General features: G+C 66.5%; 88 protein-coding genes and 2 pseudogenes (1 of these 90 only partly in view). 49 read left to right on the plus strand and 41 right to left on the minus strand.

From position 1 onward, the window contains the following. On the minus strand, positions 1–1,057 hold the 5' portion of the coding sequence (gene mtaB / locus CSW63_RS22810) for a tRNA (N(6)-L-threonylcarbamoyladenosine(37)-C(2))-methylthiotransferase MtaB (RefSeq protein ID WP_062094148.1). Its footprint begins 284 nt before the window's first position; only the first 1,057 of its 1,341 coding nucleotides appear in the window; its start codon is at positions 1,055–1,057; its stop codon lies off the left edge, out of view. Positions 1,058–1,061: 4 nt separating this feature from the next. Next, entirely contained in the window at positions 1,062–1,913 is an 852-nt protein-coding gene (gene dapF / locus CSW63_RS22815; RefSeq protein ID WP_062094149.1) for a diaminopimelate epimerase, read from the minus strand. Between the two features lie 31 nt (positions 1,914–1,944). Between dapF and CSW63_RS22820 the strand changes: the two genes are divergently transcribed. The 4 genes from CSW63_RS22820 (at position 1,945) to CSW63_RS22835 (ending at position 8,321) form a co-directional block, all read left to right on the plus strand. Continuing rightward, complete coding sequence (locus CSW63_RS22820) at positions 1,945–2,766, plus strand: potassium channel family protein (RefSeq protein WP_082749357.1); 822 nt, start codon at positions 1,945–1,947, stop codon at positions 2,764–2,766. Positions 2,767–2,820: 54 nt separating this feature from the next. Then, positions 2,821–4,956: a prolyl oligopeptidase family protein gene (locus CSW63_RS22825; RefSeq protein ID WP_099502948.1), complete on the plus strand. Its 2,136-nt coding sequence runs from the start codon at positions 2,821–2,823 to the stop codon at positions 4,954–4,956. Next, positions 4,957–7,101 carry a prolyl oligopeptidase family protein gene (locus tag CSW63_RS22830; protein WP_062094151.1) on the plus strand — a complete coding sequence of 715 codons (2,145 nt, stop codon included), beginning with the start codon at positions 4,957–4,959 and terminating at the stop codon, positions 7,099–7,101. It begins immediately after the preceding gene. Between the two features lie 134 nt (positions 7,102–7,235). Continuing rightward, positions 7,236–8,321 carry a GNAT family N-acetyltransferase gene (locus CSW63_RS22835; protein WP_062094152.1) on the plus strand — a complete coding sequence of 362 codons (1,086 nt, stop codon included), beginning with the start codon at positions 7,236–7,238 and terminating at the stop codon, positions 8,319–8,321. 10 nt (positions 8,322–8,331) lie between these two features. On the opposite strand, the gene CSW63_RS22840 is transcribed toward CSW63_RS22835, so the two are convergent. Beyond that, positions 8,332–8,676, minus strand: coding sequence for a DUF2218 domain-containing protein (locus CSW63_RS22840; RefSeq protein ID WP_062094153.1), 345 nt, complete (start codon positions 8,674–8,676; stop codon positions 8,332–8,334). 12 nt (positions 8,677–8,688) lie between these two features. Beyond that, positions 8,689–9,267 carry a PadR family transcriptional regulator gene (locus tag CSW63_RS22845; protein WP_168193719.1) on the minus strand — a complete coding sequence of 193 codons (579 nt, stop codon included), beginning with the start codon at positions 9,265–9,267 and terminating at the stop codon, positions 8,689–8,691. Between the two features lie 298 nt (positions 9,268–9,565). Between CSW63_RS22845 and CSW63_RS22850 the strand changes: the two genes are divergently transcribed. Genes CSW63_RS22850 through CSW63_RS22870 form a run of 5 tightly spaced genes read left to right on the plus strand, consistent with a single transcriptional unit; the run spans position 9,566 to position 13,206 of the window. Then, positions 9,566–10,423, plus strand: a complete 858-nt coding sequence (locus CSW63_RS22850; protein ID WP_062094155.1) for a VacJ family lipoprotein — start codon at positions 9,566–9,568, stop codon at positions 10,421–10,423. Beyond that, complete coding sequence (locus CSW63_RS22855) at positions 10,420–11,085, plus strand: phospholipid-binding protein MlaC (protein ID WP_099502946.1); 666 nt, start codon at positions 10,420–10,422, stop codon at positions 11,083–11,085. The genes CSW63_RS22850 and CSW63_RS22855 overlap by 4 nt, the downstream gene beginning before the upstream one ends. A 30-nt stretch (positions 11,086–11,115) precedes the next feature. Continuing rightward, a complete protein-coding gene (gene mlaD, locus CSW63_RS22860; RefSeq protein ID WP_062094157.1) occupies positions 11,116–11,628 on the plus strand; it encodes an outer membrane lipid asymmetry maintenance protein MlaD in 513 nt (170 codons plus the stop codon). A 1-nt stretch (position 11,629) separates the two neighbouring features. Next, complete coding sequence (locus tag CSW63_RS22865; protein WP_062094158.1) at positions 11,630–12,439, plus strand: ABC transporter permease; 810 nt, start codon at positions 11,630–11,632, stop codon at positions 12,437–12,439. Beyond that, on the plus strand, positions 12,436–13,206 hold the full coding sequence (locus CSW63_RS22870) for an ABC transporter ATP-binding protein (RefSeq protein ID WP_062094159.1): 771 nt from the start codon (positions 12,436–12,438) through the stop codon (positions 13,204–13,206). The genes CSW63_RS22865 and CSW63_RS22870 overlap by 4 nt, the downstream gene beginning before the upstream one ends. 10 nt (positions 13,207–13,216) lie before the next feature. Here CSW63_RS22870 and CSW63_RS22875 read toward each other — a convergent pair whose 3' ends face one another. Beyond that, the gene (locus tag CSW63_RS22875) at positions 13,217–14,119 is read right to left on the minus strand and encodes a hydrogen peroxide-inducible genes activator (RefSeq protein ID WP_062094187.1); all 903 of its coding nucleotides are present in this window, start codon (positions 14,117–14,119) and stop codon (positions 13,217–13,219) included. A 151-nt stretch (positions 14,120–14,270) separates the two neighbouring features. On the opposite strand from CSW63_RS22875, the gene CSW63_RS22880 reads away from it, so the two are divergent. Both CSW63_RS22880 and creS read left to right on the plus strand, forming a co-directional pair. Then, entirely contained in the window at positions 14,271–14,822 is a 552-nt protein-coding gene (locus tag CSW63_RS22880) for a carboxymuconolactone decarboxylase family protein (RefSeq protein WP_062094160.1), read from the plus strand. Between the two features lie 153 nt (positions 14,823–14,975). After that, positions 14,976–16,349, plus strand: a complete 1,374-nt coding sequence (creS, locus tag CSW63_RS22885) for a crescentin (RefSeq protein WP_062094161.1) — start codon at positions 14,976–14,978, stop codon at positions 16,347–16,349. Between the two features lie 91 nt (positions 16,350–16,440). Here the strand turns inward: creS and CSW63_RS22890 are convergent, their stop codons facing one another. From CSW63_RS22890 to CSW63_RS22900, 3 genes are all read right to left on the minus strand, one after another. Further along, positions 16,441–16,962: an SRPBCC domain-containing protein gene (locus tag CSW63_RS22890; RefSeq protein WP_062094162.1), complete on the minus strand. Its 522-nt coding sequence runs from the start codon at positions 16,960–16,962 to the stop codon at positions 16,441–16,443. A 59-nt stretch (positions 16,963–17,021) separates the two neighbouring features. Further along, the gene (locus CSW63_RS22895; protein WP_099502944.1) at positions 17,022–18,008 is read right to left on the minus strand and encodes a TraB/GumN family protein; all 987 of its coding nucleotides are present in this window, start codon (positions 18,006–18,008) and stop codon (positions 17,022–17,024) included. A gap of 143 nt (positions 18,009–18,151) precedes the next feature. After that, on the minus strand, positions 18,152–20,278 hold the full coding sequence (locus CSW63_RS22900) for a M3 family metallopeptidase (RefSeq protein ID WP_099502942.1): 2,127 nt from the start codon (positions 20,276–20,278) through the stop codon (positions 18,152–18,154). A gap of 122 nt (positions 20,279–20,400) precedes the next feature. Here CSW63_RS22900 and CSW63_RS22905 point away from each other — a divergent pair, with 122 nt between their 5' ends. Further along, positions 20,401–21,249, plus strand: a complete 849-nt coding sequence (locus tag CSW63_RS22905; protein ID WP_062094164.1) for a glutamate racemase — start codon at positions 20,401–20,403, stop codon at positions 21,247–21,249. Between the two features lie 67 nt (positions 21,250–21,316). Here the strand turns inward: CSW63_RS22905 and CSW63_RS24255 are convergent. Then, positions 21,317–21,392: pseudogene (locus tag CSW63_RS24255) on the minus strand (hypothetical protein); the annotation flags it as partial. A 111-nt stretch (positions 21,393–21,503) separates the two neighbouring features. Here CSW63_RS24255 and CSW63_RS22910 point away from each other — a divergent pair. From CSW63_RS22910 to CSW63_RS22920, 3 genes and pseudogenes are all read left to right on the plus strand, one after another. Then, positions 21,504–23,979 (plus strand): annotated as a pseudogene (locus tag CSW63_RS22910) (DNA translocase FtsK 4TM domain-containing protein). Positions 23,980–24,247: 268 nt separating this feature from the next. Continuing rightward, a complete protein-coding gene (locus tag CSW63_RS22915; protein WP_062094166.1) occupies positions 24,248–24,907 on the plus strand; it encodes an outer membrane lipoprotein carrier protein LolA in 660 nt (219 codons plus the stop codon). Positions 24,908–25,205: 298 nt separating this feature from the next. Then, positions 25,206–26,012: an exodeoxyribonuclease III gene (locus CSW63_RS22920; protein WP_062094189.1), complete on the plus strand. Its 807-nt coding sequence runs from the start codon at positions 25,206–25,208 to the stop codon at positions 26,010–26,012. 7 nt (positions 26,013–26,019) lie between these two features. Here CSW63_RS22920 and mutM read toward each other — a convergent pair whose 3' ends face one another. Then, positions 26,020–26,883, minus strand: a complete 864-nt coding sequence (mutM, locus tag CSW63_RS22925; RefSeq protein ID WP_062094167.1) for a bifunctional DNA-formamidopyrimidine glycosylase/DNA-(apurinic or apyrimidinic site) lyase — start codon at positions 26,881–26,883, stop codon at positions 26,020–26,022. 82 nt (positions 26,884–26,965) lie between these two features. Between mutM and CSW63_RS22930 the strand changes: the two genes are divergently transcribed. Both CSW63_RS22930 and ubiB read left to right on the plus strand, forming a co-directional pair. Beyond that, a complete protein-coding gene (locus tag CSW63_RS22930) occupies positions 26,966–27,724 on the plus strand; it encodes a class I SAM-dependent methyltransferase (protein ID WP_062094168.1) in 759 nt (252 codons plus the stop codon). 4 nt (positions 27,725–27,728) lie between these two features. Further along, on the plus strand, positions 27,729–29,237 hold the full coding sequence (ubiB, locus tag CSW63_RS22935) for a 2-polyprenylphenol 6-hydroxylase (protein ID WP_062094169.1): 1,509 nt from the start codon (positions 27,729–27,731) through the stop codon (positions 29,235–29,237). A gap of 60 nt (positions 29,238–29,297) precedes the next feature. Here ubiB and CSW63_RS22940 read toward each other — a convergent pair whose 3' ends face one another. Beyond that, positions 29,298–29,612 carry a DUF5076 domain-containing protein gene (locus tag CSW63_RS22940; protein ID WP_062094170.1) on the minus strand — a complete coding sequence of 105 codons (315 nt, stop codon included), beginning with the start codon at positions 29,610–29,612 and terminating at the stop codon, positions 29,298–29,300. 41 nt (positions 29,613–29,653) lie between these two features. Continuing rightward, entirely contained in the window at positions 29,654–30,211 is a 558-nt protein-coding gene (locus tag CSW63_RS22945; protein ID WP_062094190.1) for a hypothetical protein, read from the minus strand. A 150-nt stretch (positions 30,212–30,361) separates the two neighbouring features. Between CSW63_RS22945 and coaBC the strand changes: the two genes are divergently transcribed. Next, the gene (coaBC, locus tag CSW63_RS22950) at positions 30,362–31,558 is read left to right on the plus strand and encodes a bifunctional phosphopantothenoylcysteine decarboxylase/phosphopantothenate--cysteine ligase CoaBC (RefSeq protein ID WP_062094171.1); all 1,197 of its coding nucleotides are present in this window, start codon (positions 30,362–30,364) and stop codon (positions 31,556–31,558) included. Between the two features lie 75 nt (positions 31,559–31,633). Then, on the plus strand, positions 31,634–32,101 hold the full coding sequence (gene dut, locus CSW63_RS22955; protein ID WP_062094172.1) for a dUTP diphosphatase: 468 nt from the start codon (positions 31,634–31,636) through the stop codon (positions 32,099–32,101). Here dut and CSW63_RS22960 read toward each other — a convergent pair. Then, on the minus strand, positions 32,098–32,238 hold the full coding sequence (locus CSW63_RS22960; protein ID WP_127847005.1) for a hypothetical protein: 141 nt from the start codon (positions 32,236–32,238) through the stop codon (positions 32,098–32,100). The two genes, dut and CSW63_RS22960, sit on opposite strands and share 4 nt — an antisense overlap. A 287-nt stretch (positions 32,239–32,525) precedes the next feature. On the opposite strand from CSW63_RS22960, the gene CSW63_RS22965 reads away from it, so the two are divergent. The 3 genes from CSW63_RS22965 to CSW63_RS22975 are packed head-to-tail and all read left to right on the plus strand — an operon-like array spanning position 32,526 to position 35,881. Continuing rightward, positions 32,526–33,635: an HlyD family secretion protein gene (locus CSW63_RS22965; protein WP_099502937.1), complete on the plus strand. Its 1,110-nt coding sequence runs from the start codon at positions 32,526–32,528 to the stop codon at positions 33,633–33,635. Positions 33,636–33,650: 15 nt separating this feature from the next. Beyond that, a complete protein-coding gene (locus CSW63_RS22970) occupies positions 33,651–35,273 on the plus strand; it encodes a DHA2 family efflux MFS transporter permease subunit (RefSeq protein ID WP_099502934.1) in 1,623 nt (540 codons plus the stop codon). Then, positions 35,273–35,881, plus strand: coding sequence for a TetR/AcrR family transcriptional regulator (locus CSW63_RS22975; RefSeq protein ID WP_062094175.1), 609 nt, complete (start codon positions 35,273–35,275; stop codon positions 35,879–35,881). The genes CSW63_RS22970 and CSW63_RS22975 overlap by 1 nt, the downstream gene beginning before the upstream one ends. A 14-nt stretch (positions 35,882–35,895) precedes the next feature. Here the strand turns inward: CSW63_RS22975 and CSW63_RS22980 are convergent, their stop codons facing one another. The 5 genes from CSW63_RS22980 to CSW63_RS23000 all read right to left on the minus strand — a co-directional run bounded on the left by CSW63_RS22980 (position 35,896) and on the right by CSW63_RS23000 (position 40,990). After that, a complete protein-coding gene (locus CSW63_RS22980) occupies positions 35,896–36,711 on the minus strand; it encodes an enoyl-ACP reductase (protein WP_082749358.1) in 816 nt (271 codons plus the stop codon). A gap of 67 nt (positions 36,712–36,778) precedes the next feature. Next, a complete protein-coding gene (locus CSW63_RS22985; RefSeq protein WP_062094177.1) occupies positions 36,779–38,569 on the minus strand; it encodes a tetratricopeptide repeat protein in 1,791 nt (596 codons plus the stop codon). A gap of 12 nt (positions 38,570–38,581) precedes the next feature. Beyond that, the gene (fabB, locus tag CSW63_RS22990; protein ID WP_062094178.1) at positions 38,582–39,793 is read right to left on the minus strand and encodes a beta-ketoacyl-ACP synthase I; all 1,212 of its coding nucleotides are present in this window, start codon (positions 39,791–39,793) and stop codon (positions 38,582–38,584) included. Between the two features lie 70 nt (positions 39,794–39,863). After that, positions 39,864–40,376 carry a 3-hydroxyacyl-[acyl-carrier-protein] dehydratase FabA gene (fabA, locus tag CSW63_RS22995; protein ID WP_062094179.1) on the minus strand — a complete coding sequence of 171 codons (513 nt, stop codon included), beginning with the start codon at positions 40,374–40,376 and terminating at the stop codon, positions 39,864–39,866. A 68-nt stretch (positions 40,377–40,444) separates the two neighbouring features. After that, a complete protein-coding gene (locus CSW63_RS23000; protein ID WP_062094180.1) occupies positions 40,445–40,990 on the minus strand; it encodes an SH3 domain-containing protein in 546 nt (181 codons plus the stop codon). Between the two features lie 72 nt (positions 40,991–41,062). On the opposite strand from CSW63_RS23000, the gene CSW63_RS23005 reads away from it, so the two are divergent. Next, on the plus strand, positions 41,063–42,049 hold the full coding sequence (locus tag CSW63_RS23005; protein WP_062094181.1) for a D-glycerate dehydrogenase: 987 nt from the start codon (positions 41,063–41,065) through the stop codon (positions 42,047–42,049). 15 nt (positions 42,050–42,064) lie between these two features. Here CSW63_RS23005 and CSW63_RS23010 read toward each other — a convergent pair whose 3' ends face one another. The 4 genes from CSW63_RS23010 to CSW63_RS23025 all read right to left on the minus strand — a co-directional run bounded on the left by CSW63_RS23010 (position 42,065) and on the right by CSW63_RS23025 (position 45,979). Beyond that, the gene (locus CSW63_RS23010; RefSeq protein WP_062094182.1) at positions 42,065–42,454 is read right to left on the minus strand and encodes a group II truncated hemoglobin; all 390 of its coding nucleotides are present in this window, start codon (positions 42,452–42,454) and stop codon (positions 42,065–42,067) included. A 66-nt stretch (positions 42,455–42,520) separates the two neighbouring features. Further along, positions 42,521–44,035 carry an acetyl-CoA hydrolase/transferase family protein gene (locus CSW63_RS23015; RefSeq protein WP_062094183.1) on the minus strand — a complete coding sequence of 505 codons (1,515 nt, stop codon included), beginning with the start codon at positions 44,033–44,035 and terminating at the stop codon, positions 42,521–42,523. Between the two features lie 80 nt (positions 44,036–44,115). Continuing rightward, positions 44,116–45,075, minus strand: coding sequence for an alpha/beta fold hydrolase (locus tag CSW63_RS23020; RefSeq protein WP_062094184.1), 960 nt, complete (start codon positions 45,073–45,075; stop codon positions 44,116–44,118). Positions 45,076–45,241: 166 nt separating this feature from the next. Beyond that, entirely contained in the window at positions 45,242–45,979 is a 738-nt protein-coding gene (locus tag CSW63_RS23025; protein ID WP_062096217.1) for a molybdopterin-synthase adenylyltransferase MoeB, read from the minus strand. A gap of 5 nt (positions 45,980–45,984) precedes the next feature. Between CSW63_RS23025 and hslV the strand changes: the two genes are divergently transcribed. The 3 genes from hslV to hslU are packed head-to-tail and all read left to right on the plus strand — an operon-like array spanning position 45,985 to position 48,747. Beyond that, a complete protein-coding gene (gene hslV, locus CSW63_RS23030; RefSeq protein WP_168193720.1) occupies positions 45,985–46,587 on the plus strand; it encodes an ATP-dependent protease subunit HslV in 603 nt (200 codons plus the stop codon). 28 nt (positions 46,588–46,615) lie between these two features. Then, complete coding sequence (locus CSW63_RS23035; protein WP_062096214.1) at positions 46,616–47,458, plus strand: DUF4440 domain-containing protein; 843 nt, start codon at positions 46,616–46,618, stop codon at positions 47,456–47,458. Then, positions 47,455–48,747, plus strand: coding sequence for an ATP-dependent protease ATPase subunit HslU (hslU, locus tag CSW63_RS23040; RefSeq protein WP_062096213.1), 1,293 nt, complete (start codon positions 47,455–47,457; stop codon positions 48,745–48,747). The genes CSW63_RS23035 and hslU overlap by 4 nt, the downstream gene beginning before the upstream one ends. A 79-nt stretch (positions 48,748–48,826) precedes the next feature. Here hslU and CSW63_RS23045 read toward each other — a convergent pair whose 3' ends face one another. Together CSW63_RS23045 and CSW63_RS23050 are read right to left on the minus strand one after the other, a co-directional pair. Then, positions 48,827–49,783, minus strand: coding sequence for a methylated-DNA--[protein]-cysteine S-methyltransferase (locus tag CSW63_RS23045; protein ID WP_246842037.1), 957 nt, complete (start codon positions 49,781–49,783; stop codon positions 48,827–48,829). 46 nt (positions 49,784–49,829) lie between these two features. After that, complete coding sequence (locus CSW63_RS23050; RefSeq protein WP_099502932.1) at positions 49,830–50,306, minus strand: DUF2244 domain-containing protein; 477 nt, start codon at positions 50,304–50,306, stop codon at positions 49,830–49,832. Between the two features lie 63 nt (positions 50,307–50,369). On the opposite strand from CSW63_RS23050, the gene nth reads away from it, so the two are divergent. Then, on the plus strand, positions 50,370–51,095 hold the full coding sequence (nth, locus tag CSW63_RS23055; RefSeq protein ID WP_062097389.1) for an endonuclease III: 726 nt from the start codon (positions 50,370–50,372) through the stop codon (positions 51,093–51,095). Between the two features lie 123 nt (positions 51,096–51,218). Here the strand turns inward: nth and CSW63_RS23060 are convergent, their stop codons facing one another. Beyond that, the gene (locus CSW63_RS23060; RefSeq protein ID WP_168193721.1) at positions 51,219–52,076 is read right to left on the minus strand and encodes a RimK family alpha-L-glutamate ligase; all 858 of its coding nucleotides are present in this window, start codon (positions 52,074–52,076) and stop codon (positions 51,219–51,221) included. A 144-nt stretch (positions 52,077–52,220) separates the two neighbouring features. Here CSW63_RS23060 and CSW63_RS23065 point away from each other — a divergent pair, with 144 nt between their 5' ends. The 6 genes from CSW63_RS23065 to CSW63_RS23090 are packed head-to-tail and all read left to right on the plus strand — an operon-like array spanning position 52,221 to position 56,289. Then, positions 52,221–53,210 carry an adenosine kinase gene (locus CSW63_RS23065; protein ID WP_062097394.1) on the plus strand — a complete coding sequence of 330 codons (990 nt, stop codon included), beginning with the start codon at positions 52,221–52,223 and terminating at the stop codon, positions 53,208–53,210. 7 nt (positions 53,211–53,217) lie between these two features. After that, the gene (hisB, locus tag CSW63_RS23070; protein ID WP_062097396.1) at positions 53,218–53,808 is read left to right on the plus strand and encodes an imidazoleglycerol-phosphate dehydratase HisB; all 591 of its coding nucleotides are present in this window, start codon (positions 53,218–53,220) and stop codon (positions 53,806–53,808) included. Between the two features lie 12 nt (positions 53,809–53,820). After that, positions 53,821–54,462 carry an imidazole glycerol phosphate synthase subunit HisH gene (hisH, locus tag CSW63_RS23075; protein WP_062097398.1) on the plus strand — a complete coding sequence of 214 codons (642 nt, stop codon included), beginning with the start codon at positions 53,821–53,823 and terminating at the stop codon, positions 54,460–54,462. Next, on the plus strand, positions 54,450–55,184 hold the full coding sequence (gene hisA / locus CSW63_RS23080) for a 1-(5-phosphoribosyl)-5-[(5-phosphoribosylamino)methylideneamino]imidazole-4-carboxamide isomerase (protein ID WP_168193722.1): 735 nt from the start codon (positions 54,450–54,452) through the stop codon (positions 55,182–55,184). The genes hisH and hisA overlap by 13 nt, the downstream gene beginning before the upstream one ends. Further along, the gene (hisF, locus tag CSW63_RS23085) at positions 55,184–55,966 is read left to right on the plus strand and encodes an imidazole glycerol phosphate synthase subunit HisF (protein ID WP_062097400.1); all 783 of its coding nucleotides are present in this window, start codon (positions 55,184–55,186) and stop codon (positions 55,964–55,966) included. The genes hisA and hisF overlap by 1 nt, the downstream gene beginning before the upstream one ends. Then, positions 55,963–56,289, plus strand: coding sequence for a phosphoribosyl-ATP diphosphatase (locus tag CSW63_RS23090; RefSeq protein WP_062097402.1), 327 nt, complete (start codon positions 55,963–55,965; stop codon positions 56,287–56,289). The genes hisF and CSW63_RS23090 overlap by 4 nt, the downstream gene beginning before the upstream one ends. On the opposite strand, the gene CSW63_RS23095 is transcribed toward CSW63_RS23090, so the two are convergent. The 3 genes from CSW63_RS23095 to timA are packed head-to-tail and all read right to left on the minus strand — an operon-like array spanning position 56,286 to position 58,637. Beyond that, on the minus strand, positions 56,286–56,855 hold the full coding sequence (locus tag CSW63_RS23095; RefSeq protein WP_062097404.1) for a Smr/MutS family protein: 570 nt from the start codon (positions 56,853–56,855) through the stop codon (positions 56,286–56,288). The two genes, CSW63_RS23090 and CSW63_RS23095, sit on opposite strands and share 4 nt — an antisense overlap. Position 56,856: 1 nt before the next feature. Then, positions 56,857–58,035 carry a murein transglycosylase A gene (locus CSW63_RS23100; RefSeq protein WP_062097406.1) on the minus strand — a complete coding sequence of 393 codons (1,179 nt, stop codon included), beginning with the start codon at positions 58,033–58,035 and terminating at the stop codon, positions 56,857–56,859. Further along, the gene (gene timA / locus CSW63_RS23105) at positions 58,035–58,637 is read right to left on the minus strand and encodes a TIM44-related membrane protein TimA (protein WP_137803254.1); all 603 of its coding nucleotides are present in this window, start codon (positions 58,635–58,637) and stop codon (positions 58,035–58,037) included. Before timA ends, CSW63_RS23100 begins: the two co-directional genes overlap by 1 nt. Before the next feature lie 144 nt (positions 58,638–58,781). On the opposite strand from timA, the gene secB reads away from it, so the two are divergent. After that, the gene (gene secB / locus CSW63_RS23110) at positions 58,782–59,270 is read left to right on the plus strand and encodes a protein-export chaperone SecB (protein WP_062097410.1); all 489 of its coding nucleotides are present in this window, start codon (positions 58,782–58,784) and stop codon (positions 59,268–59,270) included. A gap of 192 nt (positions 59,271–59,462) precedes the next feature. Here the strand turns inward: secB and CSW63_RS23115 are convergent, their stop codons facing one another. Beyond that, positions 59,463–60,149, minus strand: coding sequence for a response regulator transcription factor (locus tag CSW63_RS23115; RefSeq protein ID WP_062097586.1), 687 nt, complete (start codon positions 60,147–60,149; stop codon positions 59,463–59,465). A gap of 73 nt (positions 60,150–60,222) precedes the next feature. Between CSW63_RS23115 and CSW63_RS23120 the strand changes: the two genes are divergently transcribed. Beyond that, a complete protein-coding gene (locus CSW63_RS23120) occupies positions 60,223–60,732 on the plus strand; it encodes a L,D-transpeptidase (RefSeq protein WP_062097413.1) in 510 nt (169 codons plus the stop codon). On the opposite strand, the gene CSW63_RS23125 is transcribed toward CSW63_RS23120, so the two are convergent. Further along, on the minus strand, positions 60,729–61,382 hold the full coding sequence (locus CSW63_RS23125) for a YggS family pyridoxal phosphate-dependent enzyme (RefSeq protein WP_062097415.1): 654 nt from the start codon (positions 61,380–61,382) through the stop codon (positions 60,729–60,731). The genes CSW63_RS23120 and CSW63_RS23125 overlap by 4 nt on opposite strands. Before the next feature lie 12 nt (positions 61,383–61,394). Between CSW63_RS23125 and CSW63_RS23130 the strand changes: the two genes are divergently transcribed. Continuing rightward, positions 61,395–62,015: a thiamine phosphate synthase gene (locus CSW63_RS23130; RefSeq protein ID WP_231737519.1), complete on the plus strand. Its 621-nt coding sequence runs from the start codon at positions 61,395–61,397 to the stop codon at positions 62,013–62,015. Between the two features lie 18 nt (positions 62,016–62,033). On the opposite strand, the gene CSW63_RS23135 is transcribed toward CSW63_RS23130, so the two are convergent. Beyond that, entirely contained in the window at positions 62,034–62,444 is a 411-nt protein-coding gene (locus CSW63_RS23135; RefSeq protein WP_062097419.1) for an NtrZ family periplasmic regulatory protein, read from the minus strand. A 251-nt stretch (positions 62,445–62,695) separates the two neighbouring features. On the opposite strand from CSW63_RS23135, the gene CSW63_RS23140 reads away from it, so the two are divergent. The 4 genes from CSW63_RS23140 to holA all read left to right on the plus strand — a co-directional run bounded on the left by CSW63_RS23140 (position 62,696) and on the right by holA (position 67,517). Continuing rightward, the gene (locus CSW63_RS23140; RefSeq protein ID WP_168193723.1) at positions 62,696–63,223 is read left to right on the plus strand and encodes a DUF3576 domain-containing protein; all 528 of its coding nucleotides are present in this window, start codon (positions 62,696–62,698) and stop codon (positions 63,221–63,223) included. A gap of 138 nt (positions 63,224–63,361) precedes the next feature. Then, positions 63,362–65,947, plus strand: a complete 2,586-nt coding sequence (gene leuS, locus CSW63_RS23145) for a leucine--tRNA ligase (RefSeq protein ID WP_062097423.1) — start codon at positions 63,362–63,364, stop codon at positions 65,945–65,947. Between the two features lie 11 nt (positions 65,948–65,958). After that, positions 65,959–66,459: an LPS assembly lipoprotein LptE gene (gene lptE / locus CSW63_RS23150; RefSeq protein WP_062097425.1), complete on the plus strand. Its 501-nt coding sequence runs from the start codon at positions 65,959–65,961 to the stop codon at positions 66,457–66,459. A 5-nt stretch (positions 66,460–66,464) separates the two neighbouring features. Beyond that, positions 66,465–67,517: a DNA polymerase III subunit delta gene (holA, locus tag CSW63_RS23155; RefSeq protein ID WP_062097427.1), complete on the plus strand. Its 1,053-nt coding sequence runs from the start codon at positions 66,465–66,467 to the stop codon at positions 67,515–67,517. Positions 67,518–67,755: 238 nt separating this feature from the next. Here the strand turns inward: holA and CSW63_RS23160 are convergent, their stop codons facing one another. The 6 genes from CSW63_RS23160 to CSW63_RS23185 all read right to left on the minus strand — a co-directional run bounded on the left by CSW63_RS23160 (position 67,756) and on the right by CSW63_RS23185 (position 73,772). Beyond that, the gene (locus CSW63_RS23160) at positions 67,756–68,673 is read right to left on the minus strand and encodes a ParB/RepB/Spo0J family partition protein (protein WP_062097589.1); all 918 of its coding nucleotides are present in this window, start codon (positions 68,671–68,673) and stop codon (positions 67,756–67,758) included. 38 nt (positions 68,674–68,711) lie between these two features. Next, on the minus strand, positions 68,712–69,515 hold the full coding sequence (locus CSW63_RS23165; protein ID WP_010921580.1) for a ParA family protein: 804 nt from the start codon (positions 69,513–69,515) through the stop codon (positions 68,712–68,714). Then, positions 69,505–70,155 (minus strand): 16S rRNA (guanine(527)-N(7))-methyltransferase RsmG, encoded by a 651-nt coding sequence (gene rsmG, locus CSW63_RS23170; RefSeq protein WP_062097429.1) that lies wholly within the window; start codon positions 70,153–70,155, stop codon positions 69,505–69,507. Before rsmG ends, CSW63_RS23165 begins: the two co-directional genes overlap by 11 nt. Beyond that, positions 70,145–72,001 carry a tRNA uridine-5-carboxymethylaminomethyl(34) synthesis enzyme MnmG gene (gene mnmG / locus CSW63_RS23175; protein WP_168193724.1) on the minus strand — a complete coding sequence of 619 codons (1,857 nt, stop codon included), beginning with the start codon at positions 71,999–72,001 and terminating at the stop codon, positions 70,145–70,147. Before mnmG ends, rsmG begins: the two co-directional genes overlap by 11 nt. A 168-nt stretch (positions 72,002–72,169) precedes the next feature. Further along, positions 72,170–73,510 (minus strand): tRNA uridine-5-carboxymethylaminomethyl(34) synthesis GTPase MnmE, encoded by a 1,341-nt coding sequence (gene mnmE / locus CSW63_RS23180; protein ID WP_099502929.1) that lies wholly within the window; start codon positions 73,508–73,510, stop codon positions 72,170–72,172. Positions 73,511–73,514: 4 nt separating this feature from the next. Further along, the gene (locus CSW63_RS23185; RefSeq protein WP_062097434.1) at positions 73,515–73,772 is read right to left on the minus strand and encodes a DUF6489 family protein; all 258 of its coding nucleotides are present in this window, start codon (positions 73,770–73,772) and stop codon (positions 73,515–73,517) included. Positions 73,773–73,898: 126 nt separating this feature from the next. On the opposite strand from CSW63_RS23185, the gene CSW63_RS23190 reads away from it, so the two are divergent. Both CSW63_RS23190 and CSW63_RS23195 read left to right on the plus strand, forming a co-directional pair. Next, positions 73,899–74,594, plus strand: coding sequence for a dienelactone hydrolase family protein (locus tag CSW63_RS23190; protein ID WP_062097435.1), 696 nt, complete (start codon positions 73,899–73,901; stop codon positions 74,592–74,594). Beyond that, entirely contained in the window at positions 74,594–75,559 is a 966-nt protein-coding gene (locus CSW63_RS23195) for a quinone oxidoreductase (protein ID WP_062097436.1), read from the plus strand. The genes CSW63_RS23190 and CSW63_RS23195 overlap by 1 nt, the downstream gene beginning before the upstream one ends. A gap of 80 nt (positions 75,560–75,639) precedes the next feature. Here the strand turns inward: CSW63_RS23195 and rho are convergent, their stop codons facing one another. From rho to hemE, 4 genes are all read right to left on the minus strand, one after another. Next, positions 75,640–77,082 (minus strand): transcription termination factor Rho, encoded by a 1,443-nt coding sequence (gene rho / locus CSW63_RS23200; RefSeq protein WP_062097437.1) that lies wholly within the window; start codon positions 77,080–77,082, stop codon positions 75,640–75,642. Positions 77,083–77,339: 257 nt separating this feature from the next. Continuing rightward, positions 77,340–77,804, minus strand: a complete 465-nt coding sequence (locus tag CSW63_RS23205) for a CopD family protein (protein ID WP_062097438.1) — start codon at positions 77,802–77,804, stop codon at positions 77,340–77,342. Next, a complete protein-coding gene (gene hemH, locus CSW63_RS23210) occupies positions 77,804–78,847 on the minus strand; it encodes a ferrochelatase (RefSeq protein WP_062097440.1) in 1,044 nt (347 codons plus the stop codon). Before hemH ends, CSW63_RS23205 begins: the two co-directional genes overlap by 1 nt. Continuing rightward, complete coding sequence (hemE, locus tag CSW63_RS23215; protein WP_062097442.1) at positions 78,844–79,899, minus strand: uroporphyrinogen decarboxylase; 1,056 nt, start codon at positions 79,897–79,899, stop codon at positions 78,844–78,846. Before hemE ends, hemH begins: the two co-directional genes overlap by 4 nt. Before the next feature lie 447 nt (positions 79,900–80,346). On the opposite strand from hemE, the gene CSW63_RS23220 reads away from it, so the two are divergent. From CSW63_RS23220 to rpsT, 7 genes are all read left to right on the plus strand, one after another. Continuing rightward, a complete protein-coding gene (locus CSW63_RS23220) occupies positions 80,347–81,252 on the plus strand; it encodes a pyruvate, water dikinase regulatory protein (RefSeq protein WP_062097444.1) in 906 nt (301 codons plus the stop codon). Further along, positions 81,249–81,848, plus strand: a complete 600-nt coding sequence (locus tag CSW63_RS23225) for a Maf family protein (protein WP_062097446.1) — start codon at positions 81,249–81,251, stop codon at positions 81,846–81,848. Before CSW63_RS23220 ends, CSW63_RS23225 begins: the two co-directional genes overlap by 4 nt. Then, on the plus strand, positions 81,845–82,702 hold the full coding sequence (aroE, locus tag CSW63_RS23230; protein WP_062097448.1) for a shikimate dehydrogenase: 858 nt from the start codon (positions 81,845–81,847) through the stop codon (positions 82,700–82,702). Before CSW63_RS23225 ends, aroE begins: the two co-directional genes overlap by 4 nt. 1 nt (position 82,703) lies before the next feature. Beyond that, positions 82,704–83,303, plus strand: a complete 600-nt coding sequence (coaE, locus tag CSW63_RS23235; RefSeq protein WP_062097450.1) for a dephospho-CoA kinase — start codon at positions 82,704–82,706, stop codon at positions 83,301–83,303. A 31-nt stretch (positions 83,304–83,334) separates the two neighbouring features. Beyond that, the gene (dnaQ, locus tag CSW63_RS23240; RefSeq protein ID WP_062097452.1) at positions 83,335–84,048 is read left to right on the plus strand and encodes a DNA polymerase III subunit epsilon; all 714 of its coding nucleotides are present in this window, start codon (positions 83,335–83,337) and stop codon (positions 84,046–84,048) included. A gap of 119 nt (positions 84,049–84,167) precedes the next feature. Next, the gene (locus CSW63_RS23245) at positions 84,168–84,956 is read left to right on the plus strand and encodes an enoyl-CoA hydratase (protein ID WP_062097454.1); all 789 of its coding nucleotides are present in this window, start codon (positions 84,168–84,170) and stop codon (positions 84,954–84,956) included. A gap of 149 nt (positions 84,957–85,105) precedes the next feature. Further along, positions 85,106–85,381 (plus strand): 30S ribosomal protein S20, encoded by a 276-nt coding sequence (gene rpsT, locus CSW63_RS23250; RefSeq protein WP_004617408.1) that lies wholly within the window; start codon positions 85,106–85,108, stop codon positions 85,379–85,381. Positions 85,382–85,759 lie beyond the last annotated feature (378 nt).

Genomic DNA, 85,759 nt, shown 5'->3' on the forward strand with positions numbered 1-85,759 from the left:
GGCGGGCGCTGTAGGGGAAGACGTGCAGGAAGGCCAGGCCCGCCTCCTCGACGAGCTTCAACGTGTTCTCGAAGGCCTCGTCGGTCTCGGTCGGGAAGCCGGCGATCAGGTCGGCGCCGAAGGCGGTGTCGGGGCGCACGCGGCGCACCTCGGCGACCAGCTTCAGCGCGTCCTCGCGGCTGTGGCGGCGCTTCATGCGCTTGAGGATCAGGTTGTCGCCGGCCTGCAACGACAGGTGCAGATAGGGCATCAGGCGCGGCTCGGTCTCGAGCAGCTTGAAGAGATCCGGATCGATCTCGGCCGCGTCGATTGACGACAGGCGCAGTCGCGGCAGGTCCGGAACCATCCGCAGGATGCGGCCGACCAGCTGGCCCAGGGTGGGCTGGCCCGGAAGGTCCGCGCCCCAGGACGTGACGTCGACGCCGGTCAGCACGACCTCGCGATAGCCCTCGGCGGCCAGCTTTCGGACCTGCTCGACGACCTCGCCGGCCGGGGCCGAGCGCGAGTTTCCCCGGCCATAGGGGATGATGCAGAAGGTGCAGCGGTGATCGCAGCCGTTCTGGACTTCGACATAGGCGCGAGCCCGGTCCTTCAGGCCGTCGATCAGGTGACCGGCGGTCTCCTTGATCGACATGATGTCGTTGACCCGCACGCGAGCCGAGGTGTCGGTCAGGGCGCCGGGCGCGGCCTTCTCGGCGTTGCCGAGCACGAGGTCGACCTCGGGCATGGCGGCGAAGGCGGCGGGATCCACCTGGGCGGCGCAGCCGGTGACGATGATCCGCGCGCCGGGCCGCTCGCGACGCGCCTTGCGGATCGCCTGGCGCGCCTGGCGCACGGCCTCGTTGGTCACGGCGCAGGTGTTGAACACCACCGCGTCCGACAGTCCGTCGGCCTGGGCGCGCGCGCGCATGGCCTCGCTTTCATAGGCGTTCAGGCGGCAGCCGAAGGTGACGACGTCGACGCCGTCCGGGCCGGAGAGCGTGGTCGCCGGTCCGCCCTCCTCGCCGGCCTCTGGCTTGGGCTTCGGAGCGGCCTTGATGAGGGTATAGTTGGCCATGGCCCTAAGCGGCGACCGACTCCGGCAGCTTGCCGGCGTATTCCATGGTGATAGGACCGGTCATGATCACGTGACCGTCGCTCTCGCGCCACTCAATGGTCAGCGACCCCGTCTCGAACTCGACCCGCGCCGTGCGGTCGGTCAGACCCCGACGCACGGCGGCGACCTGGGCGGCGCAGGCGCCGGTGCCGCAAGCCTGCGTCAGACCCGCGCCGCGCTCCCAGACCTTCAGGCGGATATGGTCGCGCGCGGCGACATGCGCGAAACCGACATTGACGCCTTCCGGGAACAGCGGGTGATGCTCGACGAGGCTCCCCGTCCCGCGTGCGAAGTCGTCGGTGACCGGCGCGTCGACGAAGAACACCACGTGCGGATTGCCCATCGAGACGCAGACGGGCGTGTGGACCAGCGGCGCATCGATTGGACCAACCTGCAGCTCGACCCGCTCGGTGTTCATCTCCTCGGAGAGCGGAATCTGCGTCCAGTCCAGGCCCGGCGGCCCCATGTCGACCGTCACCAGCCTGTCGCCAGCGGCCTTGCCCGACAGACGCCCGGCCACGGTGTCGAAGGCCACCGCGTCCTTGTCGGCCGACTGCATCAGCAGCCAGGCGACGCAGCGCGTGCCGTTGCCGCAGGCGCCGGCTTCTTCCCCGTCAGCATTCCAGAACCGCACATAGGCCGAGGCGCCCGGCGCCTTGGGCGGATCGATGGCGATCACCTGGTCACAGCCGATCCCCCCGTCGCGCTTGGCGATCGCGCGGATCTGCTCGGGCGTCGGGTCGAAGCGCTCGGTGAGGGTCTGGATGACGACGAAGTCGTTGCCCAGCCCGTTCATCTTCAGGAAGGTGCGGCTCATGACGCCGCTATATAGGGGAAAGCGGGCGAGAATGCACCGCGACGAACAGCGCGCCGGAGAGACCATGGGCGAGACCGAGCAGACCGATCTGCGACTCCGCGCCCGACTGAGGGCGCTTTATCATGGCGCGTCGCCCACGGCGGTGCGCTTCCGCTACGCGATCATCCTGATCGACCTGGCGATCATCGCCTTTTTTATCGCCGCGCCGCTGATGCAGCGTCATGGGTTGACCTTCTACCTGATCGACTATGGCGTCGCCGCCTTCCTGGGCCTGGACCTTGCCGCGCGCGCCATAGCGCACGGGGATCTGAAGTCGTGGCTGAGGAAACCGATCGTGTGGGTGGACCTGTTTGTCCTCGCGACCCTGCTTTTTCCGGCGTGGTTGTTTAATTTCGGCTTCCTGCGCGTCGTTCGCCTGTGGACGCTGATCCACAGCGAGTTCTTTTGGCGCACGGTCGGGCGCCGCTACGACGACACCCGCGTGGAGGACATCACGCGGGCCGCCAGTTCGCTTCTGACGTTCGTGTTTGTGGTCACGGGCTTCGTCTACACCAGCTTCGTCGGTCGTCACGACGGCATCGCGGGCTATGTGGACGCGCTCTATTTCACCGTCACCAGCCTGACCACGACGGGCTACGGCGATGTGACGCTACCCGGCGTCTGGGGCAAGCTGCTGTCCATGGCCGTCATGCTGGGCGGCGTATCCCTGTTCATCGGTCTGATCCAGTCGATCCTCCGCCCGCACAAGGTCGTCCATCCCTGCCCCGACTGCGGCCTTCGTCGGCACGATCCAGACGCGGTTCACTGCAAGGCCTGCGGCAGGCTGTTGAACATTCCCGACGACGGGGTGTGATCGCGCGGAGTATAGCCCTGGCGCGGGAAAAAATTTGCGCTACCGTCCCGCGCCATGACCCTTCTCCGCACCTGCTCCGCGATCGCCCTGGCCGCGATCCTTTCCACCGGCTCGGCCACGACGGCCTTGGCGCAAGACAGCGATCCCCACCTTGCCCTCGAGGCCGTCGAGAGCCCCGAAGCCCTCGCCTGGGTGAAGGCGCAGAACGACAAGACGCTGCCGCTGCTGTCCGGCGATCCGCGCTTCGCGGGCCTGCAGGCCGACGCCCTGAAAATCCTGTCCGCCAAGGACCGCATCGCCATGCCGAACTTCGTCGGCAAGACGGTGTTCAACTTCTGGCAGGACCAGACCCATGTGCGCGGGATCTGGCGGCGCACCAGCCTTGAGTCCTACAAGTCGGCCGATCCCCAATGGGAGACGGTGATCGACCTCGACGCCCTGGCCGCCGCCGAGGGCAAGAACTGGATCTGGAAGGGCGCCGACTGCCGGCCCAAGACCCATGACCGGTGCCTGGTGAACCTGTCCAATGGCGGCAAGGACGCGGTCACCGTCCGCGAGTTCGACCTCGTGACCAAGACCTTCGTCGATCCCTCGGCCGGCGGCTTCGTCCTGCCCGAGAGCAAGCAGTCAATCGAGTGGCTGGATCCCGACACCCTGATCCTGACCCGCGACTGGGGTCCGGGCACAACCACCGACAGCGGCTATGGCATGGTGGTCAAGACGCTGAAGCGCGATCAGGCCCTGGACCAGGCGGTCGAGATCTATCGCGGTCGGAAGAGCGATGTGTCCGTGCGTCCGAACGTGTTGCGCGACGCCAAAGGTCGTCGCGTCGTGCTGATCGAGCAGGCGACCGACTTCTTCAACAGTCTCTATTTCCAGTGGACGCCCGAGGGCTTGGCCCAGCTGCCGCTGCCCAAGCAGGGCGGCGTCATCGGCATGCTGGATGGCGCGCTGGTCGTGAAGACCGAGGAGCCCTGGACCTTCGCCGGCGTCGCCATTCCGGCCGGCAGCCTGGCCCTGGTCTCGCCTGAGCGCCTGCGTCCGAGCAGCGAGATCGTGACGTCCAACGGCTGCAACCCCTGCGCCATTCTCTCACCGGGTCCGCGCCAGTCGATCGCCCAGGCCACTGTCACCGACAACCGCGTGGTCGCCGTCGTCTATGACAACGTCCGGGGCTCGCTGGTCAGTCTGGAGAACCGGGGCGAGCGCGGGGTGGTCAAGACCAGCCTGCCCGTCATCGACAACGCCGCCGTGACCCTCGGCTCGCATTCCGACGAAGGCGATCTGGTCTTCTACACCGATGAAGGCTTCGCCACCCCGACGCAGCTGAAACTGGCCGACGCCACGGGAACCACCGCCCAGACGGTGAAGGCCCAGCCGGCCCAGTTCGACGCCAGCAAGCTGGAGGTCGAGCAGAAGGTCGCCACCTCCAAGGACGGGACCAAAATCCCCTACTTCCTGATCCATCCCAAGGGCCACAAGCACGACGGCAAGAACCCGACGTTGCTGCACGCCTATGGCGGCTTCAACCTCTCGAAGCTCCCCGTCTATGACCCGCTGATCGGCAAGCTGTGGCTGGAGCGCGGCGGCAGCTACGCCGTCGCCAATATCCGCGGCGGCGGCGAGTTCGGTCCCGGCTGGCACCAGGCGGCGCTGAAAGCCAATCGCCAGCGCGCCTATGACGACTATTTCGCCGTGGCCGAGGATCTGATCGCCAAGAAGATCACCTCGCCCCGTCACCTCGGAGCTTATGGCCGCTCGAACGGCGGCCTCCTGATGGGCGTGGCCATGACCCAGCGGCCCGACCTCTGGAACGCGGTGGTCGTGGAAAGCCCGCTGCTGGACATGATCCGCTACACCCAGCTGCCCGCCGGAGCCTCGTGGATCGGCGAGTACGGCGACCCGGCCATCCCGGCCGAGCGCGCCTGGATCGAGAAGTACAGCCCCTATCAGAATCTCAAGGCCGGCGTGAAGTACCCGCTGGCCTACATCACGACCTCGACCAAGGACGACCGCGTCCATCCGGGCCACGCCCGCAAGTTCGCCGCGCGTCTGGACGACCTGAAGGTCGACAACCTCTATTTCGAGAACACCGACGGCGGCCACGCCAATGGGGCCGACCCCAAGGCCAACGCCCGTCGCTGGGCCCTGCACTACACCTACCTGTCGCGCCAGTTGATGGATCACTAAATGCGTAAGTCGCTGCTTGCCCTCCTCGCCACCACGAGTCTGATGACCCTCACCCCTGCGTTCGCTGCCGACACCGCAAAGCCCGCCACCGAGGCCCGTACCCCCCTGGCGGAGCTGGGCAAGGACGATCCGTACATCTGGATGGAGGAGATCGAAGGGACGCGCGCCATGGACTGGGCCAAGGCCCAGAACGCCCGCTCGCTGCCAGTGCTGCAGGGCGACGCCCGCTATGCGGACCTTGAGTCCAAGGCGCTGGCGATCCTGAACGCCAAGGACCGGGTGCCCGGCGTGTCGTTCGCCGGGGACGGCTCTCTGCGCAACTTCTGGCAAGACAAGGACCACGTGCGTGGGGTCTGGCGGAAGACGACCCTCGACAGCTACCGCACCGCCGAGCCCGCCTGGGAAACGATCCTGGACATCGACGCCCTGGCCAAGGCCGAGAACGCCAACTGGGTGTTCAAGGGCGCCAGCTGCCTGCCCCCGGACGACGCCCGCTGCCTGGTGACGCTCTCGAACGGCGGCAAGGACGCCGTGACGGTCCGTGAGTTCGACACCGTCACCAAGAGCTTCGTGCCGGGCGGATTCGCGCTGCCGGAAGGCAAGCAGAACTACACCTGGCTGGACAAGGACACCCTGCTGGTCGGCCGCGAATGGACGCCCGGCGAGCTGACCAAGTCGGGCTACGCCTATGTGCTGAAGACGCTCAAGCGCGGACAGGCCCTGGATCAGGCCAAGGAAGTCTATCGCGGCGTCGAGACCGACGTTTCTGTCAGCCCGTTCGTGCTCCGTGACGCCGACGGCAAGGTCGTGGCGGTGATGGCCACGCGGGGCGTCACCTTCTTCGAGACCGAGACCTATCTGATCGAGGGCGACAAGCCCGTGAAGCTCGACCTGCCGCTCAAGAGCTCGATCCAGGGCTATGTCGACGGCCAGATGGTCGTCCTGATGGAGCAGGACTGGCCGGCCAAGGGCTTCAAGACCGGCGACCTGATCAGCTTCGACCTCGCCAAGCTGAAGGCCGCGCCGGACAAGGCGGTCGCCACGCTAGTGCTGCGGCCCACCGCCCGTCAGTCGGTGGAGCAGGTCCAGACCACCCGCACCAAACTGGTTGTCGGCATGCTCGATAACGTCAAGGGCGCGGCCAAGGTGTTCACCCACGGCCCCAAAGGCTGGACAGCGCAGACCCTGGACCTGCCCGCCAACAGCTCGATCGGCCTGGGGTCATCGGACGAGAAGGGCGAGCGTCTGTTCGTCACCGTCACGGGCTACCTGACGCCGACCACCTACTGGCTGGCCGACGCCGGGTCTCTGAAGCTGGAACAGATCAAGGCCTCGCCGGCCCGTTTCGACGCCTCGACCCACGTGGTCGAGCAGTTCGAGGCCACCAGCACCGACGGAACCAAGATCCCCTACTTCGTCGTGCGGCCGAAAGACGTGAAGTACGACGGCTCAGCCCCGACCCTGCTCTACGCCTATGGCGGCTTCCAGGTGCCGATGACGCCTGGCTATTCGGGCGTGATGGGCAAGCTGTGGCTGGAGCGCGGCGGCGTCTATGTCGTGGCCAATATCCGGGGCGGCGGCGAGTTCGGCCCGGCCTGGCACGAGGCGGGGCTGAAGGCCAATCGCCAGAAGGTCTATGACGACTTCTTCGCGGTCTCGCAGGACCTGATCACCCGCAAGATCACCTCGCCGCGCCGCCTGGGGATCATGGGCGGCAGCAATGGCGGCCTCCTGATGGGCGTGGCCCTGACCCAGCGGCCCGACCTCTACAACGCCATCGTCGTGCAGGTGCCGCTGTTCGACATGATCCGCTACAGCCAGCTCGGCGCGGGCGCCTCGTGGGTAGGCGAGTACGGCGATCCGGCTATTCCCTCGGAACGCGCCGTCATCGCCAAGTACGATCCGTACTCAAACCTCAAGGCCGGCCAGAAGTATCCCGAGGTGTTCATCGAGACCTCGACCAAGGACGATCGCGTCCACCCCGCCCACGCCCGCAAGGCCGCAGCGCGGCTGATGGAGCTGGGCTATCCGGTGCTCTACTACGAGAACATCGACGGCGGTCACGCGGGGGCCGCCAACCTCGCGGAGACGGCGCGCCGTCAGGCCTTGGAGTATGTCTATCTGACGCGCAGGCTGATGGACTGATCGGGCTGGCGCCGCTCGCTCATCCTTAAGGAGAGACGAGCGGCGCAGAGCCTCACGTAACAGCGTCCCGTCAACCCTAAGGAAATCTCTCGGCGCCAGAGTGCCCGCCGACTCTTCCCGTCGGACAGGCTCTTTTGCCCATAGAAATCGTCAAAGCCCTGGATCTCTCCGCCGCCGACCTTGCGCGGTGGACGCAGCTGCGCCGGGGCCAGACGCGGCTGGACTCTCCCTTTCTGTCGCCGCAATGGACGCTGTCGGTCGCCCGCGCGCAGGCCGACAAAAGTGACCAGGTGAGGGTCGCCATCGAGCGCGCCCCTGGGGGGGAGGCCATGGCCTTCCTTCCGGTGCGTGTCCGTCAGGACGTGGCGATGCCCGTCGGCGCGCCGATGTGCGACTATCAGGCCCTGATCTCCGCGCCCGGCGTCACCATGGACCCGCGCGACCTGTTGCACGCGCTCGGCGTGGGCCGGATCGACTTCTGTCACATGATGGCCGACGACGAGACTCTGGGTCGCCACGCGCGCGGCCAGACCGACAGCTGGATGGTGGAGCTGCCCCACGGTTATGACGCCTACGCCAGCGAGCGACGGGCCTCCGGCATCGGCGTCCTCAAGGATATCGACAAGAAGCGCCGCAAGGCCGAGCGTGAAGTGGGCCCGTGTCGGTTCACGGCGATGTCCAGCAGCCAGGCCGCCTTCGACCAGTTGATCGCTTGGAAACGCGTGCAACTGCTGCTGACCCACCAGACCGACCTCTTCAAGGCCCCCTGGGTCCACAGGCTTCTGGACGACCTCTTCGAGCGGCGCGATCCCGACTTCGGCGGCGGACTCTACACCCTGCATCTGGGCGAGCGGCTGGCGGCGGTGCACTTTCACCTGCGCGGCGAGCACACCATCCACGGCTGGCTGATCGCCCACAACCCCGACCTTGAGCGCTATTCGCCGGGCATGATGCTGTTCCAGGACATTCTCAAGAGCATGGACGGCACGCCCTACACCCGACTGGATCTCGGAACCGGCGACTACCGCTTCAAGCGCGAACTCTCCAACGCCCGTCAGCGCGTGGTGTTCGGCTTCCTGGGATCGCCCTCGGTGCCGAGCCTAGTGCGACACGCCGTCTATGGCGTCCGCAGCGTGGCCGAGGCCCTGCCGCTGGGCCGGATTTCCGAACTGCCTGGCAAGGCGATGCGGCGGATCGACCTGCTGCGCGGCCTGCACTGACGGCCGGGCTTCAGGGCCGGGAAGGGGCCGCGTTGATCCGGATGGCCTGGGGATCAATCCCGCCCGCCGGCCACGCGCGCGTCCATCCATACTTCAGCTCGCCTTCGCGAAAGGCGAAGCGGTCCAGGTGTCTGGCCACAACGTCCTCCAACCTCGCGAGCGCCTCCAGGTCGGCGGCCTCGACCGTGATATCGAGACCATCGCCGTGCGCACTCATTCGGCACGTTCCGAGCGGCAGTGGAAAAAAGGCCGAGGCGTCGTCGTAACGGACCTCAAACTTGTGGCTCCAGTGCTTGGCGAGCTGGATCATGTAGCGGGCCGCCTTTTCGGTGGCGACCCGGGCATGGCTTTCCATAGGCTGTCTTTCCTAGATGGACTCGATGACGGCTGCGGCGTCGTCCAGCGCCTTGGCGACGGCGGCGATTTGCTCGGCGGTCAGTTGGCCGCCATGCAGTTTCAAGCGCAGCGCTGTCTTGAGGTTCTCGCGAGCCCGCATGATCTGCGGTGAGAAGGCCGCGCTGGTCGACGCGGCCTCGGCCATGCGCTCGAACAGCGATCGCACCGACGGCGCATTGCTGGCCAGAAACGCCTCGCCTTCCGGGGTGATCGCGTACAGCTTCTTGCCGCCCACCGCTTCGCTGGCGACCACGTAGCCGAGTTCTTCCAGCAGGGTCAGGGTGGGATAGACCACGCCCGGGCTGGGCGTATAGGCGCCGCCGGCGGCCGTCTCGATCGCCTTGATCAGCTCATAGCCATGGCTGGGCTTGTCGGCGATCAGCTTGAGCACCACGAAGCGCAGATCGCCGTGGTCGAAGAAGCGGCCCATCCGACCGCCTCGCCCGCGCGGCCCGCCGTGCGCGCCATGAAAGCCGAACGGGTGCCGACCATGGTGTTCGCGCATCGAACCGCCCCAGCGGCCTGAATGATGATGATGTCGTCCAAACATGTTTTAGATCCTATTTCGTTATATCGGAATAACAGATATATCGAAACCCGCTCGGGTCAAGAGTGGATTTCGATATATCTGTTTTCGGGAACCGTTGGGCGAGGCATGGGCGCCACGCTCGCCGTGAAACCGCCAAGCTTGGCGCGTTCGCGGCGTCTTCGGACAAGCGGCCGCCCAGATCCCGTCGTAAGAGTTGAGTCTCGCGGCGGAGTATCCGCGTCGGCGCGGCGCCGGTGACCGTCCGGGCAGGACCGAAATAGTCTGTACCCAGCCTTGATACGGAAGACGGCGTGAATACATGGCGCCTATGAGAAGCAGGAGCATCCGCTTGCGAGACCAGCACGACAGCCCAGGCCTTCAGCCCCTCGGGCGACGCCTCGCCGCAGGAGGGTTGGCCGCGGTCTGCGGGCTGTCGATCGCCACCGGAGCCCTGGCGCAGACCGACGCCTCGCCCTCCGCACTCGCCGCTGAGGCCGCCAATGACCCGCTGGAAGGCCTGAACCGGGCCTCTTTCAAGCTGGGTATGGGACTGGACCGGGCTTTTCTGGGGCCGATCGCGCATGGCTACATGGCCGTGACCCCGCGCGTCGTGCGCGACCGCGTCAGCTCTGCGATCTACAATCTGGGCGAGCCGAACACGGTCATGAATCAGGTGCTGCAGGGCAAACCGCGCCGCGCCGTGCGCTCCAGCACCCGCTTCGTGGTCAATTCGACGATCGGCGTGCTGGGCCTATTCGACGTCGCAGCCAAGATGGGCCTGCCCCCGCGCGGCGCCGACTTCGGCCAGACCTTCGGCCGCTGGGGCGCGGGCCCCGGCGCCTATATCTACGTTCCCCTGATGGGGCCGCTGAATGTCCGCGACGGCGTCGGCCGCGCGCTCGACATCGTCACCGATCCGGTCTCGATGGTCGCCGGCGGCTTCGACACCGACTTTGGCAAGGCGCGGACGGTCGTCACCGTCGTGGACCTGCGCGCCGCGACGGACTCGGGGTTCAGAGCTCTGAAGGACGCGGCCGATCCCTACGTCACCACCCGCTCCGCCTATGGGCAGTATCGCGAGGCCTTCGTGCGTGAAGCCACCGGCGAGACCGAGACGCTTCCCGATTTCGACGCGCCACCCAGCGAGCCGACCACGCCGTCGCCGCCCACACCCTGATCTTCCCCGGTAGAACCATGCGAAACACCCTCCCCACCCGCCGCCAAGCCAACAAGACGCTTCTGGCCGCCGTCGGCGTCGCCCTTTCGGCCATCGCCGCGCCGGCCATGGCCCAGAGCGGCGCGAGAGACCCCGGCGCCGAGGCCTTCGTGCAGGCCAAGGCCCAGCGCGTGATCAGCGTTCTGGCTAACAAGAGCATGAGCGAGGCGCAGAAGAAGCAGGTCTTCCACCAGGCGGTGGACGAACTGGCCGACGTGCCGCGCATCACCAACTTCGTGCTCGGCAAGTACGCGCGCACGATCACGCCGGAGCAGCGCGCACGGTTCACGCCAGTGTTTCGCACCTACGCCGAGAACGTCTATCAGAGCCGCATCAGCGACTATCGCGGCGAACAGCTGAAGGTCACCGGCTCGGTCGTCCGCAAGCCGGGTGATGTCATCGTCAACACGGTGGTCGCCGGCGGCCAGCTCAGCCAGCCGGTGCCGGTCTCCTGGCGGGTGCTCGGCGGCGGCGCGAACTGGAAGGTGGTCGACGTCCAGTTCAAGGGAATCTGGTTGGCGATCACGCAGCAACAGGACTTCGTGTCCACGATCGACAACGCCGGCGGCAACATCGACGTGCTGATCAACCAACTCCAGAAGGGCGGTTCGGGTCGCCGCTAGGCGCGATCCGAATCTGAGGGACAGAGGCATATGGCTGTGCGCGAACAATGGGCTGAGACGGCGATGGGCGTCGTCGTGCTCGCCCTGGCGGCGGGGTTCCTGACCTATTCGCTGACTGTCGGCGGCGTTCATATGAAGCGCGGCGACTATGAGATCAGCGCCAAGTTCGGCGAGGCCGGCTCGCTGGCCCCCGGCGCGGCCGTCACGGTCGCAGGCGTCAAGGTGGGCACCGTCTCCGAAGTCACGCTTGAGCCCAAGACCTATCTAGCGGTGGCCAAGCTCAGCCTCGATCCGAGCGTGAAGCTGCCCGCCGACTCGACGGCTAAGATCACCAGCGACGGCCTGCTGGGCGGCGCGCACGTGGCCATCGCCCCCGGCGCTTCGCTGGACGATCTCAAGCCCGGCGGCGAGATCGAGAACACGCAGGGTGCGGTCGACCTCTTCGGCCTAATTGGCTCGGTGATCCGCCCGCAAGGCGGGGCGGCGGCCTCGCCCACACCCACCACGCCCAATCCCGCGACCCAGCCGGCCGAGAGCTACTGAGATGACTGCGGCCGAGGCGGCCCGGCGCGTCGCCACCCACCCCGTCCAGGCCCTCGGCCGCTCGGCGCTGGCCGCCGTGCGCTTGGTGGGCGCGGTCGGCGTCTTCGCCGTGCGCGGGATCATCGCCGCCCTGACGCCGGTCTGGTTCGTCAGCCAGCTACGCCGTCAGATCGTGGCGATCGGATTCTTCTCGCTTCCGGTCGTCGGCCTGACGGCGGTGTTCACGGGCGCGGCTCTGGCGCTGAACATCTTCACCGGCGGCGGGCGGTTCAACGCCGAACAGGTCATGCCGCAGATCGTGGCGCTCGGGATCACGCGCGAGCTGGGTCCCGTGCTGGCCGCCCTGATGCTGGCCGGCCGCGTCTCGGCCGCGATCGCCGCCGAGATCGGCGCCATGCGCGCGACCGAGCAGATCGACGCCATGCGCACCCTGTCGACCGACCCATTCCGTTACCTCGTCGCCCCGCGTCTGCTGGCGGCGGTTCTGACCCTGCCCCTGCTGACCGCTGTGGCCGACATCATCGGGATCGCCGGCGGCTGGCTGGTCGCCACGCGGGTGCTGGAGTTCAATCCGACGGTCTATATCCGCAACACCATCAACTTCCTTGAGAGCTGGGACATCATCTCGGGCCTGATCAAGGCGGCCGTGTTCGGCTTCATCGTGGCCCTGATGGGTTGCTATCACGGATACAACGCGTCAGGCGGCGCACGCGGCGTCGGCCGAGCCACGACGCACGCGGTGGTTTCCTCGGCGATCCTGATCTTCGCCTCGGACTACCTCCTGACCACCCTTTTCACGCACATGTCATGACCAGCCCGGTTCCAAAGCTCGCCTGGAAGGGCGTCACCAAGCAGTTCGGGGATCGCAAGGTGCTCGACCAACTGGACCTGTCGGTCGCGCCGGGGCGTTCGCTGGTCATCATCGGCGGTTCAGGCCAGGGCAAGTCGGTGACGATCAAGGCGGCGCTGGGCCTTTTGCGACCCGAGTCCGGCGCGATCGAACTGGACGGCAAGAACATCGTCGGGCTGTCGGAAGGCCAGCGTCGCAAGCTGTTCTCGCGCGTCGGCGTGCTGTTTCAGGGCGCGGCCCTGTTCGACAGCCTGACCATCTGGGAGAATGTCGCCTTCCGCTTGATCAACGCCGACGGCGTGCCCCGGCGAAAGGCCCGTGAGCGGGCGATCGAGGCGTTGGAGCAGGTTCGTCTGTCCGCCGATGTCGCCGACCGTTTTCCCTCCGAGCTGTCGGGCGGCATGCAAAAGCGCGTCGGCCTGGCCCGCGCCGTGGTGGCTCAGCCCGAGATTCTGTTCTTCGACGAACCGACCACGGGTCTTGATCCCATTACGGCGGCGGCGATCAATCAGCTGATCTCGGATCAGGTTCGACGCCTGGGCTCGACCGCGGTGTCGATCACCCACGATCTGGCCTCGGCGCAGACGATCGGCGACGAGATCGCCATGCTGCACGACGGGCGCATCATCTGGCGCGGACCCGCCTCCGAGCTGGCCACCACCGACAATCCCTATGTCCGCCAGTTCGTCGAAGGACGAGCCGAGGGCCCGATTTCCCACACGGCGTAGCAGACAGGCTCTAGACCGCGTCCCGGAGCGTATCGGCCAGGAGCCGGCCCTCAACGCCGCGGCTGGAGCCGGCCCGCCAGGCCACGACGATCTCGCGGCTGGAATGGGCCGCAGCCAGCGGACGGACGGTCACCGCCGCCTTGTCGGTCAAGCCTGCCTGCACGGCCATCTTGGGCAGAAACGAAACGCCCAGCCCCGATCCGATCATCTGCACCAACGTCGGCAGGGAGGTCGCCGCAAAGGTCTCTTCCTCGCCGACCCCTCGCGGCGGCTCCAGCCCGCACGCGGCCAAGGCGTGGTCGCGCAGGCAGTGGCCATCCTCCAGCAGGATCAGATCCTCGCCGGCGAGACTGTCGGGGTCCACCCGGGTCGAGGCCGCCATCGGATGGTTGGCGGGCGCGGCGGCCAGAAGTTCGTCGTCCTCGACATGGGCCCAGTCCAGGCCGCTCATGTCGTACGGCAGAGCGATCAGCGCCGCGTCCAGCGCGCCCGTCTTCAAGGCGCTGATCAGCCGATGGGTGAGGTCCTCGCGTAGAAACAGCCTCAGTTTCGGAAAACGGTCCCGCAGCACGGGCAGAGCGCGCGGCAGGAGATAGGGCGCCACGGTCGGGATCACGCCCAAGCGGAAGCGGCCGGCCAGTGGCTGGCCGGCGCCCCGCGCGGCCTGAACCAGATCCTCGGCCCGGGCCAGAATATCCTCGGCCCGCCGGACAGCCTCCTGGCCGGCGGCGGTCAGGATCACGCCGGACCGCGCCCGGTCGACGACCGGCGCCCCCAGAATCTTCTCCAGTTCCTGGATGCCCGCCGACAGGGTCGGCTGGGTGACGTGCGCGTTCTCGGCCGCGCGGCTGAAGGAGCCATGCTCGGACAGAAGCTTCAGGTACTGGAGTTGGCGCAGCGTGGGCAGGAGCATGGCCGCCATATAGGGCCGCCCTATTCATTCGACAAAGACTATCGAGGGGACCGGCGGGGCGCCTTGTCTCCGACGAGTGCGTCGAGCTACCGGGACAAGGCGCTTGGCCCGATGTTATCGCCTGCCGCACGACGGTTAAGCGGAGTCAGCCATGTCGATCGAGTTTCTGCGCGCGCAACTCCCCGACTACGCCCGGGACCTCTCCACCAACCTGGCCTTGCTGGCGGACGACGCCACGCTGGACAAGGCGGCGCACTGGGGCTGCTTCATCGCCAGCGCGCACGCCGTGGGCGAACCCCTGACCTTGCGCGCGGTCGAGGACGCGGCCAAGGCAGGCGGCGCCTCTCCGGACGCCATCGACGCGGCCCGCTCGGCGGCGGCGATGATGGCGATGACCAATGTCTATTTCCGCGCCCTGCACCTGATGCAGGCGCCCGAATACAAGGCCCTGCCCTCGCGCCTGCGCATGAACCACGGCGGCCACGCGGACGCGCCGCCCACACACTACGACCTTTGGTGCGTCGCGGTGTCGGCGATCAACGGCTGCGGCGCGTGCCTGGACAGCCACGAGGCCGCGCTTCGTCGCAAGGGGGTTCAGCCCGCCGAGGTGCAGGTCGCCTTGCGTATCGCGGCAGTTGTGGCGGCGGTCGCTCGGACCCTCTCGGCGGAAGCGGCGCTTCGTCCCCAGAATTCGCAGGTCTGAGCCCGCGCCGCGACGCCCGGTCGCGGCGTCGGCCCCTCGACATTCATCTTGTCCGTAAACTAAGTTGTTAACCTCTGGGTAACAGATTCGCGGCGTCCGCCGAGCCGTCTCACTTGAGACGCCGAGGACTCGCATGGGGCGAAGGTGGGCCGAATGAGACTGCTGTCGAAGAACGCGCGCGAGACGAAGAACGGCAAGCCGACCGTGCTGGGCGACGACGCCCGATCGGAGGCCATGCAGCACCAGATCGAGTCCACACAGGCCATCGGCCAGCGCTACGAGACCATTCACGGCGGTCTCGACAGCATCGGCCGGGTCATGGAGCACCTGAAGGCCATCGAGCCGCTGATCGCCGAGATTCGCGGGCCCGTGAGCCAGGAGTTCGAAGCCCGTCGCGCCGAACACGCCGAACTGATCGCCGTCCGCGCCAATCTCGATCAGGCCCAACGCCAGATCGCCGTGATGCAGGCCGAGGAGCGCGAGGTTTCCGCGCGTCTCGCCGCCGCCGAGACGGCTCTTGGCGAGTCCGAAGCCCGCCGCCAGACCCAGGAAGCGGCGCTGGAGGACAACGCCCTCGAAATCGACCGGCTTCGCAACGCCCTGCTGCAATCGGACCTGAAGGTCTCCAGCCTGGACGCCTCGCTGCGCGACGCCACCGCGCGTATCGAGCACCTGGTGCAGGACGTCGAAGGTTTGCGCCTGCAGGCCCAGGACATCGACGCCCGTCGCGGCGAGGCGGAAGCCGCCCTGGCCCGCGCCAACCAGGACAATGCTCTGCTGGGCGAGGAAGCCGCCACGCTCAAGAAGCGCGTCGATCAAGCCGGCCTGGACCTGGCCCGTCTGTCGCGCATCGAGACCGACCTGGAAGCGCAACTGGCCGCCGAACGCGCGCGCGTCCAGGCGATCGAGAACGCCCTGGCCGCCCACCAGACCGACAGCGGTCGCACCATCCGGGGCCTGGAAAGCCAGGTCGAGGCCAACCGCGCCGAGATCTCGGCCCTGCAGACCCGCCTGGAAACGGCCACGGGCCGCGCCGACAAGCTGGAAGAGATGAACGGCCAGATCTCGGCCCGTCTCGCCGACTCCAGCGCCCAGCAGAAGGCGGTGGAACGCCGCGCCGGCGACCTCAATGTCGCCCTTGAGCGTGCGCTCGATCGCATCCGCGCCCTGGAGGAAGAGGCCGACGGCCTGCGTCAGCGCCACGCCGGCGTCGACACAGCCCGCGCCACGGCCATCGAGCGCGCCGATCAACTGGCCAAGAGCGCCGTCGCCCAGGAAAAGGCGCTCAAGCGCGCCGAGGAGCGCGCCCAGCAACTGCGCACGCGCCTCGATGCGATGCAGGAGGCGCAAGACCAGGCCCGCCGCGATCACGAAGCCAAGGTCGCCGAACTGCAAGCGACCATCGAGCGCCTCACCTCGGAGGCCGCCCTGGCCGAAGGGGCTCTGGAAGCGGCTCGCCGCGACCGCTCGCGCCTACAGATGGCGCTGCTGGGCGCCAGCGACGAGGGCGTGGCCGCGACGGCCTAAGCCTCCGTTACTCGCCGAAACAAGACGCCCGCGACCGAGAGGTTCGCGGGCGTTTTTCGTTGTTGAAGCCGATGGCGAAAGCGCCGCGCGTCTATCGCGCCTCGACCGCAGCCTTCAGGCCTTGGATCTGTTGGCCCAGCACGCCGTCGACCGGCGCGGCCAGCTTGTCGAGGCCGCCCCGGAAGTAGCCGCCAACATCATAGGTGACCGTAACCGTCGTGGCGCCGTCCTTTTCGACCAGCAAGATGGTCATCGCGCCGGTGGCGCCAGAGGACTGCAACGGGCCAAGGCCGCCGCTCAGCACCAACTTCTGTCCCGGCGCGGCGTGGACCGTCGTCATGTGCAACACCGAGCCGCCATTGGGCAGACGCTCGCAGAAGCAGCCGCCCGACGCCGCGCCGAGCGACAGATTGGCGGCGGAGCCCGACCAGGTATGCGCCGGGGCCCACCACTTCGAAGGCTGGACGAGAACACCCCAGACGGCGCTCGCCGGCGCAGCGATCGAGACCTGATGGCGAACCTGGAACCCGCCTGGCTGCGCCTCCGTCACCTCGGCCCGCGCGGCCCCTGCGGCCAGCAGCGCCGCGGCGACCGCACCGATCATGATCTTCATGGCCTGATCCTCCCGACCCAAGCTTGGTCGGCGCTGGCCCCTCGCGTCAACTCGCCCCGCTACTCGACGGGCGAGGTGATCGCCGCGCCGCGCGCCTTCAGGCGATCCAGAACGCCGTCCGCCGGCAGTAGAAAGCCCAGATCCACCACCGCCACGGTGGCGCCCGGCCGCCTGAGCGCTTCGGTCATCGCCTCGGTGGTCTGGGCCAGGCCCTTCTCCAGCAAGGCCGCGCCGCCGGGGACATGGGTCAGGCAGCGCTGGGCGGCGCTGGCGCGATAGCGGGCCCGCACCGACGCCAGGTCGCCGTCGGCCCAATCGCGGCCGATAGTGGTGGAATGGGCGCCGTCATAGGCGACCTCGTCCAAGGCCACGCGCAGGCAATAGAGCTGATCTTCCGGCGACAGCTTGCCCGCGATCGCGGTGACCGCGCTCATCCGGTACTGCCCCACGGCCTTGACCTTCAGCTTCCGCGCCTTGGCCATGCGCTCGATCGTGCTGACGGGCTTGGCCTCGGACAGGCCGGCGGCCTGGCGGAAATCCGACAACAGCAGGAAACCGGCCACCGCCGGCTTCCAGTTCTTGTACTCGCCGGCGCCCTTGCGCGCTTGAGTTCGGGACTCGACAAACCGCGCCTTGAGGTCCGGCGGCAGCTGGTCCTCCAGAGACTTGCCCAGCGGCTGACGCAGACCGGCCCCGAACTTGAGGATGAAGCCGGCCATCTGGGCGACGCCCACGGCCGCCTCGGGCGGGACCAGGACCAGACTGGCCTTATCCAGCGCCTTGTTCAGGCGGGGGCTGTTCCACTTCAGCTGATGCGGCAGCGGCGGGGCGGATCCCAGGATGTAGAGCTTGGCGCCGTCCTTCTCGACCAGCCACACGGCCGGACCGGGCGGCTTGGCCATCACCGTCAGCTCGGCGACCACGGCGCTCTCGTCCTGGGCGGGGGCCTGGCCCAACTCGACGGTCGGCGGGGGCGTCGTCTGAGCCAGGGCCGGCGCGGAGACGACCAGAGCCAGGGCCAGCGGCAGGTGCTTGAGCGCGATCATCGATACTCCTTTGCCCCCTGCGTCCTCTAGCGTTTCCTCCGCCGCGCGAGAAGGTGCGGCCGTCGCGGTGGGGCCCGCATATAGAAACGCCGCGACGGCCCAAAAGCTGTCGCGGCGGTCCCGTTAAATGCTCTCCGTGTCGATCAGGCCCCCGGCGGAACCGGGAAGCCGCGCTTGCGCATCAGGGCCCCAATCTTGACGTCACGGCCCCGGAAGGCGCGGAACTGCTCGACCGGATCGATCGTGTTGCCCGCCGACATGATGTTCTCGTAAAGGCGCTTGGCGACGGCCTTGTCGTAGAAGCCGCCCGGGGCCTCTTGGAAGGCCTCGGCTGCGTCGGCGGTCAGGGTGTCGGACCACAGGTAGCTGTAGTAGCCCGCCGAGTAGCCGTCCCCGGAGAAGATGTGCCCGAACTGCGGCGTGCGGTGCCGCATGACGATCTCCTTGGGCATGTTCAGCTTGGCCAGCTCCTCGCGCTCGAACGTGTCCGGATCGATGTCAGCGTCGCCGGCCAGATGCAGCTTCATGTCGATCAGGGCGCTGGCCAGATACTCGGTCGTTCCGAAACCCTCGCCGAACTTGCCGGCGGCCTCGATCCTGTCGACTAGGGCCTGCGGGATCGGCTTGCCGGTCTGATAATGGACGGCGAACTTGTTCAGCACCTGCGGGGTCGACAGCCAGTGCTCATTCAGCTGGCTGGGGAACTCGACATAGTCTCGCGCGACATTGGTGCCCGACACCGACGGATAGGTGGCGTTGGCGTTCAGGCCGTGGATGGCGTGGCCGAACTCGTGGAACAGGGTCGTGGCGTCATCCCACGAGATCAGCACCGGCTCGCCCGGCTTGCCCTTGATGAAGTTGGAGTTGTTCGAGACGATCGTGGTGATCTCACCCTTGAACCGCTCCTGGCCGCGATAAGCGTTCATCCAGGCGCCCGAGCGCTTGCCGGGGCGGGCGTAGGGATCGAAGTACCACAGCCCCACATGCTGTCCGCCGCGCGTCACCTCATAGACGGTGATGTCCTCGTGATAGACCGGCAGCCCCTCCAGCTTCTTGAATTCAAAGCCGTAGAGCTGGCCCGAGGCCCAGAACATGCCCTCGCGCAGCTTGTCCAGCTGCAGGTACGGCTTCACCTCGTTCATATCGAGGTCGTACTTCGCCTTACGCACCTTCTCGGCGTAGAAGCGGTAGTCCCAGGGCTCGAGCTTGAAGCCACCCCCCTCCTTGTCGATGATCGCCTGCATGTCGGCCACATCGATGGCGACCTGGGCGATGGCCGGCTTCCACACCGCCTCCATCAGGGCCATGGCGTTCTCGGGCGTCTTGGCCATGGCGTTTTCCAGGCTCCAGTGCGCATGGGTCTTGTAGCCCAGCAGCTTGGCGCGTTCGGCCCGCAGCTTCAGGATCTTGGAGATGATGGCGTTGTTGTCGGTCGCTCCGCCGTTGTCGCCGCGATTGACGAACGCGCGCCAGACCTTCTCGCGCGCGCCGCGCACCGGCGACTCGGCGAGGAACGGATCAACGCTGGAGCGGGTGTTCACGATGACATGCTTGCCAGGGAGCTTGCGCTCGGCAGCGTTCAGGGCTGCGGCGGACTTCAGGGTCTCCGGCAGTCCGGCCAGATCGGCCTCGGACAGTTCGATCCAGGTGTTCTCGTCGGCCAGCAGGTTCTGGTTGAACTTGGTGTACAGCCCGGCCAGTTCGGTGTTGATCGCCCCGACCCGAGCCTTGGCCTGGGCGCTCAGCTTGGCGCCAGCGCGCACGAAGTTGGTGTAGTAGATCCACAGCACACGCTGCTGCTCGGACGTCAGCCTGGCCTTCTCGGGCCCGTCATAGACCGCCTGGATCCGGGCGAAGAGCGCGGCGTTCTGATTGATCTTGTCGCTATGCGCCGACAGCTTGGGGTCCATCTCGGACTCGACAGCCTGAAAGGCCGGCGTGCTCATGTTCGAGCCCCAGGTGAAGTAGTAGGTCAACACCGCGTTCAGCGTACGACCGGCGTCTTCCATCGCCGCGATGGTGTTCTCGAAGGTCGGGGCAGCCTTGTTACGAGTGATCGCATCGATCTCGGCTAGGTTCTCGGCCATGGCCGCCTCGAGCGCGGGCTTGAAGTGCTCGACCTTGATCTTGTCGAAGGCGGGCACGCCGCCATAGGGGCCGGTCCACTTCTGGAGCAGGGGATTGGTCGCTTGGGCCATGGCGAGACTGGGGTCCAGGGCGGTGATCGCGCCGACGGCGGCGGCCGAGGCGAGGAAGGTACGGCGTTGCACGGAAAGCCTCCGAAAGCGGTTTGGCGGCGACCCTAGAGGAAGGCGGGCCAGCCGTCACATGACGGGACGGTAACCTCGCACGACGCGTGGACGGAAGCCCCGCGCAACGCTAAACCTGCCCCATGATCGGCGTCTTTGACTCTGGCGTGGGCGGCCTCTCGGTCCACCGCGCCCTCGTGCAGCGTCTGCCCCAGGCGGACTTCACCTATCTGGCTGACCAGGCGAACGCGCCCTACGGCGTGCGGACCGGCGAGGACATCGTCGAGCTGACCAAGGCCGGCTGCGTGCGGCTGTTCGATCGCGGCGCCAGTCTGGTCGTTTTGGCCTGCAACACGGCCTCGGCCATCGCCCTGCGCCGCCTGCAGCAAACCTGGTTGCCCGGCTACCGCAAGGAGATCGGCCGTCCGGTGAACATCCTCGGCATCATCGTGCCGACCATTGAGAAGGCTACGGGCCTGCCCTGGGAGCATGAGGCCGAGCGTCGCGGTGAAAAGGTACAGCAGCTGGACATTCTGGGCGTCTTCGCAACCCAGGCCACGGTGCGCTCGCGCGTCTATGAGATCGAGATCGATAAGCGCAAACAGGATCTGGCGGTGTTCTCCGAGGCGTGCCCGGAACTGGTCCCGCTGATCGAAGGCGACGCCAGCGTCGTCGAGATCGCCAAGGCTGTTGAGACCCACGTCCAGGCCCTGAAAACCCGCATCGGCCGCTATCCGGACCGTGTCGTGCTGGGCTGCACCCACTATGAAATCATCGCCGACGTCTTCCGCGCCGCCCTGCCCGCGGGAACCCCGCTGATCCAGCAGCCGGCGGCCACGGCCGAAGGCTTGGCCCTCTATCTGGAGCGCCACCCCGAATATGATCCGGGGACGGGCGGCGGCTGCGTCTTCCTGACAACCGGAACGCCGGGTCCGCAGAACGGCCTGGTCCAGAGCTTCTGGGGCGCCCCGCTGGCGTTCGAGGCGGCTTAACGGCTCAGACAGGTCCGCTTTCGACGGCCATGCTTAAGACGGCTGTCGACCCATACTTGCCCCTTCCGCGCCTTCGGCGCTCCTCTCCCGGAGGGGGAAGAAGGGGCGCGAACCTTCCGCCCCCTGTGGGGGCGTAAGGCCTGCAAGACCGCGACGTCATGACCAGCGTCCTAACGGACGTCGTAAACAGCCCTTAACGCTCTTCGGGCACAACATCGCGGTTCGACCGGTTCCGCCGGTCCCGAGATACGTTGTTGAGTTCGGAGACTTTTCATGGCGCGAGCCGCGCGGCGATCCACGACGGAGCTCCTTTGGGATGCGCTCCGTTATGGCTGGGCCCAGCCCTGGACGGCCCGGTTCCGGGGCGGGATCGTCACCGTCGTCGGGGCGATCCTGCTGCTGGCCATCGCCACCTACAACGCGACCGATCCGAGCTTCAACGCTGTCACGGACGAGCCGGCCCGCAACGCCCTGGGCGGCCTGGGCGCGGCGATTTCAGACATTCTGATGCAGTCCCTGGGCCTGTCGGCGTGGGGCATCGCGCTGCTGATGCTGGTGTTCGGCGTCACCCGCGTGGCGCAAGCCGACCCGGACGCGGACCGCAAGGACCTGCGCCAGCGGGCGCTGATCGGGGCGCTGGGCCTTCTGGCGCTGTCGGCCGTGCTGGCCGCTCCGCCGCCGCCCGCCATCTGGCAGCTGGAAAAGGGTCTGGGCGGCTTCTGGGGCGACTCCCTGCTGCACATGGTGGCCGCCGTCCTGCGGTTCGCCCATATCCCCGGCGCGACGATCATCGCCGCCGTCCTGTTCGGGATCGCCGCCATCGCAGCCTTGGGGTTCGCCATCGGCGTGCGCGAGGTCGATCCCGACGCCATCCATGCCGCCGTCAGCAACGCCTTGCAGCCCCGCGCCCGTCCCGAGCCCGAGCCTGAGCCCGTGCCGGCGCCCAAGCCCGTCCGCGCCAAGCGCGAAAAGGCGGAGGCGGCTCCCAAACGCCCCGGTCGCCTGCCGCCGCTTGAGGCCGAAGACGACGAAACGCCGATCGCCGCAGCGCAACCGGCCACCGCGCCGCGCGCCTATACCCCACCGCCGGTTCAGGACGACGAAGACGACTTCGAAGACAGCCTGGACGCCCGGCCCATGGCCATCGCCAAGCCCAAGGGGACGGTGAAGGAGTCTGGTCGCGAGCAGCGCGAACAGCAGAAGGCGTTCGACTTCGAGGAAGACGCTGGCTTCCAGCTGCCGGAACTGGCCATGCTGGCCAAGTCCAAGCCGCGTTCGTCCGAGGTGGACGCTGCGGCTCTGCGCCAGAACGCCAGGCTGCTGGAGAGCGTGCTGGCCGAGTTCGGCGTCAAGGGTCAGATCGACCAGATCCGCCCCGGCCCCGTGGTCACCATGTACGAGCTGGTGCCAGCGCCAGGCGTGAAGACCGCGCGTGTCGTGGCCCTGGCCGATGATATCGCCCGCTCGATGAGCGTGATCTCCTGCCGCGTCGCCGTGGCCCAGGGCCGCAACGCCATCGGCATCGAAATGCCCAACCAGCGTCGCGAGACGGTCTATCTGCGCGATCTGCTGTCCAGCGCCGACTACGAGAAGGCCAGCCAGATCCTGCCCATGGCGCTGGGTGAGACCATCGGCGGCGAACCCTATATCGCCGACCTGGCCAAGATGCCCCACCTGTTGATCGCCGGCACCACCGGCTCGGGCAAGTCGGTCGGCGTCAACGCCATGATCCTGTCGATCCTGTACAAGCTGCCGCCCGAGAAATGCCGCTTCATCATGGTCGACCCCAAGATGCTAGAGCTGAGCGTTTACGACGGCATCCCGCACCTGCTCGCGCCCGTCGTCACCGATCCGAAGAAGGCCGTCGTGGCCCTGAAGTGGACGGTCCGCGAGATGGAGGACCGCTATCGCCGCATGTCCAAGATCGGCGTGCGCAACATCGGCGGCTATAACGAGAAGGCCAACGAGGCGGCCGCCAAGGGCGAGCACTTCGAGCGCACGGTCCAGACCGGCTTCGACGACGCCGGCCGGCCGATCTACGAGACCGAGCAGATCCGCCCAGAGCCGATGCCCTATCTCGTCGTGGTCATCGACGAGGTCGCCGACCTGATGATGGTGGCCGGCAAGGACATCGAAGGCGCCGTGCAGCGTCTGGCCCAGATGGCCCGCGCCGCCGGCATCCACCTGATCATGGCCACCCAGCGGCCCTCGGTCGACGTCATCACCGGCACCATCAAGGCCAACTTCCCGACCCGGATCAGCTTCCAGGTCACCAGCAAGATCGACGCCCGCACCATCCTGGGCGAGCAGGGCGCCGAGCAGCTGCTGGGCCAGGGCGACATGCTCTACATGGCCGGCGGCGGGCGCATCACCCGCCTGCACGGTCCGTTCGTGTCGGACGGCGAGGTCGAGCAGGTCGCAAAATTCCTGCGCGACCAGGGCATTCCGCAGTATCTGGAAGAAGTCACCGCCGGCGGCGACGAGGAACAGGAAGAAGCCATCGAGGGCGCGTTCTCGGGCGAAGGCGGCGCCAACGACCTCTACGATCACGCGGTCGCCGTGGTCACCCGCGACCGCAAGGCCTCGACCAGCTACATCCAGCGCCGCCTGCAGATCGGCTACAACCGCGCCGCCTCGCTGATGGAGCGGATGGAGAAGGAAGGGGTCGTCGGCGCCGCCAACCACGCCGGCAAGCGCGAGATCCTGGCGCCGCCGCCCCCGCCGCTGTGATTTTCATCCCGATCTTCCCGGCGAAGGCCGGGATCCAGATGCCAAGGCGGCTGTGTCCCGAAAGGATCACAAGTGTCTTTGCCTGCGCCTTGCAGCTCTACGATCTGGGCCCCGGCCTTCGCCGGGGAGGTCGGGTAAAAATGAAGCAACCTTCGCCTTGGCTGCGGCGTTCCGCACGCTCCCAACCTGAACAAGGCTTCATCGGGCCGCCGGAAAATGGCCTTGCGGCGGCCTTCGCGGAGGCCAAGGTTGAGGCTAAGGAGTCCATATGACGACACGCCGTACCCTCCTGGCGGCCGGCCTCGCCGCCGCCCTCGCCTCGCCCGCCCTGGTCTCCCCGGCCTGGGCCCAGGGCTCGACCGCGCCGGTTCCGGCCAAGCTGACCGCCGAGCAGAAGGCCCTGCTGGACAAGGCCACCGCCTACATTCAGGGGCTATCCTCGGCGAAAGGTCGTTTCGTACAGACCGATCAGCGCGGAACCCAGACTCAAGGGACCTTCTACCTGCAGCGTCCCGGCAAGGCGCGGTTCGCCTATGACCCGCCTGCGGGCCTGCTGGTCGTCAGCAACGGCAATAACGTCAACATCTTCGACAGCCGGCTGAAGACTTATGAGAGCTATCCGCTCAGCAAGACGCCGCTGAACCTGCTGCTGGCGCGCGAAGTCCGCCTGGACCGAGGCGTGGTGATCACCGACGTGCGCCCGCTGGCCGATGGCTTCACGATTGTGGCTCAGGACGCCAAGCGGCAGGCCTTGGGCCGCATCTCGATCGATTTTTCCAACAGCCCCGTCGGCCTGATGGGCTGGACGGTCACCGATATCAAGGGCGGTCAGATCCGGGTTCGCCTCGCCGATTTCGCCGAGACGGCGGATCTCGATCCCAAGCTCTTTGTCCTGACCGACCCCCGCCGCAAGGTGGGTAAGCCCTGACCCGGACGAATTGTGACATTCTCACAACAGGCAAGAATCAACCGACATTCCGCTTGACTAAAAATTAGGACGTGGCATATTTAACACGCATGGCGATGAGCGACCGACCCGCTCCTCGCGAACCGTGCCGGATCCTATCCCCTCCCGGCGGCGGCATGAGAGACTAGACTTTCGCCCCAGCGCTCGATGCGCTGGGGCGTTTTTCTTGGCGCGCCGACCCAAGGTCGGCTGGGGCCAGCGCTCGATGCGCCGGGGCGTTTTTCTTTTCGGTCCCCGAAAACCGCGATACAGCCAGGCCATGCGCCTCCGTATCGCCACCTGGAACGTCAATTCCGTCCGCCTCCGCGCCGAGCAGGCCGCCCGCTTCGTCGACGAGCAGGCTCCGGACGTCCTGTGCATGCAGGAGATCAAGTGCCAGGAGGGCGAGTTCCCGCGGGAAGCCTTCGAGGCCATGGGCCTGCCGCATCTGAAGATCGCCGGCCAGAAGGGCTGGCACGGGGTGGCGATCGCCTCGCGCCTGCCGATAGAGGATGTCCCGACCTTGATGAACTGCCGCGAGGGCCACGCCCGCTGCGTGGCGGTCAAGGTGGCCGGCGTCGAGATCCAGAACTTCTACATCCCCGCCGGCGGCGACCTGCCGGACCGCGTCGCCAATCCCAAGTTCGACCACAAGCTCGACTTCTACGAGACCCTGACAGCGGCCCTGAAGCAGCGCGACCCCAAGGCGCCCCTAATCGTCACCGGCGATCTGAACATCGCGCCGGGCGAAAACGATGTCTGGAGCCACCGGCAGATGCTCAAGGTGGTCAGCCACACGCCGCCTGAGCTGGAAGCCTTCGAGGCGCTGATCAAGTCGATGGACCTGCTGGACCTGCCGCGCCTCGCGACCCCGGAGCCGGAGAAACTGTTTTCCTGGTGGAGCTATCGCGCCGCCGACTTCCGTAAGTCCAATCGCGGTCTGCGCCTGGACCACATCCTGGCCAGCCCCGGCCTTCGCGACGCCGCGATCCTCGACGGCAAGGTCTCCTCGCGGGTTCACGACGATGTCCGCGAATGGGAACGCCCCAGCGACCACGCCCCGGTCACGGCTGACCTGAAGGTATAGCGCGGCTTCAGACCTGGCAGACCGGGCAGTAGAAGGTCGAGCGCCCCGCCTGAACCTGACGGGCGATCACACCCTTGCAGCCCGACGTCGGGCACGGCTCGCCCTCGCGGTCATAGACACGGAAACGGTGCTGGAAATAGCCCAGCGCGCCGTCGGCGGCGGCGAAGTCCTTCAGCGTGGAGCCGCCGACCTCGACCGCCTCGGCCAGCACGTCCTTGATCGCGGCTGTGAGCGGCGCGAGCCGCTTGCGCGCGATGCCGCCCGACGGTTTGAACGGCGAGATTCCCGACCGGTGCAGGGCCTCGCAGACATAGATGTTGCCCAGACCCGCGACCGTGCGCTGGTCCAAAAGCAGGGTCTTGGGCCCTTGCTTGCGATTGGCGAACGCCCTTTCCAGCGTGCGGGCGTCGAACCCTTCTTCCAAGGGCTCCGGCCCCATGGTCGCGAACCAGGGGTGATGGGTCACGCGGTCGGTCGGGATCAGGTCCATGAAGCCAAAGCGGCGGGGATCGAAATAGGTGATCGTTGCGCCATCCTCGGTCTGGAGCACGACATGGGCGTGCTTGTCGTCGGGCGTGACCTCGCGGGCGAAGTCGCCCGGCCGTACGGTCCCCTCCGGCGCCGCGATTTCGAAGCGCCCGGTCATGCCCAGGTGCATCACCAGGGTGTCGCCCCGGTCGAGCGGAGCCAGGATATATTTGGCCCGCCGATCCAGGCGCAGGATCCGCGCACCCGTCAGTCGCTGCACGAAACCGTCGGGCAGCGGGAAGCGCAGGTCGGGCCGATTGGCGCGGACGTTGGAAAGACGCGCCCCGGACAAAACGGGCTCCAGCCCCCGGCGGACGGTCTCGACTTCGGGCAATTCAGGCACGGGGATCCTTCGGCGGATGACGGCGGGCGTGTCGCGGGCTAATAGCGGACTTAAGATATAGAAAGTCCGGCCCAAAGACGTCATGAGCAACACCTCCGCCAGCTTCGGTTTCAAGGATGTCGACGCCTCGCAGAAGGCGGGTCTGGTGCGCGGGGTCTTCGACCGCGTCGCCAAGAACTACGACATCATGAACGACCTGATGAGCGGCGGCGTCCACCGGCTGTGGAAGGACGCGGTGGCCGCGCGCCTCAACCCGCAGCCGGGCGAAGTGATCATCGACTGCGCCGGCGGCACCGGCGACATGGCGCGCCGCTTCGCGAAGATGGCGCGCAAGGCTCAGGAACGCCGGGGCGGCCCCGACGCGACGATCAACATCATCGACTACAACGCCGAGATGATCATGGCCGGCATCGAGCGGGGTGGCGAACCGGAAATCACCTGGACGGTCGGCGACGCCCAACGCCTGCCGCTGCCGGACGCCTATGCCGACGCCTATGTGATCTCGTTCGGCATCCGCAACGTGACCGACATCGACGCGGCGCTGCGCGAAGCCCGCAGGGTGCTCAAGCCGGGCGGTCGCTTCCTGTGCCTGGAATTCTCGCGGCCAGTCACCGAACCGCTGGCCAAGGCCTATGACGCCTACAGCTTCAAGGTCATCCCGCAGGTCGGCGAGTGGGTGGCCAAGGATCGCGATGCGTACCAGTACCTGGTCGAGAGCATCCGTCGCTTCCCCGACCAACGCACCTTCGCGGCCATGATCGAGGCTGCGGGCTTCAAGCGCGTCACCTTCACTAACTTTACGGGCGGCGTCGCGGCCCTGCACCAGGGTTGGGCGATCTAGAACGGTGGCGACGCTCGAAGCCTTCTGGCGCCTGACCGGCGCGGGCTGGGCCTTGGTCCGGGCCGACGCCCTGATCCCCCGTGAACTGGAGCCGCTGCTTCCTCCGGGCGCCAAGCTGGCGGGGCGCGTCCTTCGCCTGTTCGCGGGCTCGGCCGCGCGCAAGGGACGGCCAGGAGAACGACTGGCGGCGGTTCTGGAACGGCAAGGCCCAGCGGCGATCAAGATGGGCCAGTTTCTGTCGACGCGGGCCGACATCTTCGGCGCGGCCTTCGCCGACGATCTCGCGCGCTTGAAGGATCGTCTTCCGGCCTTTCCGCTGGACGTCGCCAAGGCCGAGATCGCTCGCAATCTTGGCAAGCCGCTAAATGAGGTCTTCGCCGAGATTGGGGAACCTGTCGCGGCCGCTTCACTCGCCCAGGCCCATCCGGCCATATTGGTCGATGGTCGCAAGGTCGCGGTCAAGGTGCTGCGTCCCGGCGTTGAGCGGCAGGTGGCGCGCGACAGCGCCGTGCTCCGCCTGGCCGCGCGGCTCGCCGAGGCCCTGGCCCCCGCCTCACGCCGCCTCCGCCCGACCGAGTTTGTCGAGGTGGTGATCCGCGCCCTGGATCTTGAGATGGACCTGCGCTTCGAAGCCGCCGGCTGCGCGGAGCTGGGCGAGGTCATGGCGATCGATCCCTACATGCGCGCGCCGACCGTCTGGTGGGAGGGTGTCGGCAAACGCGTCCTGACCCTGACCTGGGCGGAGGGCGCGCCGCTGTCCGACCCCGCTTCGCTCGACTTGCCGGGGCTAGACCGCAAGGCGCTGGCCGAGAACGTCACCCGGGGCTTCCTGGCCCAAGCCCTGGACCACGGGCTCTTCCACGCCGACCTGCACGAGGGGAACCTGTTCGTCGCGGCGCCCTCGGCGATCACGGCGGTCGACTACGGAATCATCGGTCGCCTCGGCCCCGGCGAACGCCGCTACCTCGCCGAGATCCTCTATGGTTTCCTCAACCGAGATTATACGCGGATCGCCAAGATCCACTTCGACGCCGGCTATGTGCCCGCACATCAGGACATGAACGCCTTTGCCCAGGCGCTGCGCGCGGTCGGCGAACCGGTCTTCGGCCGCAACGCGCGCGAAGTCTCGATGGGGCGGCTGCTCGCCCAACTGTTCGAGATCACCGCGCTGTTCGACATGGCGCTACGGCCAGAATTGGTGCTGCTGCAGAAGACCATGGTGACGGTGGAAGGCGTGGCGAGACGGATCGACCCGACACACGATCTCTGGGCCGCCGCCGACCCCGTGGTGCGCCGCTGGATTGGCCGCGAGCTATCGCCCACGGCCAAGGCTCGCGATTTCGCCGAAGAGGCGCTACGCGCCATCAAGGCCTTGGCGCGTCTGGCCGACACGCCTCCGGCGCCCGCGCCCGTGCTCGTTGATCGTCAGCACACCTGGCCGCTGCTGTGGTTCATGGTCGGCGCCGCAACGGCGGGCGCTGCGTTCGTGACCGGACTGCTGCTGGGCCGCTAGAGCCGTTCATGATCTTTGCGAAGCGCTCGGCGACGCGAGGACCGCGAGAACCATGGTTGCTCAGCCGACAAGCGACCCACCGCCTCCGGTTCGTTCCGAGGTTGGGGCGAGGCATTCGACGTTGAAACTGCCGACGATTGCTTCGAACAACGCCAGCCTCGGGCCGAAGCCGGCGCCGTTGAGCGCATCGGCGATGTGACCGGCCATATCCGCCAGGATGATCCCCCAGGCCGTGGTTTCCATCACCACGTCCCGGTCGGCGTAGAGACCGCACCTCAACGAGCAGTGCAACCCGTGCTCGGCGATCCAAACGCGGGCCAGTTCGACCGCGTTGGCGTCGCGAAGGGCGGCGGGCGGTAAGGCGCGTACATCCATCAGAGATCTCCGCGAGCAGAACACCGAACAGTCGAGCGCCGCTAGCCTTCGGCCTGTTCGCGCTTCTTTGAGGCAGACGCGCGCCTCGCCTCCCGCGTCTTCTGCTCATCCCAATAGGCGCCGCCCTCGTCGGGCTTGAACATCGTGCGCGGCGCCCCCTCGCGCGAGACCACCGCGAAGACATTGCCTTTCGGGTCGTAGATCAGCAGGTCCCCGTTCGCGCGCTTGAGGGTCTCCGCGCCTCTCGGCGGATCGCTGACGAACGCGTGAACCTTGGAAACGTAGTCATCGACCGACTTCGCGGCGAAGGTCGCGCCGTTCCGCTCGAACGAGCGCTGAGCGTTCTCCTCTGCCGAACGCGTGCGGTTGGCGGCCCAGTAGGGCTTGCCCGCGACCAGCTTGACCGGCGCCTCGCGAGGATCGTCCCGGCGGTCGTCACGGCCTGACCGTTCGGCCGCGTCCGCAGGCGTGCTATCGGCGGAGGCACGATCGCGACCAGTGGGCGCCTTCACCGCCGAAGCGCCGCTGTCGCAGGCCGTCATCCCCACTCCGACCAGGATCGCCAGAGCGCCGGCCGTCAAATACCGCGCAATCTTCATGATCGTATTCACCAAGTTGCTCTACCTTAGCGATTAATGAACGAAAGCGGAACGCGAGTCGAGTCCGATTTTCGCGTGACGATTGGCTCTGGCGCTTTGACGCGCGGATGGGCATGTGCTGGGAGGTTCGACCAGTGCGCGGAGCGGAGCGTGGGCGAGAAGCGAGTTCTTCTGATCGTCGGAGGCGGTGTGGCCGCCTATAAGGCGCTGCTGCTGGTGCGACTTCTGCGCAAAGCAGGCGTGGCCGTCCGCCCGATCCTGACCAAGGCGGGAGCCGAGTTTGTTACGCCGCTGTCCCTAGCCGCGCTGGCCGAGGACAAGGTCTATCAAGACCTCTTCTCGCTGACCGACGAGCACGAGATGGGCCATATCGAATTGTCGCGGTCCGCCGATCTTGTCGTGGTCGCGCCGGCGACCGCCGACCTGATCGCCAAGGCCGCTCAGGGCCTGTCCGGAGACCTGGCCTCCACAACACTGCTCGCCACCGACAAGCCCGTCCTGATGGCGCCGGCCATGAACGTGCGCATGTGGCTCCATCCGGCCACGCAGCGCAACGTCGCCACGCTGAAGGCGGACGGCGTGGCCTTCGTGGATCCCGAGGAGGGCGCCATGGCCTGCGGTGAGTTTGGTCCCGGTCGCCTGGCTGAACCCGAGACTATCTTCGCGGCGGTCATGGCCGCGTTGGCGGGCCCGGCGGCCCGACCGCTAGACGGCAAGCGCGCGCTCGTCACCGCCGGCCCGACGTTCGAGCCGATCGACCCGGTCCGCGGCATCACCAACCGATCCAGCGGCAAGCAGGGCTTCGCGATCGCCGAGGCCCTGGCCAGGCTCGGCGCGCAAGTCACCTTGGTGGCCGGACCCGTCGCGCTGCCTACCCCTCCGGGGGTCCGTCGGGTCGATGTGGAGACCGCCCGGCAGATGCTCGCCGCCAGTCAGGCCGCGCTACCGGCCGATGTCGGCGTGTTCGTGGCGGCGGTCGCCGACTGGCGCGTCGACGAAGCGTTTGGCAGCAAACTGAAAAAGGAAAAGGGCGGTCCGCCGGCCCTGACTTTCGTCGAGAACCCCGACATCCTGGCCACTCTGTCGGCGACCGGCCCGCAACGTCCGCGCCTCGTCATTGGCTTCGCGGCCGAGACCGACCATGTCGAGGAACACGCCCGCGCCAAGCTCGCCCGCAAGGGCTGCGACTGGATCATCGCCAACGACGTCACTGAACCTGGCGTGATGGGCGGCGGCGAGAACGCGGTACTGCTGGTCACGAAGTCGGGGACCGAACGCTGGGACCGCGACGCGAAGGATCGGGTGGCGGCCCAGATCGCTCAACGCATCGCCGAAGCCCTGGCCTGACGCCCAAACTCTCGGCGCTGGCCGCGCGGGCGGCAAATCAGCTACAGCGTGACCCACCGTTCGAGGAGTTTCCGCATGTCCGCCAATCCCGCTGGCCTCGCGATCCGTTTCAAGCGCTGGGGCGACAATTCCGATCTGCCTGTTCCCGCCTACGCAACGGCGGGGGCGGCCGGCTTCGATCTGCGGGCGGCGGTTCCGGCGGATGAACCCATTGTTCTCCGGCCCGGCGCCCGCTGCATGGCCCCCACAGGCTTCTCGGTCGCGATCCCGGACGGCTACGAGATGCAGGTGCGGCCTCGATCGGGTTTGGCGCTCAAGAACGGGGTGACGGTCGTCAACGCGCCGGGCACCGTGGACAGCGACTATCGCGGCCAGATTTGCGTACTGCTGATCAATCTGGGCGAAGAGGACTTCACCATTCGCCGCGGTGATCGCATCGCGCAGGGCGTCATCGCCGCTGCGCCGCAATGGCCTGTGGTCGAGGTCGAGGACCTCGACGCCACCGAGCGGGGCGTGGGCGGCTTTGGTTCGACCGGCGTCTAATTGACGATCGGGCGCATGGCCCGCAGGCCGAGCATCAGGTAGCCGCCAAAGCCGACGGCGAACGCCGCAGCGGCCGTCCAAAGAATCGGGCGGATCATATCCAGAGGCGTCTGGCCAGGATGGGACTGGGACTTCACGGCAACCTCCTGCGGCCAAATGGGCGGACCGGCGAAACACACCGGAGGAGATACGCGCTCCTGAACCCTTGGTTGCGTGGGGAGCGGCTTTTACTGTGTCGTGATTCCGACGCAAGCGGAAATTGCGGCTTGGTGTCGCAGTCAAACCCCACCCAGCCCAGCGCTTGCAAGGCAAGTACGCGATTTTGAGGGCGGCTTTGTTGATTTTTGGACGACCGCGTCCATTTATCGCTTGAAGCGCGCGCCCGACCCTTCTATCCGGCGCGCTTGTTGTCTTTTGACAAGGGTTGCGCATGGCGGCGTCCGAGAAGAAGAAGCTGGTTCCCCTGATCCTGGGCGGCGTGACTCTGGTCGCGGTTCTGGCCGGTGGAACCCTGTGGTTCCTCGACAAGCAGCACTTTGAAAGCACGGACAACGCCTTCGTGCAGGCCGACACCGTGCAGGTCAGCCCGCAGGTGTCAGGTTATGTCGCCGAGGTCCTTGTCGCCGACAATCAGCGCGTCGAGCCCGGCCAGGTGCTAGCCAAGATCGATCCGTCGACCTTCCAGGCTCGAGTTGATCAGGCGATCGCCAACGCCGCGGCGGCAGACGCCGCCGTGCGCGCGATCGACGACAAGAACAGCCTCGAGCAGGCGGTCATCGCCCAGAGGGCGGCGGGCGTGACCAGCGCCCAGGCCGACGCGAGCCGCGCCAAGGCCGACTACGACCGCTACAACGCCTTGGCCGGCCAAGGCTGGGTGTCGCAGCAGAAGGTCCAGACCACCAAGGCCGCCGCCACCCAATCCGCCGCCGGAGTCGCGAGCGCCCAAGCCGCCCTGGAAGCCGAAAAGCGCGCCGCCCAATCGCTCGGCTCGGCCAAGGCCCAGGCCGTAGCCCAGGCGGCCGCCGCGCACGCCGCCGTTGAGCAGGCCAAGCTGGACCTCGAGCGCACCGTGATCCGCGCGCCTGTCGGCGGCGTAGTCGGCGCGCGCTCGGTCCGTCCGGGTCAACTGGTCCAGCCGGGCGTGGCCCTGATGTCGGTCGTGCCACTGGGCCAGGCCTATATCGTGGCCAACTTCAAGGAGACCCAGGTCGCGCGCCTTCGCGTGGGTCAGCCCGTCGAGATCAAGGCCGACGCCTTCGGAAAGCAAAAGATCGTCGGCAAGGTCGACAGCTTCGCCCCCGCCACCGGTCAGGAGTTCGCCCTGATCCCGGTCGAGAACGCCGTGGGCAACTTCACCAAGATCACCCAGCGCCTGCCTGTTAAGATCGCGGTCGACCGCAGTCAGCTGGGCGCGGCCCTGCGCCCCGGCCTTTCGGTCGAGATCAAGGTCGACGTTCGCGACCGCTCGGGCCCCTCGTTCGCGGAAGCCGCTCAGGTCACCCCGCAGATGGCCCGCCAGGGCGCGGCCCGCTAGCCGGCTCGCCCAGCTATGGCCGACGCCGCCCTCCCCGCCGACTCCCTCGGCAAGACCGAGTCATCGCCTCCCGGGCCGGCGACGCCCGGAGCCGCCGCACCAGTCGATTGGACCAAGCTCTTTTTGGGCTTCGGCGCGATGGTCATCGGCCAGTTCATGGCCATCCTGGACATCCAGATCGTGGCGGCGTCCCTGCCGCAGATCCAGGCCGGCGTCGGCGCCAGCACGGATCAGGTCAGCTGGATCCAGACCGCCTATCTGATCCCCGAGGTCGTGATGATCCCCCTGTCGGGGTACCTGTCGCGGCTGTGGGGAACGCAGCGCCTATACCTGGCCTCCTGCACCGGTTTCATCGTCATGAGCGTCCTGACGGGCCTTTCCACGTCGATCGACATGATGATCCTGACACGGGCGCTGCAGGGCTTCATCGGCGGGGCGATGATCCCGACAGTGTTCGCCGTGGCCTTCACGGCCTTCCCGCCAGAGCGGCGGGTGACGGCCAGCGTCATCATGGGCCTGATCGTCACCCTGGCGCCCACCGTCGGCCCCACCCTGGGCGGTCACCTCACCGAGTGGCTCAGCTGGCGCTGGCTGTTCTTCATCAACGTGCCGACAGGCCTGCTCGTGCTGTTCGGCGTGGCGCGCTGGGGCGATTTCGACAAGGGTGACCCAAGCCTGGCCAAGGGCTTCGACTGGTTCGGCCTGGCGGTCATGGCCGTCTTCCTGATGAGCATGCAGTACGTGCTGGAGGAAGGCGCCAAGGAGGATTGGTTCTCCGACAGCCTGATCCTGTGGCTGACCGTCGTCGCGGTGCTGGGCGGGGTCGTGTTCGTGTGGCGGCAGATGACCTATCGCAACCCGATCGTCGAGCTGCGCGCCTTCGCCAATCGCAACTTCACCGTCGGCGTTCTGATGACGGCCGTGTCGGGGGCCAGCCTGTTTGGCGGCACTTTCCTGCTGCCGCAGTTTCTCGGGCGCGTGCGGCACTATTCAGCGTCGGAGGTCGGCACGACCATGGTCATCTCGGGCCTGTCGATGTTCCTGACCGGTCCGATCGCCGGACGGTTGGTGCGCAAGACAGACCCTCGTATCCCGATGTGCGTCGGCTTCCTGCTGGCCGGCTTCGGCATGTACATGGCTCACGGGGTCACCAAGGACTGGGGCTTCTGGGAATTCGCCAGTGTGCAGGCGTGCCGGGGCGTAGGCGTGATGATCGCGATGATCGCCACCCAGCAGATCACGATGAGCACCCTGCCCCCCCAGATGGTCAAGAACGCCTCGGGCCTGGTGAACCTGGCGCGCAACACTGGCGGCGCGGTCGGCCTGGCCTTGCTGGCGACCTCCATCACCCAGCAGACGGCGCTCTACTACGACGACATGACGTCGAAGGTGACCCAGGGCAGCGCGGCCGCCGGGATGATGGCCGGCCTGACCGAGCGGATGATGCAACTGGGCGTCGCCGATCCGGCCGGCGCGGCGCGCAAGGCGGTAAGCGGCATGATGCAGCAGCAGGCGACCGTCTTGGCGTTCGGCGACAGCTTCACCCTGCTCGCGATTGGCTGCTTCATCGCCGCCGCCGTTTCGCTGCTGGCCGCGCCGGTGAAAAACGCGCCGCCCCCGCCGTCGGACGCTCACTGATGCCGCGCGTTCCCGGACAGATCGACGTCGTCAAGAGCGAGGCCATCCTGGACGCCGCCGTCGAGGTGATCGGTGAGCGCGGTCTGGCCGCGCCAATGGCGGCGATCGCGCGCCATGCCGGCGTCTCCAAACAGACCGTCTATAATCACTACGGCTCGAAAGCCGAATTGATGCGGGCGTTGATGCAGCGCCGGGTCGAGAGCATTACAGCATCGTTGCGAGAGCCGGGCGCGGCGGACAATCCTACCGAAGCGCTCGAGGCCTACGCCCGCTCGGTGCTGGAGACAGTGATCACCACGAAGAGCTATTCGATGATGCGGGTGATTATTCTTGGCTCGGGCGAAATGCCCGATATCGCGCAGGAAGTCTTCGAGGCCGGCCCGCTGAACGCCCGTCGTCAGCTGGCCGCCTTCTTGGAAACCGAGACCCGGCTCGGTCGCATGAAGGTCGAGGATTTCGACCAGGCCGCCGAATTCTTTTCCGGCATGGTCATGGGCCACAGCCAACTGCGGTCGCTCCTGCGTCTGCCCTCCGACAAGACCCAGGAACAGTTCGGCCGCCTCGCGCGGGAGGCGGCCGAAAGGTTCATGCGGGCTTACGCGCCGTAGACCCGGCGTAGACGTCAGGCCTCTTCAGGGTCGGGCATGCCCATCATGTGGAAGCCCGCGTCGACGTGGACGACCTCGCCCGTGGTCGACTTGCCAAGGTCGGACGCCAGCCACAGGGCGCAGCCGGCGACGCCTTCCATCGAGGTGTCTTCCTTCATCGCGCTGAACGCGCGGCCCTGGGCGATCATGCCGCGGCCGCCGGCGATGCCCGCCAAAGCCAGGGTGCGCATGGCGCCGGCCGAGATGGCGTTGCAGCGGATGCCCTTGGGGCCCAGGTCGCGCGCGATGTAGCGGGTCGAAGCCTCAAGCGCGGCCTTGGCCACGCCCATGGTGTTGTAGTTCGGGATGGTCCGCTCCGAACCCAGATAGGTCATGGTGATCAGCGAACCGCCATTCGGCATCAGCTTGGAAGCACGCTTGGCGACGTCGACGAAGCTGAAGGCCGAGATGTTCATGGCCAGCAGGAAGCCCTCGCGGGTCGTATTGTCGACGAAAGAGCCCTTCAGCTCGTTTTTGTTGGCGAAGGCCACCGAGTGGACGACGAAGTCGATCGTGCCGAAGACTTCCTCGATCTTGGCGAAGGCGGCGTCCATCGAGGCGTCGTCGGTGACATCGGCGGGGATCATGGTCTTGACGCCGATGCTCTCGGCCAGCGGGCGCACGCGGCGCTCAAGTTCCTCGCCCTGATAGGTGAAGGCCATCTCGGCGCCCTGGGCGGCTAGCTGGCTGGCGATGCCCCAGGCGATAGAGTTGTGGTTGGCCACGCCCATGACGAGGCCCTTCTTGCCCCGCATCAGCTCGCCCTTGGGGAACGCGTAATCGTCGGCCATGTGTCGGGCCCTCTTTCGCAAATCGTTGACCGCTGGTTAGCAGGCGCGGTGGCCCTGCGGAACCCTTTCAGCGTCGGACCAGCGTGGCGTAGGCGCTCTCCAGCGAGCGGGCGAAGGCGACGGGATCAAACAGGCTCGAACGCCGAACGGCCTCGGCGACGCGAGGCTTCAGGCTCTCGTCAGCCGTAAAGGCAAGCGCTTTGGCGACGTAGTCGGCCTTGGAACTCGCGATCAGGTCGGTCATGCCGATGGCGGTGAGCAGGCTGGCGCCGACCCGGCTGGCGAAGCTCTTCCCCGGCAAGGTCAACACAGGAACCCCCATCCGCAGGGCGTCGCTGGCGGTTGTGTGGGCCCCGTAGGGCCAGGTGTCGAGCATCAGGTCGGCCAAGGCGTGACGCGCCAGATGCGCGTCGTGAGGCGCGGGATCGGCGAAGATCAGACGCTCCGGCGCGACACCGGCCTTGCTCGTCTCGGCGCGAAGATTATCGGCTGCGCCCGGCGCCCCCGCGTAGAGCCAGAGGACGCTCTCGGGGGCACCGCGGAGGATCTCCATCCAGGTCGTGAACACCTCTGGTGTGATCTTCGCCGGATTGTTGAAGCAGCAGAACACCTGCGTCCCCTCCGGCAGACCCGCCTGGACGCGGCTGGGCGGTGGTATGGCCGGGGCCAGCGCGTCGTTGGGCTGGTAGTGCGGCAGGCGGACCACCGTTTCAGACCAATGGACCTCGGCATCCGGTGGGATCGTAACAGAGTCCGCCAGAACCACATCGGCGTGCGCGCCCAGGGTGCCGGGATAGCCAAGCCAGCTGACCTGAACGGGCGCCGTGCGATGGGCCAGGATCCCAGGTCGTCCGTCTTGAGTGTAGCCCTTGAGATCTACAGCGATATCAAGTCCTTGTTCGCGACACTTCATAGCGATTTCGGCGTCGGATAATCGCCGAGCCTCGATCCAGTGTTCGCAGGCGCAGCGCAGCCTTTCCTGCATCGCCCCGCCCGTCTCGGGCCCATACGACACCGCGTAGATCTCGAACCGTGACCGGTCGTGCGCTTCCAGAACGCCCGCCAGAAGCCGAGCCGTCGCGTGTTCGTGCAGGTCGGAAGAGAGGTAGCCGACGCGGATCCGTTCTCCGGGAGGCCTCACCGGCCATACCGGCGCCGAAACGCTGGGGGGCGCCGACAGCGTCGCGCAACGGCGGTGCAGAATGGGAAGGTCGAACATGACCAGGGCGGCGAAAGGCGCGACGCCCGGTCGCCCCAGCTTCAAGTCCGCCTTGACCAGCATGTCCAGCGCCGCGTCCTCGCGCCAGTCGCAGGTTTGACGGCGCGCCCACATCAGGTCTCCGGCCAGGCGTGGATGGCTGGGGCTCAGCTCGAACAAGACCTCCAGGTCGCACGCGGCGTCGGGGGGACGGTTGAGCAGGGTCAGCAAGGCGGCGCGTTGCGCGCGATAGGACGGGTCACGCGGCGCGCCCGCTATCGCCCGATCAATCGCCGCCAAGGCTTCCGGAAATCCACCCAGCCGCTGAAGCGAAACGGCCAAGGCGCTGAACACAGGCGGATTTTGGGGGTCGACCGCCAACGCGGCGCGCGCCGCGACCACCGCCTCGTCGTGGCGCTGCAAGGTCGTCAGGGCCAGGGTTCTGGCGGACAGTAGACCCGGGCGAACGGGGTCGAGGGCCAAACCCGCGTCCAGAGCCGCCAGCGCCGCTCCGGCTGAGTCCAGCTCAAGTCGAGCCACGCCCAGCAGATGCCAGGCCTCGACAGTCGGCGTTTCGGCGACCAGCCGTTCGCATAGGGCCACCGCTTCGTGCAGTCGCCCGGCGCGATAGAGATCGAAGGCCGCGCGGGCGCTGGTCAACGCCCGCCGGCTCTAGACGCGGCTGAAGATCAGCGTGCCGTTGGTGCCGCCAAAGCCGAAGCTGTTGGACATCACCGTCTCGAGCGGCTTGTCGACGCGCTGGCGCAGGATCGGCAGGTCGGCGAACTCCGGGTCGAGCTCTTCGATGTTGGCGCTCTCGGCCGCGAAGTCGTTGTTGAGCATCAGGATCGAGTAGATCGCCTCCTGCGCGCCGGCGGCGCCCAGGCTGTGGCCGGTCAACGACTTGGTGGACGAGATCATCGGGGCCTTGTCGCCGAACACCTCGCGCACCGCGCCCATCTCCTTGCTGTCGCCCACCGGCGTAGAGGTGCCGTGGGGGTTCAGGTAGTCGATAGAGCGGTTCCCCGCCTCGGCCATGGCCAGGCGCATGCAGCGGACCGCGCCTTCGCCCGAGGGGGCGACCATGTCGTACCCGTCCGAGTTCGCGGCGTAACCCACGACTTCGCCGTAGATCTTCGCGCCGCGCGCCTTGGCGTGCTCGTACTCTTCCAGCACCACGATCCCGGCGCCGCCGGCGATCACGAAGCCGTCGCGGTTCTTGTCATAGGCGCGGCTGGCCACGGCCGGGCGGTCGTTGAAGTTGCTGCTCATGGCGCCCATGGCGTCGAACAGGTTCGACAGGCTCCAGTCCAGCTCCTCGCAGCCGCCCGCGAAGACCACGTCCTGCTTGCCCATCTGGATCTGCTCGGCGGCCGCGCCGATACAGTGGGCGCTGGTCGCGCAGGCCGAGCTGATCGAATAGTTGATCCCGCGGATCTTGAACCAGGTCGAAAGCACCGCCGAGGGGCCGGAGCTCATGGCCTTGGGCACGGCGAATGGGCCGATCCGCTTGGGGCCCTTTTCCTTGGTGATCGCCGCCGCATCGATAATGACGCGGGTGGACGGGCCGCCCGAACCAACGATCAGGCCGGTGCGTTCGTGGGAAATTTCGCCTTCCGACAGCCCGGAGTCGGCGATGGCCTGCTCCATGGCGATGTGGGCGTAGGCCGTGCCGGGCGCCAGGAAACGCGCCGCGCGGCGGTCGACCAGCGCTTCCCAGTCGATCTGGGGCGCGGCGTGGACCTGGCAGCGGAAGCCGAGCTCGGCATACTCCGACGCGGCGATCACGCCGGACTTGGCTTCGCGCAGCGAGGCCAAGACCTCATGGGCGTTGTTGCCGATGGACGAGACGATCCCCAGTCCTGTGACGACGACGCGACGCATATTCTAAATCCTCTTCTCCCCCTACGATCCGACAGGGGCCAGCTCTCTAGGGCCGGTCTCGTCTAACGGATCAAGCCATTTGTTCGGGCGTGAACAGGCCAACCTTCAGGTCACTGGTTTCGTAGATCACCTTGCCGTCGGCTTCCAGGACGCCGTCGGCGATGCCCATGACCAGCTTGCGCATGATCACACGCTTCAGGTCGATCTTGTAGACGACCTTCTTGATGTCGGGCGTGACCTGGCCCGTGAATTTCACTTCGCCGACACCCAGGGCGCGGCCGCGGCCGGGGCCACCCGACCAGCCTAGGAAGAAGCCGACAAGCTGCCACATGGCGTCCAGGCCCAGACAGCCGGGCATCACGGGATCGCCGATGAAGTGGCAGCCGAAGAACCAGAGATCGGGTTTGATATCGAACTCAGCCTCGACATAGCCCTTGCCATACTTGCCGCCCTCGGCCTCGATCCGGACGATCCGGTCGAACATCAGCATCGGCGGAGCCGGCAGTTGGGCGTTGCCGGGGCCAAACATCTCGCCGCGGCCACAAGCCAGGAGTTCTTCGAAGGTATAGGCGTTCTTCTGCATGGTGACGCCCTAGCACGATGGCGGGTCCAGTCTCAACGTTTCCCTACGCGAGCGGATCCCCCGCGCCCCTAACGCTTACGGCACTGGACCGCCGGATCCGCCCCCCAGATCTCGCCCTCGCGAGCCCAGCCCGACGACCCGTCTGCCCGCAGCCGACACCAGCCCTTTTCACACTTGTCCAGCAAAGCGACCGACCGGGCCTTCAGATAGGCGCTAACCTTGGCTCCGTCCTTGGGCGCATTGAGCAGGGGCAGATTGGTCGGTTGGACCCGCATCGCCGACCGTCGGCCGTCGGTCGTGCGCTTATGAACCCAAGCCAGCCCTCCCTCCGGATCACAAATCCGGCGCCACTCTCGAGTCTCGGCCACGACCTGCACCGGCAGACCCTTGGCGTGATAGACCCATAGAAGCTGGTGATCCTCGTCCGGACCGTTGCGGGCGTTAACCTCGGCATATTTCAGCGAGACGTAGCGCGGCACCTCCAGACCCGAGGGCGTCACCCTGGGTCCCTCGGCCGCAGCCGGACCGGCCAGCAAAGCCCCTGCCGCCGCAATTCCGACCATGACGCGCGTCAAACCCATTCGTGACAAACCTTGTTCTGTTTTTGACGGCATGTTGCTTGGCCCCCACCGGCCCCTTTGCTACAGCTTTCAAACGCCTGTCAGAGAGAGCTTTTCAAACCGCCCATGGCCGCCCGCAAGCTCAAAGTCATCGTGACCCGCAAACTCCCCGATCCGGTGGAGACGCGGATGTGCGAACTGTTCGACACCGAACTGAACGTCTCCGACAAGCCCCTGACGCAGGACGAGCTGGTCGACGCCATGAGCCGCGCCGACGTGCTCGTGCCGACGATCACCGATCGCATCGATTCGCGCCTTCTGTCGCGATCCGGTGATCGGCTCAAGCTGATCGCCAATTTTGGCGCCGGCGTGGACAATATCGACGTCGCCACCGCCAACGCCCGCGGCATCATCGTCACCAATACGCCGGGCGTGCTGACGGAAGACACTGCCGACCTGACCATGACCCTGATCATGGCCGCCTCGCGCCGGATCGTCGAAGGGGCCGAGGTGGTCAAGGCGGGCGGATTCCATGGCTGGTCGCCGACCTGGATGCTGGGCCGCCGCCTGTGGGGCAAGCGCCTGGGCATCATCGGCATGGGCCGCATCGGCCAAGCCGTCGCGCGTCGCGCCAAGGCCTTCGGCATGCAGGTCCACTACCATAACCGCAAGCCAGTCAACGCGCGGATCGCCGAGGAACTTGGCTGCACCTACTGGGAAAGCCTTGACCAGATGCTGGCCCGCATGGACTTCGTGTCGATCAACTGTCCGCACACGCCGGCCACCTATCACCTGCTCTCGGCCCGCCGGCTGAAGCTGCTGAGGTCGCACGCCGTGGTCGTCAATACCGCGCGCGGCGAAGTTATCGATGAAGGCGCGCTGGCCAACATGCTGGCCAAGGGCGAGATCGCCGGCGCGGGTCTCGATGTCTACGAGCACGAACCGGCCATCAATCCCAAGCTCCTGAAGCTGCCCAACGTCGTGCTGCTGCCGCACATGGGGTCGGCGACGGTCGAGGGCCGCATCGACATGGGCGAGAAGGTCATCGTCAATGTGAAGACCTTCATGGACGGCCATAGGCCGCCGGATCGCGTCATTCCGGCAATGCTCTGAAGCGGTGCAGCCGCGTCAGGTCGTCGCCATGTTGGCGGACATCCGGCCGAAGACATCCCGGAGGGCCCCGGCCATTTCCCGCTCGATTCCGGCCTGATCCATCGCGCGTGACATCGCGTCGAGCCATTGTCGCCCGAGCTCCGCATCAATCGGCATCGCACGGTGCAGCGACATCATGCAGACGCCGGGTCGCGCCGCGAACCAATCTCGAGGCCCGCCGAGCCAGCCGGTGATGAAACCGGCCAACGATGCTCGCATCGGGGTCAGGTCCTCGGCATGGATCGCTCGAAGACGCGCATAGGCCGGGTCGGTCTCCATCAGATCGTAAAAGGCGTTGACCATCGCCGCCACCGGCGCTGCGCCGCCGATCTGGTCGAAAGCTGTCTGCTGGACGGCGTCGGTCATCGGGAACTCCTGCGAAAGCGTCAGATGGCGGACCGACGCAGTGGAACACCTTGATCCGCCGCAACCTCAGCCGCGCATGTCGCCCGTCTCGATGAACCGCTGGTGCCAGGCGAAGGCCTCCGTCAGTAGGGTCGGCGACTGCTGGCCGTAAGACTCCCGACGGGCGCGGGTCAGATAGTCGTTCAAGGCCGGTCGATAGTCCGGGTGGGCGCAGTTTGCGATGATCACCTCGGCGCGCTGACGGGGCGACAGTCCACGCATATCGGCCAAGCCCTGCTCGGTCACCAAGACCTGGACGTCCTGGTTGATATGGTCGACGTGCGGAGCCTTCGGCACGATGGTCGAGATCTTGCCGCCCTTGGCCGTCGACGGCGCCATGAAGATCGAGACATAGGCGTTGCGGGCGAAGTCGCCGCTGCCGCCGATGCCGTTCTGGATGCGCGATCCCATCAGGTGGGTCGAGTTCACCGCCCCGTGGATATCGGCCTCGATCATGCCATTCATGGCGATGCAGCCCAGGCGCCGGATCAACTCGGGGTGATTGCTGATCTCCTGAGGCCGCAAGACCAGGCGATCCCGCAGCCGGTCCAGATCGGCGTTCAGCGCGTGCGCGGCTTCTGGACTCAGCGAAAAGGCGGTGGCCGAAGCGCTCAGCAGTTTGCCCGACTCCAGCAGCGCCAGCATTCCATCCTGCAGAACCTCGGTAAAGGCCGTCATCCGGTCGAATGGACCCTCGACCAGGCCGAACATCACGGCGTTGGCGATGTTGCCGACGCCCGATTGCAGCGGCAGCAGGTTAGCCGGCAGACGACCGCGCGCGACCTCATGACGGAAGAACTCCAGAAGGTGGCCGGCGATCGCGCGGTGATCCTCGTCAGGCGCGTCGAAGGGCAGGTTCCGGTCGGGCGAGTCCGTCTCGACCACCGCCACCACCTTGGCCGGATCGCAGCGGAAATAGGCCTCGCCGATTCGCTGATCGGGCCGGGTCAGGGGAATGGGACGCCGATCCGGCGGCAAGGCCGTGCCGTAGTAGATGTCGTGCATCCCTTCCAGGGCGGGATTCTGCCACCGGTTGACTTCGAGGATCACCTTGGAGGCGCGATCGATCCAGGTCTTGTTGTTGCCGACGGACGAGGACGGGATCAGCGATCCGTCCGGCCGGATTCCGGTGACCTCGATGACCGCCGTATCCAGCGGCCCGAGAAACCCTTGCCAGGCCATCGGCGCCACCTGCGACAGGTGCATGTCGAAATAGTCCATCTCGCCGCGATTGATCATCTCGCGGGCGATGGGGTCGGAATTGTAGGGCAGGCGGAACTCAATTCCGTTGGCCTTGGCCAGGGCGCCGTCCAGTTCCGGCCCGGTCGAGGCCCCGGTCCAGACCCGCAGCTTGAACGGATGACCGGCGGCGTGCTCGTTCTCGATCCGGCGCGCCAGCGCCAAGGGCACGGCCTTGGGATAGCCCGAACCGGTAAAACCGCTCATGCCCACGGTTTCCCCGTGGCCGATCAGCGCTGCGGCGCCCTCGGGCGACATCACCTTGGCTTTCAGCGCCGCTAGTCCGATCCGAGATTCGTTCATCGTCGCCCCACGCCCTTGGTCGATCGCATATGGCGAGGCGCGCGCGGCTATGTCAGGTCCGTATGAACCCGAAGACGATGTTATTCGACCGGATGAGCAGCAAGCCAAGCCTCCAGGTCAGCGGCCGATCGATCGGGAATCTGCTCCATCGGCACGTGGCCCACGCCCGGATAGAGGATCAGAGTCGCCCCCGGTATGGCCTTGTGAAACTTCCCGCCGTCAGCGGCGGGAATGATGCGGTCCTCCTGGCCGAACATGATCAGGGTCGGGGCATGGATCGTCGAAAGCTCGGCGACCGTGGCGTCTCGCCGCGGCCCGCTCTGGAGAGATAACAGTATGTCGCGATGACCCGGCCCCCGGGAGAGTTCAACATAGCGGTCGATCAACGCCGGGGTGACGAGGCTCTTGTCCCAATAGCCCGCGCGCAACCCCTGAGCGACCAGAGGGCGAGTGTCGATGTTCTTCAGCGCCGCGCGGCCGATCGGGTGGCGCAGCACGGTGAAGATCAGCGCACCGCCGGACTTCTCGGACGGCCATCCCGCCGCATCGACCAGAACAAGACGCTGAACCTTATCGGGATGGTCGACCGTATAGGTCCAGGCGACCGCACCGCCCATCGAGTTTCCGGCCAAGGTGAAGCGCCTCAGGCCGAGCCGCGAGGTCAGTGCGTCGACCACGGTCACAAACCCTTGGCGCCCCGCCACATAGGTCCCCGCCGTCCTCGTCAGGCCATGGCCCGGAAGATCCAGAACCACCACACGGTAGGACTTGGACAGCCGCGCCGCCCAAGCATCCCAGGCGTGGGTCGAAGCGGAATAGCCATGCACCAGCACGATCGCCGGCGCGTCTCGTGGTCCCAGATCGCGATAATGCGCCCGCACGCCGCCTGGAAGGTCCATGTAGTGGGAGTCCGGATAGCCATACTTGGCCTCAAGCGTCGCATAGGGGATGTCCGGTCTCTGCAAGAGAAACCAAGTTCCCACCCCGACAGCGATCAGCAGGCCCAGCGCGATCGCCAAACCGCGCGCCCAGGTTTTCATACAGACACTCCTGCGGACAGTCAGCGCATAGAGAACGGCGTTACGCTAGAGCCTCGCGCGTCAAAACGGAATCGTTTTGACGCGATAACGAAGCTCTAAATCAAATACTTAGAGCGTGACTCGCGCCGAAACCGGTTCCCACTTTCGGCGTCACGCTCTCGGGAGGTCAAGCCGCGCAGGACGGGCATTGAGGGTCCCGCCCAATGCGGACCGTGCGGGTTTCGCTGGCCAAACCGTCATAGATCAGAAGCCGCCCGGAGAGCGGCTCGCCAGCGCCGGCGATGAGCTTCAGGGCCTCGAGCGCCATCATCGATCCGATGACGCCGGCCAGCGCGCCGACCACGCCCACCAGAGCGCAGGTCTCAGCATCCGGCGGAATTTCCGGCACCAGGCAACGATAGCAGGGCTGGCCCTGGAAAACCCCGACCTGACCGGTCCAGCGGCCTAAGGCTCCGCTAACCAGGGTCTTGCCCTGAGCGACACAGGCGTCACTAACGGCGAAGCGCGTGGCGAAGTCATCCGTGCCGTCGAGCACAAGATCATACCCGGAGACAACCGCCTCGGCGTTGCTTCGATCCAGCCATACCGCATGGCTCTCGATGATCGTATTCGGATTGAGCGCGCGCAGGTGCTCGTCCGCCGCCTCCACCTTGGGTCGGCCCACATCGGCGGTGGCGTACAGCACCTGCCGCTGCAGGTTCGACAGCGACACAGTGTCGGGATCGACGAGGCCGATCATACCAACCCCGGCGGCGGCCAGATAGAGCGCGGCGGGCGCGCCCAACCCTCCCGCGCCCACCACCAGAACCCGCGCGGCCTTGAGCTTCTGCTGGCCCGGACCGCCGACCTCGCGCAGCACCAGATGGCGGGCGTAGCGCTCGACTTCGGCTTCCGAAAAACTCATGGCGCTTGACCCTCCGCCCCGGCCTCGCCACATGCGAAGCCATGCAAAGCAACAGCTCTTCCTTCCCCGACTGGCACGGCACGACCATTCTGGCGGTGCGCAAGAACGGTTCGACCGTGATCGCCGGCGACGGACAGGTCTCCATGGGCCCAACCGTCGTCAAGGGCAACGCCCGCAAGGTGCGACGCCTGGCCGGGGGCAAAGTGGTCGCAGGCTTCGCCGGCGCCACGGCCGACGCCTTCACGCTGATTGAGCGCTTGGAAGCTAAACTCGAACAGTATCCCGACCAGCTGGCGCGCGCCTGCGTCGATCTGGCCAAGGACTGGCGGACCGATCGCTACCTGCGCCGGCTGGAGGCCATGTTGCTGGTGGCCGATAAGGCCGCCATCTACACCGTCACCGGCGTCGGCGACGTGCTCGAACCGGGGGAAAGCCTTGGCGGCGGCGCGGTCGCGGCGATCGGCTCGGGCGGCAACTACGCCCTGGCGGCCGGCAAGGCCTTGGTCGACCTCGATCTTTCGGCCGAGGACATCGCCCGCAAGGCGATGGGTATCGCCGCCGAGATCTGCGTCTATACGAACGGTAACCTGACGGTCGAAAGCCTTTAGGCTTTACTCCTCCCGGGAGGACCTTCGAATGTTCAGGACCATGCTGATCGCCGGGCTCGCCGCTGCGTGCTGGACGACGCCTACAATGGCCGACCCGGGCGTCGCCGCCCAGGTTGAGGCCGCCGAGCGCGCTTTCGCGGCGGACGGCTTGGCGCTGGGGATCCGGGATTCGTTTCTCAAGCACATGGCCGATGACGCGATCATGTTCGCGCCAGGGCCGGTGAACGCCAGGACGCTCTACGACAAGCGGCCCTCCAGCAAGACGCCGAAACTGGAGTGGTGGCCCCAGAGGATCATCGCGGCCCGGTCCGGCGAGCTCGCGCTGTCCGTCGGCCCGTCCGAGATCAACGACAAGCGCGGCGGTTACTTCGCGACCATCTGGCGCAAGGCGCCGGACGGGCGGTGGGCATGGATCTACGACGGCGGGGCCGCCGCCGACGCCGCAAGCGCCCCGGGTCCGGATGCGCCGACCACGCTCGACCCCGTCGCCAAGTCCGGCGAGCGCTCGGCGGCCCTCGCCTTCGACAAGGTCCGAATCGCCGAGAGGGCCTTGGCCCAGGCGGTTGAAAGCGACGCGCCTGCCGCCTATCGACGCGCCCTGGCCGCTGACGCCTGGGTGCTGGGGCCGAAGGGAACCGAAGGCCTGACCCCCGCCGCCGTCGCCGAACGCACAAACGCGCGGCCCCAGCGCATGGTCCTCACCCTGCGTGGCGGCGGCGCCTCCAAGGCTGGCGACTTCGTCTGGACCCATGGCGAGGCCGGTTGGGCCGACCACCAGGAAATCATCGAACGCGCGCACTATATGCATGTCTGGCAGAAGCGCCCCGAAGGCTGGCGCTTGATCTTCGAGGCCCTGATCAACGACCGATGACTGAGTTTTCCCCCCGCGAGATCGTCTCCGAACTGGACCGCTACATCGTCGGCCACGCTGAGGCCAAGAAGGCCGTGGCCGTAGCCCTGCGCAACCGTTGGCGCCGCCGCCGCGTGCCCGCCGACCTGCGCGATGAGGTGACCCCGAAGAACATCCTGTTGATCGGCCCCACCGGCGTCGGCAAGACCGAGATCGCCCGTCGCCTGGCCAAGCTGGCGCAGGCGCCGTTCCTGAAGGTCGAGGCCACCAAGTTCACCGAGGTCGGCTATGTCGGCCGCGACGTCGACCAGATCGTCCGCGATCTCGTCGAAAGCGCGCTGGCCATGGTGCGCGACAAGCGCCGCGCCGCTGTAAAGGCCAAGGCCGAGGGCGCCGCCGAGGAGCGCATCCTCGACGCCCTGACCGGTCCGGGCTCGACGGCCGCTCGCGAGGCGTTCCGCAAAAAGCTGCGCGCCGGCGAGCTGGACGACAAGGAGGTCGAGCTGCAGCTGGCCGACACCGGCGGCCCCAGCTTCGACATTCCCGGTCAGCCGGGCGCTGCGGTGTTCAACCTGTCGGACATGATGAAGTCGCTGGGCGGCGGCCGCACCAAGACCCACAAGACCACCGTCTCGGGCGCCTGGGCGCCGCTGATCGCCGAGGAAAGCGACAAGCTGCTGGACCAGGAAGCCTTGACCCAGGAGGCCCTGGAACTGGCCGAGAACCATGGCATCGTGTTCCTGGACGAGATCGACAAGGTCGCCAGCTCGTCGCAGCGCTCCGGCGCGGACGTCAGCCGCGAGGGCGTTCAGCGGGATCTTCTGCCCCTGATCGAGGGCACGACAGTCTCGACCAAGCACGGGCCTGTGAAGACCGACCACATCCTGTTCATCGCCTCGGGGGCCTTCCACGTCGCCAAGCCGTCGGACCTCTTGCCCGAACTCCAGGGTCGCCTGCCGATCCGGGTGGAGCTGAAGGGACTGTCGCGCGACGACATGCGTCGGATCCTCACCGAACCGGAAGCCAACCTGATCCGCCAGCACCAGGCGCTGATGCTGACCGAGGGCGTCACCCTGACCTTCACCGATGAAGCGATCGACGCCCTGGCCGACGCAGCCGTGGCCGTGAACGGTTCGGTCGAGAACATCGGCGCCCGCCGCCTGCAGACGATCATGGAGAAGGTGGTCGAGGAGATCAGCTTTACCGCCGCCGATCGCGGCGGCGAGACCGTGACGATCGACGCGGCCTATGTGCAGGAGCGGGTGGGCGCGCTGGCGGCGAACGCGGATCTGAGCCGGTTTATTCTGTAGCTTCAGACCTTTTCCCTGAGGGGAGAAGGAGGACCCGCGCCGCAGGCGTGCGGGATGAGGGGTTACGGCGGTCGACGCCTTATCCCCTCACCCCCCCCATCGCTTCGCGGCGGGCCCCGCCCTCTCCCTCTGGGAGAGGGAATCTCTGCGCCGCCTCCATCCCCAGGATCGCCGCCTTGCGGGCGAGACCCCAATGATAACCCGTCAACCGCCCGTCCTTGGCGATCGCGCGATGACAAGGGATCAGAAGCGAGATCGGATTGGCCCCAATGGCGCCGCCGGTCGCCTGGAAGGCCCCGGGCTTTCCGGCCCAGGCGGCGACCTGGCCATAGGTGGCGGTCTCGCCGGCCTTGATGTTCAGCAAGGCCTTCCAAACCTGGATGTGGAACGGGGAACCGATCAGCACAACAGGTAAAGGCCCTTCCCCACCCGCGAAGGCGCGAAGGGCCATCGTCTGGGCGGCGCGGTCATCTTGAGTCCAGTCGGCGGCCGGGAAGCGACGGTGCATGTCGGCGAAGCAGGCCGCATCGTCACCATCGGAAAACGCCAGGCCCGCCAGGCCTCGCTCGGCGATCACGAATAGGCCCTGGCCAAAAGGCGTCGGCGCCCAGCCCCAGCGCAGGCGCATGCCCGCGCCACGCCGCCGCACCTCGCCCGGCGTGGCGGCCTCCTGGGCGATGAACAGGTCGTGCAGGCGCGATGGCCCCGAAAGCCCGGCGTCGAAGGCCGCGTCCAGAACCGTGCCGCCGGCCTCCAGCGAGCGTCGCGCCTCGGCGTGAGCGATAGCCGATACGAAGGTCTTCGGACTCACCCCCGCCCAGCGGGTGAAGATGCGCTGGAAATGGAACGGCGAAAGGCCGACCGCCTGGGCGGCGTCATCCAGGGACGGATGTTCGGACCACCGCTCGGCCAGCCAGTCGAGCGCCTTGGCCATGCGGTGATAATCGACCGAGCGCTCGGCCAAGCGGGCCAGCTCCTGGCGCGCGGCCTCGGAAATGGCGTCGGAAAAGGGGGATGCGTCGTAAGCCATGGTCATAGGCTAGACCCACGGCCCTGCACCGTCCGCCCGGTTCTTGCGCCGATCAAGACCAGCGCTCGTTGCGGGCCGATCGGATCGCGTCCTTAAGCGCGTTGGCGAGCTCCACGCGCTGGTCCGGTCCAAGGGCGCGCGCCAGAGTCAGGCGCTTTCGATGGATCATCAGTCGAACGCGAACCTCGTGCTCGCCAGGCTGCTCGACGCCGACCCGCGTGAAGGCCGTCGCGGACGTCCAGACCGTACGCGCGCCTTTCTCATCCTCGCGGCTGACCGTCACCGCCTCAGCCGTGACCTGAATCCGCTCCACCCGGCGCGCGGCCCGCTCGCTGGCGCGCAAGGCGACCCACAGCGCCAGGACGTCGAGACCAAGGAACGGCAAAACAGGCGGCGCGCGGATCACGATCAGGAAGATCGCCACCAGCACGTTGAACGCCATGACCACGGCCAGCAGCACCGCACCGCCCTGCGGGCTCAGCGATCGGTGCGGCGCGATCACCCGGTCCATGTAGAACGGCTTGGCCATGGCGCGAATTTAGGTGTCCGCCGCGCTCTTGGCGAGCGGAGTCCTCCACGGCATGGTCGCCCCATGGTCAAGACTCCCCGCAAAGCCGCTTCAGTCAGCAAGATCCCGGTCCGCAAGGCCGTCAAGAAACCCGTCAAGCGGCTCTCGCCGGCCCAGCGCGAGCGCGTCGCGGTTCTGTTCGACCGGTTCGAGGGCCTGGACCTGCATCCCAAGACCGAACTGAACTACTCCAACCCTTATGAGCTGGTCACCGCCGTCGCCCTGTCGGCCCAGGCCACCGACGTTCAGGTCAACAAGGCCACCGGGCCGCTGTTCCAGATCGCCAACAGCGCCGAGGCGATGCTGGCGCTGGGGGAAGAGGGGCTGATCAAGTACATCGCCTCGATCGGCCTGTTCCGCAGCAAGGCCAAGAACGTCATCGCCGCCGCCCGCATCATCATCGAAAAGCACGGCGGTCAGGTTCCGCTGAACCGCGAGGATCTCGAGGCGCTGCCCGGCGTTGGCCGTAAAACCGCCAGCGTGGTGCTGAACGAACTGGACATCGAGCCCGCCATCGCCGTCGACACCCACGTCTTCCGAGTTTCCCATCGCCTGAAGCTGTCGGCCGGTAAAACCCCCGACGCCGTCGAGCAGGACCTGATGCGGGTGGTCCCCCCGCCATACCAGACCCGCGCGCACCACTGGCTGATCCTGCACGGCCGCTATATCTGCGTAGCCAGGAAGCCCAAGTGCGAGATCTGCAAGATCAGTGATCTATGTCCCTCCCGGGAGCTGTTCTTGGGGGCGTAGTCCCAAAATCCTCTCCCTATGGGAGAGGTGTCGGCGCAGCCGACGGAGAGGGGAGGGGCCGGACCAGGACAGCTTCCCCCTCCGGCGCTTCGCGCCACCTCCCCGCCAGGGGGAGGATTTATCTCACCCGATCGCCCGTATCACCGACGCCGCGAACGCCGCGCCCTTGTCGTGGGCGTGTTCGAGAAAGAGGTCTGGCTCGATGACCTCCAGCTCCATCAGCTGCGGCGTGTGGTCGAGACCCCGAATCAGGTCGACGCGCGCATAGGTCAGCGGTCGCCCAGCGACTTCCAGCACCATCGCCGCCGCGCGCAGCGCTTCGGGCTCGGGCGCGACCTCGCTGACCCGGCCGCCGAACTGCGGCTGGACGCGGAAATCGCCGTCGACGGCGACCTTGGCCACCGCGTGACTGAAGCGGCCATCGAAGAAGAACAACGAGAGCTCCCCCTCCTCGCCCACCGCCGGCAGGAAAGGCTGGATCAGGGCCGGGCCGGCCGGACCGCCGTCCAGCGAACCGCGACGCCTGAGCCGGATCGTCTCATGCGAGCCGGCCGAGATCTGCGGTTTGACCACCACCTCGTCGACCCCGAAGGCGTCGAAGGCAGCCTCAACCGCTTCGGATGTCAGTCGGTCGTGCGCGTGGGTCGGCACAACGGGCGCGCCCTTGGCGGCCAGCTCGACCAGATAGGTCTTGGTGGTGTTCCAGCGCAGCACCGAGGGCGGGTTCGCCATCCGCACGCCACTCGCTTGGAAGGCGTCGAGCTGCGCGAACCAGTCGGCCTGCCGGGCATGATACCCCCAGGCCAGGGACGGCATGACCAAGCGCGCCTGGCTCGGCGCGACCGGATCGGTCCAGGGCTGAGCCTCGACCGTCAGACCGTGGGCGCGAAGCGGCGCGGCCAAGCGCTCGAACAGGGTCGACCAGCTGTCGCCATAGCGATGCTCGTCACGGGCTGGGACCAGGAGCAGGACGTCGACCATCGGTTTACCCAGGCTTGCTAGAACAGCGGAGCTAGGATGTCGCACGCCTTTGGGCAACCCTCGCGTTGCCACAGCGGACCACATCCTTTAATCGAAACGCGACTTGGACCTTCGGTCCTGTTCTTTCAAAGGTTTTTCCGCCCCATGACCGCGCTCTACGACGTCGCCGCCATCGGCAACGCCATTGTCGACGTCATCGCCCAGTGCGACGACGCCTTCCTTGAGCGCGAAGGCCTGGTGAAGGGCTCGATGGCCCTGATCGATCCGGCGCGCGCCGCCAGCCTGTACGACGTGATGTCGGCGGCGATCGAGGCCTCGGGCGGCAGCGCCGCCAACACCGTGGCCGGCGTGGCCAGCTTTGGCGGCAAGGCCGCGTTCCTCGGCAAGGTCGCGGACGACCAGCTGGGCCGCGTGTTCCGCCACGACATGAACGCGATCGGCTGCGTGTTCACGACCCCGCCGTTGGCCGAGGGGCCGGCGACGGCCCAGAGCCTGATCAACGTCACGCCCGACGCCCAGCGCACCATGTCGACCTACCTGGGCGCCTGCGTCGAGCTGAACCCCGCCGACGTCGACCCCGAGATCATCGAAGCCGCGCAGATCTCGTATCTGGAAGGCTATCTGTTCGATCCGCCGGAAGCTCGCCGCGCCTTCGCCAAGGCCGCCGCCCTGGCGCACGGCGCAGGCCGCAAGATCGCCTTGACCCTGTCGGACAGCTTCGTCGTCGACCGCCATCGTGGCGCCCTGCTCGGCTTTGTCGAGACCCAGTGCGACATCGTCTTCGCCAACGCCGCCGAAGTCTGCGCTCTGTTCGAGACCGACGATTTTGACGCGGCGGTGAAGGCGCTGGCCGAGCGCTGCGAGATCGCCGCCGTGACCCGCAGCGAAAAGGGTTCTGTCGTCGCCGCAAACGGGCAGTTGCACGAAATCTCGGCCTACCCCGTGGAAAAAGTCGTGGACACGACCGGCGCGGGCGACCAATACGCCGCTGGATTCCTCTTTGGCCTGTCGCAAGGCCGCCCGCTGCCTATCTGTGGCCAGTTGGGCAGCCTGGCGGCCGCCGAGGTGATCGACCACTACGGTCCGCGTCCGCAGGTTTCCCTGCGCGAGCTGGCCGCAAAGAACGGACTTTAGAGCTCAGATGGCCCGCACCGCTGAAGTGGTCCGCGAGACGAAGGAGACCCAGATCCGGGTCTGGATCGATCTCGACGGGACCGGCGTCTCGACGATCTCCACCGGCATTGGTTTCTACGACCACATGCTGGAGAGCTTCGCGCGCCATGGCGGGTTCGACCTGAAGGTCGAGACCAAGGGCGATCTGCACATCGACATGCACCATACGGTCGAAGACACCGGCATCGTGCTGGGCCAGGCGATCCACAAGGCGCTTGACGGATTCAAGGGCATCCGCCGTTTCGGCTCAGCCTATATCCCGATGGACGAGACCCTGACCCGCTGCGCCATCGACCTGTCGAACCGGCCCTATCTGATCTGGAAGGTCGAGTTCAAGCGGCCCAAGGTCGGGGAGATGGACACCGAGCTCTTCAAGGAGTTCCACCACGCGTTCGCCATGAACAGCGGGGCGTGCGTGCACCTGGAGACCCTGTACGGCGACAACACCCACCATGTCGCCGAAAGCGGCTTCAAGGCCCTGGCCCGGGCGCTGCGTCAGGCGGTCGAGATCGACCCCAAGACCGGCGGCCGGGCTCCGTCCACCAAGGGCGTGCTGTAGGAACCTGATTTCATGCAGACCGTCGCCCTGATCGATTACGGGTCGGGCAACCTGCGTTCGGCCGAGAAGGCCCTGCGCGAGGCGGCCCGCCGCCGCGCGCTCGACGCCGACATCGTTGTCACCGCCGACCCCGACCTTGTCGCCAAGGCCGACCGCGTCTTCCTGCCTGGCGTCGGCGCCTTCGCCTCGTGCCGCGCTGGCCTGGACGCCACAGGCGTCTACGAGGCCATGAACCAAGCCGTGCATGGCCGCGGCGTTCCGTTCATGGGCATCTGCGTCGGCCACCAGCTCCTGGCCACCGAGGGCCTGGAGTTCGGCGTCACCCCCGGTCTGGACTGGATCCATGGCCAAGTGAAGAAGCTTGAGCCCAACGATCCCTCGCTGACCATCCCGCACATGGGTTGGAACGCGATCAGCTTCACGCGCGCTCATGCCCTGTTCGCAGGCATCGCGGACGGCGCCCACATGTACTTCGCCAATTCGTTCGCCCTGACCCCTTCCCATGTGGAAGATGTCGTCGCGACCGCCGATCACGGCGGAACGTTCACGGCCGCTGTGGCCAAGGACAATGTCGCGGGCGTACAGTTCCACCCCGAAAAATCACAAGCCTCAGGGCTCGCCCTGCTCGCCAACTTCCTGGAATGGCGCCCATGATCCTCTATCCCGCCATCGACCTGAAGGACGGCCAGTGCGTGCGCCTGCTGCATGGCGACATGGACAAGGCCACGGTCTTCAACACCTCGCCCGCCGACCAGGCCCAGCGCTTCGTCCAGGACGGCTTTTCCTGGCTGCACGTCGTTGATCTGAACGGCGCGATCGAGGGCAAGTCGGTCAATACGGCAGCGGTCGAGACGATCCTGGAGTCGATCTCGATCCCGGTGCAGCTGGGCGGCGGCATCCGCACGCTGGAGGGCGTCGAGGCCTGGATCGAGGCGGGCGTTTCGCGCGTCATCCTCGGCACTGTGGCTGTGCATGACCCGGAACTGGTCAAGAAGGCCGCGCGCCTGTGGCCCGAGCAGATCGCCGTCGCGGTCGACGTCCGGGACGGCAAGGTCGCGGTCGACGGCTGGACGGGCCTCTCAGACATCGACGCCATCACCCTGGGCAAACGATTCGAGGACGCCGGCGTCGCCGCTCTGATCGTCACCGACATCAGCCGCGACGGCGCCCTGACCGGCGTCAATGTCGAGGGCGTGGGCGAACTGGCCGACGCGGTCTCTATTCCCGTCATCGCCTCGGGCGGCGTCGCCGCCGTTGCCGACATCGAACGCCTGAAGGCCCGCAAGGGCGTCGAGATCGCCGGCGCGATCCTGGGCCGCTCGCTCTATGCCGGCACCATCAAGCCGTCCGAAGCCCTGATCGCGGCGGCCGCCTGATGCTGAAGACCCGGATCATTCCCTGCCTCGACGTGAAGGACGGGCGGGTGGTCAAGGGGGTCAACTTCGTCTCCCTGCGCGACGCCGGCGATCCTGTGGAGCAGGCGCGCGCCTATGACGCCGCCGGCGCGGACGAGCTGATGTTCCTGGACATTACCGCTTCCAGCGAGGGTCGCGGCCTGATCCTGGAGGTCATTTCGCGCACCGCCGAGGTCTGCTTCATGCCCGTTTCGGTCGGCGGGGGCGTGCGGCAGGTCTCGGACATGCGCCGCCTGCTGCTGGCCGGCGCCGACAAGGTCTCGGTCAACACCGCCGCCGTCGAGAACCCCGACCTGATCGCCGGCGGCGCCGACGCCTTCGGGGCCCAGTGCGTGGTCGTGGCTATCGACGCCAAGGCGCGCGAGGACGGCTCGGGCTGGAACGTCTGGACCTATGGCGGTCGCAAGGACACCGGCATCGACGTGGTCGAATGGGCCGCCAAGGTCGTCGAGCGCGGCGCGGGCGAGATCCTGCTGACCTCGATGGACCGCGACGGCGCCAAGATCGGCTACGATATCCCGCTGCTGAAGGCCGTGACGGCCGAGGTCACCGTGCCGGTGATCGCCTCGGGCGGCGCGGGCAAGACCGAACACCTGGTGGAGGCCGCCCGCGACGGCCACGCCGCCGCCGTGCTGGCCGCCTCGATCTTCCACTTCGGTGAGATCTCAATCGGCGAGGCCAAGCAGGCCATGGCTGACGCCGGCATCCCGGTACGCCTGGACGCGCTGAAGGGGACCGCATGAGCCAGCGCCTGACCGACGTCCTGCAACGCCTGGCCGCGACCATCGAAGCCCGCAAGGGCGGCGATCCGTCGGTGTCCTATACGGCGAAGCTGCTGAATGACCCGGCCCTCGCCGCCAAGAAGCTGGGCGAGGAGGCCGTCGAGACGGTGATCGCGGCTGTGGGGCAGGATCCTGACGCGCTGGCTGCGGAAAGCGCCGACCTGCTCTACCACTGGCTGGCCCTGATGGCCGCCTCGGGCGTCTCGCTGGACGCCGTGGCCAAGAACCTGGAAGCGCGCGAAGGCACTTCGGGCATCGCAGAGAAGGCGTCGCGGAAGGGCTAAACCCGCCGCTTCAGCGCCACATACAGCGCCCCCTCGCCGCCGTGGCGGCGGTCGGCGGTGGAAACGCCGGCGACCATCTCGCGCAGGGACGGGTCGGTCAGCCATTCAGGGGTGCGGACTTTCAGGACACCCTGCCCCACCTTGCCCTTTCCGGTGATGACCAGCACCGCCCGGTGGCCTTGGCTGAACGAGCGGCGGATGAAGGCTTCCAGCGTCGCGCGGGCCTGGTCCTGATCCAGGCCGTGCATGTCCAGCCGCGCGCCGATCGGGTCGCGTTCCTTGACGATCCGCAACTTGCGATTGGGCTCGATGTGGCCGGCCGGCCCCTTCGGCGGCTTGGGCGCAGGCGCCTGCAAGTCCTCCGGATGCAGACGAAGCGGTGCGATCGAGGCCAGGCGCGTGGGCGGCTCGGCGGGCAAGGCGGTGTCGGCCTTCAGCGATGGCCGGATCCGCGCCTTGCTGCGCATCTTCTCGGGCTTGACCGGCGCGCGCGGCGTCACGGTCGAGGCGACCAGCCGCCAGAGGCGCCTGTCGTCTTCCGGTCCGGGCGGCGGCTTCTTGCTCACGCTAAGGGTTCGGCGTCAGACGATAGAGCCGCAGGGTGTGGCGCACGCGGCCGGCTTCGACGCCTGCCTTGGCCCCGGAGCCTATATAGAGATCCGCGCGCACCTCGCCCTTGATCGCCCCGCCGGTATCCAGCGCCATCACCGCCCGGCGATAGACGGGGAAAGCGCCCGTCAGCTTCGGGGCGGCGGCGTCCAGCCAGTAGAAGCCACCATAGGCGTGCTGGCCTGGATCGACGGCGATCGCCCGGCCCGGCGGCAGGGGGACGCCCGCCGCGCCCGCTGGCTCCTTGCCGTCGTCGGGAACGGTGCGGAAGAACACATAGCGCGGATTCAGCCGCATGATCGCGTCGGCGTCAGGTCCGCGATGCTCGGCCAGCCAAATCCGGATCGCCTCGGCTGAGGTGTTATTGTCGGGAAGAAGACCCTTGTCGCGCATAGCCGTCGCGATCCCGACAAAGGGCTTGCCGTTCGTGCCGGCGAACACCGCGCGCACCCGGCGACCGTCCGGCAGCACCAGGACGCCGGAGCCCTGAATCTGCAGGAAGAACAGCTCCTCGGGCCGCATCCAGGCCAAGGGCTTGTCGGTGGGCGCAGCCTCGATCTCGGCGCGGTCGGGATAGGGGACGAAGGTCGAACCCTCGACATGGCCGGTGATCTTCTTGCCGACCAGCGCGGGCTCGAAGGGTCCGAGGTCCAGCACCACGAGGTCGGCGGGCAGGCCGCGCAGCGGTGCGCTGAACTCGGTGTTGCGCGACATGCGCGCCTCGTACTGGGGCGCGAAATAGGCGGTCAGCAGGCCGTCCGCGCCTTCGCCGTCACCGCCGACGGGTTCGATGCGAAAGTTTGCCTCGATGAAGGCTCGGGCGGACGGACCGTCCATCGCCGGAGCCGATCTGGCCAGACCGCACACCCTCACCATGGCCGGATCCTTGGCCACACCGCAGCCAGCGCGGAAAGCGTCCAGCGCCGCCAGATGATCCTCCTGCGCCCAACCGGCGAGGCTCGCGAAAGACAGCGCCGACGCAGTGGGGCCTTGCACGACAGGTTCGGAAGCCGGCGCAGCAGGGGTGGGCGCGGGCGTCACGACCGCTGGAGGGGCGCCGGACGTACTGGCGCACGCGCTCAGACAGAGCGCCGCCAGCGCCAGCGGCGCCAGCGGAGAGCAGGCAAAACGGGGCATCAGGCTTCGGCGGCGGCCACGAACGACAGATGCCAGTTCGGGTCGGTGCTCTTGACCTCGCGCTCGAACGTCCAGAGCTCGGCGGTTCGACGGTCGTCGACACCCTCGCCGCGCTCGTCCTTGGTGCGGGTGCGCACCTCGGCGAGAATCCGCACCACCGCCTTGGCGGTGTCGCCCACGACCTCGACGCGCTCCAGGTCAAGACGCGGCGGGACGAGGAACTCGACCTTCTCGGTGCGACCGGCGGCCTCGCGGGCGGCCATGGAGCGTTCGAAGTTTTCCATCACGTCCGGTGACAGCAACGGCTTCAGCGTCTCGCGATCCCCTTCCGCGTAAGCCTTGACGATCTGCTCGTAAGCGGCGCGGGCGCCGGTCAGGAACCGGGCGGGATCGAAATCGGGCTGGCGCGCCTTCAAGGTCGCCACGCCCTCGGTTTGCAGGGTCGGATCGACGGGCGCGGAGGCGGCGCCCGGCCCGGCCGTGACGGCGGCGTCCTCGGGCTGACGGCCGACGCGCCGACCCAGGGTCGCGTACAGCTGATAGAGGACAAGGGCGGCCACGGCGGCGAGGAATAGGATCTGGAACACGTCGGGGTCCGGCAGCGGGCGGTGGGCCCTGGATATGGAGTCTATATAGGTGAGCGACGTTCGCGCGTCAGGCGCCTGGCGTTGCGCCAAGACGGCCCTCATGGTAGCAGCGCCCACCTTTCTTTGGCGTTCTAGCCGCCGATTACGGATTTTATCCTAATGACCGACACCACCGCCCCCGAGGCGACCCCGGACGGCGAGGCCGGACAAGCGGGCATCCGCATCCTGGCCCAGTTCGTGCGCGACTTCTCGTTCGAGAACCCGCTGGCCCCCGACGCCCTGCGCGCCGGCGCCTCGCAACCGGCGATCGACATGGGCGTGGAGATGAACGCTCGCGGTCGCGCGGACGGCCTGTTCGAAGTCGACCTGAAGCTGTCGGCCCGCGCCGAGCGCGATGGCCAAGCGGTGTTCCACGTTGAAGTGGTCTATGGCGGCCTGTTCCACATCGCCGGCATCCCCGAAGAGGATCTGGAGCCGGTTCTGCTGATCGAGTGCCCGCGCTTCCTGTTCCCCTACGCCCGTCGCCTTATCTCGGACGTGACGGCCGAAGGCGGCTTCCCGCCGTTCCTGATCGACCCGATCGACTTCGCCGGCGTCTACGCCGCGCGCAAGGCTCAGGCCGAAGGCCAGCAGGTCGGTAACGCTTAAGCCAGGCGCCAATGGTTTTTGGAGAGGGCTCGGCTGAAAGGCCGGGCCCTTTTCTTTGAGCCATACAAACCGTGTCATCCCGGAAGCACGTAGCGCTATCCGGGATCCAGGGGCCGGCGCACTGCGGTCGCCCTGGGTCCCGGCTCTCCGCTTCGCTACGGCCGGGATGACACGGCCTTATTGGCTTCTCGCCTACGGCTGCAGTCGGTAGCCGCCCATCTCGGTGATCAGGATCCTGGCCACGGCCGGATCGGGCTCGATCTTCTGGCGCAGGCGGTAGACGTGGGTCTCCAGCGTATGGGTCGTGACCCCGGCGTTGTAGCCCCAGACCTCGGTCAGCAACTCCTCGCGCGACACAGGCTTGGAGCCGGCGCGGTAGAGATACTTCAGGATATTGGTTTCCTTTTCGGTGAGCCGAACCTTCTTCTGCTTCTCGTCGACCAACAGCTTGGCGGACGGGCGGAATTCGTAGGGTCCGATCCGGAACAGCGCGTCTTCCGACGCCTCGTAGCTGCGGAGCTGGGCGCGGATTCGAGCCAGCAGCACGCCAAAACGGAAAGGTTTGGTGACATAGTCGTTGGCCCCTGACTCCAGGCCAAGGATCGTGTCGCTGTCGCTGGCGGCGGCCGTCAGCATGATCACCGGGGCGGTCACGCCGTTCTTGCGCATCAGACGGCAGGCCTCACGGCCGTCCATGTCCGGCAGATCGACATCCAGCAGGATCAGGTCGGGCTTCAGCTCGCGCGACAGCTTGACGCCTTCCCCGGCGCTCGCGGCTTCGTTCACCGCGAACTCCTCGTGCAGGGCCAACTGTTCCGCCAGCGCGCCGCGCAGGTCGTCATCGTCGTCGATCAGAAGAAGCGTCTTGCGTTGCGCCATAAGCCGGAACATGCACCGCTGCGCCCCCCGGGGACAACCCCGCGCGCGGCCTTAAGTCGAGGAGTCGCCGCATATGCTGTTTCGAGCCCACGCCGACGGTCGTTTCGAGCTGGAGGGATGCGTGGTGCGCTGCGCGATCGGCAAGGCCGGCGCCATCAACGCCCGTGACAAGCGAGAAGGCGACAACAAGAGTCCGCTGGGGGCCTGGGCCATTCGTGAGGTCTGGTACCGGCCAGATGTCTATCCCGAGGGCCCCAAGACCGCTCTGCCCGTGCGGGCGATGAGGCCGGACGATGGCTGGTGCGACGCCCCGGGCGATCGGTGCTACAACAGGCCCGTCGCCCTGCCCTATCCCGCCAGCGCCGAGCGGATGTGGCGTGAGGACGCCGTCTACGATCTCGTCGTGATCCTGGGCCACAATGACGACCCGCCCATCCCCGGTATGGGGTCAGCGATCTTCATGCATCTGGCCCGCGACGGCTATCCCGGCACTGAAGGCTGCGTGGCCCTGGCCCGGGCCGACCTTGAAATGGTGCTGGCCAAGGCGCGCCCTGGAGACGCCGTCGAGATTCTCGCGGACTAGCCGTAGCGACGACTGCCAAACAGCGCCGAGCCCACCCGGACCGAGGTCGCGCCTTGTGCGATGGCGATCTCGAAGTCGTCGCTCATGCCCATGGACAGCTTGTCAACCCCGTTTCGCTCGGCGATGGTCGCCAGCCTGGCGAAGTACGGCGCGGGATCCTGGTCGAGAGGCGGGATGCACATCAGTCCCTCGACGGTCAGGCCATAGGTCGCCCGGCAGGCGTCGACGAAGGCGTCAGCCTGATCCGGCGCGACCCCCGCCTTCTGGGGTTCCTCGCCAATATTGACTTGGACATAGAGGCGCGGCGCCATGCCCGCACGCTGGATCTCGTCGGCCAGGACACGCGCCAGTTTCTCGCGGTCGAGCGTTTCGATGACGTCGAAGAAGCCCACGGCCTCGCGCGCCTTGTTAGTCTGCAGAGGCCCGATTAGGCGCAGCTGCAGGCCTTCACGGCGCTCGCCCCAACGCTCCATAGCCTCCTGGACCCGGTTTTCGCCGAACACTTTCTGTCCCGCGTCGAGCACGGGCGCGATATGATCCCAGGGCTGGGTCTTGGACACCGCCACCAAGGTCACGCTTCCAGCGGCCCTGCCGGCGCGAGCCTCGGCGGCGGCGATGCGGGCGCGGATGTCAGCAAGCGCTGGCGACATGGGGAACGAGCCTTGAACGGTCTTAGCGAACTTGAGGCCCTGTCTAGTGCGGCCGCCGCCCTTCCGCCAAGGACCGTGCGCGAAATGACGCTGCCGCGGCTGTTGTTCTTCACCGATCCGGCGCGCGTTCCCGCTCCGGAGGCCGTGGCCGAGCGCCTACCGGCGGGGTCAGGGATCGTTTTTCGTGCTTTTGGCGCGTCAAACGCCGTCGAGCAGGGGCGACGATTGAAAGCGATCGCGAGCCAACATGGCCTGGTCCTGCTGGCCGGCGCTCACGCCAGCCTGGCCGAAGCAATCGACGCCGACGGGGTCCACCTGCCTGAGCGGATGGTCGCGAGCCTGCCGGGTCTGCGCGCGGAACACCCCCGCTACCTTATCACCACCGCCGCCCACGAGCTCGCCGCCGTCGAAATGGCAGAGCGGCTCGGCGCCGATGCGATCGTCGTGTCACCGGTCTTTCCGAGCAACAGCCCATCCGCCGGGGCGCCTCTCGGCCTCGACGGGTTGGCGCGGCTGGTGGTCGCGACGACGGTTCCTGTCTACGCCTTGGGCGGTATTGGGGCGCGTAACGCCACGTTGCTGATTGGCAGCGGCGTGGCCGGCCTCGCGGCGGTGGAAGCCTTAGCCAGCTGAACGCGCCAGTTCGCCCGATCAGAACTTGAAAGCGGTTTCCAGACGCACGCGCGGCGCAGGGTCGGATTGCTGCGCCTTGCGAGCCGCCAGGGCCGGATTGGTCTCACCCAGGGTGACCGCGCCACCGACACGGATCGACGGCGTCACCTTGAAATAGGCGCCCGCCTTGACGTCCTGGAGTTCCATTTCGCGGCTAGAGGGCTGATCCAGATCCAGCTTGAGACCCCAGCGCCCCTTCTTGGCGTCCCAACGCAGCGTGCGTTTGTCGTCCTGAGGATACTGGACGCCCGACGCGGCGCTGGTGAAATCGTTTTTGACGGTGAAATCGGGCGCGACCGCGTGGGGTTTGGCTTGGGCGAACGCCATCGTCGCCGATCCCGTCAGGATCAGCGCGGCCGATGCCGCCAAGAAGAAACGCGTCGCGACCATCGCTACTCGCCGCCTGTACTCTATTGTCCCCGCTCGCCCCTTGACGGAGCGGGCCCCTAGGTTGCGATTAAAGGCCTGCCTCAAACGCGGTCAACCAGCCTTTGGTCGCACCACCCTGCAGATTCCGCGATTCAATCGCCCCCTGTGGCCACGAGGTCACGCGATTCCTGTTTTGAGGCGGCGCAGCCATGCTATAGACCGGCTCCCGGCCGCGGGGGCGCGCCTGGACGCGCGAACAGCGTCGGCAAGACTTGGAGCGAGGTACTATGGCGTTTGAGCGTGGGTCTGTGATGCGCGGCGTCGCCGCGGGCGTCCTGGCTCTGTCGATGCTGGGCGTTACGGCGTGCGCCAGCAACAAGGCTCCCAAGACGTTCTCCGGGCAGGACGAAAAGACGGGCTTCAATCCTTTTAAGCGGTTGGGCGGCGGCGAGAAGGCTCCCGCCGACAAGGGGTCGATTGGCGTCAACGGCTATCTGTGGCGCGCCAGCCTCGACACCCTGGCCTTCATGCCGCTGGCTTCGGCCGATCCGTACGGCGGCGTCATCGTCACCGATTGGTACGTGAACCCCGAGACCCCGGCCGAGCGCTTCAAGGCCACGGTCTACATCCTCGACACCCGTCTCCGCGCCGATGGCCTGAATGTCACCGTGTTCAAGCAGAGCAAGGACATCAATGGCGCCTGGGTGGATGCTCCGGTCTCCGACCAGACCGCTGCGGATATCGAGAACGCGATCCTGACGCGCGCGCGCCAGCTCCGACTTTCGAACATCAACGGCTAAGGCCGAAGGGTCTCCCCGCCCGTGGCGCGGAGACCCCTCATTCTCCAATTTTTCGGCGCGCCTGGACCGCGAAACCGCTTATGACATCGCGGACGCTCTTCCCAGGAGCGCTTTTCGCCTATCAAGACGTGGTTTCCGATGGCCCGCTACAATCCCAAAGACACCGAACCCAAGTGGCGCGAAGCCTGGGCGAAGGCCGACGTCTTTAAGACCGGCGACATCAAGGACGGCCGTCCGAAATACTACGTGCTCGAGATGTTCCCGTACCCGTCGGGCCGCATCCATATGGGCCACGTGCGCAACTACGCCATGGGCGACGTCGTGGCCCGCTACAAGCGCGCCCAGGGCTTCAACGTGCTGCACCCGATGGGCTGGGACGCCTTCGGCATGCCGGCTGAGAACGCGGCCATGGAACGTGGCGTCCACCCCAAGGGCTGGACTTACGACAACATCGCCGCCATGCGCGAGCAGCTGAAATCGCTGGGCATCTCGGTCGACTGGTCGCGCGAGTTCGCCACCTGCGACCCGGAATACTACGGCAAGCAGCAGGCCTGGTTCCTGCGCCTGCTGAAGCGCGGCCTGGTCTATCGCAAGGAGGCCTCGGTCAACTGGGACCCGGTCGACATGACAGTGCTGGCCAACGAGCAGGTCATCGACGGCAAGGGCTGGCGCTCGGGCGCGACGGTCGAAAAGCGCAAGCTGACCCAGTGGTTCCTGCGGATTACAGACTACGCCGACGCCCTGATCGACGGCCTGAAGACTCTGGACCGCTGGCCCGACAAGGTTCGTCTGATGCAGGAGAACTGGATCGGTCGCTCCAAGGGCCTGCGCTTCAAGTTCCAGTTCGACGGCGAGGCGCCCGACGGCATGGCCGAAGGGCTGGAGGTCTACACCACCCGTCCCGACACCCTGTTCGGCGCCAGCTTCGTCGGCATCGCGCCCGAGCACCCGCTGGCCGAGCAGCTGGCGGTCGAGAACCCGCAGATCCAGCAGTTCATCGCCGACTGCCGAAAGGGCGGGACCTCGGAAGCCGAGATCGAGAGCGCCGAGAAGCTGGGCTACGACACCGGCCTGCGGGTCAAGCACCCCTTGGACCCATCGATCACCCTGCCCGTCTGGATCGCCAACTTCATCCTGATGGACTACGGCACCGGCGCGATCTTCGCCTGCCCCGCCCACGACCAGCGCGATCTGGACTTCGCCCGCAAGTACGACCTGCCGGTCAAGCCGGTGGTGCTGCCCAACGGCGAGGACCCCGCGACGTTTACGGTCGGCAAGGAGGCCTATGTCGGCCCCGGCAAGATCTTCAATTCGAAGTTCCTGGACGGGATGGACGTCGAGACCGCCAAGGCCGAGGCCGTGTCGCGGATCGAGGCCACCGGCCAGGGCCAGGGCGCGACCGTCTACCGCCTGCGTGACTGGGGGGTCTCGCGCCAGCGCTACTGGGGTTGCCCGATCCCCGTGATCCACTGCCAGGCCTGCGGCGTCGTACCTGTGCCGGAAGATCAGCTGCCGGTGGCCCTGCCTGAGGACGTCACCTTCGACAAGCCGGGCAACCCGCTGCTGCGTCATCCGACCTGGCGCCACACGGCCTGCCCATCGTGCGGCGGTGCGGCTGAGCGTGAAACCGACACTCTGGACACCTTCATCGATTCTAGCTGGTACTTCGCCCGCTTCGCCGACACGGGAGCCGCCGAACCTGTCGGCAAGGAAGCCGCCGATCATTGGCTGCCCGTCGATCAGTATATCGGCGGTGTCGAGCATGCGATCCTGCACCTGCTGTACGCCCGCTTCATAACCCGAGCCCTGAAGGACGAAGGTCTGCTGTCGGTTGAGGAACCGTTCGCGGGTCTGTTCACCCAGGGCATGGTGACCCACGAGGCCTACAAGAACGAGGCCGGCGAGTGGGTCGAACCCTCCGACGTGGTCATCAAGGTCGAGGGCAACAGCCGTTCGGCCACACACGCCAAGACCGGCGCGCCGATCATCATCGGCGACATCGAAAAGATGTCGAAGTCCAAGAAGAACGTCGTCGCCCCCGAGGATATCTTCGAGGCCTACGGCGTCGACAGCGCGCGCCTGTTCGTGATGTCCGACAGCCCGCCCGAGCGGGACGTCCAATGGACCAACGCCGGCGTCGAAGGCTCCTGGCGCTTCACGCACCGTCTGTGGAACGAGTTCGACAGCCAGCCGGCAGGCGACTTCGCCCATGACGCCAGCGACGAGGCCGCCTTGGCCCTGCGCAAGGCGGCCCACAAGCTGATCGGATTTGTCACCGACAGCATCGAGGGCTTCCGCTTCAACAGCGGCGTGGCGCGTCTGTACGAGTTCCTGAACGCCCTCAAGGCCGCCCCGGTGGAAGGCGCATCGGAAGCTGTTCTGGCCGCCCGCGCGGAAGCCCTGAACATCCTGGCCCGCCTGGTGGCGCCGTTCACGCCGCACCTGGCCGAGGAAGCCTGGGCCAAGATCGGCGGCGAAGGCATGGTCGTGAACGCGCCCTGGCCCAAGGCCGATCCGGCCCTGGCCGCGGATGACGAGCGCGTCCTGCCCATCCAGATCAACGGCAAGCGTCGCGGCGAGATCAAGGTCAAAGCCGGCGCTCCGGAGGACGAAGTGACCAAAATCGCTCTGGCGGATCCGAACGTCATGGCCCACCTTGAGGGCCTCACGGTCCGCAAGGTGATCGTGGTGAAAGACCGTATCGTCAATATCGTGGCCAATTGAGACCCCAAGCGATGAAGCGCACTCTGGCGGCGGCCGCTCTGGCCTTTTCGACGATGGCTCTGTCGGCCTGCGCCGGCTTCACGCCTCTCTACGGCCGTCCGGGCGTCGAGGGCGGGCTTTCCAGCATCGAAACGGTCGCAGCAGAGGGTCGTGGCGGCTATCTGCTACGCGAGCAGCTCGACGACGCCCTGGCGCACCGTCCAGGCTCCACGGCCGCCTACAAGCTCTACTTCTCGGTCAATGAGCAGCGCTTCGCCCGCGGCGTCCGCCTGGACAATGTCGCCAACCGCTACGAGTTGCGCATGAGTGTCGACTGGCGGCTCCTGGACGCCAAGACCGGCGGCGAGGTCCACAAGGGCCGCACGGACGTCTCGGTGACCTACGACTCGGCCGACCAGCCCTATGCCGCCATCGCCGCCCAGCAGGACGGCCAGGAGCGCGCCGCCGCCGAGGCCGCACGCAAGATACAGCTGGATCTCGCCACCTGGCTGGCGGGAAAGAAGCCGGCCTAAACCCTATGATCCTGTCCAAGCGTCCGGACGTCGAACGCTTCCTCAGGGAGCCGACCCCGGACATCCGGGCCGTGGTGATTTACGGCAAGGATCGGGGCGTGGTGCGGGACCGGGCGAACGCCCTGGCGCGGCGCGTGGTCGAGCGCCCGGACGATCCCTTCGACACCGCTCAGCTGACTGACGGCGATCTCGACGCCGATCCCGCCAAGCTGGAGGACGAACTCTCGGCCATGTCGCTGATGGGCGGTCGTCGCTTGGTGCGTCTGCGACTCTCCGGCGACAAAGCCGGTCCGGACAAGCAGGCCGCCGAGGCGCTGACCCGACACGTCGAAGGCCAACTGAACCCCGACGCTTTTTTCCTGGTCGAGGCCGGCGCTCTGGGGCGGGACTCCCAGCTCCGCAAGGTCGGCGAAAAGGCCAGCGGCTGCGCCGTCATCCCCTGCTATGAGGATGAAGCCGGCGACCTGGCGCGCCTGACCCGAGACACCCTGGCCAGCGACAAGGTGAGTCTCAACAGCGAAGCCTTGGAGCTTTTCGTTTCCCGCCTGCCCAAGGAGCGAGGTGTCGCCCGCGCCGAAATTGAGCGCTTGGCGCTATATCTTGGCCCCGGCAGCGGTATCAACGCCACCGCCGCCGATCTGACCGACTTCCTCGGCGTCGAACCGGAAGCCTCGCTCAGCGACGCCGCCGCTGATGCGTTCGGGGGCAAGGTGGGCGCGGCGCAGCAGGCCCTGCGGCGTGCTGCGGCCGAGGGTGAAGGCGGTCCGGCGGCCGTGCGGGCCATGGGCTACTATCTGGGTCGCCTGCGTCGCGTTCTGACCCTGCACAAGAACGGCGTCGATCTGCAGGCTGCGGCCAAGGCCGCCGGTGTCTTCTGGAAACAGGAGCGCGAATTCCTGCGTCAGGCGCGCGCCTGGAACCTGGAGGCCATCCTGGAGATTCAGGGCGAAATCCTGATCGCGGATCGGGCCTGCAAGACGTCAGGCTCGCCCGACCAACTGATCGCCGAACGCCTGGCCCTGATGATCGCCGGGCGCGCGCGACGATTGGGGCTGTAGGGTCTCAAGACCGCTCGGCAGCGGAAAATACAAGCCATTGCGCCGCTGTGGATGCTTTTCAGGAAAGCCTTATCGCACAACCGCTTGTGGCCAATATCGCCCGAAAGCGCCCTGCTCTCACGAAAACGACGCCTCCCCAGGTACGGAAAGACGCCGCTTGGCGCGCGACAGAGGCAATTTTGAAAAGGTGTTTTTGCACCGGTAAACCGGGCGATCGCACCCTTTTAGGTGCGCCTGATCAGATTCCCCGCGTCAGGCGGTTACAGAGGTCGTCGAGCTGCTCGAGCGTCGCGTAGGTGATGGTCAACGTGCCGGTCGCGCCGCGATGGTCGATCGAGACGTCCAGTCCCAGAACTGACGACAGATCGGCCTCAAGCGCCTGAGTGTCGGTGTCCTTCACGCGCGGCGGGCGGCCGCCCTTGCTCTTCCCCGCCGCGCTCGGGTTCGGCGCTTTGCGGGCCAGAGCCTCGGTCTCTCGAACCGACAACCCGCCCTCGATGATCTGCTTGGCCAGCGCCACCGGGTCGGCGGCGGCGGCGATGGCGCGGGCGTGGCCGGCGGTGAGCTCGCCGCTGACAAGGTAGGACTGCACCTCGTCCGGTAGGGCCAGCAGGCGCATGGTGTTGGCCACGTGGCTGCGGCTCTTGCCGATGGTCTGGGCGATGTTCTCCTGGGTGCGCTCGAACTTCTCCATCAACATCTTGTAGGAGAGCGCCTCTTCCAGGACGTTGAGGTCTGCCCGCTGGACGTTTTCGATGATGCCGATTTCCAGCACCGCCAGATCGTCGAGTTCGCGGACCATGATGGGCACGGTCTTGAGGCCGGCGCGCTGAGCCGCGCGCCAGCGGCGCTCGCCGGCGACGATCTGGTATTCCCCGGCCGTGTCGGGCGACGGGCGCACCAGGATCGGCTGCAGGACGCCCTTCTCGCGGATCGAGTTCGAGAGGTCTTCGAGGTCTTCTTCGCGGAAGGTCCGGCGGGGCTGGTCAGGATTGCGCTTCAGGATCTCAATGGGCGCTTCCCGAGATCCTCCCAGTTGTTCGCCCGGGGCCTGAGCCGGCGCGGCGTCGACCTCGCCCAGTAGGGCCGAAAGCCCCCGCCCCAGACCACGACGCCCTTCGGACATACCGGGCTCTCCCACCACGACGGACTCCATCATAAACTCAGTCAAGCTACGGTTCTTATCGTTTGGACTTAAGCGGCCTTCGCCTGGCGATCCCGCTCGCGGCTGATCACCTCGCGGGCCAGCTTGAGATAGGCCTGACTGCCGGCGCATTTGAGGTCGTAGAGCAGCACAGGCTTGCCGAACGACGGAGCCTCCGAGACGCGGACATTGCGCGGGATCACCGCGTCATAGACCTTGTCGCCGAAGTGCGCGCGCACGTCCTTGGCGACCTGCTCCGACAAGCTGTTGCGGCGGTCGTACATGGTCAGCACAACCCCTTGAATCTCAAGGCGCGGATTAAGGCTCCCGCGCACGCGCTCGATCGTCCGCATCAGCTGCGTCAGGCCTTCTAGGGCGAAGAACTCGCACTGCAGGGGCACGAACACCGCGTCGGCGGCGGTCATGGCATTGACGGTCAGAACGTTCAGCGACGGCGGGCAATCGATCAGCACATAGGTGTAGGGACCGTTGGCGCGGATGGCTTCGAGGGCGTCTCGCAGGCGGTAGGACCGGCGAGCGGTTTGACCCAGCTCGATCTCGACCCCCGACAGGTCAGCGTCGGCCGGTATGACGTCCAGGCCTGGGAGCTCGGTCTTCACCGCTGCGTCGACCACCGGGGCCTCGCCCATCAGCACGTCGTACAGCGTCGTGCGCCGTTGTGTGCGGCCAATACCCAGCCCCGTGGAACAGTTGCCCTGCGGATCGGCGTCGATCAGCAGCACGCGTTCGCCGCAGGCAGCCAAGGCTGTGCCCAGGTTGATCGCGGTGGTGGTCTTGCCAACCCCACCCTTCTGATTGGCGATAGCCAGGACGCGGAGAGGATTAGCGGACACGGGAAAGCCTCTTCACTTGAACGATGCGACCACGGGGGTCGCTTTGACTGGTGTTCAGATCAGCGTCGAACGTCCAGACCTTGCGCGCCTCGGCGAGCTCCGTTTCGACATCCTGCCCCTTGAGGAAGAGCCCGACGGCCCCTCTGCGCAGATAGGGCTCGGCGAAGCCGAGCAGCTTTGTCATCGGCGCGCAGGCGCGGGCCGTGACGATCTCGACCTTGAGCTTCAAGTCCTCGGCCCGGGCGTTATGAATTTCGACGGGCAGGTCGAGATTCTTCGCCACGACCTCAAGGAAGCGGCACCGTTTGGTCATCGACTCGACCAGATGCACCTTGGCCCCGGCCCTACCCTTCAGAAGTATGGCCAGGACGACGCCAGGCAGACCCGCGCCGGCTCCAAGATCCGCCCAGGTGATCGCCTGCGGCGCCAACGGGATCAGTTGGGCGCTGTCGAGAGCGTGGCGGGTCCAGTAGGTCGCGATGGTGAGAGGCCCCACCAGATTCATGACCTCGTTCCATTCGGCCAGTAGGGTCTGGAAGCGCTCCAGCTCTTCGATCTGGGCGTCGGTGGCGCCAACCAGGGCCTGAAAGCTGCTGGCGTCCAGAACGGTCTCAGGCGCAAGGGCGAGCTCAGGCTGCACGGCCGCGCCTCACGTGAGCGAGCAGCGCCGTCAAGGCGCCGGGTGTGACACCCTCGATCCGAGCCGCTTGGCCCAAGGTCAGCGGACGCACGCGCGCCAGCTTTTCCCGGACCTCGTTCGATAGACTGCCGATCTCGTTGTAGTCGAGATCGGCCGGCAGGCGCAGGTCCTCGTCCTTGCGAAGGGATTCAGCGTCGGCCCGCTGGCGATCCAGATAGCCGGCATAGGCGGCTTCGATTTCGATCTGCTCGCGCACGTCGGCGTTCCACGTGAAAACCTCTGGCCAGATCCGGCCGAGGTCATCGAGTGTCACGTCGGGATAGGCCAGCATGGCGAAGACGTCCCGGCGGACACCATCGCTATTCACCTTAAAACCGGCCTTGACCGCCTCGTTCGGCGTCAGCGTCACAGAGCGAGCGAAGTTACGCGCGGCGTCGAGACATGATTTCTTCTCGGCCCACGCCGCCGCTCTGACAGGTCCTACGACGCCAAGCGCGATCCCGCGATCGGTCAAGCGCTGGTCGGCGTTGTCCGCGCGCAGAGTCAAGCGGAACTCGGCTCGGCTAGTGAACATCCGATAGGGCTCGGTGACGCCACGGGTGACGAGATCGTCGATCATCACGCCGATATAGGCCTCATCGCGCGCAAAGATCGTGGGCTCCCGGCCTTGGACCGCCAAGGCGGCGTTGAGACCAGCGAGCAAGCCCTGGGCGCCCGCCTCCTCATAGCCGGTCGTGCCGTTGATCTGCCCTGCCAGATAGAGACCCGGCAAACGCTTGGTCTCCAGGGTCGGATACAGCTCGCGCGGATCGACATAGTCGTACTCGATGGCGTAGCCGTAGCGGATCACCTCGACCTGCTCGAGGCCCGGAATAGTGCGTAGGAACAGCAGCTGGGTCTCCTCGGAGACCGAAGTCGAGATCCCGTTCGGATAGACGGTGTCGTCGTCCAGGCCTTCCGGCTCCAGGAAGATCTGGTGGCTGGTCTTGTCGGCGAAGCGGACGACCTTGTCCTCGATCGAGGGGCAATAGCGCGGACCGACACCCGTGGCGCGGCCGCTATAAACTAAGGACTCACCGATCCGCTCGGCAATGATCCGATGGGTCTCTTCGGTGGTATAGGTCACGCCGCAGGCGATCTGAGGCACGTCGATCTTGTCGTTCAGATACGAGAACGGCACGGGCGTATCGTCGGCCGCCTGGCTCTCAAGGCGGTCCCAGGCGATGGTCTTGCCGTCCAGACGCGCGGGCGTCCCGGTCTTCAGCCGCCCCATCTGGAACCCCAGACCATACAGCCGATCCGAAAGGCCGATCGCTGGCTGATCGCCGACACGGCCCGCCGGAATACGGTCCTCACCCCGATGAATGACGCCTTTCAGGAAGGTGCCGGTCGTCAGGATCACGCGGGGCGCGCGATAGGCCTGGCCGTTTGCGTCCAGCGCGCCAGCCACCTTGCCGTTCTCGACAATCAGGTCCTCGGCGGCGGCGGCGATGATGTCGAGGTTTCCCGTGGAAAACAGCTCTGCCTGCATCGCCTCGCGATAGAGCTTGCGATCGATCTGAGACCGCGGGCCACGCACGGCCGGGCCCTTGGAGCGGTTCAGCATCCGAAACTGGATGCCCGCCTTGTCGGCCATGCGGCCCATGACACCGTCCAGGGCGTCGATCTCGCGTACAAGATGTCCCTTGCCCAAGCCGCCGATGGCCGGGTTGCAGGACATTTCGCCGATGGTTTCCAGCTTATGGGTCAGCAGAAGCGTACGTGCGCCGGTACGCGCCGCAGCGGCCGCCGCCTCGCAGCCGGCGTGACCGCCGCCGATGACAATGACATCCCAAGACTTGGACAAGACGCTCGCCTCAATGCGAACGCCCCCGGGCTTGAGCGGGGGCGCTGGACTCGATCTATACGCCAATCACGTGAGCGGGTCGATGTGACTCATCGGCGTTTCACGTGAAACACCCCCGCCACAGCTGTGAGCGCGCTGTGGACAACATGGGGGATTCCACGTGAAACATCACTTACCGATACAGAAGGTCGAAAAGACCCGACCCAGAACGTCTTCGGGATCGATGCGTCCAGAGATCTTTTCCAGGGCGCGCGCTGCGAGACGCACATCCTCTGCGGCGAGCTCGACCTCTAGCCCGATGTCGGACAGGGGCCGCTCAAGGTAGCCTTTAGCCTCCAACAACCGTTCGGCGTGGCGCAGTCGCGTCGCGGCCGGAAACTCCGCGCCTGACAGCGCCTCGGCCACGTGGGATGCGAGCGTCTCCCGGAGGCCGGCGGCGCCGTCCCCGGACCTGGCCGTCAGGCGCAGGACCGATAGCCCCTGCGCCGTCCAGTAGTCGGCGACGGCGGTCAAGCTGGCCGCGTCTGCGATGTCGGCCTTGTTCAGGATTAGCCAGTCCCCGGCGCGAATGACGTCAGGGCGATGCTCCGCCTGTTTCACGTGAAAACCGTCCACGACCCACAGACGCAGATCCGCAACCTCTGCCCAGGCCTTGGCTCGCCGAACCCCCTCGGCCTCGATCGCATCGGAAGTTTCCCGTAGCCCCGCCGTGTCCGCGAGCAGCACCTTATAGCCGCCCAACACCAGCGGAACCTCGATGACATCCCGCGTCGTTCCCGCAACGTCGGTGACGATGGCGGCGTCCCGCTCAGCCAGGCCGTTGAGGAGCGTGCTCTTGCCTGCGTTGGGTGCGCCGACCAGCGCAATTCTGAACCCGTCCCGCACGCGCCGCCCCCGGGAAACATCCAAAAGCGCCGCGTTCAGTTCAGTGTTGAGCTGACGAAGGCCTGGCCGGGCGCGTTCTGCAACTTCTTCCGGAAGATCCTCATCCGGGAAGTCGACCGCCGCCTCCAGCATCGCCAAGGCCTGAACCAGCAAGTCACGCCAACGCTCGTATCGCCGGCTAAGAGCACCCCCAACTTGCCCTAGCGCCTGTCGCCTCTGGGCTTCGGTCTCCGCATCGATCAGATCGGCCACGCCCTCAGCCTGGGCCAGATCCAGCTTTCCGTTCTCGAACGCTCGCCTTGTGAACTCCCCAGGCTCCGCCAAGCGCGCGCCTAGATCCGAGAGCGCACCGAGCAAGGCTTCCACCACCGCCCGGCCGCCATGCACGTGAAACTCGACGCTGTCTTCACCGGTATAGCTGGCGGGCCCTTCGAAACGCAGCACCAGCGCCTCGTCCAACGCCACGCCATCCTTCTTCAACGTTCGAACGGCGGCTAGCCGCGGCGGCGGCAAGCGCCCACACAGGGCTGCCGCGATCTCAGTAGACCTGGAGCCCGACACCCGCACCACCGCGACTGCGGCGCGCCCGGCCGCCGTGGCCAACGCGAAGATCGTATCCGTCATGCCCTCAGTCGCGCTTCGTTGCTGCGCCGCCAGCCGCCGCGCCAGCCGCCGCCGTCATCAGCTTCCGGAACGACTCTTGGGCCCCGGCCCCGAAAGCCATCCAGTTTTTCATCAGCTCCTCGGGCGCCAGCATGGCCATGTTGGCGTCCATACGGTTCTGCATCTCCTTGACCAGATGCTCGTTCAGTGCGCTCACATCCGGCAGGCCCAGGAAGGCGCGAGCCTCGATCGGCGTGCAATCAATCTCGATGGTCATCTTCATCACAGGTTCCCTTCGGTCAGGGCACGATTTTGTTATGGGGCAAGCCCGGCGGGTCAGGGTAGAGCGCTTCGGTCGAAAGTCACATTGGTCCTGTAGACAAGGACCCGAAAGCGACGGAGAGCCCCGATGAGCGAGACCCTCACGATCAATACCCCGGATGGCGCCTTCTCGGCCTACGTGGCGCGCCCAAAGGCCCCGAGCGCGCCGGCCATCGTCGTGATCCAGGAGATCTTCGGCGTGAACAAGGTCATGCGCGACATCTGCGACGGCCTGGCGGCCCAAGGCTTCGTGGCTATCTGCCCCGACCTCTTCTGGCGGATCGAGCCCGGGATCGACATCACCGACCAGAGCGAAGCCGAATGGAAGCGGGCGTTCGAGCTCTTCAACGCGTTCGACGTGGACGCCGGCGTTTCGGACATCGCCGCGACCATCTCCGCAGCCCGCAAGCTGGACGGCGTCAATGGCAAGGTTGGCGCGGTCGGCTACTGCCTTGGCGGACTGCTGGCGTTCCTGACCGCCACCCGCACAGACATCGACGCCGCCGTCTCCTACTACGGCGTCGGAATTGAACAGCGCGTGGGAGAGGCCGAGAAGCTGAACCACCCTCTCATGATGCACATCGCCGAGAAGGATCAGTTCGTCCCGCCCGAGGCGCAGCAGGTGATCCTCAATGCGCTGAAGGATCACCCGCAGATCGAGATCCATACCTACGAAGGTCGCGACCATGCCTTCGCCCGCGAGGGCGGCGCGCACTATGACGCGACGGACGCGGCCAAGGCGAATGGCCGCAGCCTGACGTTCTTCCAGAAGGCGCTGGCCTGATGCTGGCGGTCCAAGCCGTGAGGACCGGCGGACCAGAGGTACTGGAGGTCGTCGACCTTCCCCTGCCCTCGCCCGGTCCGGGTCAGATCCTCGTGCGCCATCAAGCCGTGGGTCTGAACTATATCGATACCTATCACCGCTCAGGCCTGTACCCCGTGAAAACACCGCTGGTGATCGGGCTCGAGGCGGCCGGCGTTGTCGAAGCCGTCGGTGAAGGCGTCACGCGGTTTGAGACCGGCGATCGGGTGGCCTATAACGGAACCATGGGCGCCTATGCCGAGGCCGCTCTCGTTCCTGCCGATCGCGCCGTCAGGGTCCCCGACAGCATCGGTCTGGATGTCGCAGCGGCCGCATTGCTGAAAGGCATGACCGCAGAATTCCTGGTCCGGCGATGTTTCCACGTGAAACAGGGTGACTGGGTCCTCGTCCATGCGGCGGCTGGCGGTGTCGGCCAGATTCTCTTGCAATGGTGCAAGGCTTTGGGCGCGACCGTCGTGGCCACGGTCGGGTCGGAGGCCAAGGCCGCCATCGCCCGGGGTCTCAGCGCGGATCACGTAATTGACTACAGCCATGAAGATGTCGCTAGCCGCGTCGCCGAGCTCACCGCCGGCCGCGGGGTCGCGGTTGTCTATGACGGCGTCGGCAAGGACACTTGGGACGCCAGTCTGGCCAGCCTTGCCCGGCGCGGCGTGTTGGTGACGTTCGGCAATGCCTCGGGTCCTGCCCCCGCGTTCGCGCCCCTGGCCTTGGCGCCAAAGTCCGCCTTCGTCACCCGACCAAAGCTGTTCGACTATATCGTCACGACGCAGGAGCTCGACGAAAGCGCCGAAGCGCTGTTTGCCGTCATCGGTTCGGGCGAGGTCAAGATCGACATCGGTCAGACCTTCCCCCTCGTCCAGGCTCGTGCAGCGCACGAGGCCCTGGAGAGCCGTAAGACCGTGGGGGCCACACTGCTCATTCCGTAGGGCCTTACCGGTAAGACCCAACAAAAAAGGCGTCGGGTAACACCGGCGCCTTTTTCCGTTCTGGACGAGTCTGGTTGGACTCAGGTGTTCATCGACTGGAAGAAGTCGCCGTTCGTCTTCGACTGACGCAGCTTGTCCAGCAGGAACTCGATCGCGTCCGACGCGCCCATCGGGTTGAGGATCCGACGCAGGACATAGGTCTTCTGCAGCTGGTCGCGCGGCGTGATGAGCTCTTCCTTGCGGGTGCCGGACTTGAGCACGTCGATGGCGGGGAAGATGCGCTTGTCGGCTACCTTGCGGTCCAGGACGATTTCTGAGTTACCGGTGCCCTTGAACTCTTCGAAGATGACTTCATCCATCCGGCTGCCGGTATCGATCAGAGCCGTGGCGATGATCGACAGCGAACCGCCCTCCTCGACATTGCGCGCCGCGCCGAAGAAACGCTTCGGACGCTGCAGGGCGTTGGCGTCGACACCGCCGGTCAACACCTTGCCCGACGACGGGACCGTGGTGTTGTAGGCGCGACCCAGACGGGTGACCGAGTCCAGCAGGATGACGACGTCGCGCTTGTGCTCGACCAGGCGCTTGGCCTTCTCGATAACCATCTCGGCCACCTGGACGTGGCGGGTCGCCGGTTCGTCGAAGGTCGAGGCGATCACCTCGCCCTTCACCGTACGCTGCATGTCGGTGACTTCTTCCGGACGCTCGTCGATCAGCAGGACGATCAGGTAGCACTCGGGGTGGTTGGTCTCGATCGACTTGGCGATGTTCTGCAGCATAACCGTCTTACCGACGCGCGGCGGGGCGACGATCAGGCAGCGCTGGCCCTTGCCCAGCGGCGCGACGATGTCGATGACCCGGCCCGAGCGATCCTTCACGGTCGGATCCGGCAGCTCCATGTTCAGGCGCTCTTCGGGATAAAGCGGCGTCAGGTTGTCGAAGTGCACCTTGTGGCGCACGTTGTCTGGGCTCTCGAAATTGATCTTGGTGACGCTGGTCAGAGCGAAGTAGCGCTCGCCTTCGCGCGGCGAGCGGATCGCGCCCTCGACGCTGTCGCCGGTGCGCAGGCCATACTTCCGGATCTGTGACGGCGACACATAGATGTCGTCCGGACCCGGAAGATAGTTGGCTTCCGGCGAGCGCAGGAAGCCGAAGCCGTCCTGCAGCACTTCCATGGTGCCAGAACCGGAGATCTCCACGCCTTCCTCGGCGAGGGTCTTCAGGATCGCGAACATCATGTCCTGCTTGCGCATGGAGTTGGCGTTCTCGACCTCGAAGGTCTCGGCGAACGCCAGCAGGTCGGCCGGAGACTTCTCCTTCAGCTCCTGCAGAGACATGGACTTCAGGCCGAGGGCCGCGACGGCGTCAGCGATGCTGGAGCCCTCGTCCTCGCCCTCACCTTCGACGCCGGTCTCGGCGGCGTCTACTGACGCTTCGGTCGTAACGTCGGCCGTGTCGGCGACGATGTCCTCCAGGGTCGCCTCTTCGGCGGCCGGGATCTGGTTTTCGGTGTCTTCGGTCATGATTAGACTCAAGAAAGGGCGCGGTCCCCTAGGCGGAGTCCGGCCGGTAGAATGGCGATGGTCACATCCGGCGGAGCGGACATGCGCGTCTGTTGACGACGACGCGGATCGTTCGGGGAACGGACTTGCGGCGGGATCGCTCGCGGGCGCGCCAGGACGGGCGCCAATCCGTGGGAGAATATGGCCCGGCGAGCGCCGAACCGACTGGGGATGCAAACCACGCGGACGGCGGCGGGTCAAGCGCCGCCGCCGAAAGCTTAGTGGTTGAGGTATTTCGTCGTCGCCGAGATCACGATGACGATCGCCAGAACAAAGGGGATCTCGTTGACCATCCGCCAGAATTTCTCAGGCCGGACGTTCTCACCCCGCTCGAACTTCTTGCGCGAAGCCGAGAGAAATCCGTGGAAGCCGTACAGCCCGACCAGCGCCGCCAGCTTGGCGACCATCCACGGCTGCAGCAAGAAATCCCAGCCGCGAATCTGCGAGTCGGCGAGGATCAGGCCCAGGCCAAAAACCGCCGTGGCGATCGAGGCCGGGTTGATGATGCCCTTCAGGAGACGACGCTCCATCACCTTGAAGGTCTCGTCCATCTCCGAGCCCGGCGCGGCCTTGGTGTGATAGACGAACAGGCGCGGCAGATAGAGCATACCGGCCATGAAGGCGATGACGGCGAGGATGTGCAGCCCGCGCACCAGGTTAAAGTGCGCCACTAGGAAATCCATCACGCCAGCGCTCCTTCCCGGCAAGGACACTTAGACCACTCCGGTCCGCAACGCCAACCGCAGGCCGAAGCCGTCGTACCGGCCTTGCTGTCGACCGCTGCTCGAACCGCTTTGGCCAGCCCGTCGATGAAGGCGGGCGCCGTGCCCAAAGCGGCGACGCGCAGATAGGGCGACGCACCGACCTCTTCGGCCAGCTCGGCATATTCGTGATCAAGCTCGACCAAGGTCTCGACATGCTCGGAGACGAAGGCGATCGGGGTGATCATCACCCCCTTCCCTTCCGCGCCGGCGCGACGAATCTCATCGTCAGTCGACGGCCCGATCCACTTCAGGGGACCCACTCGGCTCTGGTAGCAGACGGTCCACTCAATCTGTGACGGCAGATGCGCGGCGACCGCAGCAGCAGTCGCCTCCACCTGCTTCTGGTAAGGGTCCCCGGCCAGGATCACCTTTTCTGGCAGACCATGGGCGGAGAACAGCAGCCGCACGTTCGTTGGTGAGCCCGCCTTCTCCCAGCTTTCCCGAGCCATCCGGGCATGGGCCTCAATCAAACCGGCCTCAGTCGGATAGCAGCCCACCGTGGTCTGAACGCCCGAACCCTTGTAGGCCTTCTTCCATGCCTTCAGCGACGAGCCCGTCGTGGTGGTGGAGAACTGCGGATAAAGTGGTAGCAACACCACCTGGTCCGGCGCGAAAGCCGCGACCTGACGCGCGGTCTCACCGGTCAGCGGATGCCAGTAACGCATGGCGATGAAGCACTTGGCCTCGACGCCCGGCATCGCCGTCGCCAGAGCGGCTTCCAGCGCACGCGCCTGTTTTTCCGTTTCCGGCAGCAAAGGCGAACCGCCGCCCATGATGGCGTAGTTGGCCTTGGCGGACTTTTCACGCGTGGTCGAAATCAGCGCCGCGAGCGGATACCGGATCAGCGCCGGAGCGCCGATGATCGCGGGATCGCGGAACAGGTTGAACAGAAACGGCCGCACGGCGTCGGGGCCATCGGGCCCGCCGAGATTGAAAAGAACGACGGCGAGCTTCTGACTCACTTGGCCACCTTCTGTCCGGTCACCCGCTCCAGCACGGCCTCGACATGGGCGATCGGCGTATCGGGCAGGATGCCGTGGCCCAGATTGAAGATATAGGGACCCTGGTTCCACTGCTCGAGCATTTCATCGACGCGCTTGAGCAGCGCATCTCCGCCGGCCCGGAGCAGCAACGGATCAAGCGCGCCCTGGATGGTCTTGGTCTTCTGGATCGTCTGACCGAGCTTGGCTGAGGCCGAGGTGTCCAGCGCCACGGCCTGCACCGGCGTCTTGGCGGCGTAGTCCTCGACCAAGGTTCCGGCGCCGCGCGGGAAACCAATGACCGGGACGGTGACACCGCGAGCCCGCAGGCCTTCGACAATACGGATGTGCGGCTGGGTGACGAGACGATCGAACAGCGGTTCCGACAAGCCCTCCGCCCAGCTCTCGAACAGCTTCAGGGCCTGGGCGCCTGCGTCGACCTGCATGGCCAGGTAGTCAATCGTTGCGTCGACCAGCACCTGGATCAAGGCGTCCAGCGTCTCCGGGTTCTGGTAGGCGAAGGTCCGCGCGCCACTGCGATCGCTGGAACCCTTCTCGATCATATAGGTCGCGACGGTCCACGGCGCGCCGGCGAAGCCGATCAAGGCCTTCTCCGGATCAAGCGCCGAGCGAACCCGGGTCAGCGTCTCCCCGACGAGCGAAAGGGCCTTACCTGCTTCCCCGGCCTTTTCGGCCATGGACTCGACGGACGGCATGTCTCCGAGCTTGGGACCCTCGCCAGCTTCGAACCAGACCTTTTGGCCCAGTGCGCCAGGGATCAGCAGGATGTCCGCGAACACGATCGAAGCGTCGAACGGAAACCGCCGCATCGGTTGCAGCGTGACCTCGGCCGCTTTCTCAGGATCAAAGCAGAAGCTGATGAAGTCCGGCGCCGTGGCGCGCACCGCCCGGTACTCCGGCAGATATCGGCCAGCCTGGCGCATGAACCAGACCGGAGGGTTCGCATGCCTTTGCCCCTCCAGCGCGGAGAGAAATTTCGGAGTGTGCTCAGAGGTCGGAGAAGAAGACGTCATGGCTCGGGTTAAAGCCCGGCGCGGGCTTCGGCTCAAGCCCGGACGTCCCTTAAGATTTTTCTAACATATCTTAATAAGAAATTAAGATTGAAGGAGGGGGCGGAAGGGCAACTGCAAAGCGGGGAAAACGCCTGGCAGGCGAGTGACTCGCACACCTCGTCCCGGGTTTCCCCCAGCGCTCCCCACAGGGGGTTAAGGCTCTGTTAATCATGGGGATGAACGGGCAAGCGCCTTGAAGACCTTAATGAATTCTTAACGTCGTGACGGCCTAAAAACACCCCTCGCCGAACTCTTCCCGCGCTTCTGGACAAGCCAGATTCAGAGTTCAGGGGGTGCGGGGCGGGCCTGGGGATGTTAGGCGAGCAATGCGACCGTTGATCACAGCGGCGCCGTGTCACGACGTCATCGGGGCTGCTTGGCGCCCGGGCGTCCCCAGAGGCAGGGCAAGTGGTTAAGCAACCGTTAACGGATGATCCACAGGAGAGTCTGGCGCAGGGCGAGGGCGAAAGGCTGCCGCCCCGTTTCGCCACCTACTTCCATATCCACCTAGTTTCGGACTCCACCGGCGAAACCCTCAACGCAATGGCGCGGGCGGTCTGCGCACGCTTCACCGACATCCTGCCGATTGAACACATCTACGCTCTGGTGCGATCCACGCGCCAATTGGACCGCGCGCTTGAAGAGATCGCCGGCGCGCCGGGCGTGGTGATGCATACGATTGTCGATCCGGGATTGCGAACGGCGCTTGAGGAGGGGTGCCGCAAGCTGGAAATGCCCTGCATCGCCGCGCTGGATCCGGTGATCAGCGCCATGTCCCGGTATCTGGGCGCCCGGATTTCGACACGGGTCGGCGCTCAGCATGCGCTGACAAACGACTATTTCGACCGGATCGAAGCTCTCGACTACGCCATCGCTCATGATGACGGCCAGGGCGGCCAGGATCTGACCCAGGCCGACGTCATCCTGGTGGGTGTCTCTCGCACGTCCAAGACCCCGACCTGCATCTACCTGGCCCACCGAGGCGTGCGCGCCGCCAATGTGCCGCTGGTCCCCGGCCGACCGCCGCCCGAGGAACTGTTCACGCTGAAGAACACCCTGATCGTCGGCCTGATCACCTCGCCCGACCGACTGATCCAGATTCGTCGCAACCGCCTACTCTCGCTGAAAGAGAACCGCGAAAGCGACTATGTCGACGCCGATGCGGTCCGTCAGGAAATCATCGCCGCGCGCCGCCTGTTCGAGCGCCAGAACTGGCCAGTCATCGACATCACGCGGCGCTCGGTGGAAGAGACGGCGGCGGCGGTGATCAACCTTCTGTCCGCAGGTCGTGGCAAGGTCGAGGTCTTGGGATGAGCCCCATACCGATCACGCTCGCCTCCCAAAGTTCGGCGCGCCAGATGATCCTGCGAAACGCCGGCGTGACCTTCGACGCGGTCAGTCCCGGCGTGGACGAGGATGCGGCCAAGGCCGGACTTCTGGCCGAGACGGTGACCCCGCGCGACATCGCCGACGCGCTCGCCGAGATGAAAGCGGTTAAGGTTTCGACCAAGCGATCTGGCCTTGTCATCGGCGCCGACCAGACCCTCGATCTGAACGGCCGGCTGATCGATAAGGCCGTTTCGTTGGCCGAGGCCCGGGCGCGCCTGCTCGAGCTTCGCGGAACCACCCACAAGCTGCACTCGGCCGTGGTCGTCGCGCGCGACGGCCAGCCGATCTGGCGAGTGGTCGAAAGCGCGAAGCTGTCGGTGCGGCCGTTCAGCGAAGCCTGGCTAGACGAATATATAGAGCGTCGCGGCGAAGCCCTGCTCTGGTCGGTGGGCTGCTACGAGCTGGAGGGCGAGGGCGTTCAGCTCTTCGACAAGATCGAGGGCGACTATTTCACGATCCTGGGCCTGCCGCTGATCGGCCTGCTGGATTTCCTGCGTCTTCATGGAGCCCTGCCGGCATGAGCAATTCCCTCACAGGCGCGGCGATTGTCGGCGGAGTCTGCGGCCAGCCGATCAAGCATTCGATGAGCCCGGTCATCCATAACGCCTGGATCGCCGCTGCCGGCCTCGACGCGGCCTATGTGCCGTTCGCGCCGACCGCCAACCGGTTCGAGACCTTCGTCGACGGACTGCGGGGCGGAGTCGTGCGCGGCGTCAACGTCACCATCCCCTTCAAGGAGAGAGCCCTGGCGGTCGCCGACACCGCCAGCGACCTGGCGCGAATGGCCGGAGCCGCCAACCTCCTGCTCTTCGATGCCGAGGGCCGTGTCCACGCCGACAACACCGACGGCCCTGGTCTGCTGGGCGCGATCGCCATTCAGGCGCCAGGTTTCGATGTCACTGCCGCGCCGGTGGTCATTCTCGGCGCGGGCGGCGCGGCGCGGGGCGCGGTGGCGGCCCTGCTGCTGGCCGGCGCGCCGCAGGTGTCGGTCGTGAACCGCACCGTGGCGCGAGCCCAGGACTTGGCCGACGCGTTCGGGGAGAAGGTCCTCGCCCACGGCGAAGACGCCCTTCCCGCCCTGCTGCCGGAGGCCGGCCTGGTGATCAACGCGACCTCGCTGGGTCTGGGCGGCGGCGCGGGTCCCGCAGCCGACCTGACCTTGACCCCCAAGACCGCCGTCGTGATGGACATGGTCTACAAGCCGCTGCGGACCGAGTTCCTGCGCCGCGCCGAGGCGGCGGGACGCCGGACGGTCGACGGCCTGGAAATGCTTTTGAGGCAGGCGATCCCAACCTTTGAGGCGATCTACGGCCAGGCCCCCTCCCCTACGGTCGATGTCCGGGCCCTGGCGCTCAAGCTGTTGGGAGAAGCCTGACATGCTGATCCTGGGTCTGACCGGTTCGATCGGCATGGGCAAATCGACCACCTCGAAGATGTTCCAGGACGAAGGCGTGCCGGTCTACGACTCGGACGCCGCCGTCCACGCGCTCTACGCTGCGGGCGGGGCGGCGGTGGAGCCGGTCGAGACGGCCTTTCCCGGCGTCGTCGTCAATGGCGCGATCGATCGCGCCAAGCTCAGCGCGCGCGTGGTCGGCGATCCCGAGGCGCTGGCCAAGCTGGAGACCATCGTCCACCCGCTGGTCGGCGCTCACCGGATCGGCTTTTTCGAGAAGGCCAAGGCCGAGGGCCATGACATCGTGGTCCTGGATGTCCCACTGCTGTTCGAAACAGGCGGCGAAAAGCGCGTCGACAAGGTGGTGGTTGTTTCGGCTCCGGCTGAGGTTCAGCGCGAGCGGGTCCTGGCCCGCCCGGAAATGACGCCCGAGAAATTCGAGGCGATCCTGGCGCGCCAGACACCAGACGCTGAAAAGCGCGCGCGCGCGGACTTCGTCATCGATACGGGGCAAGGTCTAGACCACGCGCGTCAGCAGGTCCGCGACCTTCTGACTCTGTTGAGAACCGCTCCGTCGGCTTGAAGCGGGCCGCGAACGGCTTCATGGAAGAGGCATGGCCCGCGAGATCATCCTCGATACCGAAACGACCGGCTTCGATCCGAAGACCGGTGACCGCCTGGTCGAAATCGGCTGCATCGAAGTGGTCGACTTCATGCCCACGGGTCGCTCGTTCCATGAGTACTGCGACCCGCTCCGCGACATGCCGGCCGAGGCCGAAAAGGTCCACGGCCTCTCCAGCGCCTTCCTGACCGGGAAGCCCAAGTTTCACGAAATCGCCGATCGCTTTCTGGATTTTGTCGGCGACAGCGTTGTGGTGGCCCACAATGCCGCGTTCGACCGCCAGTTCGTCAATTTCGAGCTGGAGAAATGTGGCAAGGCGCCGATCCACGAGGAGCGTTGGGTCGACACGCTGGCTATGGCCAAGAAGCGCTTTCCGGGCATGTATAACTCGCTCGATGCGCTCTGTAAGCGGTTCAAGATCAGCCTGGAGAGCCGCGACAAGCACGGCGCCCTGATCGACGCCCATCTGCTGGCCGAGGTCTATCTCGAGCTGCAGGGCGGCAAGGAGCGCGCGCTGGAACTGACCCACTCGGTCGGCGCCCTGGCGGTCTCCGCCGCAGTCCAGGGGGCCTATGGCGCGCGGCCAAGGCCCTTGGCGCCGCGTTCCACGGACGTCGAACGCGAGGTCCACGCCGCCTGGGTTCGCAAGAACCTGAAGGACAAGGCCCTCTGGATCCAGTTTGGCGTCGTCGTGGCCGAGGGATAAGGCGCTCTTTCAAATCCCGGAAGGATTTCGAGCGTTCACGTCGGACCTTGACGCCGCGCGGGGGCTCCCCAACACCGATGGCCTCTCTATAACTGCGCCGGCTGAAGCAGGAGAATGAGATGGCCCAGTTCCAGACCCTGATCGTCGAGGCGCCGGAGAGCGCGCTGGGCGTCACCTTGATCCGACTGAACCGGCCCGAGGCGCTGAATGCGCTCAACACCACCCTGCTGAGCGAGTTGGCGGAGGCCTTGGCGGCGGCCGAGGCCGATGACGGTGTGGGCTGCATCGTTCTGACCGGCTCAAGCAAGGCCTTCGCCGCCGGCGCCGACATCAAGGAGATGTCGGACAAGAGCTACGCCCAGATGTTCAAGGCGGACTTCTTCACCGCCGGCGCGCGTGCGATCGAGCAGTGCCGTAAGCCGATCATCGCCGCAGTGTCTGGTTACGCGCTCGGGGGCGGCTGCGAACTGGCCATGATGTGCGACTTCATCCTGGCCGCCGACACCGCCAAGTTCGGCCAGCCGGAGATCAATCTGGGCGTCGCCCCCGGCATCGGCGGCACCCAGCGCCTGACGCGCTTTGTGGGCAAGTCCAAGGCCATGGACATGATCCTGACCGGTCGGATGATGGATGCGCAGGAAGCCGAGCGCTCGGGCTTGGTGTCCCGCATCTTTCCGGCCGAAAGCCTGGTCGACGAAGCCCTCGGGATCGCTGCCAAGATCGCCAGCCAGTCGCCGCTCGCGGTAGCGATGAACAAGGAACTGGTCGAGGCCGCTTATGAAACCACCTTGACCACGGGTGTGGCCCTGGAGCGCCGACTGTTCCATTCGCTTTTCGCGTTCGAGGACCAGAAGGAAGGCATGACAGCCTTCGTCGAGAAGCGTAAACCGGCCTTCAAGGGCGCTTGATCCGGATCAGCAACGAAGACGGTGAAGCGGCCTCGGGAATCCTGCCTGTGGACCGTTGACCCAGGCCAGCGCTTCCCGTATATCCGCGCGCTCACATTTCCACCTGCTTCGCGGCCGCCCGCGCGGCTGTCCGTTTGAAGGTCCAACCCATGGCCAATAATCCCGGCGCCAAGAAGGCGATCCGCAAGATCGCTCGCCGCACCGAAGTCAACACCGCCCGCCGCTCGCGCGTGCGCACCTTCCTGCGCAAGTTCGAAGACGCGATCGCCAAGGGTGACGTCGCCGTCGCCAAGGCCGCTTTCGTCGAGGCTCAATCCGAGCTGATGCGCGCGGTTTCGAAGGGCGTCGTCCACCCGAACACGGGCTCGCGCAAGGTTTCGCGCCTGGCGGCTCGCCTGAAGAAGCTGGACAAGGCAGCCGCCTAGTACAGTTATTGGACGAACCCAGTTCATCCAATCTTTTCAAAAGTTTACAAAGGCCGATCAGGGAGACCTGGTCGGCTTTTGCTTTGAATCCAACGCGCTATTCCTGACGTAGCAATCTGTGATCAGAGTAGTCGAAGTCGCTATTCCCTTGCGGGGCGAGGGCCTCTCGCGAGTCAACAGAAATATCCGCGATCGGACGCAAGTTTTCCGTTTGACCGGCCCGGGCCGCTGGCTAGTTTAAGGGTCTCAGCGCTCTTCCAGTCTTGGACAAAACAAGGCGGCGGCGGACCCATCGTGTTCGCCGAGTAAGAACCTGTGTGCGTTGAGAAAAAACGGTCGCGCGCCATGGGGGGCGGCGGCTGAGGTATGCGGCGATTG

Source organism: Caulobacter sp. FWC26 (assembly GCF_002742645.2).
In the GTDB taxonomy this organism is placed as follows: Bacteria; Pseudomonadota; Alphaproteobacteria; order Caulobacterales; family Caulobacteraceae; genus Caulobacter.

Excerpts from the sequence above, each read along its gene's own strand:
- dapF (WP_062094149.1), bottom strand. The coding sequence starts at position 1,913 with ATGAGCCGCACCTTCCTGAAGATGAACGGGCTGGGCAACGACTTCGTC.
- CSW63_RS22820 (WP_082749357.1), top strand. The coding sequence starts at position 1,945 with ATGCACCGCGACGAACAGCGCGCCGGAGAGACCATGGGCGAGACCGAG.
- CSW63_RS22825 (WP_099502948.1), top strand. The coding sequence starts at position 2,821 with ATGACCCTTCTCCGCACCTGCTCCGCGATCGCCCTGGCCGCGATCCTT.
- CSW63_RS22830 (WP_062094151.1), top strand. The coding sequence starts at position 4,957 with ATGCGTAAGTCGCTGCTTGCCCTCCTCGCCACCACGAGTCTGATGACC.
- CSW63_RS22840 (WP_062094153.1), bottom strand. The coding sequence starts at position 8,676 with ATGGAAAGCCATGCCCGGGTCGCCACCGAAAAGGCGGCCCGCTACATG.
- CSW63_RS22845 (WP_168193719.1), bottom strand. The coding sequence starts at position 9,267 with ATGTTTGGACGACATCATCATCATTCAGGCCGCTGGGGCGGTTCGATG.
- CSW63_RS22850 (WP_062094155.1), top strand. The coding sequence starts at position 9,566 with ATGGCGCCTATGAGAAGCAGGAGCATCCGCTTGCGAGACCAGCACGAC.
- mlaD (WP_062094157.1), top strand. The coding sequence starts at position 11,116 with ATGGCTGTGCGCGAACAATGGGCTGAGACGGCGATGGGCGTCGTCGTG.
- CSW63_RS22865 (WP_062094158.1), top strand. The coding sequence starts at position 11,630 with ATGACTGCGGCCGAGGCGGCCCGGCGCGTCGCCACCCACCCCGTCCAG.
- CSW63_RS22870 (WP_062094159.1), top strand. The coding sequence starts at position 12,436 with ATGACCAGCCCGGTTCCAAAGCTCGCCTGGAAGGGCGTCACCAAGCAG.
- CSW63_RS22875 (WP_062094187.1), bottom strand. The coding sequence starts at position 14,119 with ATGCTCCTGCCCACGCTGCGCCAACTCCAGTACCTGAAGCTTCTGTCC.
- CSW63_RS22880 (WP_062094160.1), top strand. The coding sequence starts at position 14,271 with ATGTCGATCGAGTTTCTGCGCGCGCAACTCCCCGACTACGCCCGGGAC.
- creS (WP_062094161.1), top strand. The coding sequence starts at position 14,976 with ATGAGACTGCTGTCGAAGAACGCGCGCGAGACGAAGAACGGCAAGCCG.
- CSW63_RS22890 (WP_062094162.1), bottom strand. The coding sequence starts at position 16,962 with ATGAAGATCATGATCGGTGCGGTCGCCGCGGCGCTGCTGGCCGCAGGG.
- CSW63_RS22895 (WP_099502944.1), bottom strand. The coding sequence starts at position 18,008 with ATGATCGCGCTCAAGCACCTGCCGCTGGCCCTGGCTCTGGTCGTCTCC.
- CSW63_RS22905 (WP_062094164.1), top strand. The coding sequence starts at position 20,401 with ATGATCGGCGTCTTTGACTCTGGCGTGGGCGGCCTCTCGGTCCACCGC.
- CSW63_RS22915 (WP_062094166.1), top strand. The coding sequence starts at position 24,248 with ATGACGACACGCCGTACCCTCCTGGCGGCCGGCCTCGCCGCCGCCCTC.
- CSW63_RS22920 (WP_062094189.1), top strand. The coding sequence starts at position 25,206 with ATGCGCCTCCGTATCGCCACCTGGAACGTCAATTCCGTCCGCCTCCGC.
- CSW63_RS22930 (WP_062094168.1), top strand. The coding sequence starts at position 26,966 with ATGAGCAACACCTCCGCCAGCTTCGGTTTCAAGGATGTCGACGCCTCG.
- CSW63_RS22940 (WP_062094170.1), bottom strand. The coding sequence starts at position 29,612 with ATGGATGTACGCGCCTTACCGCCCGCCGCCCTTCGCGACGCCAACGCG.
- CSW63_RS22945 (WP_062094190.1), bottom strand. The coding sequence starts at position 30,211 with ATGAAGATTGCGCGGTATTTGACGGCCGGCGCTCTGGCGATCCTGGTC.
- dut (WP_062094172.1), top strand. The coding sequence starts at position 31,634 with ATGTCCGCCAATCCCGCTGGCCTCGCGATCCGTTTCAAGCGCTGGGGC.
- CSW63_RS22970 (WP_099502934.1), top strand. The coding sequence starts at position 33,651 with ATGGCCGACGCCGCCCTCCCCGCCGACTCCCTCGGCAAGACCGAGTCA.
- CSW63_RS22975 (WP_062094175.1), top strand. The coding sequence starts at position 35,273 with ATGCCGCGCGTTCCCGGACAGATCGACGTCGTCAAGAGCGAGGCCATC.
- CSW63_RS22980 (WP_082749358.1), bottom strand. The coding sequence starts at position 36,711 with ATGGCCGACGATTACGCGTTCCCCAAGGGCGAGCTGATGCGGGGCAAG.
- fabB (WP_062094178.1), bottom strand. The coding sequence starts at position 39,793 with ATGCGTCGCGTCGTCGTCACAGGACTGGGGATCGTCTCGTCCATCGGC.
- fabA (WP_062094179.1), bottom strand. The coding sequence starts at position 40,376 with ATGCAGAAGAACGCCTATACCTTCGAAGAACTCCTGGCTTGTGGCCGC.
- CSW63_RS23000 (WP_062094180.1), bottom strand. The coding sequence starts at position 40,990 with ATGCCGTCAAAAACAGAACAAGGTTTGTCACGAATGGGTTTGACGCGC.
- CSW63_RS23005 (WP_062094181.1), top strand. The coding sequence starts at position 41,063 with ATGGCCGCCCGCAAGCTCAAAGTCATCGTGACCCGCAAACTCCCCGAT.
- CSW63_RS23010 (WP_062094182.1), bottom strand. The coding sequence starts at position 42,454 with ATGACCGACGCCGTCCAGCAGACAGCTTTCGACCAGATCGGCGGCGCA.
- CSW63_RS23015 (WP_062094183.1), bottom strand. The coding sequence starts at position 44,035 with ATGAACGAATCTCGGATCGGACTAGCGGCGCTGAAAGCCAAGGTGATG.
- CSW63_RS23020 (WP_062094184.1), bottom strand. The coding sequence starts at position 45,075 with ATGAAAACCTGGGCGCGCGGTTTGGCGATCGCGCTGGGCCTGCTGATC.
- CSW63_RS23025 (WP_062096217.1), bottom strand. The coding sequence starts at position 45,979 with ATGAGTTTTTCGGAAGCCGAAGTCGAGCGCTACGCCCGCCATCTGGTG.
- CSW63_RS23035 (WP_062096214.1), top strand. The coding sequence starts at position 46,616 with ATGTTCAGGACCATGCTGATCGCCGGGCTCGCCGCTGCGTGCTGGACG.
- hslU (WP_062096213.1), top strand. The coding sequence starts at position 47,455 with ATGACTGAGTTTTCCCCCCGCGAGATCGTCTCCGAACTGGACCGCTAC.
- CSW63_RS23045 (WP_246842037.1), bottom strand. The coding sequence starts at position 49,783 with ATGACCATGGCTTACGACGCATCCCCCTTTTCCGACGCCATTTCCGAG.
- CSW63_RS23050 (WP_099502932.1), bottom strand. The coding sequence starts at position 50,306 with ATGGCCAAGCCGTTCTACATGGACCGGGTGATCGCGCCGCACCGATCG.
- nth (WP_062097389.1), top strand. The coding sequence starts at position 50,370 with ATGGTCAAGACTCCCCGCAAAGCCGCTTCAGTCAGCAAGATCCCGGTC.
- CSW63_RS23060 (WP_168193721.1), bottom strand. The coding sequence starts at position 52,076 with ATGGTCGACGTCCTGCTCCTGGTCCCAGCCCGTGACGAGCATCGCTAT.
- CSW63_RS23065 (WP_062097394.1), top strand. The coding sequence starts at position 52,221 with ATGACCGCGCTCTACGACGTCGCCGCCATCGGCAACGCCATTGTCGAC.
- hisB (WP_062097396.1), top strand. The coding sequence starts at position 53,218 with ATGGCCCGCACCGCTGAAGTGGTCCGCGAGACGAAGGAGACCCAGATC.
- hisH (WP_062097398.1), top strand. The coding sequence starts at position 53,821 with ATGCAGACCGTCGCCCTGATCGATTACGGGTCGGGCAACCTGCGTTCG.
- hisA (WP_168193722.1), top strand. The coding sequence starts at position 54,450 with ATGGCGCCCATGATCCTCTATCCCGCCATCGACCTGAAGGACGGCCAG.
- hisF (WP_062097400.1), top strand. The coding sequence starts at position 55,184 with ATGCTGAAGACCCGGATCATTCCCTGCCTCGACGTGAAGGACGGGCGG.
- CSW63_RS23090 (WP_062097402.1), top strand. The coding sequence starts at position 55,963 with ATGAGCCAGCGCCTGACCGACGTCCTGCAACGCCTGGCCGCGACCATC.
- CSW63_RS23100 (WP_062097406.1), bottom strand. The coding sequence starts at position 58,035 with ATGCCCCGTTTTGCCTGCTCTCCGCTGGCGCCGCTGGCGCTGGCGGCG.
- secB (WP_062097410.1), top strand. The coding sequence starts at position 58,782 with ATGACCGACACCACCGCCCCCGAGGCGACCCCGGACGGCGAGGCCGGA.
- CSW63_RS23115 (WP_062097586.1), bottom strand. The coding sequence starts at position 60,149 with ATGGCGCAACGCAAGACGCTTCTTCTGATCGACGACGATGACGACCTG.
- CSW63_RS23120 (WP_062097413.1), top strand. The coding sequence starts at position 60,223 with ATGCTGTTTCGAGCCCACGCCGACGGTCGTTTCGAGCTGGAGGGATGC.
- CSW63_RS23125 (WP_062097415.1), bottom strand. The coding sequence starts at position 61,382 with ATGTCGCCAGCGCTTGCTGACATCCGCGCCCGCATCGCCGCCGCCGAG.
- CSW63_RS23135 (WP_062097419.1), bottom strand. The coding sequence starts at position 62,444 with ATGGTCGCGACGCGTTTCTTCTTGGCGGCATCGGCCGCGCTGATCCTG.
- leuS (WP_062097423.1), top strand. The coding sequence starts at position 63,362 with ATGGCCCGCTACAATCCCAAAGACACCGAACCCAAGTGGCGCGAAGCC.
- lptE (WP_062097425.1), top strand. The coding sequence starts at position 65,959 with ATGAAGCGCACTCTGGCGGCGGCCGCTCTGGCCTTTTCGACGATGGCT.
- holA (WP_062097427.1), top strand. The coding sequence starts at position 66,465 with ATGATCCTGTCCAAGCGTCCGGACGTCGAACGCTTCCTCAGGGAGCCG.
- CSW63_RS23160 (WP_062097589.1), bottom strand. The coding sequence starts at position 68,673 with ATGGAGTCCGTCGTGGTGGGAGAGCCCGGTATGTCCGAAGGGCGTCGT.
- mnmE (WP_099502929.1), bottom strand. The coding sequence starts at position 73,510 with ATGACGGATACGATCTTCGCGTTGGCCACGGCGGCCGGGCGCGCCGCA.
- CSW63_RS23185 (WP_062097434.1), bottom strand. The coding sequence starts at position 73,772 with ATGAAGATGACCATCGAGATTGATTGCACGCCGATCGAGGCTCGCGCC.
- CSW63_RS23190 (WP_062097435.1), top strand. The coding sequence starts at position 73,899 with ATGAGCGAGACCCTCACGATCAATACCCCGGATGGCGCCTTCTCGGCC.
- CSW63_RS23195 (WP_062097436.1), top strand. The coding sequence starts at position 74,594 with ATGCTGGCGGTCCAAGCCGTGAGGACCGGCGGACCAGAGGTACTGGAG.
- rho (WP_062097437.1), bottom strand. The coding sequence starts at position 77,082 with ATGACCGAAGACACCGAAAACCAGATCCCGGCCGCCGAAGAGGCGACC.
- CSW63_RS23205 (WP_062097438.1), bottom strand. The coding sequence starts at position 77,804 with ATGGATTTCCTAGTGGCGCACTTTAACCTGGTGCGCGGGCTGCACATC.
- hemE (WP_062097442.1), bottom strand. The coding sequence starts at position 79,899 with ATGACGTCTTCTTCTCCGACCTCTGAGCACACTCCGAAATTTCTCTCC.
- CSW63_RS23225 (WP_062097446.1), top strand. The coding sequence starts at position 81,249 with ATGAGCCCCATACCGATCACGCTCGCCTCCCAAAGTTCGGCGCGCCAG.
- aroE (WP_062097448.1), top strand. The coding sequence starts at position 81,845 with ATGAGCAATTCCCTCACAGGCGCGGCGATTGTCGGCGGAGTCTGCGGC.
- coaE (WP_062097450.1), top strand. The coding sequence starts at position 82,704 with ATGCTGATCCTGGGTCTGACCGGTTCGATCGGCATGGGCAAATCGACC.
- dnaQ (WP_062097452.1), top strand. The coding sequence starts at position 83,335 with ATGGCCCGCGAGATCATCCTCGATACCGAAACGACCGGCTTCGATCCG.
- CSW63_RS23245 (WP_062097454.1), top strand. The coding sequence starts at position 84,168 with ATGGCCCAGTTCCAGACCCTGATCGTCGAGGCGCCGGAGAGCGCGCTG.
- rpsT (WP_004617408.1), top strand. The coding sequence starts at position 85,106 with ATGGCCAATAATCCCGGCGCCAAGAAGGCGATCCGCAAGATCGCTCGC.